At 68.1% G+C, this 114,879-nt stretch carries 95 protein-coding genes, 1 tRNA gene, 1 other RNA gene and 8 pseudogenes (2 of these 105 cut by a window edge); 58 read left to right on the top strand and 47 right to left on the bottom strand.

Going from position 1 to position 114,879, the window contains the following annotated elements; all coding sequences use genetic code 11:
* Both LHJ74_RS08005 and ffs read right to left on the bottom strand, forming a co-directional pair.
* Window positions 1-287 carry the 5' end (the start) of a DNA polymerase III subunit gamma and tau gene (locus LHJ74_RS08005; RefSeq protein WP_260216892.1) on the bottom strand. It extends 2,194 nt beyond the left edge of the window, so 287 of the gene's 2,481 nt are visible here — the first part of the coding sequence; the start codon lies at window positions 285-287; the stop codon falls past the left edge of the window.
* An 86-nt stretch (window positions 288-373) separates the two neighbouring features.
* Window positions 374-472: signal recognition particle sRNA small type (ffs, locus tag LHJ74_RS08000), an RNA gene on the bottom strand.
* A gap of 72 nt (window positions 473-544) precedes the next feature.
* Here ffs and LHJ74_RS07995 point away from each other — a divergent pair.
* The 4 genes from LHJ74_RS07995 (at window position 545) to LHJ74_RS07980 (ending at window position 6,955) form a co-directional block, all read left to right on the top strand.
* Window positions 545-629: transfer RNA gene (locus LHJ74_RS07995), tRNA-Ser, on the top strand.
* Between the two features lie 379 nt (window positions 630-1,008).
* Complete coding sequence (locus tag LHJ74_RS07990) at window positions 1,009-2,583, top strand: type I restriction-modification system subunit M (RefSeq protein ID WP_260216890.1); 1,575 nt, start codon at window positions 1,009-1,011, stop codon at window positions 2,581-2,583.
* Window positions 2,576-3,874 (top strand): restriction endonuclease subunit S domain-containing protein, encoded by a 1,299-nt coding sequence (locus LHJ74_RS07985; protein ID WP_260216887.1) that lies wholly within the window; start codon window positions 2,576-2,578, stop codon window positions 3,872-3,874. Before LHJ74_RS07990 ends, LHJ74_RS07985 begins: the two co-directional genes overlap by 8 nt.
* 3 nt (window positions 3,875-3,877) lie before the next feature.
* A complete protein-coding gene (locus LHJ74_RS07980) occupies window positions 3,878-6,955 on the top strand; it encodes a type I restriction endonuclease subunit R (RefSeq protein WP_260216885.1) in 3,078 nt (1,025 codons plus the stop codon).
* 94 nt (window positions 6,956-7,049) lie between these two features.
* On the opposite strand, the gene LHJ74_RS07975 is transcribed toward LHJ74_RS07980, so the two are convergent.
* From LHJ74_RS07975 to LHJ74_RS07965, 3 genes are all read right to left on the bottom strand, one after another.
* Window positions 7,050-8,822: a tyrosine-type recombinase/integrase gene (locus LHJ74_RS07975; protein WP_260216878.1), complete on the bottom strand. Its 1,773-nt coding sequence runs from the start codon at window positions 8,820-8,822 to the stop codon at window positions 7,050-7,052.
* An 11-nt stretch (window positions 8,823-8,833) separates the two neighbouring features.
* Window positions 8,834-9,157: a helix-turn-helix domain-containing protein gene (locus LHJ74_RS07970; protein ID WP_260216877.1), complete on the bottom strand. Its 324-nt coding sequence runs from the start codon at window positions 9,155-9,157 to the stop codon at window positions 8,834-8,836.
* 143 nt (window positions 9,158-9,300) lie between these two features.
* The gene (locus LHJ74_RS07965) at window positions 9,301-9,864 is read right to left on the bottom strand and encodes a helix-turn-helix domain-containing protein (protein WP_260216876.1); all 564 of its coding nucleotides are present in this window, start codon (window positions 9,862-9,864) and stop codon (window positions 9,301-9,303) included.
* 268 nt (window positions 9,865-10,132) lie between these two features.
* On the opposite strand from LHJ74_RS07965, the gene LHJ74_RS07960 reads away from it, so the two are divergent.
* The 5 genes from LHJ74_RS07960 (at window position 10,133) to LHJ74_RS07940 (ending at window position 15,854) form a co-directional block, all read left to right on the top strand.
* The gene (locus tag LHJ74_RS07960; protein WP_260216874.1) at window positions 10,133-11,668 is read left to right on the top strand and encodes a DnaB-like helicase N-terminal domain-containing protein; all 1,536 of its coding nucleotides are present in this window, start codon (window positions 10,133-10,135) and stop codon (window positions 11,666-11,668) included.
* A gap of 293 nt (window positions 11,669-11,961) precedes the next feature.
* Window positions 11,962-12,759, top strand: a complete 798-nt coding sequence (locus tag LHJ74_RS07955) for a DUF2637 domain-containing protein (RefSeq protein ID WP_375546698.1) — start codon at window positions 11,962-11,964, stop codon at window positions 12,757-12,759.
* 582 nt (window positions 12,760-13,341) lie between these two features.
* Entirely contained in the window at window positions 13,342-13,635 is a 294-nt protein-coding gene (locus LHJ74_RS07950; RefSeq protein WP_260216870.1) for a mobilization protein, read from the top strand.
* Window positions 13,632-15,371, top strand: coding sequence for a relaxase/mobilization nuclease domain-containing protein (locus LHJ74_RS07945; protein ID WP_260216869.1), 1,740 nt, complete (start codon window positions 13,632-13,634; stop codon window positions 15,369-15,371). Before LHJ74_RS07950 ends, LHJ74_RS07945 begins: the two co-directional genes overlap by 4 nt.
* 102 nt (window positions 15,372-15,473) lie before the next feature.
* Window positions 15,474-15,854: a hypothetical protein gene (locus LHJ74_RS07940; protein ID WP_260216868.1), complete on the top strand. Its 381-nt coding sequence runs from the start codon at window positions 15,474-15,476 to the stop codon at window positions 15,852-15,854.
* A gap of 419 nt (window positions 15,855-16,273) precedes the next feature.
* Here LHJ74_RS07940 and LHJ74_RS07935 read toward each other — a convergent pair whose 3' ends face one another.
* Window positions 16,274-17,506, bottom strand: coding sequence for an MFS transporter (locus LHJ74_RS07935; RefSeq protein WP_260217370.1), 1,233 nt, complete (start codon window positions 17,504-17,506; stop codon window positions 16,274-16,276).
* Window positions 17,507-17,592: 86 nt separating this feature from the next.
* Between LHJ74_RS07935 and LHJ74_RS07930 the strand changes: the two genes are divergently transcribed.
* Window positions 17,593-18,165, top strand: coding sequence for a CGNR zinc finger domain-containing protein (locus LHJ74_RS07930; protein ID WP_260216865.1), 573 nt, complete (start codon window positions 17,593-17,595; stop codon window positions 18,163-18,165).
* 20 nt (window positions 18,166-18,185) lie between these two features.
* On the opposite strand, the gene LHJ74_RS07925 is transcribed toward LHJ74_RS07930, so the two are convergent.
* Together LHJ74_RS07925 and LHJ74_RS07920 are read right to left on the bottom strand one after the other, a co-directional pair.
* Window positions 18,186-19,139, bottom strand: a complete 954-nt coding sequence (locus LHJ74_RS07925; RefSeq protein ID WP_260216864.1) for an FAD-dependent oxidoreductase — start codon at window positions 19,137-19,139, stop codon at window positions 18,186-18,188.
* A gap of 22 nt (window positions 19,140-19,161) precedes the next feature.
* Window positions 19,162-20,595: an NsdA family TPR-like regulatory protein gene (locus LHJ74_RS07920; RefSeq protein ID WP_260216862.1), complete on the bottom strand. Its 1,434-nt coding sequence runs from the start codon at window positions 20,593-20,595 to the stop codon at window positions 19,162-19,164.
* Window positions 20,596-20,912: 317 nt separating this feature from the next.
* Here LHJ74_RS07920 and LHJ74_RS07915 point away from each other — a divergent pair, with 317 nt between their 5' ends.
* From LHJ74_RS07915 to LHJ74_RS07875, 9 genes are all read left to right on the top strand, one after another.
* Window positions 20,913-21,329 (top strand): ATP-binding protein, encoded by a 417-nt coding sequence (locus LHJ74_RS07915; RefSeq protein WP_260216861.1) that lies wholly within the window; start codon window positions 20,913-20,915, stop codon window positions 21,327-21,329.
* Window positions 21,330-21,460: 131 nt separating this feature from the next.
* On the top strand, window positions 21,461-22,702 hold the full coding sequence (locus tag LHJ74_RS07910) for a glycosyltransferase family 4 protein (RefSeq protein ID WP_260216860.1): 1,242 nt from the start codon (window positions 21,461-21,463) through the stop codon (window positions 22,700-22,702).
* Window positions 22,699-23,697 (top strand): D-2-hydroxyacid dehydrogenase, encoded by a 999-nt coding sequence (locus LHJ74_RS07905; protein WP_260216859.1) that lies wholly within the window; start codon window positions 22,699-22,701, stop codon window positions 23,695-23,697. The genes LHJ74_RS07910 and LHJ74_RS07905 overlap by 4 nt, the downstream gene beginning before the upstream one ends.
* Window positions 23,698-23,701: 4 nt before the next feature.
* On the top strand, window positions 23,702-24,811 hold the full coding sequence (locus LHJ74_RS07900) for a radical SAM protein (protein ID WP_260216858.1): 1,110 nt from the start codon (window positions 23,702-23,704) through the stop codon (window positions 24,809-24,811).
* The gene (locus LHJ74_RS07895; protein WP_260216847.1) at window positions 24,811-25,938 is read left to right on the top strand and encodes a hypothetical protein; all 1,128 of its coding nucleotides are present in this window, start codon (window positions 24,811-24,813) and stop codon (window positions 25,936-25,938) included. The genes LHJ74_RS07900 and LHJ74_RS07895 overlap by 1 nt, the downstream gene beginning before the upstream one ends.
* Window positions 25,939-25,969: 31 nt before the next feature.
* Window positions 25,970-26,770, top strand: a complete 801-nt coding sequence (locus LHJ74_RS07890) for a radical SAM protein (protein ID WP_260216846.1) — start codon at window positions 25,970-25,972, stop codon at window positions 26,768-26,770.
* A 23-nt stretch (window positions 26,771-26,793) separates the two neighbouring features.
* A complete protein-coding gene (locus LHJ74_RS07885; protein WP_260216845.1) occupies window positions 26,794-28,527 on the top strand; it encodes a carbamoyltransferase family protein in 1,734 nt (577 codons plus the stop codon).
* The gene (locus tag LHJ74_RS07880; RefSeq protein WP_260216843.1) at window positions 28,524-29,138 is read left to right on the top strand and encodes an HD domain-containing protein; all 615 of its coding nucleotides are present in this window, start codon (window positions 28,524-28,526) and stop codon (window positions 29,136-29,138) included. Before LHJ74_RS07885 ends, LHJ74_RS07880 begins: the two co-directional genes overlap by 4 nt.
* Window positions 29,135-30,121 (top strand): glycosyltransferase, encoded by a 987-nt coding sequence (locus LHJ74_RS07875; protein WP_260216842.1) that lies wholly within the window; start codon window positions 29,135-29,137, stop codon window positions 30,119-30,121. The genes LHJ74_RS07880 and LHJ74_RS07875 overlap by 4 nt, the downstream gene beginning before the upstream one ends.
* A 31-nt stretch (window positions 30,122-30,152) precedes the next feature.
* On the opposite strand, the gene gltX is transcribed toward LHJ74_RS07875, so the two are convergent.
* Complete coding sequence (gene gltX / locus LHJ74_RS07870) at window positions 30,153-31,523, bottom strand: glutamate--tRNA ligase (RefSeq protein WP_260217368.1); 1,371 nt, start codon at window positions 31,521-31,523, stop codon at window positions 30,153-30,155.
* 812 nt (window positions 31,524-32,335) lie between these two features.
* Between gltX and LHJ74_RS07865 the strand changes: the two genes are divergently transcribed.
* The 4 genes and pseudogenes from LHJ74_RS07865 (at window position 32,336) to LHJ74_RS07850 (ending at window position 37,706) form a co-directional block, all read left to right on the top strand.
* Window positions 32,336-33,268 (top strand): hypothetical protein, encoded by a 933-nt coding sequence (locus LHJ74_RS07865; RefSeq protein WP_260216839.1) that lies wholly within the window; start codon window positions 32,336-32,338, stop codon window positions 33,266-33,268.
* Window positions 33,196-33,846 carry a hypothetical protein gene (locus LHJ74_RS07860; protein ID WP_260216838.1) on the top strand — a complete coding sequence of 217 codons (651 nt, stop codon included), beginning with the start codon at window positions 33,196-33,198 and terminating at the stop codon, window positions 33,844-33,846. The genes LHJ74_RS07865 and LHJ74_RS07860 overlap by 73 nt, the downstream gene beginning before the upstream one ends.
* 576 nt (window positions 33,847-34,422) lie before the next feature.
* Window positions 34,423-36,300 carry a restriction endonuclease gene (locus tag LHJ74_RS07855; protein WP_260216837.1) on the top strand — a complete coding sequence of 626 codons (1,878 nt, stop codon included), beginning with the start codon at window positions 34,423-34,425 and terminating at the stop codon, window positions 36,298-36,300.
* A 226-nt stretch (window positions 36,301-36,526) separates the two neighbouring features.
* A pseudogene (locus LHJ74_RS07850) lies at window positions 36,527-37,706 on the top strand (IS3 family transposase).
* 267 nt (window positions 37,707-37,973) lie between these two features.
* Here LHJ74_RS07850 and LHJ74_RS07845 read toward each other — a convergent pair.
* The 5 genes from LHJ74_RS07845 to LHJ74_RS07825 all read right to left on the bottom strand — a co-directional run bounded on the left by LHJ74_RS07845 (window position 37,974) and on the right by LHJ74_RS07825 (window position 48,659).
* Entirely contained in the window at window positions 37,974-40,823 is a 2,850-nt protein-coding gene (locus LHJ74_RS07845) for an RNaseH domain-containing protein (protein WP_260216836.1), read from the bottom strand.
* Between the two features lie 24 nt (window positions 40,824-40,847).
* A complete protein-coding gene (locus LHJ74_RS07840) occupies window positions 40,848-44,177 on the bottom strand; it encodes a hypothetical protein (RefSeq protein WP_260216832.1) in 3,330 nt (1,109 codons plus the stop codon).
* The gene (locus LHJ74_RS07835) at window positions 44,174-45,424 is read right to left on the bottom strand and encodes a restriction endonuclease-related protein (protein WP_260216831.1); all 1,251 of its coding nucleotides are present in this window, start codon (window positions 45,422-45,424) and stop codon (window positions 44,174-44,176) included. Before LHJ74_RS07835 ends, LHJ74_RS07840 begins: the two co-directional genes overlap by 4 nt.
* 54 nt (window positions 45,425-45,478) lie before the next feature.
* A complete protein-coding gene (locus LHJ74_RS07830) occupies window positions 45,479-46,738 on the bottom strand; it encodes a helix-turn-helix domain-containing protein (protein ID WP_260216829.1) in 1,260 nt (419 codons plus the stop codon).
* A gap of 661 nt (window positions 46,739-47,399) precedes the next feature.
* Window positions 47,400-48,659, bottom strand: coding sequence for a competence protein CoiA family protein (locus LHJ74_RS07825; RefSeq protein WP_260216827.1), 1,260 nt, complete (start codon window positions 48,657-48,659; stop codon window positions 47,400-47,402).
* A 405-nt stretch (window positions 48,660-49,064) separates the two neighbouring features.
* Here LHJ74_RS07825 and LHJ74_RS07820 point away from each other — a divergent pair, with 405 nt between their 5' ends.
* Together LHJ74_RS07820 and LHJ74_RS07815 are read left to right on the top strand one after the other, a co-directional pair.
* Complete coding sequence (locus tag LHJ74_RS07820; protein ID WP_260216825.1) at window positions 49,065-49,439, top strand: hypothetical protein; 375 nt, start codon at window positions 49,065-49,067, stop codon at window positions 49,437-49,439.
* Window positions 49,436-50,053: a hypothetical protein gene (locus tag LHJ74_RS07815; protein ID WP_260216824.1), complete on the top strand. Its 618-nt coding sequence runs from the start codon at window positions 49,436-49,438 to the stop codon at window positions 50,051-50,053. The genes LHJ74_RS07820 and LHJ74_RS07815 overlap by 4 nt, the downstream gene beginning before the upstream one ends.
* 277 nt (window positions 50,054-50,330) lie before the next feature.
* On the opposite strand, the gene LHJ74_RS07810 is transcribed toward LHJ74_RS07815, so the two are convergent.
* Window positions 50,331-51,158 (bottom strand): hypothetical protein, encoded by an 828-nt coding sequence (locus LHJ74_RS07810; RefSeq protein WP_260216823.1) that lies wholly within the window; start codon window positions 51,156-51,158, stop codon window positions 50,331-50,333.
* Here LHJ74_RS07810 and LHJ74_RS07805 point away from each other — a divergent pair.
* Together LHJ74_RS07805 and LHJ74_RS07800 are read left to right on the top strand one after the other, a co-directional pair.
* Window positions 51,153-52,473: pseudogene (locus LHJ74_RS07805) on the top strand (tetratricopeptide repeat protein). The gene LHJ74_RS07810 and the pseudogene LHJ74_RS07805 overlap by 6 nt on opposite strands.
* 67 nt (window positions 52,474-52,540) lie before the next feature.
* Window positions 52,541-53,713, top strand: coding sequence for a serine hydrolase domain-containing protein (locus LHJ74_RS07800; RefSeq protein WP_260216821.1), 1,173 nt, complete (start codon window positions 52,541-52,543; stop codon window positions 53,711-53,713).
* Window positions 53,714-53,926: 213 nt separating this feature from the next.
* Here LHJ74_RS07800 and LHJ74_RS07795 read toward each other — a convergent pair whose 3' ends face one another.
* The gene (locus tag LHJ74_RS07795) at window positions 53,927-54,463 is read right to left on the bottom strand and encodes a hypothetical protein (protein WP_260216820.1); all 537 of its coding nucleotides are present in this window, start codon (window positions 54,461-54,463) and stop codon (window positions 53,927-53,929) included.
* A 203-nt stretch (window positions 54,464-54,666) separates the two neighbouring features.
* On the opposite strand from LHJ74_RS07795, the gene LHJ74_RS07790 reads away from it, so the two are divergent.
* Window positions 54,667-55,722, top strand: a complete 1,056-nt coding sequence (locus LHJ74_RS07790; protein ID WP_260216818.1) for an NAD-dependent epimerase/dehydratase family protein — start codon at window positions 54,667-54,669, stop codon at window positions 55,720-55,722.
* Here LHJ74_RS07790 and LHJ74_RS07785 read toward each other — a convergent pair.
* On the bottom strand, window positions 55,701-57,035 hold the full coding sequence (locus LHJ74_RS07785) for an NsdA family TPR-like regulatory protein (protein ID WP_260216816.1): 1,335 nt from the start codon (window positions 57,033-57,035) through the stop codon (window positions 55,701-55,703). The two genes, LHJ74_RS07790 and LHJ74_RS07785, sit on opposite strands and share 22 nt — an antisense overlap.
* A gap of 451 nt (window positions 57,036-57,486) precedes the next feature.
* Between LHJ74_RS07785 and LHJ74_RS07780 the strand changes: the two genes are divergently transcribed.
* From LHJ74_RS07780 to LHJ74_RS07755, 6 genes are all read left to right on the top strand, one after another.
* Window positions 57,487-57,945 carry an ATP-binding protein gene (locus LHJ74_RS07780; protein ID WP_260216815.1) on the top strand — a complete coding sequence of 153 codons (459 nt, stop codon included), beginning with the start codon at window positions 57,487-57,489 and terminating at the stop codon, window positions 57,943-57,945.
* Window positions 57,946-58,259: 314 nt separating this feature from the next.
* Window positions 58,260-58,547 carry a hypothetical protein gene (locus LHJ74_RS07775; protein ID WP_260216814.1) on the top strand — a complete coding sequence of 96 codons (288 nt, stop codon included), beginning with the start codon at window positions 58,260-58,262 and terminating at the stop codon, window positions 58,545-58,547.
* A gap of 17 nt (window positions 58,548-58,564) precedes the next feature.
* A complete protein-coding gene (locus tag LHJ74_RS07770) occupies window positions 58,565-59,500 on the top strand; it encodes an endonuclease/exonuclease/phosphatase family protein (protein ID WP_260216813.1) in 936 nt (311 codons plus the stop codon).
* A gap of 148 nt (window positions 59,501-59,648) precedes the next feature.
* A complete protein-coding gene (locus LHJ74_RS07765; RefSeq protein ID WP_260216812.1) occupies window positions 59,649-59,813 on the top strand; it encodes a hypothetical protein in 165 nt (54 codons plus the stop codon).
* A 92-nt stretch (window positions 59,814-59,905) separates the two neighbouring features.
* A complete protein-coding gene (locus LHJ74_RS07760) occupies window positions 59,906-61,102 on the top strand; it encodes a JmjC domain-containing protein (protein WP_260216809.1) in 1,197 nt (398 codons plus the stop codon).
* The gene (locus LHJ74_RS07755) at window positions 61,036-61,908 is read left to right on the top strand and encodes an aldo/keto reductase (RefSeq protein WP_260216807.1); all 873 of its coding nucleotides are present in this window, start codon (window positions 61,036-61,038) and stop codon (window positions 61,906-61,908) included. The genes LHJ74_RS07760 and LHJ74_RS07755 overlap by 67 nt, the downstream gene beginning before the upstream one ends.
* Here the strand turns inward: LHJ74_RS07755 and LHJ74_RS07750 are convergent.
* On the bottom strand, window positions 61,883-62,743 hold the full coding sequence (locus LHJ74_RS07750; RefSeq protein WP_260216805.1) for a hypothetical protein: 861 nt from the start codon (window positions 62,741-62,743) through the stop codon (window positions 61,883-61,885). The genes LHJ74_RS07755 and LHJ74_RS07750 overlap by 26 nt on opposite strands.
* A gap of 88 nt (window positions 62,744-62,831) precedes the next feature.
* Here LHJ74_RS07750 and LHJ74_RS07745 point away from each other — a divergent pair, with 88 nt between their 5' ends.
* Window positions 62,832-63,101, top strand: coding sequence for a hypothetical protein (locus LHJ74_RS07745; protein ID WP_260216803.1), 270 nt, complete (start codon window positions 62,832-62,834; stop codon window positions 63,099-63,101).
* Between the two features lie 25 nt (window positions 63,102-63,126).
* Here LHJ74_RS07745 and LHJ74_RS07740 read toward each other — a convergent pair whose 3' ends face one another.
* From LHJ74_RS07740 to LHJ74_RS07720, 5 genes and pseudogenes are all read right to left on the bottom strand, one after another.
* The gene (locus LHJ74_RS07740) at window positions 63,127-64,332 is read right to left on the bottom strand and encodes a hypothetical protein (protein WP_260216802.1); all 1,206 of its coding nucleotides are present in this window, start codon (window positions 64,330-64,332) and stop codon (window positions 63,127-63,129) included.
* 1,077 nt (window positions 64,333-65,409) lie between these two features.
* A complete protein-coding gene (locus tag LHJ74_RS07735; protein ID WP_260216801.1) occupies window positions 65,410-65,823 on the bottom strand; it encodes a hypothetical protein in 414 nt (137 codons plus the stop codon).
* 409 nt (window positions 65,824-66,232) lie between these two features.
* Window positions 66,233-66,702: pseudogene (locus LHJ74_RS07730) on the bottom strand (WbqC family protein); the annotation flags it as partial.
* A 19-nt stretch (window positions 66,703-66,721) separates the two neighbouring features.
* Window positions 66,722-67,390, bottom strand: a complete 669-nt coding sequence (locus LHJ74_RS07725) for a YdcF family protein (RefSeq protein WP_260216800.1) — start codon at window positions 67,388-67,390, stop codon at window positions 66,722-66,724.
* A gap of 14 nt (window positions 67,391-67,404) precedes the next feature.
* Window positions 67,405-68,505 carry a helix-turn-helix domain-containing protein gene (locus LHJ74_RS07720; protein ID WP_260217367.1) on the bottom strand — a complete coding sequence of 367 codons (1,101 nt, stop codon included), beginning with the start codon at window positions 68,503-68,505 and terminating at the stop codon, window positions 67,405-67,407.
* A 153-nt stretch (window positions 68,506-68,658) separates the two neighbouring features.
* Between LHJ74_RS07720 and LHJ74_RS07715 the strand changes: the two genes are divergently transcribed.
* The 5 genes from LHJ74_RS07715 to LHJ74_RS07695 are packed head-to-tail and all read left to right on the top strand — an operon-like array spanning window position 68,659 to window position 71,642.
* Complete coding sequence (locus LHJ74_RS07715; RefSeq protein ID WP_260216799.1) at window positions 68,659-69,087, top strand: hypothetical protein; 429 nt, start codon at window positions 68,659-68,661, stop codon at window positions 69,085-69,087.
* Between the two features lie 8 nt (window positions 69,088-69,095).
* The gene (locus LHJ74_RS07710; protein WP_260216798.1) at window positions 69,096-69,497 is read left to right on the top strand and encodes an ATP-binding protein; all 402 of its coding nucleotides are present in this window, start codon (window positions 69,096-69,098) and stop codon (window positions 69,495-69,497) included.
* Entirely contained in the window at window positions 69,494-69,949 is a 456-nt protein-coding gene (locus tag LHJ74_RS07705) for a hypothetical protein (protein ID WP_260216797.1), read from the top strand. The genes LHJ74_RS07710 and LHJ74_RS07705 overlap by 4 nt, the downstream gene beginning before the upstream one ends.
* Before the next feature lie 53 nt (window positions 69,950-70,002).
* Entirely contained in the window at window positions 70,003-71,124 is a 1,122-nt protein-coding gene (locus LHJ74_RS07700) for an adenosylhomocysteinase (RefSeq protein ID WP_260216796.1), read from the top strand.
* A gap of 5 nt (window positions 71,125-71,129) precedes the next feature.
* Window positions 71,130-71,642 (top strand): NUDIX domain-containing protein, encoded by a 513-nt coding sequence (locus tag LHJ74_RS07695; RefSeq protein ID WP_311203271.1) that lies wholly within the window; start codon window positions 71,130-71,132, stop codon window positions 71,640-71,642.
* Between the two features lie 130 nt (window positions 71,643-71,772).
* Here the strand turns inward: LHJ74_RS07695 and LHJ74_RS07690 are convergent, their stop codons facing one another.
* Window positions 71,773-73,542, bottom strand: a complete 1,770-nt coding sequence (locus tag LHJ74_RS07690) for a hypothetical protein (RefSeq protein WP_260216795.1) — start codon at window positions 73,540-73,542, stop codon at window positions 71,773-71,775.
* Between the two features lie 75 nt (window positions 73,543-73,617).
* Window positions 73,618-74,955 carry a PIN-like domain-containing protein gene (locus tag LHJ74_RS07685; protein ID WP_260216794.1) on the bottom strand — a complete coding sequence of 446 codons (1,338 nt, stop codon included), beginning with the start codon at window positions 74,953-74,955 and terminating at the stop codon, window positions 73,618-73,620.
* Window positions 74,956-75,564: 609 nt separating this feature from the next.
* Between LHJ74_RS07685 and LHJ74_RS07680 the strand changes: the two genes are divergently transcribed.
* From LHJ74_RS07680 to LHJ74_RS07665, 4 genes and pseudogenes are all read left to right on the top strand, one after another.
* On the top strand, window positions 75,565-76,170 hold the full coding sequence (locus LHJ74_RS07680) for a DUF1877 family protein (protein WP_260216793.1): 606 nt from the start codon (window positions 75,565-75,567) through the stop codon (window positions 76,168-76,170).
* A 605-nt stretch (window positions 76,171-76,775) separates the two neighbouring features.
* Window positions 76,776-77,480, top strand: coding sequence for a WYL domain-containing protein (locus LHJ74_RS07675; protein ID WP_260216792.1), 705 nt, complete (start codon window positions 76,776-76,778; stop codon window positions 77,478-77,480).
* Between the two features lie 67 nt (window positions 77,481-77,547).
* Window positions 77,548-78,969, top strand: coding sequence for an ATP-binding protein (locus tag LHJ74_RS07670; protein ID WP_260216791.1), 1,422 nt, complete (start codon window positions 77,548-77,550; stop codon window positions 78,967-78,969).
* Between the two features lie 372 nt (window positions 78,970-79,341).
* Window positions 79,342-79,529: pseudogene (locus LHJ74_RS07665) on the top strand (L-threonylcarbamoyladenylate synthase); the annotation flags it as partial.
* A gap of 30 nt (window positions 79,530-79,559) precedes the next feature.
* Here the strand turns inward: LHJ74_RS07665 and LHJ74_RS07660 are convergent.
* Window positions 79,560-80,258: a TetR/AcrR family transcriptional regulator gene (locus LHJ74_RS07660; RefSeq protein ID WP_260216790.1), complete on the bottom strand. Its 699-nt coding sequence runs from the start codon at window positions 80,256-80,258 to the stop codon at window positions 79,560-79,562.
* A 66-nt stretch (window positions 80,259-80,324) separates the two neighbouring features.
* Here LHJ74_RS07660 and LHJ74_RS07655 point away from each other — a divergent pair, with 66 nt between their 5' ends.
* From LHJ74_RS07655 to LHJ74_RS07645, 4 genes and pseudogenes are all read left to right on the top strand, one after another.
* Complete coding sequence (locus LHJ74_RS07655) at window positions 80,325-81,935, top strand: MFS transporter (RefSeq protein WP_260216789.1); 1,611 nt, start codon at window positions 80,325-80,327, stop codon at window positions 81,933-81,935.
* A gap of 67 nt (window positions 81,936-82,002) precedes the next feature.
* A pseudogene (locus LHJ74_RS34135) lies at window positions 82,003-82,163 on the top strand (IS630 family transposase); the annotation flags it as partial.
* A 110-nt stretch (window positions 82,164-82,273) separates the two neighbouring features.
* Window positions 82,274-83,500: an NAD(P)/FAD-dependent oxidoreductase gene (locus LHJ74_RS07650; protein ID WP_260216788.1), complete on the top strand. Its 1,227-nt coding sequence runs from the start codon at window positions 82,274-82,276 to the stop codon at window positions 83,498-83,500.
* 92 nt (window positions 83,501-83,592) lie between these two features.
* Window positions 83,593-84,489 carry an RNA polymerase sigma-70 factor gene (locus tag LHJ74_RS07645; protein WP_260216787.1) on the top strand — a complete coding sequence of 299 codons (897 nt, stop codon included), beginning with the start codon at window positions 83,593-83,595 and terminating at the stop codon, window positions 84,487-84,489.
* Window positions 84,490-84,597: 108 nt separating this feature from the next.
* Here LHJ74_RS07645 and LHJ74_RS07635 read toward each other — a convergent pair whose 3' ends face one another.
* The 7 genes from LHJ74_RS07635 to LHJ74_RS07605 form a co-directional block, all read right to left on the bottom strand.
* A complete protein-coding gene (locus LHJ74_RS07635) occupies window positions 84,598-85,416 on the bottom strand; it encodes a sortase domain-containing protein (RefSeq protein ID WP_375546685.1) in 819 nt (272 codons plus the stop codon).
* 13 nt (window positions 85,417-85,429) lie between these two features.
* On the bottom strand, window positions 85,430-86,209 hold the full coding sequence (locus LHJ74_RS07630; protein ID WP_260216786.1) for a hypothetical protein: 780 nt from the start codon (window positions 86,207-86,209) through the stop codon (window positions 85,430-85,432).
* Between the two features lie 548 nt (window positions 86,210-86,757).
* Complete coding sequence (locus tag LHJ74_RS07625) at window positions 86,758-87,225, bottom strand: SAM-dependent methyltransferase (protein ID WP_260216785.1); 468 nt, start codon at window positions 87,223-87,225, stop codon at window positions 86,758-86,760.
* A 45-nt stretch (window positions 87,226-87,270) separates the two neighbouring features.
* A complete protein-coding gene (locus LHJ74_RS07620; RefSeq protein ID WP_260216784.1) occupies window positions 87,271-89,073 on the bottom strand; it encodes a stealth family protein in 1,803 nt (600 codons plus the stop codon).
* A 75-nt stretch (window positions 89,074-89,148) separates the two neighbouring features.
* Window positions 89,149-90,846 (bottom strand): stealth family protein, encoded by a 1,698-nt coding sequence (locus LHJ74_RS07615; RefSeq protein WP_260216783.1) that lies wholly within the window; start codon window positions 90,844-90,846, stop codon window positions 89,149-89,151.
* A 698-nt stretch (window positions 90,847-91,544) separates the two neighbouring features.
* A complete protein-coding gene (locus LHJ74_RS07610; protein ID WP_260216782.1) occupies window positions 91,545-91,937 on the bottom strand; it encodes a carboxymuconolactone decarboxylase family protein in 393 nt (130 codons plus the stop codon).
* A gap of 256 nt (window positions 91,938-92,193) precedes the next feature.
* Complete coding sequence (locus tag LHJ74_RS07605; RefSeq protein WP_260216781.1) at window positions 92,194-93,267, bottom strand: alkene reductase; 1,074 nt, start codon at window positions 93,265-93,267, stop codon at window positions 92,194-92,196.
* A gap of 117 nt (window positions 93,268-93,384) precedes the next feature.
* Between LHJ74_RS07605 and LHJ74_RS07600 the strand changes: the two genes are divergently transcribed.
* Window positions 93,385-93,753, top strand: a complete 369-nt coding sequence (locus tag LHJ74_RS07600; RefSeq protein WP_260216780.1) for a MerR family transcriptional regulator — start codon at window positions 93,385-93,387, stop codon at window positions 93,751-93,753.
* A 12-nt stretch (window positions 93,754-93,765) separates the two neighbouring features.
* Here LHJ74_RS07600 and LHJ74_RS07595 read toward each other — a convergent pair whose 3' ends face one another.
* The gene (locus tag LHJ74_RS07595; RefSeq protein ID WP_260216779.1) at window positions 93,766-94,554 is read right to left on the bottom strand and encodes an Fpg/Nei family DNA glycosylase; all 789 of its coding nucleotides are present in this window, start codon (window positions 94,552-94,554) and stop codon (window positions 93,766-93,768) included.
* Window positions 94,555-94,861: 307 nt separating this feature from the next.
* Here LHJ74_RS07595 and LHJ74_RS07590 point away from each other — a divergent pair, with 307 nt between their 5' ends.
* The 5 genes and pseudogenes from LHJ74_RS07590 to LHJ74_RS07570 form a co-directional block, all read left to right on the top strand.
* Window positions 94,862-95,752 (top strand): phosphorothioated DNA-binding restriction endonuclease, encoded by an 891-nt coding sequence (locus LHJ74_RS07590; RefSeq protein WP_260216778.1) that lies wholly within the window; start codon window positions 94,862-94,864, stop codon window positions 95,750-95,752.
* A gap of 368 nt (window positions 95,753-96,120) precedes the next feature.
* Window positions 96,121-96,552, top strand: coding sequence for a hypothetical protein (locus LHJ74_RS07585; RefSeq protein ID WP_260216777.1), 432 nt, complete (start codon window positions 96,121-96,123; stop codon window positions 96,550-96,552).
* Between the two features lie 12 nt (window positions 96,553-96,564).
* The gene (locus LHJ74_RS07580; RefSeq protein WP_260216775.1) at window positions 96,565-98,766 is read left to right on the top strand and encodes a hypothetical protein; all 2,202 of its coding nucleotides are present in this window, start codon (window positions 96,565-96,567) and stop codon (window positions 98,764-98,766) included.
* Complete coding sequence (locus tag LHJ74_RS07575) at window positions 98,763-99,323, top strand: hypothetical protein (RefSeq protein WP_260216774.1); 561 nt, start codon at window positions 98,763-98,765, stop codon at window positions 99,321-99,323. The genes LHJ74_RS07580 and LHJ74_RS07575 overlap by 4 nt, the downstream gene beginning before the upstream one ends.
* Before the next feature lie 147 nt (window positions 99,324-99,470).
* A pseudogene (locus LHJ74_RS07570) lies at window positions 99,471-99,647 on the top strand (DNA-binding response regulator); the annotation flags it as partial.
* A 105-nt stretch (window positions 99,648-99,752) separates the two neighbouring features.
* On the opposite strand, the gene LHJ74_RS07565 reads toward LHJ74_RS07570, so the two are convergent.
* The 4 genes from LHJ74_RS07565 to LHJ74_RS07550 all read right to left on the bottom strand — a co-directional run bounded on the left by LHJ74_RS07565 (window position 99,753) and on the right by LHJ74_RS07550 (window position 103,943).
* On the bottom strand, window positions 99,753-100,220 hold the full coding sequence (locus LHJ74_RS07565; protein WP_260216773.1) for a MarR family transcriptional regulator: 468 nt from the start codon (window positions 100,218-100,220) through the stop codon (window positions 99,753-99,755).
* 139 nt (window positions 100,221-100,359) lie between these two features.
* A complete protein-coding gene (gene alaS, locus LHJ74_RS07560) occupies window positions 100,360-103,026 on the bottom strand; it encodes an alanine--tRNA ligase (RefSeq protein WP_260216772.1) in 2,667 nt (888 codons plus the stop codon).
* A gap of 84 nt (window positions 103,027-103,110) precedes the next feature.
* Window positions 103,111-103,233 carry a hypothetical protein gene (locus tag LHJ74_RS07555; RefSeq protein ID WP_260216771.1) on the bottom strand — a complete coding sequence of 41 codons (123 nt, stop codon included), beginning with the start codon at window positions 103,231-103,233 and terminating at the stop codon, window positions 103,111-103,113.
* Window positions 103,234-103,295: 62 nt separating this feature from the next.
* Window positions 103,296-103,943, bottom strand: coding sequence for a TetR/AcrR family transcriptional regulator (locus LHJ74_RS07550; protein WP_260216770.1), 648 nt, complete (start codon window positions 103,941-103,943; stop codon window positions 103,296-103,298).
* Between the two features lie 90 nt (window positions 103,944-104,033).
* Here LHJ74_RS07550 and LHJ74_RS07545 point away from each other — a divergent pair, with 90 nt between their 5' ends.
* The gene (locus tag LHJ74_RS07545) at window positions 104,034-104,450 is read left to right on the top strand and encodes a nuclear transport factor 2 family protein (RefSeq protein ID WP_260216769.1); all 417 of its coding nucleotides are present in this window, start codon (window positions 104,034-104,036) and stop codon (window positions 104,448-104,450) included.
* Entirely contained in the window at window positions 104,447-104,662 is a 216-nt protein-coding gene (locus tag LHJ74_RS07540; protein ID WP_260216768.1) for a heavy-metal-associated domain-containing protein, read from the top strand. The genes LHJ74_RS07545 and LHJ74_RS07540 overlap by 4 nt, the downstream gene beginning before the upstream one ends.
* Here the strand turns inward: LHJ74_RS07540 and LHJ74_RS07535 are convergent.
* Window positions 104,646-105,818: a cation diffusion facilitator family transporter gene (locus tag LHJ74_RS07535; RefSeq protein ID WP_260216767.1), complete on the bottom strand. Its 1,173-nt coding sequence runs from the start codon at window positions 105,816-105,818 to the stop codon at window positions 104,646-104,648. The genes LHJ74_RS07540 and LHJ74_RS07535 overlap by 17 nt on opposite strands.
* Before the next feature lie 80 nt (window positions 105,819-105,898).
* Here LHJ74_RS07535 and LHJ74_RS07530 point away from each other — a divergent pair, with 80 nt between their 5' ends.
* Entirely contained in the window at window positions 105,899-106,255 is a 357-nt protein-coding gene (locus LHJ74_RS07530) for an ArsR/SmtB family transcription factor (protein ID WP_260216766.1), read from the top strand.
* A gap of 148 nt (window positions 106,256-106,403) precedes the next feature.
* Here LHJ74_RS07530 and LHJ74_RS07525 read toward each other — a convergent pair whose 3' ends face one another.
* From LHJ74_RS07525 to LHJ74_RS07515, 3 genes and pseudogenes are all read right to left on the bottom strand, one after another.
* Window positions 106,404-107,945 (bottom strand): DEAD/DEAH box helicase, encoded by a 1,542-nt coding sequence (locus LHJ74_RS07525; protein ID WP_260216765.1) that lies wholly within the window; start codon window positions 107,943-107,945, stop codon window positions 106,404-106,406.
* Between the two features lie 409 nt (window positions 107,946-108,354).
* Window positions 108,355-108,558 (bottom strand): cold-shock protein, encoded by a 204-nt coding sequence (locus LHJ74_RS07520; protein ID WP_006604579.1) that lies wholly within the window; start codon window positions 108,556-108,558, stop codon window positions 108,355-108,357.
* A gap of 309 nt (window positions 108,559-108,867) precedes the next feature.
* A pseudogene (locus tag LHJ74_RS07515) lies at window positions 108,868-109,109 on the bottom strand (hypothetical protein).
* 147 nt (window positions 109,110-109,256) lie between these two features.
* On the opposite strand from LHJ74_RS07515, the gene LHJ74_RS07510 reads away from it, so the two are divergent.
* Entirely contained in the window at window positions 109,257-110,054 is a 798-nt protein-coding gene (locus tag LHJ74_RS07510; protein WP_260216764.1) for a VOC family protein, read from the top strand.
* A gap of 29 nt (window positions 110,055-110,083) precedes the next feature.
* Here LHJ74_RS07510 and LHJ74_RS07505 read toward each other — a convergent pair whose 3' ends face one another.
* The 5 genes and pseudogenes from LHJ74_RS07505 to LHJ74_RS07485 all read right to left on the bottom strand — a co-directional run.
* Window positions 110,084-110,557 carry a nuclear transport factor 2 family protein gene (locus LHJ74_RS07505; RefSeq protein ID WP_260216763.1) on the bottom strand — a complete coding sequence of 158 codons (474 nt, stop codon included), beginning with the start codon at window positions 110,555-110,557 and terminating at the stop codon, window positions 110,084-110,086.
* 56 nt (window positions 110,558-110,613) lie between these two features.
* Window positions 110,614-111,360: a cation efflux transmembrane domain-containing protein gene (locus tag LHJ74_RS07500; protein WP_260216762.1), complete on the bottom strand. Its 747-nt coding sequence runs from the start codon at window positions 111,358-111,360 to the stop codon at window positions 110,614-110,616.
* Entirely contained in the window at window positions 111,360-111,695 is a 336-nt protein-coding gene (locus tag LHJ74_RS07495; protein ID WP_260216761.1) for an ArsR/SmtB family transcription factor, read from the bottom strand. Before LHJ74_RS07495 ends, LHJ74_RS07500 begins: the two co-directional genes overlap by 1 nt.
* Before the next feature lie 104 nt (window positions 111,696-111,799).
* Window positions 111,800-113,687 (bottom strand): annotated as a pseudogene (locus LHJ74_RS07490) (helix-turn-helix domain-containing protein).
* 8 nt (window positions 113,688-113,695) lie between these two features.
* Window positions 113,696-114,879 carry the 3' portion of an MFS transporter gene (locus LHJ74_RS07485; protein ID WP_260216760.1) on the bottom strand. The gene runs 238 nt beyond the window's last position, so only the last 1,184 of its 1,422 coding nucleotides appear in the window; its start codon lies beyond the right edge, outside the window; it ends in the stop codon at window positions 113,696-113,698.

Genomic DNA, 114,879 nt, shown 5'->3' with positions numbered 1-114,879 from the left:
TCGATCTCGATCACGTCGATCGAGCCCGGCCCGCCCCGCGCCAGGTCACGGCACGACTGGCACTCGCCGCAGGGCGTGGGGGTGGGCCCCTGCTCGCAGTTCAGACAGCGGGCCAGGATGCGCGCGCTCGTCGTCTTTCCACAGCCGCGCGGCCCGCTGAAGAGATAGGCGTGGTTGACCCGGTTGTTGCGCAGGGCCTGCTGCAACGGGTCGGTGACATGTTCCTGCCCGATGACCTCCGCGAAGGTCTCCGGGCGGTAGCGGCGGTACAGGGCGAGGGACGACACACACACGACGATATAGGCCGCCACTGACATCCGGAGCCGCCCGCGACCCGAAGGCCACCGCACACCCCCACACACAAGGGCCCGGAAACGTCAACGCCCCCCACGCACCCGCCAGAGCTCACCTACCCTTGCTGCCTTCCGGCCCTGGGGGAGTTCAGAGAGTTAGCGCCACGTGAGGGGCTGTGCCCACCGTACCTGATGTCGCGACCAGGTATCGAGTTCGCTAGCACCCTCCGCGGTCTTGTACAGTTTGCGGCGGAGGATTCGCCTAGTGGCCTAGGGCGCACGCTTGGAAAGCGTGTTGGGGGCAACTCCTCAGGGGTTCGAATCCCCTATCCTCCGCCCAGCCTCACCGGGCTGTCACGAAGGCCCCGACCGCCCAGCGGCCGGGGCCTTCGTCGTGTCTGGTCTCAGTTTTGGTCTCAGTTGCGCGGGGCGGACAGCCGTGGACTGCTACGAACAGGCTTCAGCTGCTCTCTGCCAACGATCAGGTCACCAGGACGTGATCGTCGACCGCATCGAGACCAAGGTCCTCCTGGGCAACCAACATGTGGTTCCGCGGCAACGTGAGCGACCGCGCGAGCCCGAGTCGGCTCCTTGAACCAGCCAGCAGAAGAGGCCGACCGCAGCCTCGCTGTCAGAGGGACGAAATAGGATGCCCAGCGGAAACCCCACGGCCTCAAGATCGCCACCCGGACACGAGCAAGGACACCCCCGACTGATGGCAGTGACCCAGCAGGAGATCGAGAACCGGTTGTGGGATGCCGCCGACGAGCTGCGCGTGGCGATGCCCGAAGCGCAGTACTCCTCGGTTGTCTTCCCCCTGATGTTCTGGAAGTACCTGTCGGATACCTGGGAGCACAACCACCAGGAGTTCCTGGCCCAGTATGAGGGCCTGGACGGCCTCTCCCCGGAGGAAGCTCGCGAGATTGAGTACCGCGACCACCAGTCGTTCGAGATCCCGTTCATCCACATCGGCACCGTCCAAGAACGTCGCGCCTCTTGGTCGTCCATCCTCGCCACCGTCGCCCAGCACGGCCTGGGCCAGCGGGTTCGCGCTTCACTCCAGGCCATCGAGTCGGCTAACCCTGACAAGTTCTCCCGTCTGTTCGGGTCCATGACCTGGACGTCCGAAGCGGTGCTGCCAGGGGAGGTGCTGGCGTCAGTCATGCGTGCGATGGACCGCACCCCCAAGATGCACGAGGGCAACATGTCCCACGACGTGCTCGGTGGAGCGTACGAGTACCTGCTGAAGCGCTTCTCCGACGGATCCGGTACCCGCGCCGGCCAGTTCTTCACCCCGCGCGAGGTCGTCGAGCTGATCATCGAGCTATTGGCCCCCAAGAACCACGAGTCGGTGTACGACCCGACCTGCGGGTCAGGCGGCATGCTCATTGCCGCCGCGAACCTTCTGAAGGCCCACGGCGGGCGGGGGTACACACTCAGCCTGAACGGGCAAGAAGCGGTACTGGACACCTCAGGTGTGGCCCGCATGAACCTCTTCATGCATAACCTGACCGAGTTCAAGGTCGAGGTCGGCGACACCCTGAGGGACCCGCGCTTCAAGAAGCCGGACGGCTCCGTCAAGCAGTTCGACGTGATCGTCGCCAACCCGCCCTATAGTCTGAAATGGAAGCCTTGGGCTAAGGACCCTCGTGCCATCGGCGGAGTCGCGCCGCAGTCGTCAGCTGACTGGGCGTTTGTACAGCACATGATCGCGTCGATGCATCCAAAGAAGGGCCGCGCCGGCGTCGTCCTGCCCCACGGTGTCCTCTTCCGAGGCGGTCAGGAAGCAGCCATCCGTCAGCGCGTCCTGGACAACGACCTACTCGAAGCGATCATTGGCCTGCCTGCAAACCTCTTCTACTCGACTTCCATCCCCACTGCGATCCTGGTGCTCCGTGCGCCTGGCACCAAGGCCAAGGAGCGGCAAGGCGGCGTTCTGTTCATCGATGCCTCGAAACGCTTCACCAAGGCCAAGAACCGCAACATCCTCACCAACGCCAACATCGCAGACACGGTAACCGCCTACCACTCGGGCTTCGACGCCGCCGGTAACCCGGTGGAACCTAACGGCGAGGGCGGTCTTGCGGCGCGGTTTGTCCTCACCACGGATATCGTGGCGAACGGGTACGACCTCAACATCGGCCGCTACATCAAATACGCCGCCGCCGACCAGGAAGACCTCGGTGCCCTGGCCAACGCCTACAACATCGCCAGAGCCGAGCGTCAGAAGGCCGAGCAACACATGCTCGCCGTTCTCTCCACAGCAGGGATCGAGGGCTTCGGTGAGTAACTGGCAGCAGCTCCCCCTCGGCGACCTGCAGACTCGTGTACGCCCCGAGGCAGCCGTTCCACCACAGACTGCGCGGGCTTCGACGAGTGAGTGGCGGCAGGTATCGTTGTCGGAAGTCGTCACGCGCGTTACGAAGAAGAATGGTGACGGGACCAACCAGAACGTCCTGACCGTCTCCGCCGAACACGGGCTGATTGCACAGGATTCGTTCTTCACGAAGAAGGTCGCCAGCAACGACACCTCGGGCTACTACATTGTCAGTCCGGGGCAGTTCGTCTACAACAAGAGCAGGTCGAAGTCGGCCGCCTACGGCACAGTCGCTCGCAACCTCAGTGACGTGCCGGGCATTGTCTCCCCGCTGTACTTCGTGTTCGAAGCCAAGAGTGGGGCTGCACTTCCCGAGTATTTGGAACTTGCCCTCAACTCAGACCAATTTTTCGGTTCCCTCGCTGGCATGCTCCGAGAGGGAGCCCGTGCCCACGGCGCGCTGAACGTACGCCTGGGGGAGTTCTACGCCGCCACCGTCACGCTGCCGCCCGCGTCCATGCAAGAGCGCATCGTCGAGGTGATCGGTGCGGTCGACGACCAGATCACCGCACTCGACACCGAGGCCGAGGCGGTGCAAGTGGCGCTGCGACGACTTCGCGCCGAACTGGTCAACGGCACGGGCGCTCCGGCAGTTCGTGCTGACAAAGCGTTCGAGATCACGATGGGACGACAGCGCGCACCGAAGTACGCGTCGGGGCCCTACATGACGCCGTACTTGCGTTCCGCCAACGTGGGGTACGAGACGCTCGACCTAGCCGATGTGTTGGAAATGAACTTCGAACCGAAGGAACGCGAGGTGTTTGGCCTCGTGCCCGGTGATGTACTCGTGTCTGAAGGTAGCGCAAGCCATTCCGCAGTTGGCATGCCGGTGATGTGGCGTGGAGAGCTGCCGGAACCGATCTGCTTCCAGAAGACACTCATGCGGTATCGAGCCATCGAAGGTGTCAGCGTCCCGGCGTTCGTGAACCACTGGTGCCTCTGGGCCTACGAGTCGGGCACGTTCCTCGACATCGCGGGAGGCACCAACATCAAACACATCACCGCCATGCGTGCCGTTCGGATGCCAGTGCGCCTTCCAGTCGTCACAGACCAGGAGCGAATCGCTTCAGAGCTCGACTCAATGAGCAACCTCGTCACCGCGACCCGGGCCGAAGCAGACCGTCTCCGTTGTGCGCGGGCGGGGCTGCTATCGGGGCTGCTGGACCGCACCATCGACATCAAGTCCGCCGAGTTGGAGGTCTGAGCCGTGGCGAAGGGTATTCGGGAGCGCGAGTTCCAGAACCTGATGGTCCAGTGGTCCCTCCCTATGAGCTGGGGCTACAAAGCGGGCAGGTCGCTGCTGCGTGAGACGACACAAACGGTGCTCGCCGGCCAGCTGCGGGACGCCATCGTCCGGCTCAACCCTGAGGTGATCGACGGGTTGGACATGGACGCCGTGGTCGAGGAGATCATCGCCACGGTCAACGCCGTTGACGGTGGGCTGGTGCGAGCCAACGAACAGGTGCTGGAACTATTGCGCGGGCACAAGGAGTTCCGCAGCGCCGACGGCGTGTGGCACGCCTTGAAGGTCATCGATTTCGAGCACCCGACCACCAACACCCTGGTCGTGTCGGACGAGGTAACCATAACCGTCCCCGGCAAGGCTCCCCGCCGGTTCGATCTCGTGTACTGGGCCAATGGCCTGCCCCTCGTCGTGGTTGAGGTGAAGTCACCGACCGCCAAGTCAGGGTGGGCCGACGCCGCACGCGAGATCAACGACGTGTACGCCACCGAATACCCGTGGTTCTTCACCCCCAATGTCTTCGCTGTCGCCTCCGACGGGCTGAAGCTGCGGTTCGGTGCTGCTGGTGCGCCCCTCAACCTTTGGCAACCGTTCCGATCCACTGACGACGACGAGAACCTGTCAGGGCAGGCGGATGTGCAGCGCTCCGTCGAGCTGCTGCTCAACCCGGCCACGGTCTTGGACATGCTCGCAAACTTCACCCTCTTCGACACCTCTGGAGGCGGGGCGGACAAGAAGTACCTGCCCCGCTACCCACAGATGGAGGCCGCCCATCTGATCCACAAGCGAGTCCTGGCCGACGGCAAGAAAGGTCTGGTCTGGCACCACCAAGGCAGCGGGAAGACGCTGCTGATGGTGTTCGCTGCTTCGCTGCTACTGGCTGACACCCGTACCGAGTCGCCCACCATCATCTTGCTCTCGGACCGAACCCAGCTTGTGCGGCAAACCTCCGGGGTATTCACCTCCGCGATGGGCGACGCCTACTTCCACCAGCCCTCCAGCAGCAAGGAGTTGCGTTCCCTGCTGGCCGACGACGTGCGCGGCGTCATCTCCACGACTGTCCACAAGTTCGCCGATGCCGGAAAGAACCTGTCGAGCCGCCGCAACATCATCTTGCTGGTCGACGAGGCACACCGCACCCAGTCGTCCGAGGAAGAGTCCCTGGCCGGGCAGATGCGTGCGGCACTGCCGCACGCGAAGTTCTTCGGCATGACCGGCACACCCGTCAGGAATCTCGCCACCAACACCTTCACCCTCTTCGGCGAAGAGACCGACCCGAACAGAGTGCTGCACCGGTATTCGGTGTCCCGGTCTCTGCAGGACGAGGCAACCGTCCCGGTCATGCTGGACCCGCACCCGATCACCTTCGAGATGAACGACCGAGCCCTACAAGCCGAGTTCGACCAGTTCGCCGACGAATTCGACCTTGACGATCCCGACCGTGAAACCTTGTCCCGCAAGTTCGGGCGCCTCACCTCGGTGTTTGCCAACCCCGAGCGCATCGACACTGTCTGCCAGGACATCGTGGACCACTACCTGGCCGGCACCTATCGCAACGGCCTCAAGGCCCAGGTCGTCGCCTACAACCGTGAGCTGGCCGTGAAGTATACGGACAAGATCAACGAGCTGCTGACCGGCTTCGAGGCGTCGCAGGTACTCGCCGAAGTCGGCAAGCACGATCGGATCACCGCAGAGGTGAACATCCATGTCTCGGACGCCAAGACCGAGGAAGCGGCCATGCGGCCCTACCGGCTCTCCGAGGTTGACGAGGAGGACCAGAAGCGGCGATTCCTCACTCCCGATGACCCACTGTGCTTCCTGGTTGTGACGGCCAAGCTGATGACTGGGTTCGACGCTCCCAACGAGGGCGTCCTCTACCTGGACAAGCCGATGAAGGCGCACAACCTGTTCCAGACGATCACCCGTCCGAATCGCACCTGGGTGTCCCCGGAAGGATTCGTGAAGACCACCGGCGTGGTCGTGGACTACATCAGCCTGGCCGAAGAGGTCCAGCGTGCCGTCGTCGACCCCACCTCGGAGGGATCCGCTGGCAAGGGCGGCGGGTTCGTCACCGATCTGACCGACCTGGTCGCCGAGTTCCGCACCACCTTCGCCCGCATCGAAGACCTCCTCGCTGACGTGGATGGCCTCGACCTCACAGCGCACGGGTATGAGTCCGTACGTGCCATCAACGGCTTCCTGGACGCCGACCCGGACGCCGCTGAGGTCTTCAGCAAGGACTACCGGCTTCTGGCCCGCCTGTACCCACTCATCAACACGGACAAGCGGGTCGACAAGTACCAGAACGGGTTCGGGCTCTTCGGGTCTGCGTACACGACCCTGTTCAAGAAGTCTTCCGACGAGGAGAGGAAGGAGCGGCTGGGCGAGCTGGGGCCGATGGTCCTGGAGATAATCAACGCCCACGTCCACTCCTTCTCTGTGGCCGCCTCCCAGGAAGAAGCCCTCGTCCTGGATGCCCAGGGCATCACGATCCTCAAGGAACTGCTGGCTCTCGTCCACCCCAAGCCCGGCAAGGACGACGGCGAGGACAAGAGGCCGCCCTCTGCGTCGGAGATCTTGGACCAGATCAAGGCTGCCCTTGAGAAAGGCGTCGAACCGGGGTCTGCGAAGTACACCGCCCTGGCTGAGCGGATCAGGCAGCTGCGGGACCGGATCATCCAGAACGCCCAGGACGCCCTGGAGTTCCTGGCCGAAGCGCTCCGGGTCGCCCGTGCCATCGTCAACGCCGAGAAGCACCCCGAGGAAGCCGTCGTACTGGACGACGATCACGTGGGTGTCCTGTCGCGGATCATCCACGACCACGCTCCGCCTGGCCTCACCGTCACGGAGCAGAACCTGGCCGAGGAGATCGACCAGGTGGTCAAGCGAACCCTCGCCCAGTCGTGGGACAACGCCGAGGCCCGCAACCGCGGCGTCCGTCGCGCCACCGCCGCAGTCTTCCGCCGGTACATGTTGAAGCCGGTGGGGGAGCCCTACGGCTCCACCGTCGCCTACGTCGAAGCCCACTATCTCGTCGACTGATGTGCGCGCTGAGCCCGGCAACCTCTGGCGGTTGCCGGGCTCCGTAGCGCTAATCGAGCCCTGAGTTGGGCCCTGGAACGCAGTTGATGATGGGTCAGGAGCTGTCGATGTCTCCATATCCTTCCGGATTCCTCGCCCGGTCCACAGCCTGTGCACAAGCCTCACGGAACGCAGCGACGACAGCGTCCTGGTCCGTGCCGCGAATCTGGGCCTCGACCTCCTGGCCGGGGCGCCGTGTGGTGTGCCACCGGACCGGCAAGTCCGTGTACAGATCGGCCTCGAACTCCCAGGCCAACACGGACCATTGCTCAGGGGCGCCGATGTTGAGTCGTTCGCCACCGGGCAGGAACACGGCGTGGGCGTGATGGACGAACCGGCGGTCGGGAATCCGGTCACGGATAACCCGGATGCCATCAGGTCGCTCGTGCTCCCACCGTGACCGGTCCCACTCCTCCACACACGCGGGCTTGTCGGGGTGATCAGCGCCCCACTGGGAGACCACGGCCTGGGCGTGCTCGATGTGCCGGAACGCGACGAGTCGACCGGACAGGTGGGCTACGTGAACCGGCCCGTCGATTGGTTCGGAACGCTGGGTCGGCGTGGGTTCGGTTCCTGTCATCAGCCCTGAGGTGTCTGGCTTGCCCCACAGCAGGCCGCCCACCTTCGCCGCCGTCTGCTGGAGTACCTGGCCGGTGAGGTGCTGGTAGCGGCGGCGCATACGGGCGGACTTACCGGGTTCCCAGCCCATGATGCGGTCGACCACGGCTTCCGGGACGCCAAGGATGAGCAGGACGGTCGCGGCGGTGTGTCGCGCGTCGTGTAGCCGCCCGTCGCGGACGCCCGCCGCCTTAAGCAAGTCCTTCCACCGGTGGAAGTCGGTGTTCGGGTTGAGCGGTTCACCCGTCGGCGAAGTGAACACATACCGCTTCTCCACCCACAGGTCACGGGCGAGGACGCGCTCGCGGCCCTGCTGCTCCTTATGGAGCCGCAGAAGCGCCATCAGCTCCTCGGGCACACCGATTGCGCGCTTGCCCGCGCTCGTTTTGGTGTCCTTCGTCTCGCGCCGGATGTTGATCTTCTGCGGGCAGTAGCCGGGTTTGCGTCCGCACTTGTCGCCGCATCCGTGCTGGTAGCGGGGCCGCAGGCGGCCTCGGCGTACGAGGATCACGCCCGCCTCGAAGTCGACGTCCTCCCACTGCAGGCCGAGGACCTCGCCCTGACGCAGGCCGAGCGCGAGCGCGATGACCCATCGCGCGGGGTTGCGCACCGTCGCCGCCTCGGCGAGGAGCCGCTGGACCTCCTCTAGGGAGTACGGTTCCACCTCCTCCTCTTCGACCCTCGGGGCCTTGGCGACGGAGGCCGGATTCGTGGTGAGGTGGCGGCGACGCACGGCCTCGTTGAGAGCCGTGCGGATCGTGCGGTGAGCCTGGTGGGCAGTGCCGGCGGCGCTGCCGCTGGCCTGCATCCTGCGGTAGAAGCGCTCCAGGTGCTCGGGCTCCAGCTTCTCCAGACGGTGCGCGCCGAGGCCGGGTATGAGGTGGTGGTAGACCGCGACGCGGTAGCCGTCGATGGTGTTCTCCGAGACACTCGGTGCGGCGATGTTCTCCACCCAGTGGATCAGCCAGGTCTTGACCGTCCAGGTCTGGCCGGCCTTACGCACGCCGGTGGAGTCGCGCTGCTTTTCCAGTTCGCGTACGACCTTGGTGGCCTCGGCTCGTGTCTTGCGGCTGATGTGCCGACGGTCCGGGGTGCCGTCGTCCTTGACGCCGACGGTGACGCGACCGTGCCAGCGCCCGTCCTTGCCAAGGTAGATGGACGAGGCGCCATTGGGCTGGCGGGACTTGCGGGGGCTTCGGGACTGCGCCATGTGCGCCCCCGTCAGGCTGCGGTGCCGAAGTCGGGGCCCTTCGGATGCCTATCTCCGGTCGGTGTGCGCCTGGCGAGGAACTCGCCGACCGCTTCGGCGGGTATACGGCGCAGCCGTCCGACTTTCGCGGAGGGGATCTCGCCGGTGGTGATGTACTCGTACATCTTCGTGCGGCCGATGCCGATGCGGCGGGCGGCCTCCGCGACGGTGAGGCCGACGAGGGTGGAGTCACCCCGGTCGCCGCCGCGCGCGGTGATGAGAGCGCGGAGGGTGTCCTCGGGGACGTCGAGGAGCTGGGCGATCTGGGCAAGGGGCAGGGAGGTGTTCTGGGGCAAGGAAGCTCCTTCACCGGCAGGCATGTGGGGCGGCAACCCCGGCCGGGCCGGTTGAATCGTCTGGGTATGGCGGTTGTTGCTGATGTGCCACGTGGCGGTCACCGGTGTTCGCAGCACCGGGAAGACCATGGTGGAGTCGGCCGCTATGCGGTCGGAGGCTCTTCCCGGTCGGTCGGCGGGTTCATTCGGTCGGGCCCGAGCCAGCTCTGGAGTTTGGGGCGCGAGCCGCGGTGGTGGCGGAACTCGCCGTCGGAAGCGACTTCCATCTCGTGCATGAGCATGACCTTGACCAGGTCCGCCTGGTCGGGGTGGGCCTTCGCGTAGTCGTCGAGTTCGGCCATGATGCGGTCCTGGGCCTTGCCCAGGGCGCGCCACTCCTTCCACTTCTCGACGTATTCGCCGACGAGCCGTCTCACCTGAGGGTTCATGAGGCGGTCCGGCGGGCTGGTCAGCTCGTCGAGGGACAGGTCGAAGACCTTGCAGAAGCCGAGTGCTTCGTCGAGGTTGACGCGGCGGCGCGGCTTGCCGCTCTCGATCCGCCAGATCGCGGACTGGTTGATCGGGTGGCCGGCCTTGGTCATCTCCTCGGCGAGCTTCGCGGTGCTCCAGGCGCGGACTTCGCGTTCCGTCCTGATGCGCTCGGCCACATGGTCCTCCGGCTCGGGGCGGTCGGTTCCCGCTCGGGCCGCGCCGTCCTCACTGCTCATCGCTCCCACCTCCTCTCGCTCCGGATCCGGCGGGACAGCCGTGGACGTGACAACCAGCTAACACTAATCCGATATGCATTGCAAGCCATTCCTATTTGAATCGTCGATGGTAGTGTTGAGGCACCCCCGGACACGGGTGGACATGAAGAAGCCCCCGGTGCTGCGAACACCGGGGGCGAAGCAGAAACCCCACGACCGCCATACCCAGACGATTCGACCGGCCCGGCCGGGGTTGCCGCCCCATATGGCCTGCCGGGTGAGGAGTTCTATGCACCAGGGTACGACCCTGCCGCCCCAGACGCCATCCCGCTCCGCAGAAGGCCCTGCACCCCTTCAAAACGGCTATATGGAACCTCCCTTCAACGTGGACGCCGAGCGCGCGGTCCTCGGCGTCTGTATGCACGACAGCCATGTTGTCGACGCGATCCGCCCCATCCTGGGCGACGACGCCTTCTACCGGCCCGCGCACGAGACGATCTGGCGCGCGCTCCTCGCCCAACGCCGGGAGGGCAAGCCGACCGACCCGATCGTCCTCACCGAACTGCTCCAGCAGCAGGGAGACCTGCAGCGGGTCGGCGGTGCCGTCTACCTTCACCAGCTGGCCGACGTTCCCTACAGCACCGGCAGCGCCGAGTACCACGCGGAGATCATCCGCCAGAAGGCCGACCTCCGCCGCCTGCTCGCCTCCGCCGTACGCACCGTCCAGCGTGCCCAGGAGCCGGGCGCCGATCCCGAAGCGATACGCAGCGAGATCGAAGCGGAAGTACGCGCCGAACGCGAGCGTGCACTCGCCTCGGGCCAAGGCCGCCTGTCCCGCTTCGCCGGTGACGGCTGGGCCTTCGTCAAAGAGACCGGCGCGGACGCCGAGCCCCTGTGGGGCACCCGCGAGAAGACCGTCTGGGCGCCTGGCGAGAGCCTGATGATCGTCGGCGGCCCCGGGGTCGGCAAGACCACCCTGGCCCATCAGGTGATCTTCGCCCGTCTCGGCCTCCAGGAGAAGGTCCTGGAGATGCCGGTCGCCCCCAGCAGGCGGGTGCTCTACCTGGCCATGGACCGCCCCCGGCAGATCGCCAAGGCCATGGCCCGCCGAGTCTACGCCACCGACGAGAAGACCCTGCGCGAGCGGCTCGTCGTCTGGCAGGGCCCGCTGCCCGCCACCCTGGACAAGGAGCCCGACCTCCTCGCCGACATGGCCGCCGTGCACCAGGCCGACACCATCGTGATCGACAGCCTCAAGGACGCGGTCAGCACAATGGTCGATGACAGCCTCGCTGTCGCCTTCCACAACGCCCGCATGCGCGCCCTGCGAGGCGGCGTGGAGATCATGGAGCTGCACCACCAGCGCAAGGCCGCCGCCGACGCCCCGCGCGGCCTGCGGCCCAGCCTGGACCAGGTCTACGGCTCCACATGGATCACCGCCGGCGCGGGCAGCGTCCTGTTCGTCACCGGCCGGGCGGGCGACCCAGCGGTCACCCTCCACCACCTCAAGACCCCCACCGGGGAGGTCGGTCCGCTGGATGTCACCCACGACCACGCGCGGGGCACCACCACGGTCGACCCGACCAAGGACCCTGCCGTCCTGCTGCGCAACGCCCCCAACGGGCTGACCGCCCGCGAACTGGCGACCGTCCTGATCGGTGGGGGCGATCCCGAACGTGCCGACGTCGAGAAGGCGCGGCGCCACCTGTCCCGCCTCGTCGACAGCGGCCTGGCGACCAGGGCCGACGGCGTCGCCGGAGGAGCCGGAGGCGGGCAGCAGACCCGCTACTACGCCTCCGCCCGCCACCTGACCGCCGTCGGCTGAAGCCCCTCCGGCCCGCGCGAAGCGATCACGCGACCGTACACGCGGCCCCTGCGCTCACACACCGCCGTAGACCGCTCACGGCGCACACGCTCACCGCGAAACCGCAGGTCAAGCGATCACGGCACCGTCCACGCCGTACACGCCCGGAGGCGATCACGCGCGGGCCCCCCTTTAGAAGGGGGCCCGCGTGAACGCCCCCTCCGTGAACGCTCCCCACCCCCGCCCCACAAGCCCCACTCCCTGCCCTGGAGCCTTCCGCCTTGCACTCCCCTGCACCGACAGCCCCGGATGCCGTGCGCGGCAGCCGGACCGTCCGCACCGGCATCATCCTGCTCGCCGCCGTCGGCTTCGCCCTGTCCTACGACGCCCTGCGCCAGATGGCCGTCGCCGCCCACATCCGCGGACCGCTCACCTACCTCTTCCCGCTCGTGATCGACGGCTTCATCGCCATCGGCGTGGTCGCCCTGCTGATCCTGCGCACCGCCCCACTGCACTCCCGCCTGTACGTGTGGACTCTCCTCGGGCTGGCCACCCTCACCAGCATCTGGGCCAACGCCCTGCACGCCATCCGCCTCAACGAACGGACACGCCTCCACCTCGACAACGCCACAGTCGGCGCCCTGTCCGCCATCGCCCCGCTCGCCCTCGCCGTCCACCTCTACCTCGTCATCAACCGCCACCTCGCCGCCAACACCGCGGTGGCAGCTTCGCCATCCGCCACCACACATGGCGAAACCGCCACGCCCGAACCCAGCGACCCGGTCCGCCATGAGGAGACGCACCGCTCTCACGCGGCACCCACAGCTGAGGGGAGCGGCGAACCGGCGCACGCGGCGAAGGGCGCCACCGCCACGCCGACGACAGACAAGGCCGTACCGAAGAAGGCCGGACGCAAGACCACCGCACCCGACAAGGTGCTGTGGTCAACGGCCCGCGCCATCGGCGCCGAACACGGCACAGTGCCCCGCACCACCCTTGAGGCCGCGATCAGGACCCAGGGCTACACGATCCAGAAGGACCGCGCCAAAGAGATCGCCAAGGCCGCCACGGCGGAACTCGCCTCCCTCGCCGACACCAATGCCGCCGCATAACCGCCACAGCGCGGTGCCGGTGTTGGTGGAAGACCACCGCCAATGCCGTGCGCCGCCATTCGAACTCCGCCACCAGCGCTCGCACCACTCGGCGGCACTTCAACTCGATGGCGCCAACAGCTCGGCCAACTACGCCGCGGTACTTCCTCACGCCCCTCTCCACGAGAGCGACGGGCGCTTCCTACCCGGCTTCACGACCACACACGCCCACCTCCCGCACGCCCCCAGGAGACAGACCCCGTGCCCGACCAGCACCACGAACCCGCCGTTGCCCAGCAGGCGATATCCACCACCTCAGCCCCTGACAGCGGAGCAAGTTGGAGGTTCGGACACTCCCCCGCAGGGGGAGCGCCGGAACCTGGCCCCGCCCCGGGGGTGGCGGGGTCCGTCCGGCGCCGGGGGGCGCCGGGCGGGAGGGCTGCGACCGGGGGCGGATCGCAGCCAGGAAGGGCCGGCCGCGAGCGCCGGACCAAGAGCAGGGGGAAGGCGCGTGCGCGCGACAAGAAGCAGCGTCCCGCCCAGAGTGTCCGCCTCAGCGATCAAGAGCACGCCATCATCCAGGTCGGCGCCGATGCCGTCGGCATGAGTCTGGCCGGGTTCCTCGCCCACTCCGCGCTGGCCGCCGCCCGCGACCAGTCCCGTACCGCCGCCGCCATCGCCACCGAGCGCGACGTGCTCAGCGAACTGTTCGCCATGCGCCGCCAGCTCGGCTGGGCCGGCAGCAACCTCAACCAGGTCGCCAAGACCCTCAACTCCGGCGGCGACGTGCCGCATCTCAAGGAGGTGCTCGCCGACATCCACCGCGCGGCCAACTCTGCGAGGAAGGCCGCCGACCGGGTCACCAACCGCCAGGAGCAAGACGGTGAGGCGGCTTGATCCCCAGCATCCACAAGCAGGGCAGCAGCACCCTGGGCCTGCTGCGCTACCTCTACGGCAAGGGCACCCACGAGGAGCACGTCGACCCGCACCTGGTCGCCTCCTTCGACCACATGGCCCCCGACCCCGGCCGCCACCCATCAGCCACCAAGAAGGACCTCGCCCACCTCCTCGACCAGCCCCTCCACCTGCTCGACGCCGACCAGCGACCCGACAAGCACGTGTGGCACTGCTCCGTGCGCGCCGCCCCCGACGACCCGGTCCTGACCGACGAGCAATGGGCCGGCATCGCCCGCCGCACCGTCGCGGCCACCGGCATCGACCCCGGCGACGGCGCCGGCTGCCGCTGGGCGGCCGTGCGCCACGCCGGCGACCACATCCACATCGTCGCCACCCTCGTACGCGAGGACGGCCGCCGCCCCGACCACCACCGCTCCGGCAAACGCGCCCAGGCCGAAGCCCGCCTCATCGAAGCCGACTTGGGCCTCCACCGCGTCACCCCCGGCGACGGCACCGCCGCGAAGCGCACCACCAGCGCCGAACGCCACAAGGCCCAGCGCCAGGGCCGCGACCGCACCGCACGCGAGGAACTGCGCGAAGCCGTGCGCCGCGCCCTGGCGGGCGCCACCTCCACCGAGGAGTTCCTCGGCCGCCTCAAGGACGCCGGGCTCCTCGTGCACACCAAGGCGCTGCCCTCCGGTGACCTCAAGGGCTACAAGGTCGCCCTGCCCGGCGACCGCAACAAGGGCAAGGAGCCGGTCTTCTACGCCGGGTCCACCCTCGCCCCCGACCTGTCCCTGCCCCGCCTCCAGCAACGCTTCACCAACGGCGCCACCCCAGTGGAGACCACCGGCAGCGACCGGGCAGAGCCACACCACACCGCACCTTCGGCACCCGCCGCCGCACGGCGCACCGCGGCCGACGCGGCCTGGGCGGCGCTGCTCGCCCTCGACGACAGCGGCGACGACGGCGCCGCTGCCGCCCAGATCGCCGCCACCGGCGAGGTCCTCGACGCCCTCGCCAAAACCTCCGCACTCCACACCCGCGACCAACTGCGCCAAGCGGCTCGGGAATTCGAGCGGGCCTCCCGCTCCCACACCCGCGCCGAGTTCCGCCACGCGCAGGACCTGCGCCGCGCCGCCCGCGACCTCGTCCACAGCGGGCCCGCCCTCGGCCGGGGCGAGGACGGAGCCGGCACCGCCATGGCCATAGACATGCTGTTCTTCCTCGCCCTCGCCACCGCCCACTGGCACGCCCAGCGCCGGCACGCCCAGCAGGCCGAGGCCGCCCGCCGGGCCGCCGAACACCTGCAAGCGGCCTACCGGCAGGCAGCCGCCGAGCCCCTGGCAGCGCTGCGCGAGCGCGGACGCCGCATCGCCCCGACCCTGCGCCGCCACCACGCCACCACCGTCCGCGCCGCCCTGCCCGACCTCGCCGAGACCATCCTGGCCGAGCCCGGCTGGCACGCCCTGGCCGCCACCCTCGCCGACACCGCACAGGCAGGCCACAACCCGCAGGCGCTCCTCGCCGAAGCCGCCGCCCGCCGGGAGCTGGGCACCGCCGAATCCATCAGCGACGTCCTCGTGTGGCGCCTGCGCCGCGCCGCGAACCTCCCCGCATACACCCGGCAAAGCCCCCAGGACACGCCCCTGCGGGGCAACCGACACACCCCCTCCCCAGCACGCGCCGCACAGCCGGCCATCCAGCCGGCGAACACCTCCGCCCGCCGGCGATGACCGCACAAGCGGGCGGAACATAGCCGACGATCCCCGGTTACCGAAACCGGGGATCCTCCGGAGCATTGATGCCTCAACCCCGACTCCGAAAGGAACCCCTCTATGCCCCAGACCGACATCCGACCCCACGTCGTCGCCCTCCTGTGCGACGCGGACTTCAAACACCAGGCCGACCCCCGCACCTGGAACCACCGCGACGGCCGACCCTTCACGACAGCGGAACAGGAAACCGCCCTCTCGGCCACCCGAGCCGAATTCGAAGAGTTCCACGCCCAGCACAAGCGCTACATGGAATACCTGCGCAAGACGAAGGAAACCCCCGACGCCCTGCAAAGCTTCCTCGCCCCGTTCATGGAACAGCTCACCCACAAGACCCTCGGCAACGCAGCCGAAATCATGACCACAGCCCAACGAGCCGAACTCGACCACCTCCTCAAATCCATAAACGAACCGACCCGCCCCTTCACCCCCTACACCTTCTGACAACCACCACCGCCCCGAGACCAACGTGAACACAAGGACGACCCAGGCACCCAGACCGCCCCCAGCCGCTTCCCCACCAACCCGGCTCGCGCGACTCCGCGCACTCCCCGCCGCTGACACCCGCACCAGAACGTCGCATGCCCGACCGGAAATCCGGTCGGGCATGCGACGTCGGTGGACACGCTCAATAGGTCACACGAGCTTCCCTCACAGCCTTCACCACACGAGTATCGACCAGCACGGCCGAGCCAGATACCACCACGACAGTCACCTCGATACGCGCAACCGCCTGCCCGACGACACTGCCGCAGACCGGAGCAGATACCGCTCCCCCGCCCACAACACCGAGGCACCCTTCGCGGCGGACGAGGTAGACGCAGCGGGCTGTTCTCCAGCCCGAACGTGAGTCGTGGATGGCGTTACAGGTCTGCCGCTCTGATGTCCTGCGATTCGACTGGCGCTGGTTGAAGTTGGTCGTCGTGGTCGCGGGGAGGGATACGTCGGACCAGGGCGGGTTGGAGTGCCGCAAGCAGCAGGCACGCGAGCGTCATCGCGCTCCACAGGCCAGCTGGTCCGGCATGCTCGATCAGTTGCGTGCCCGTCAAGGGGGCGGCGATCCCCGCGATGCCCCAGCTGGTGCCGTAGACGGCCAGGTAGCGTCCCTTTCCGCCGGGCGGGGCCAGGCCGGCGACGACCGCGTATACCCGGCCGACCAGGAGCAGGTCGCCCGCACTCCACACGACGGTTGCCGCCAGGTAGGCGGCCAGATTGTCCGCGAGCGCGTAGCCACCCAGCCCCAGTGCCAGCAGCAGGTACCCGGTGGCGAAGGCGGCCGGTGCCGGGAGGGTGGCGAGCCGTCTCCAGCGCATCAGCGGTTGGCCCGCGCAGATGGTGAGTGCGGAGGTGGTGAACAGCAGTCCGGCGTCGGCGGGCCGCAGTCCTTCGTGGTCCATGGCGAGTGGGAGCGTGATCATGATCTGGAGGTAGATCACGGCGAACAGTGTCCCTGTGCCGAGCATGAGCAGCAGGGCGCGGTCACGCCACGGGGTGACGGCGGTCGTCTGGTCCGGTGCGGCCTTCGCGGCCCTGAGGTGGTCGGCAGGGAGTACCAGGTACACGGTGAGCGCGCAGAGCAGGCAGGTGAGGGCGTCGGCGACGAACAGCCATCGCAGGTCCCAGCGGCCCAGACCCGCTGCCATGAGGCCGGCACCCATGCCTGCCGCGGCCAGGGCGGCGTTCAGCAGGCTGTAGGCGTGCACGTGCTCGCTCGGCGCCACCGCATCGGCGATCATGGCCTGGCTCGGCGGTTCGTAGAGTTCGAAGACCAGGCCCAGCAGGACGGCGAAGAAGATGACCAGTGTCACGCTGTCCGCTGCGGCGAGTCCCAGCTGTGCCAGCGCGCACCCGGTCAGGCCGGCCACGATCGTGCGGCGTCGGCCGATCCGATCGGCCAGGCGTCCGCCGACCAGGCGCGAGGGGATCGTGGCGAGGCCGAAGGCGGCGCTGACTCCGCCGGCGACGGCGGCGCCGGCTTCGAAGTTGGTCGTGATGAGAACGGTAAGGAACGAGATCGAGAACGCTCCGAGCCGGTTGACCGCCCGTGCCACGATCAACAGGCGCACCGCTCGTGGCAATCGCTTGCCGCCCTGCATGGCCCTCACCCCTCACTCGTTACCGACGAAACAGGTATCGTTGGTGATGGATGGACGCTAGACCCGAAGGAGTGACCAGTCAAGTGATGTTCGATGGTCACGTGAAGACGCTGCTCGACGCAGCGGTCTCACTCGTGAACGTGCTGACCGACGGGTTTCGGCAAGGCCGTCCCTACACCGCGCCCCGCGGCGATCAGCTGCCCCAGGCAATCCACGACGCGCTGCCGCTCGCAGCCGCCCGCACGGGTGTCGAGCCGGGACACGCGACCTATCTCGCGCACACCGCCCAGCAGTTGAGGGCGGTGTTCGACGCCGTCGACAACGGCCGCACCGACCAGGCAGCGGAAGTCGTGAACGTCCTGCTGCGCACCACCGGCGCCCGACCTCAACTCGACCGCGTCGACGACGAGCCCTGGCAAGTCCACTTCCACGGCACCCACGACACCCTCGCCGTGGGCTGGAGCGCCGGATGCGCCACCGCACTCGCCCTGGCCATCGGCAGCGACCTCGCCGGACGCCTCGGCGTCTGCACAGCACCGCAATGCGACCGCGTCTACGTCGACAACTCCCGCAACGCCGTCCGCCACTTCTGCTCCGACGCCTGCCGCAGCCGAGTCAAAGCCGCAGCCTTCCGCGCACGCAACAGCTCAAAAAACTGATCCACGCTCGGCCGCTCAGCTCACTGGGAGGCTGCCAGCCTCCGAACCTCCTCCGCGCAGCCCCAGGAGAGCGTGATCCCGGCACCGCCGTGGCCGTAGTTGTGAAGCACCACCGCCCCGTCGCCCCTGCTCTCGGCATCAACCCGTACCGTGCTGCGCGTGGGCCTGGCGCCGATGCGGTGTTCGAGGACGCGGGCCTGGGCGAGGCGGGGTTCGATCTCGGAGCAGCGGGCCAGGATGCCGGCCGCCGCCTTGTCGTCAGCCGCCAGTTCTCCCTCGCCGTCCACCGCCGTGCCTCCCAGGACGACGGTGTCCCCGTGCGGATAGATGCACAGCAGGTCCGATGACGGGCCGGTGTCCTCGGAGAAGAACTCGGTCAGGCCGGGGTTGGTGACCACGACGTGTTGCCCCCGGATCGGCCGCAGCGCAGGATCCGGCACCAGGGTGCGGGACCCGAGGCCCGTGCAGTTGACGATGACGGCAGCGGGGCCCGCGTCGTCGAGCCCGTCGAGCCTGCGCTGCTCGACGGTCCCGCCGGCCGCGCGAAGCCGCCGGAGGAGGTAGTCGAGATAGACCGGCATGTCGATCAGCGGCACGGTGAACCGGTAGCCGGTAGTGAACCCGGCCGGGAGTTCGGCCGCCTCGCACGGCCGGAAGCCCGGCAGCGTGGTGGCCCACTCCGGGGGTGCCTCGGCCACGCGAGATGCCTCGATACCGCTGGTCAGCCGGACACCGGTTGCCGGGGCCTCGGCCAGTGCGCGGAAGATCTCCAGCGAGTGCCGCCCCCACTGATCGACTTTGTCTTTCGGCTCGACCAAGTACGAGCCCCACATCGCGCCGGCGGCCAGCGACGTGACCCCGGGCACCTGCTCGGCGATCACGTGAACGAGTGCTCCGGCCTCGGCGAGCACGACCGCGGTGGTCAGTCCCGCTGCACCGGCCCCTACGACAACAACGCGCTCCTCTGCGGTCATGCTCTCGACCCTAACGGCCGGATCAGGCAGTCGGCGAGTGAAGGGCGAGCGCATCCTCCAGGGAGGGAAGAAAGCTGCGCACGAAGGGATTGCGCTGGCGGCGTCGCAGATCCCCCGCGAGCTGGCGGAGCAGCGCGGCGCTTCTGGGCGAGCGGACAACGCCGAGGCGGTCCGTCGCGATCTGTCCGATCTCGCACGCGGTCTCCAGCTCGCCGCGGGCACTGTGGCCGAGGGCCAGCCACGCGCCCTCGAACATGGCCCGCCGCTGGCTGGGGTCGCCGCACGGAACCTCGTACGCCCCGGTTCGCAGCATCGCTGTGCCCTGGGCGAGGCTGCGCCGGCCCTTCACGGTGTTCCCCTCCCGCTGCTGCGCGCGCCCCATGCGGACAAGGGAGTACCCGGCTTGGCAGTTCAGGTGGTTGTCGGTGAGGAAGTACATCCAGCGTGGCTCCTCCCGCCCGGCGTCGCGGCTCCCGATCAGTTCCCGCGCGGCGCCGCTCGTGTGGGCGAAGTCGTTGTCCCGGCCGGCGGAGGCGTATGCGTAGGCGAGACGCGAGAGCACGGACGCCTGGACGGTGTGAGGTGCCGCATCACTGACCCGGCGAGCCGCTTCACCGAGCGCGATGGCATCGGCGGGGTGGCCCCGGCTGGCTGCCTGGAAGGAGAGATCCCCCAGGATGTGAGAGCACAGCGCGAAGTCGTTGACCTGGTGCGCCGCCCGCAGGGCGGTAGCGAAGTAGCGCTGGGCCAGCCCGTGGTCGGCTGAGTCGAAGGCCATCCAGCCGGCGAGCTGTCCGATCTCGGCGAGCGCCCGGATCAGCCTGGTTGCCGCGGCGGAGGAGTGGCCGCCCTCGTGAATCAGCAGCCCCACGGCCCGGAACTGCGCGCCCACATAGGGAAGATGACGTGCGCCGCCATGTTCGTCATCGAGCAACTGGAGCATAGGCAGGTGATGCTCGACCTGGTCCACCAGCGGGTTGGCCCCGTACGTCTCCGAGATCCGGGGAGCGTACTGGCCACGGCCGGCGGTTCCGTCAAGATACTGCGCGACCACCTTGATCAGCCCCGCTCCCGAGATCGCCAGGAAGCGTCTGCGGTCGACGAGTCCTCCGCTCACCCAGTCCGCCACGATTCCCTCCAGGCCCTGCGCGGTCCATGGGCGCGCGAGATCGGTGTCCGCCGGGATGAGAGCCGAGGAGTCACCCGCACGCCCCTGCCACAACTCGGCCACTGATACCCGTCTTCCCAATTCCTGGGAGAGCACGTAGGCGGCCATGACGGGCAGCGGCGAGCGCGGCAGCGAGCCGGTGTTTCTCCAGTGGTAGGGGGCCGACTCTGCCACTGTTCCAGCGCCGAAGACCCTGTTGAGCTTGCGGGCGAGCGCCTTGGGGCTCCAACCGAGTTCCCCCAGGCATGCCGCCAGCACGTCGTTCGGCTCACTTGCCCGTGTCTCCACGTGCGACCACCTCACGCCCAGCGGTTCGTCGGATTCTCGTGCTCCCCATGGTGACGCCTCGGCTCCGCCGAGTAACTGGCATTGCAGGGAAGTTGACCCAGTTGACCCGTTCATCGGGTCCTGCCGCGCCCTGCCCTCCGGTGTTCTTGGGTATCTGGGGAAGGCAGTGCCTTCGCCGCTGACGGAGAAGGGGTCGGGTCTTGAACCATCACGCGAGCGCCTCCCAAGACCGTCCGGGCAGCGTGCTGGAACGCTCCCGAGGGCGAAACGAGCCGAAGCCCGTGCGTCCGGATCCTGGTGACAGCATCACGTCCACATTGATCACCGATCTCCCCTTCGCTCCGAGGGCCGCCGAGATGGCACGCGAGGCCGTCGCGGTCGCCCTGCACGGCGGCATGGAGGCGGATCTGATCGACGACGCCCGGCTGATCGGGTCGGAGCTGACGACCAACGCGTTCACCGCCGGCAGCCCGCCCTTGGTGCTCTGTGTCGACCGGATCAAGCGCGTCGGAGATCGGTGTGAGGTCGAGATCACCGTCACCGACGGCGGTTGCCTGCGCCCCTCAGCTCCACCCGCGCCGGGATCGCTCCTGGAGGAGGCGGAGTCGGGGCGGGGCCTTGCCATCGTCGAGGCCCTGGCCGATGCCTGGTCGCTGACCGTCAGCACCCACGGCAGCCGCGCCTGGTGCCGCCTGGCCCGCTCCCTCCGCACCGGCGGCAGCACCGCCTGCTGATGTCCCCAGTCTTTCTCGGTCCCTCTCGAAGGAGGCAGTCCACGGTGCGCAGAGAACACCCGCCCGCAACGCCAGCCCGCCTGGATGCTCTCCGCGCCCCGGGCGCGTGGGGCGGTGCCGGTCAGCCGCGCGTGATCGTCGCACTCCACGAAGGCTTCTACGGGGCCAGCTCGGGGACCGGTTTCAGCAACCGCGCCTTCCTCACGGCGCTCGCCCGCCTGCTGCCCGTCGGCCGACTGGCAGTGATCACCCCGCACCTCCCCGCGTCGTCGGGAACCCGTGACCCGCGATGGACCGCCGAGGTCCAGCACATGCTCAAGCAGGCCGAAGCCGAGATCATCACGATCCCCGGCGGCCACGCGGCAGTGAACTCGGTCCACAACTGCGAGCAGTTGTGCGACCTCGTCGGCGAGGTCGCCGTGCGCATTGCCAGCCGCTCGGGCCGCTGCCTGCTGATCGGCCTCGACGTGCCCTTCCTCGGTCTCGCTCCGTACACACCCCCGGCGATGGAGCTGCTGCTCATCCCCCGCTCCACCGCCGCGTTGACACAGCCGCAGGACCGGAATCGCGTGCGCTGGGAGAGGGCGGGGCTGCGGGCGGCCACAACCCGAGGCGGACGGGTCGGTGCGATCTCCCGCCACATGCGCGGCCACCTCATCGTGAGCTGCGGCCTTCGCCGCAGCAGCGTCGTGGAGATTCCGAACGGGCTGATCCTTGAGGAGACCGGCAAACCCTCAGCCGTGCTCCCGCTCCCGTTCCCCGCCCGAGGCGGATTCCTCCTGGCTATGGGACGGCCTGTCCCGACCAAGGGCTTCGAGGACCTGCTGACGGCTCTGCACATTCTGAAAGACCAGGGCATACGCCTTCCTCACCTGCTGCTGGCGGCAGCAACCCCCGACGCGGCCGACGGCCCAACCCCCTACCAAGATCGCCTGGCCTCCGCGATGCACGAGTTCGGCCTGGACGCGACGCTCATCACCCGCTTCAGTCCCGCCATCCGCAGCTGGCTCCACAGCCCGGCCCTGCGCGCGGTCGTCGTTCCGTCCCGTGAGGAGCCCTTCGGGCGGGTGCCGCTGGAGGCGTTCGCCGCCGGGGCGGGCCCGGTGGTCGCCACATCGGCGGGCGGGCTGGCGCAGACGGTGGTCGAGGGCGAGACGGGATTCACCTCCGCACCCGGTGATGCCGCCTCTCTGGCTGTCGCCATTCGCAGGGCGGTGACCGTCATGCCTCGCCAACGTGCCCGTCTCGTACAGGCCGGAACAGCGCTCCTTCGCTCGCGTCACGACTACGAGGCCAGCATCGGCTCCGCACTCGACCGCATCGCCCCCTGGGCCCTGGCCCCGATCCCCGCCGCAGACAGCAGGGCACGATGAACCGCCCGGTGGTGCTGATCTGTCTTGAGTCCCCATACGCCTTCTGGCACCTGTCCGAGGACCACGAACGATCCCTGCGAACCGCCTTCCCCCACGTCGACTTCCGCATTGCCACCGCCTCGGCCCTCCCCCGCCACCTCCCGGACGCACAGGTGTTCTTCGGGTGGCGGTTCGAACCCCAGTGGCTGATGAGCGCACCCCACCTCAAGTGGATCTCCTCCCCGGCGGCCGGTACCGATCACCTCCCCGTGGCGGAGGCTGCGGCGGCGGGGGTGGCGCTGACCCGCTCGTACGGATTCCATGGCCGCCCCATGGCCGAACACGCCATGGGAATGGTCCTCGGCTTCTCGCGCGGCCTGTTCCTGAGCCAGCGCCGCCAGCCGAACCGAACCTGGTGGAAGGACGACCTCGCCCAGGAGTTCTTCGACCTCGCCGGCTCGACGATGACCATCGTCGGTTGCGGCAGCATCGGCGGACAGCTTGCCCGTGCTGCCCGCGCGTTCGGGATGAACGTCATCGGCGTACGGCGCACGCCCCCGCCGACTCCGGGCGACGGCATCACCTGGATCCACGCGTCGGCGGTCGACCAGGCCGTCGCCGCCGCCCATGTGGTGGTTGACCTGCTGCCCGCCACGAGTACGACGCATCAATTCTTCGACGGGGCCCTCTTCTCCGCCTTCAGGCCCGGCGCCCTCTTCCTCAACCTCGGCAGAGCGATGACCGTCGACCAGCCGGCGCTCATCAGCGCCCTTGATGCCCGGCACCTTCGCGGCGCCGCCCTGGACGTGACCGATCCGAAGCCCCTGCCCGTACGGCATCCGCTGCGGCGCCATCCCCGAGTCCTGCTGACGCCGAAGTGCGCGACGTTCTCGCGCACCTACATGGACGAGGCCGTCGCGTTCTTCGCCGACAACCTGCACCGCTACGTCACCAGCAAACCGCTGAACGGACTGGCCGACGTGCCCCTCTTCCGCTCCCTCACCGCAGGAGGCTGACCCGATGCTCAACGCCCGCCACCCTGATCTCCTCGCCGACTTCGCCGCGACCGGCCGCAACCACCCGTACCTGGCACTCACCCTGAACTCGTTGTGCAACCTGGACTGCGTCTTCTGCAAGCCCCGGTGCATGCCCGACTACGGGCACAAGGACCGTCCGTTGGCCTCGGCGGACTACGCGGCCATCGCCGCCGAGGCCGGCGCCTGGAAGATCAAGAAGGCCCACTGCTCCGGTGGTGAGCCGACCCTGCGGGCGGACATCCTCGCCGTGGTCGAAGGGCTGGCGGACGGCCTCGGGCCCGGCGCGGCGATCGGCATGACCAGCCACGGCAACCTGCGCCGCGGGCTGAGCATCGAGCAGTTCCAACGTGCCGGCCTGACCTACCTGAACATCAGCCTCCACAGCCTCGACCCTGCCCGGTCAGCCGCGATCATGGGCGGCGGGGACCCCCGCGAGGCCCGAGCCACGATCGACTCCGCACTCGCTCTCGGCCTGCGCGTAAAGATCAACTGCGTTCTCCAGCGCAGCTACCTCCAGGACGCATTCGCGGTGGCCGAGCTGGCCCGAGACCTTCCCCTGGCTGTGCGCCTGATCGAGTTGCAGAACATCGGCCCCGCACAGGCACTGTTCGACACCGAGTTCATCAGCGAGGCCGAGGTCCGCGAACGGCTCCAGCAGTGGTTCACGGGCGCGGGAGAAGTCTCCCGCACCCAGCTCGGGGTTCGCAGCCCCGGCCGCTACCTGCAGCCGGACGGCTGGGAAGGGTCGATCGGCTTCATCTCGAACTCCAGCTGCGCCACCTGCTCGGACGCCAACCGGATCAAGATCACCCCCACCGGGGTGGCCAGGCCCTGCATCCTCCACAACCGCGACATCCCCCTGAAGCCCCGCCTGGTGGACGGCACCCTCCCCGACGCCTTCGCCCACCTGTTCCAGTCCATGCTCGAACGGGACTCGAACGACGCGTGGCAGGGATTCCACTACGTCGACTACGACCTGCGCTGGGACCGGATGGACCGCCCCGAAGGCGCCCCCGTGCTTCCGCTGCTGCCCCTGCTCGACACGGGCGCGGCCGAGCCCTCGTGCACTCGCCGCCCCGCGGGGGAGAGCTGATGACCGCAGCCCCGCCCGACACGCTCCCGCCGTACGCCGCCCTTGGTGCCCGGTACGGAAGCGCGCTGGACGCTCGGGGGATCGGAGCGACCGTCCTCACACACAAGTGGCAGCCAACCGACCTGCTGGCCCCTCACTCCGACCTGGACGTACGTGTCCTGCTGCGCGATGTCCCGGAGGACTGGCAGGAGTGGAACCACCGCCTCGCCACCGCGCACCGAGGCGAGGTCAGGCGGGACGCCACACACCGCCGCCTCCTTGAGCACCCGCCCGGCTTCGCGTTCACCCTGCCGGAGGCCGAACGCCAGCTGATCTCTCCACCCGAACTCGCGACCTGGAGCCTGGTCCGCGGGAACGCCCGCGACTTCCAGCGCTGGAAGTCCCATGCCCAGATGGCGCCCTGGAGCCGCGTCGACGAGCGGTTCTACCGCGGCATCCTGCACGCACGGCTCGGCGGGCGGTACCAGCTGGCGGCCGACAGCACGGACAACGTGTCCGAGGACGTCCCGGGATACCGGCGCCACTGTGTGGCCTGGCACTACCTCGCTCCGTGCTGGTTCGCCGCCGCCGCTCTCGCCACCCGGACACGCTGCCCCGGCAAGACCGCCGCGCTCACCCAATGGCACCCGAATGGGCTGGAGCGGTATGCCGAGCTCTTCCTGCGGCACGCGCAAACCGCCGGGTCAGCCCGGAGCGCCGCCACGCCCACTGCGCGGCGCCTTCTGCGGACGGCTCACGTCGCTCTCGAAGCGGTCATGCGACGAGTCCCCGGCAAGTCCTCGGACACCGACACCGGAGAAGGCGAAGAGCGTTCCCGCGTCGCCTGGACGATGACCGCCGGGATGCTCCGGGTACGAATCGCGCGCTGGCTGTACTACCTCGATCCGCCGCCTGGTGTCGCCACCGGGTACCTGATCACGCGCGAGGCGAAAGAACTCCGTACCGCCGCGGAAGCCCTGCGGACCCTCGCGGCCGACGAGACCAGCTCCTCCCGGCGGCTGGCAGGCCGGATGGCCGAGCTGATCCCTACCGGACCCACCACCGCCGACACCCTGCGCGACGCCCTCGCTCTCTGGGACCGGCGGAGATCTGTAGTGCAGGACTTCCTCACCGCCCACGCCGAGTAGCGCACGCCCCCTGACCGAAGGAGCGACCGCCATGCCCGCCGGAGACCCCCCTCCCCGGACCCTCAAGACCGCCAAGATCAAAATCACGACGAAGTGCAATCGCTCCTGCGACTTCTGCATCTTCGCCGACGGCGCCCAGGGCGAGAACATGTCCCTGGAGATGTTCTCCACCGTCCTCGCCCGGCTGGAGGCAATCCCCTTCCAGCAGCTGCACATCAACGGCGGTGAGCCCACCGTCCACCGGGATTTTCCCGCCCTCAGCACCCAGGCCCGCACCCGGCTGCCGGACAAGGTCATGGTCTTGGGCACGAACGCCATCACCCTCGCCCGCAACCAGCGGATCATGGAAGCCACGCTCAGCTCGTACGACCAGATCCTCATCGGCTGCGACGACGAGCACGAGAACTACGCGGAGGTCCAGACCGTCGTCCCCCGCCTCCGCGCGGCAGGCAAGACCGTGGTCGTCAACAGCGTCGTGGAAGGCATAAGCGCCACCCGGCTCGTGGAGATCGCGGACCTGTGCGCCGCACACGGAGCGATCCACGTCACCAACCACGTGCACCACGTCGACGTCGGTCAGCCGGCCAACACCCTGCACGGGATCTGCTCCCGCTACCTCGACCAGCACCTGATGGTCGAGCTGGACGGATCCTGCTACCGCTGCTTCAACGCCATGGCCAAGGACGACAGCGAGTTCAGCGTCTGGGACGAGGACTTCGCCGCCAAGGTTTTCGCGCCCCGCCGCCACCACTTCCGCTTCTGCCTGAAGTGCCACGAGTACCTGGACTCCGGATCACCGATCCTCCCCGCTCCCACCGCCCTCACCGCCTGACCCGTTTCCGGAGGTGCCTGCTCATGCCCGCGGTCCTCGGACTGAACTTCCACCACGACACATCCGCCGCCCTGGTCGTCGACGGCCGTCTCTACGCCGCCGAGGAAGAACGATGGAGCGGCGTCAAGCACCATCGCTCCACGCGCAAGGGCATCCTGACCGCCCCATTCCGCTCCCTCGACTGGTGCCTGGAGTCCGCAGGAATCGGCCCGGAGGACGTGGACACGGTCTGGGCGGCCCCCATGCGCCCCAACCCCGCGGCCGGCTGGTGGCTGACGGAGGAGCGAGAGGAACTCGCGGCCCTGCTCCCTTCCCCGCTCGGCAATCGCCTCCGCCTGCTGTCCCACCACACCGCACACATCCTCTCGGCCTACCTGCTCTCCGGACACGACCACGCGGCTGGTCTCGTCATCGACGCCGGAGGCTCGCCCCTGGGCTCCGACTTCGGTCCGGGCCGCGAACGCATCACCGGCTACGACCTCCGGCTCGATCGCATCGACCGGATCCACCAAGGCATGCCCCTCGTGGTCCCCAGCGCTTTCGGACCCCGCCGTGTGCACTCCTCGCTCGGCCACTTCTACCGCAACCTCGCACGTCGGGTGATCCCACCGGGCGACGAGCCCGAAGGCAGCATGATGGCCCTCGCCGCCTTCGGCGACCCCAGGCGCTACGGCCCGCAGGTCCGCGAACTCGTCCGCCTCGGCGACGAAGGCGAGATCCGCATCGCACACCCGATGGGCTCGGCGGACAGCACCACCCCGCTGCTGATCGGCGGACGGGCCTGGACCACCGACAACGTCTCGGACAGCGCCGAAGCTGACCGTGCGGATCTGGCCGCCGCAGTCCAAGACGTGTTCGCGGACTCCGTCGTACACATCGCCCGGCACCTTCGACGACTCACCGCTGCGGACACCCTGGTGTTCTCCGGCGGATGCGCCCTGAACTCCCATCTCAACGGCAACCTGGCCGCCGACAGCGGCTTCGGCACCCTGTTCGTGGCGCCCGCACCCCACGACGCCGGCACCGCGGTGGGCGCCGCGCTGTACGGCTGGCACTACCAGCTCGGGCAGGACCGCCTCCCCGTCCCGGCCGATGCCGCCTGGGGCCCGGAGCCAGGCCACATAGCCGACACAGCCGTGCCACCCGGATACCGCGCACTTCCCGGCCTCGGGGAAGCCCTCGCACCGACGGTGGCCGCACTGCTCGCCGACCACCACGTCGTCGGCTGGGTGCAAGGCCCGCTGGAGTTCGGCCCGCGCGCCCTCGGCCACCGCTCGATCCTGGCGCACCCGGGCCACCCCGGTGTCCGCGACCGGCTCAACGCGATCAAGAGGCGAGCCGTCTACCGCCCCTTCGCTCCCGCAGTCCTCGCCGAGCGCGCCTCAGACTGGTTCGAGACAGCGGGCGACCCGTTCATGAACCGCGTCGCCCGCGTCCGGCCGAGCCGGGCCGAGCGCATAGCCGCAGTGACGCACCACGACGGCACGGCCCGAGTCCAGACCGTCACAGCCGACCACCAGGGTCTGAGAAGGCTCCTGGAAGAGTTCCACCACCGCACCGGCCTGCCGCTGCTGCTGAACACGTCCTTCAACCGCAAGGGCGCACCCATCCTGCGGACCGCCGAGCAGGCGGTGCACGCGGCAGCCGAACTCGGGCTCGACGCCCTGGCGGTCGGCGACACGGTGCTGCTCGCCGACCACGTCCCCGATCCCCGCAGACAGCTTCTGCCGGACACGCGTAAGGGGTGGCGCAGATGACCACGAACGACCTGGAGCACGTCCTGGCGACGCTCGGCGCCACCGCGTGGAGTACGCGGGACGGATCCCGCGCACGTGTGGCCGGCGGCCTGGCCCTCACGGTCTACGCCGGCCATACCCGCGACCAGGGCACCCCCTACCTCCAGCACCCCTTGGCCGTCGTCGCCGTACTGCGGAACGAACTCGGCGTAACGGACGCCGACACGCTTCTCCTCGGTCTCCTCCACGATGCCCTGGAAGTCGCGCCCGCCTCGGAAGCCCTGATCACCAACCAACTGGGCAGCGGCTTCGCAGCACGACTCCGGGCGATGACTCCCGACCACCGGCTGGAACGGAGGCCGAAAGCGCCCGGGGACGAGGCCATCTGGCGAGCGAAGACCGCCGGTCTGCCACCCGAGGAACTCCTCGTGCGCTTCGCCGACCGCATCCACAACGTGCGGGACCTCAATGCCTCCCCCAGCCTCGAACGACGCGCAAAGTTCCTCCGCCACCTGGCCGAGTTCCATCTTCCACTCGCCAAGTCCGCCCGCCCTTTCAGCACCCACCTGGCGGCAGCGCACACGCTCCTCCAAGCCGAGTACGTCCGCCATCAACAGGAGGTACGTCCATGAGGCAGGTCGTGTACTCGATGGAACCGGTCGGCCGGACCGGCGGCAGGGCCTACCTGCGGATGCTCCACGACCTGACGGCCGAACGCGTCGAGTGGCGCACGGTGCCGGACCACAAACGCGTCTACCGGGTACGGCGCTGGCGCAAGTTACGCCACCTCGCCCGCCTCGCCCCGACCGTACGGGCCATGGACCGCACGGCCGGTTCCTTCGTCTGGGACGACCTGAGCCTGCTGCTGTTCACCCCGGACATGCGGGCCCGGACGGTATTCGTCCTGCACCACTACGAGCCGTTGCAGCACGACTCCGCTCCCTTCGAGGCCATGCTCTGGGAGCGGCTCTTCGATGTCCTCCCGCAGTGCGCCGCCGTGGTGTGCGTCGCCCCGTACTGGGCCGAATTCCTCCGCGCCAAAGGCGTTCGCAACGTGCGGGTCATCTACAACGCCTTCGACATGGCAGAGATCGAGCAGGCACGTGGCCTCGACCGGACCGAGTGCCGCGCCGAGTTCGGCCTGAACTCGGACACCCTGGCCGTGTATGCGGGGAAGGCCGTCCACTGGAAAGGCACGGAGAACGTCGCCGCTGCGTTGGCCGCCGCACGCGGAATACGGGTGATCACCAGCGGCAGCAACACGATCGGCTTCGGCGGCAGCCACTACGACCTGCCGCGCCAGCGGTACCTCCGGCTCCTGCGGGCCTGCGACGCCGGCGTCTTCGCTCCCCGGATGCAGGAGGGCTGGAGCCGCTGCGCGGCAGAAGCCGTCCTGCTCGGGCTGCCGTGCCTGATCCACCCACTGGCGGGCCTCGGCGACCTCGCCGAGCTGACGGGCCAACCCGGCCCCGACCTCGGCTGCCTCGGAGAGCAGGTGCGGGAGCATGCCGCCGCGCCGGAAGCCCACGGCAAGGCCGCGTACGAGGCCCTTGCCCAGTTCGACCTGGCCTACTTCGGCCGCGCCTGGAACGAGACGCTGGCCGAGCTGGCCTGATCCGCGGCACCTATGGCGCGGGTGGGTATGGCTACGGCTGGGCGGCCAGCTTCTGCGAGGCCGCGTCCAGCCGGGTCAGCACTCGGCCACGTCCGAGCACCTCCATGGACTCGAACAGCGGCAACCCGACCGTCCGGCCGGTAACAGCGACCCGGACGGGGGCCTGGGCCTTGCCCAGCTTCAGCCCATGCTTCTCTCCCACCGCGACCAGCACAGCCTTCACCTCGTCCGCCACCCACTCCGCGGTGGCCAACTCGGCGCGGGTGTCGCGCAGGACATCGGCAGCACCCGCCTTCATCGCCTTGTGCCACGAAGTCTCATCCCAGGCCGGTTCGTCGAGGAACAGGAAGTCGACGTAGCTCGTGATCTCCGACAGGAGCGCCAGCCGGGTCTGCGCCAGCGGCGCCACCTTCTCGAACACGCCCGCGTCGAACGTCTCCGGCTGCCACGGCGCGTACGGGGCCGCCAGCCAGGGCGCACATGCCTTGGCGAACTCCTCCGGCGCCAAGGCGCGGATGTACTCACCGTTGAACGCCGTCAGCTTCTTCACGTCGAAGAAGGCCGGCGACGTGCCGACGTCCTCGATCCGGAAGCGCCGCTCCAGCTCCTCGTACGGAAGGATCTCCTGGTCATCGCCGGGGCCCCAGCCGAGCAGCATCAAGTAGTTCACCATCGCGTCGGGCAGGAAGCCCTCGGCGAGGTAGTCCTCCAGCGCCACCTTGTCCCGGCGCTTGGAGAGCTTCTGCCGCTTCTCGTTCACGATCACCGGCAGGTGCGCCCACACGGGCGGCTCGGCGCCGAGCGCCTCCCACAGCAGCTGCTGCTTCGGCGTGTTCGACAGGTGCTCGTCGCCGCGGATGACCTGCGTGATGCGCTCGTCCAGGTCGTCGACCACGTTGGCGATCAGGAAGACCGGCGATCCGTTGCCACGGGCGATCACGAAGTCCTCGATCGCGTTGTTCGGGAACCCCGTCTCTCCGCGGACCAGGTCGACCACCACGGTCTCGCCCTCGTCCGGCGTCCGGAACCGCAGCGCCCGCCCCTCCTCGAAGGCCAGCCCCCGCTCCCGGCAGAACCCGTCGTAGCCGAGATGCTCCGACCCGGTGCGCTCCTTCAGCTGCTCACGGGTGCAGTCGCAGTAGTAGGCGCGCCCGGCCGCGTACAGCTGCTGAGCGGCCTCACTGTGCCGGGCCGCGTTCTGCGACTGGAAGTACGGCCCCTCGAAGGCCGGGTCTTCGCCGTGGATGCCGATGGCCGCCAGGGCGCTGATGATGCCGTCGATCCACTCCGGCTTGTTCCGCGCCGCGTCGGTGTCCTCGATCCGCAGGACGAACGTGCCGCCGGACTGTCGTGCCACCGCCCAGTTGTAGAGGGCGGACCGGGCGCCGCCGACATGGAACATGCCAGTCGGAGACGGGGCGAAACGAACACGAACCGGGGCAGCAGACATGCGCCCCAGCGTACCGAGACAGAACGTCCACCTGGACCAGATCCCGGCCGACCAGCCCGCAGACCTGGGTAACCTTTGCCTTCCCGATCTTGCGTGCGCGTCGGCACCGACGCAGCTTGAGAGGAAGAAAGGGGGCGAACCGGCGCAATATGTGGCACAGCCCCTGTCGCGGACCGCAGGCAGGTTTGCCTCGCCAGATGGTTCCGCATCGGGTGGCAACGCCATCCGCGCAGGTCAGTCGCTCCCGCTTGCCCGCAGGGTCGGTAAGCCACGGTCAACATGGGACGTCCAAGGACGCCGCGCTCGCCTCGGAGGCACGGCCTCGTACGACGGGTACCTCTGTGTGACCCGCGCTGCACACGCTGACGTCATCCGATTGGGCCAGCGCTTCGCCCCCTGATACCAGACGCCGACTCGAGGCATTTGTCTTTGGCCAATTCCGGGTCGGTGAGTGGGTGCCACCGCGTACGGTCTGGCACCAGTGATGTCGGTGACCGGTCGGTCACGCCTGGTTGATGCTCTGGGGTCGGACATGGTGAACGCACGGACATACCCACTGTGGCAGCAGCTCGCCATGAGTGACGCACTGCCGGATGAGGCACTGCCCACGGTGATCGAGGCGCTGTGTGCGACCTCCCGCACCTGGTATGGCGTCGACAGTCGTGGGGAGGAGTGGCGCAAGAAGACTCTCGCAGATGCGCTGCCGGTCCTGCTGAGCCGCACCGCCCACTCTGCCCTGCGCCGACAGCTTCTGGAGCAGGCCGATGGCAGACAGCTCGCCAAGCTCGCCGACCAAGGCTTGGTCAAGGCCGCCGACGATCCTGCGCACACACCGTGCCACGCCAGACCTCGTCATCAGCCTGGCTCGTCATCCCGACCAAGTCGACGCCGCGATCGACCTACTTCCCCGTCTGGATGACACTGACATCGAGGGCGTCGTCACCGGCTGGGACCTCAACCGCCATCGCCGGGGTGCCGAGCCGACCCCGCCCCTGCCTCCAGCTCTCTTCGACGCGGTCTTGGACCACGCCCTCACCCCGCTGGTCCTCCTGCTGCAGAACCCGCATCAGCACGAGGAATGGAAGATCTGCGAACGCCCCGACTGGGGCCTACCCCACGAGTTCGGCAGGAACGCCGCTTGGCGCGTTCTCAGAAGCTGCCCCGACCGGTGGCGCACCCTGGTCGAACACCCCGTGCTCGGCACGGCCGTGCAACACCTCCTGCTGGACCAGGCGGAAGTCGAGCACGGCCTCACCCGCGAGGCAGAGGATGATCTGCCTGCGAATCGTGAGGCGGAGTCGGCACTCAACGTTGACCTACTCCGAGCCTGCCTCCCCGCCCTGAGTCTGCCGGAGATGGCCGACCTGCCAAAGCCGAGCGCGACCGCTCGACACAGGCTCCACAGCATCGCCGAGCGGGTGCGCTCCAACCCCCGCCTCTCCGACATCGCAGCCGAGGAACTGCACACCGTCGCCGACGCATGCGTGCGCCGGGGCCGCCTACTGACCCCGCCTCGCAATGCGAAGGACCGCCGCCGCCAGCATGCCGTCACCTTGGCCAAGGACCTTGCCCTGCTCAGCGCCAACCCCACGCACCTGACCAAGGCATGCGCCTGCTCACCACCTTGGAACAGCCCGCTGTCGTCGCCAGCCCGCCCAGCCCTCGCCTGGCCCATTTCACCAGCGGCACCGACCTGAACAGCCCAGTCCGTCTCCTGGAGACCCACTTCCAGCACCGTCGGGCAGCCGCGCTCACGGCCCTTGCCAGCAACCCGCACACTCCTCGCACCGCGGTCACCGACACGCTCCCAGCACTGCACCCACTCGAACTCGCCTGGATCAGCCACCAGCACAATGCCGCCGACTGGCTGCACACCGCCGCAGCAGCCCTCGCCCCGGCCGACGACAACGAGGCCGTGCTGCGGCTGCTCACCGACGACGAACTCGACCGCCAGCCCGACCCTGCAGCCGTACTGCAGTCCTGGCTCGACGCACCCGAAAGCGAAGCCGTGTGGACATCCGACGAGGTATACCGCGCCATCCTCAAATCCCGCCACCACACCACCGAGCACCTACGCCAGCTGCCCGCCGACGAAGTCCTCACCCACAACGAAACCGACATCGCCGTGCCCCACCTACTCACCCGCTGCGGAACCCAAACTGAACGTTGGAACACCCTCCTCACAGCCCTCGACTACGGCCCCACAGACGACAAAATCACCTACGGGCAGCTCCTCGACACCGTCCAAGCCCCCGCAGCAGCCAGCACCGCCTGACACCGGCCGCACGCCCCAGGCCGCCCCGGCCCCTGGCACAGACCCGGCGATACACCTCCCACGTCTGTCGTGCCACGTGTGTCGCTTGCAGAAGCCGTCGGCAGGACTCACAGAGTCAGCCGAACGAAGGACATACCACGCTGTACGTTTAAGCAGCAGACGGCGGGCGGCCTGCCTCCAGCCGTGAAGGGACGGGCTTAGGGTCGACAAATGGTCAGAGGAGGACACGTGACCTCGAAGAAGAGATCGCAGAGTCCACTGCTTGAGCGCTTACTCGCGAAGGGTTTCGCGCACCTGTCGTCGGGCCCAGTAACGGTGCTGACGAGCGACACAGGCGACAGCAGGGACCTTCCCGAACCTCCCGCACCGTGGCCGGTGGTCCGGGAACCATCGGAGGAATCCCTGAGCACCAAGGCCGGCGCTCTGCTGATGTCGGGCCCCATCTTTCTCTTGCCACCATGGGTGGGTCGGCGGGACGCAACGCCAGCTAGCGCAAGCCGACGACGTCAAATCCACCCATACGCGAATACATTGCGCGCCTGTGCTCCTACGGGCAGCGACAGCGTGATGGCGGTCATGACTCCCGCGGAGCTCTGGGCTTCGGACAACCCTCTAGCGGGTGACCTCAGGCACGACCTGAGCGGACGGTGGGACACGCTCCTCCTCCTGTACAGCACCGGACTGATCAATGGGGTCCACCCCAGCTATCAGGTAGCCACCGCATTCCTGCGCGCCAAGGCTGCCCACCGGCCTCCCCTCAAGATCTTCCAGACGCCGCGTGGCAAGGACGAATCCGCCGTCGTGAAGGACTTCGAGGCTTTGCTAACGCGTGGAGGGGGACGTACCCAGTACGGATACGTCATCCGTGAGCTGCCCCCGCCGAAAGAGAGCCTAGGCTTCCAGCGCCACGACCCTGTGGTCATCAGGCAGCGCGCAGACCTGGCAAGCTTTGGCAGCATAAGCGCTTTGAGTGACTTGTCCGACACAGTTCCGCGGATCCATTTAGCAGTCCACGCAGAGCTGATCAGCGACGAAGCGGAACCCGGCACGGTCCGGCTATTGGGGGGACGTGACGTGCAGCGCGATGGCACCGTCGCGCCTCCCACCGACGGCGCCCGATGGGTTCGGGCGCAGCGCGAACACCTGCTTGCGCCTGGTGACTTAGTGATCCGCGAGATCTACGACCTCGGTGATCCGCACGGCCTAGTCGTAGCCCAGATTACCGAGCAGGACCTGCCAGCCGCCGCGTCCAACACGACGGTCGTGCTGCGGCCCAGGAACGACATCGAGCAGCAGCGCATACGGTTCGCCGTGATGTTCTTGCGGACCCCGCTGGCCCGGACGCTAGCCGGAAGGTCAGGAATTCACCTCACGGTCAGGAATCTGCTGGCACTTCCCGTACCCCAGCCCGATGAGGCCCTGGGACAAGCAGTCAACGACCTCGAAGCGGCCCGGTTGCAACTCGAAAAATGGCAGAAGGACGCGGATGCGCTGCTGGAGTCGGTGTTCACGCACCGTTCCCCGGCCCAGGCACGCTCGGAGATCATCGACCGAGGCCGCTCTCTACGGCTGCGCGTAGAGGCGGCATCGCTGCTCGACCAGTTGGGCCACACCGTGCGCACACGTTTCCCCTATCCGATCGCCTCCCGGTGGCGTGAAACCGACGCCCGGAGGAGCGCCGGTGATCTACGGGCCGCTTACGGGGCCGTACTGGACACAGCCGAGGTCTTGCTCTGTTACGTCGCCCAGGTCGCCCTCGCACTCGGACGAGTTGAGGGCATCAGCTTCGGCGCAGTGGCGGCGATCAGGGAGAAGCTCTCTGGTGGTCGCAGCGGACCCGGTTTTGGCGACTGGGTCGCGGTTCTGGATGAGGCTGCCACCAGTCGCCAGCTACGTGGTCTGCCCGCTGAACATCCGCTCCAGGACATCCGCGGCCTGCTCGCCGGCCAAGACGCCACTGACGCCCGTCAGCGCCTATACGACCGCCGCAACGACCAAGCCCACTTGCGACACGTGGACACGATCGATCTGCCGGCCGCCCTCCAGTCAGCCTTCGCGGACTTGACCACGCTGATCGAAAGGGCCCGCTTCCTCGCCGACTCACCGCTCCTGCATGTCACCGACGTGGGCTGGGACTCCTTGGAGAAGACCGCCGTAGTGCGCTACCGCGAACTTATGGGAGACCATCCGGTAGTGCCGACCCGATCCATGATCGTGCCCAGCAACGACCTGGAAAAGGGCAGCTTGTACCTGCGCGACTCTGGTCACAGGCTGCACCTGCTGCGTCCGTTCCTGATTGGGCAGGACTGTCCGACCTGCCGAGCGTGGTCCACGTTCCATGTCGATCGCGTCCCCAAGGGCACCGTGTTCCTGAAATGCCTCGAACACGGGCATGTCTTCAAGGACCCCTCACCCACCGTGCCTACAGCCCTGGCGGGTGCCGGTCTGTTGTGAAGACCAGCAGGCCGACACTGCGAGCGAACAAGACAGAGTCCCAGCCGCAATGCGTCAGTCCATAAGGACCTGACTGACCCAGACCGAGTGCAGATATCGCCCTGGGCGCTTGATCTCCTGCTGCGTAACTGGCGTCTCGACGCGCGTCCACGCCCGGTCTGAGGGGCCACGAATTTTCCGGACAGGCACCCAATAGGGTTGTCCTGAACAAGGAAACGAGGGAGAAGTGGCGCCACCCAGTAAGTACTCGCCAGAATTCCGCGAGGAAGCCGTCCAGATCGCGTTGAGGTCAAGCAAGACGATCTCCGAAGTCGCCCGGGAACTTGAGCTGAACTCGGAGACGCTACGCGGCTGGGTGAAGAAGTACCAGAAGCAGCAGGAACCGGCCCCTGATGCGGAACTGACGGTGAACGAGCGGGCGCGCCTAAGGAACTCGAACGACGTAACCGCGAGCTGGAGATGAAAGTCACCTTCCTGAAAAAATCTGCAGCGTACTTCGCGAAGGATCCCCGGTAGTAAGCAAGTACGAGTTCATCGACGAGATGCGGCTCGACACCGAGAAGTACGCATACAGCGTCGAGTTCATGTGCGGCCGAATCGGCGTCTCCAGATCCGGCTACTACGACTGGCGATCCCGCCCGGAATCCGCGACAGCTCAGCGGCGCGAAGAACTGAAATTGCTCATCGAGAAAGCCTTCGACATGTCCGACAGCACCTACGGACACCGGCGCATCCAGGCCCGGCTGCACCGCTGGGGCGTCGCCGCGGGCGTGGAGCTCGTCCGCCGCCTCATGCGCGAACTGGGCCTGGTGCCCTGCCTGCCACGGCCGAAGAGGTTCAACCTCACCCAGGCTGCAGCCAGCCAGGTGCCGCACCTCGTCGGCCGCGACTTCACCGCGGATGCGCCCGGCGAGAAGCTCGTCGGTGACATTACCTATATCGCGACCGGGGAAGGCTGGCTGTACCTCGCAACGGCCATCGACTGCTGCACGGAGGAAGTCATCGGTTACGCGATGGACGACCACGACCAAACCCCACTGATATCCAGGGCGATCCGCAACGCGGCACGGAATAGGAACCTCTCGGCCGACGCGATATTTCACTCGGATCGCGGAAGTAACTACATGTCAGCCGAATTCGGCAGGACGCTGGACCGCTTCGGCCTCCGCAGATCTGCCGGCCGCACCGGAATCTGTTTCGACAACGCTATGGCCGAATCATTCTTCGGTGCCATGAAGAACGAGCGCGTATCAAGGGTGACTTACCTGACCCACGAGGCCGCCCGGCAGGACATCACTCGCTACATCGAATTCTGGTACAATCGCAAACGCCTCCACTCGGCGGTGGGTTACCGTCCTCCGCGCGAAGTCCACGCCGAGTACGAGAAGTTGCGAATCGCCGCGTGAAGTAAACGGTCAGAATCCTGTCCGGGAAACACGAGGCCCCTCACACGTAGGTGCGGGCGAGCGTGGAGACGTCGTCGTCGAGCTGGTCGAGGGTCATCTCCGGGAGTACGTGTGAGGCGGCGTCTCCGGCATGCTGGTTGAGGCTGCGGATCCAGATCACGGGCACCACATAGGTGAAGGCCGGAGAAGTAGTACAGGTACGCCGGGACGGTTCCGCAGGAGGGCGGTATTGCGGAACTCGGTAAAGTCGCCCCCCTGCAAGCCCTATTACTTCTGCTCCTCGGTTCCCTCAGCAGTAACGTCCTCGATACCGAGTTCCAGGCTCAGCTTCTCCTCAGGCGCGGCCGTGCGTCGATACTGCGGGTGGTCAAGGTCCATCTGCTTCGCGGCGTGCAGAGGGACAGGGAAACGGGAGCGGCCGTCCCAGAACTGACTCTGGTGGCAGAGCTTCGCCGTGGTGATGGCGAGGGCTTCCTCGGACACTCCAGCAGCGCAGGCGAGCGGATAGATTTCGCTGGCCGTCATGGAGTACCAGTTCTGCGGCATCTCTCCCTTACGGCGCTCCTCCTTCTTGTCGGAGAAGACGGATGCCTTGGCATCCCAACGCGTGTACTTCGAGCCCAGCCGGCCCGCCCCGTCCCCGTCGAAGGCTCGCGGAACGTTGCAGAGGATCCATGCAGGTGCGCCGAAGTCCGTGGTGACCTGGTAGAGCGTGGTCGCCGTGTCCTGCTCCACCGGCTCGCTGTCCTTGACCTTGACAAAACGGGTGGTGCTCACCGGCTGCGGTACTTCTTCGCTTTCGATGTTGATGCGGATGACGGCCTGCGGCCTGTCATCGCGGTCCAGCGTGGTGCCGGGGAGCCAGTAGCGGCTGTTGCCGTCACCTGGCGAGCCTCCCTGTCGCATGTTCTGCAGCCCGTCCCACATCCGTCGGGAGGCCAACTCGTCCACGGTGACCACGTACGGAGTGCCGTCGAGTTCGTCGGCAAGGTCAGCGAGGGCGCGTTCGACGGTCTCGGCCGCGTCGTCCCAGCGCTGCCGGTACGTCTTCTTGTCGCCCGTTCCCTCCGGGTAGGCGCTGGCGTGGAAGGCCGGCTGGGCGAAGTGGTAAGGCTGCCACTCGGGCCGGGTAGAGCTCCACCCGAGCATGGTCCAGGTGCCACCGGTGGCTTGCGGAGGCACGAGAGCGGACGCAGTGATGACGACCTTGGGCTGGCCGAACTCCCCCTTGCGCCGGTTCTGCTGCCGTACGTGGATGCCGACGTGTGCGATGCGGTCGACCGGGTAACCCGCTTTCTCCGGCCGTAGGGCATGCGCAATGCGGTCGTCGACGATGCCGAGTGACCGGTAGAGGTCGAGAAGGGCCATCTCTGCTGGGTGATCCTTGGCCTTGGGCTTGAAGACGACACCCTTCTCGTCTTGGCCGCGGAGGTACTGGCTGGGGACGCCGAGGTCTCCGAAGATGTTCCTGGTCTGCGGCTTGGCGTCGAGATCGTCCAAACTGATCCCCGCATACTCCTCAGCCACGGCCGACGTGGGAATCTCGGTCTCACACCATGCCGCGACAAGCACCCCGTTCTGGGAGCGGATCGGTGCACCGGTGGCTGCCAGTGCGTCCCTGCGTCCGCCGGAGGGGCCAGGCTTGAGGAAGTCGGGGGCGCGGTGGAACTCCGCGACGATCTGGTCGCCGTGCAGCCGGAGTTCCTGACCGTTCCCCCGATCGAGCCCTTCGGGGTTGAGGTCGAAGCTCTTGCAGAAGGTGTCAAGCATCCGGAGCCGGGTGTCGTCCTGGTACCAGAGGCAGACGATGCGCAGTTTCTTGAAGCCTGCGGCCTCGACTGAGGCGAAGATGGCTTCCGGCGTGGGGAAGAGGGTGCCGCGCTTGCGGATCGGACCCAGTGTCTTCGGCTCCGGATGTGCCTCGCGCTCAGCCTTGCGGCGGAGGTATTCCGTCTTCGAGATGTTCTCGGGGTCCGTCGGCCGGTGCGGCAGGCTCATCCGTACCTCACGTGCCTCCAGCGGCACGGCATCGGTGTCGAAGACCGTGGTGAAGTGCTGGTGCAGGAGCCGCAGGTGCTGCATGCCGGGACCGGTGCCGACGGGGAAGGAGAAATTCTTCGGCAGGATGGGCCACACCTGGCCGGGGGGCTCGCTGGGGAAGCGGGGCGGCTCCTTTCCCTCCGCTTTTGCCTTTGCCGCCTCGGCGAGCAGCTTCTGCTCCGCCTGCGACCGCTCATCGATAGCGCGCAGGACTGAGTAGTCCATCTCCAGGCGGCCAAGGGCCTGCAGCGCAAGGCGGTTGATCGTGCGAGCACCGCCGCGGCCGTTGAGGGTGACCTCAAGGAGCGGGTGGTTCTCGCCGGGCTGCTCAGCGAGGGCGGTGTTGGAGAAGACCAGGGAGGAGGAGATCCGGGTTACCCGTGATGTCAGCAGCAGTACGGGGTTCGCGACGTTGGGCAGCGTCTTCAGGTTGAGGGCCGTTCGGGAGAGGGCGTAGCGACCGCCCTGCTCGTTCGTCCAGGGGTCGTCGAAGGCGACCAGGCCGCCGGTGGTGTCGGGCCGCAGCTTGACGGTCCGGCTGTCGGAGATGGCCCAAGGCTCGGTGGCGAGCTGTTGGGAGAGCTGCCAGGCAACTGTGCGGTAAAGCCAGTTGGGGGCCGTGGGCTGAGTGTTCTTCGTGGTCTGGAGGTACGCGGCTAGCGAGTACGTGTGTTCGGGGGTGCCAGCGAACCGCTTGGCGAGCTCGGGAGGAGCGGTGAGGTCGATGGTGCTGACGTCCTGGCCCAGGGCGAGGTGATAGGCGAGGGTGAACACACGGCGGAGCAGCTTGTCGTCGAGGGGTTGGAGGGAGGCGAGGAACGGGGCGCGGCGGTCGGGTTCGAAGTAGACGTAGCCGCCACTGGTCATGTTGAGGACGGTGGTGGCGATGGAGTAGGGGGCCTGGGCCGCGTCGTTCCTGAACTTCTTCTTGCAGAGCCTGTCGAAGTCGTCCCAGAGCTTCCAGGTCGCCTCGTCGAAGTGGCGCACGTGGACTGCGGCGTCGCCGACCAGTTCCGGGGTGCAGCGGAAGGCGAGGGTGTTCAGGTACTTGCCGGGTTCACGGTCCTGCTGGGTCACGTGTCCTCTTCCGTCTCTGCTCGCTCAGTTGCCCTGGAGGCCGGTGTCGTGGGGTTCGATGCCGGCGTAGGAGAGGAAGGCGTTGAGTGCCTCCCCGTACAGGTCGTTCATGCGCTGCCGTACCTGCGGTGTCCATTGGGAGTGGATGCGCTTGAGGACGGTTTCCAGGTCGGCACTCCAGGTGTCCTCGTGGAAGGCGTAGTCGACCATGTGCAGAACGGCTTCGGTGCCGCCGCGGCGGGCGCGGCCAGCAAGCTGGATGAGGTCGACAATCATGCCAGCGACGATTTCCTCCTGGAGGGATTTGTGCATTGCCGTGAACTGGGGAGCGGTACGTAGTAGAAGCGCGAGACGGTCCCAGGCGGCGTCCCTGGCCTCAGCCAGGGCCTGCGAGGGTAGCGGGCTGCCGCCCGTCGACAGGGCTCGCAGTCCAGCGGCGTTGATGCTGCCGTACATCTCGGCGGGGTCGTTGAGCAGGGCGAGGGGGCGCACGCACAGGTAGACGGAGCGGACCGCTGAGCGGGTGCCCTTGACGATGTTGAGTCCTCGGGCGATCAGCGACAACGGCACGACCAGGATCTTCCCGTGCCGGGGGAAGTCCTCGAACTCCTCGGCGGTCAGCCGTACGGCCACGTTCTCCCGCGGTAGCTCGGGGTTGGGGCTGTGGAGGTCTTCGGCCCTGACCGCCAGGCAGAGCCCTCCGTCGTAGCGCCCGGCCCGGGCGATGCCGCGGGCGAGCCAGGCGCACTGCTCGTAGGAGTTGGCGACAACCAGGACGTGTGCCCGGTCCGGGTCCTTGACGGCGGTGCGTTCGAGCTCGCGGTGGATGTACTGGTCGTAGAGGTTGCTGCCCAGCTCGATGAGTGCGTCCTTCTTACGGCTGGGGTGGGTGCCCGAGACCTTGATGGGGTCACCGAAGAGAGGGTGGCCCTCGCCGTAGTCGATCCGGTGCTTACGGGCCCGGATGGACTTGGCCTGGGCGTCGGTCATCCACCAGCGCACCGGGGCGTGCAGGTGTTCACGTACCGCTTGGGGGAAGTATGCGGTCGCAGACAGCCCGATCACCGGCCGCTCGACGCCGGCCAGGATGAGCGAGACGATGCCGCCCAGTTCGGCGGTGAAGGTGTGCGGGTCGCCGGCGATGGTCTGGGCGACCAGGGCGGCGTTCTTCTCTTTATCGTCCAGACCGGTGACGCGGTAGCCAGTGATCGCTCGGCCCAGCATGCCGAGTGGCAGAACGGAGGCGACGGCGCCGGACTGCAGGTCATTCGAGATCCTCTGGGCCGAGCGCAGACCGGAGGAGCGGTAGTCGTGGGCCTTCTCCTGGAGAGCCGAGAGCGCCTCGTCCAGCTCGATCATTGCGGTTCTGGTGACCAGCAGGTTGATCGCCTGTGTCCGCTGGTGAGGGTCCTTGACGGCGTCCGCGAGGAGTCGGTGGAGTTCGAGCTTGACTGCATCCAGCAGGTGTTCGCCACGGGGCGCCACCAACGCGCCGAGCTCGCTCCTGACCTCGTGCCAGTCGGGTTCAAGCAGGCTCGGCTGCCCGCTGAGCGGGTCGAGGCGCTGGTAGCGGGCGGGCATGAGCGCGTTGAGCCGCTGGAAGTAGTCGACGGGGATGTCTGCCCTGTCCTCCGCTGCGGTTTCCGGCCACAGCAGCCGCAGGAGAGTGCGGTCTCGTCCGCGGGCTAGGTGCCAGCGAGTGCTGGTCTGGTCGGGGATGCGTGCCTGGGCGCGGTCGTCCTCGGTGGCGTGCAGGCTGAGAGCGTTCTTGCAGATGCTCAGCAGCAGGAACTCGGCCATGAGCCGGACATGGCTGACGGCAGGTAGCAAGCTGTGCTCGTCGTCGATACGCAGCCGCTTGGCGTCGGTGTCCATCTCCTGGGGCGCTGCCGACCAGTGTCGGCGTGAGTGCAAGACGATCTCACTGGCACACTTGTCCACGGCTCGGGACTGGAACTGGTCGACCTCGTCGATCGCCACCGCGTGGCAGGTCCGCAAGGCGAACTCGGCTGCGGTCATGCTGCGAACGGGTCGGCCGTCCAGGTTGATGCCGATCTTCAGGTGGCCTTGCATGAAGACGTAGTGGTTCATGATGACGACGTTGGCGGTGGCCGCCTCGTAGACGGGGGTGAACTTCCCGCAGGTGGGGATCCAGGGGCAGGCTGCCGACCCGACGCCCTGTCGGTGCAGCGACAGGCACGGTTCGCGTCCGGGCGGGTAGTCGCCGGTGGATTCGAGGAACGTCCTCTGGGCACATCCGTATGCCAGGGGATCGACGTCACGTTCGGCTCGTTCGCCCCACTCGCCCGGTGCGTCCACAGACTCGTTGATCAGCGAGGCGAGCTTGAGAGCGCGGTCGTGCATCCCGGAGGACGACATCAGGTGCGCGCACGTACGCTTCTGCTCGATGATCCCGGAACGGTGCAGGTGATCCAGGTCTTCGCGCACATTCCAGGTCATGGCCAGACATGCCTTGATATCAGGCAGGACGATGGCGATGCGCAGGTCGTTGGCAGCGAACCACGCAGCCATCACGCGGACCAGGACACTCTTGCCGGTACCGGTGGGTGCGTTGAAGATCTCCATGCCGCCGGCAGTCAGCGACAGAGCCTCCTCGGGGGACACCGTGTCCGAGGTCTTCAGGACCTTGAACAGCTGCCTGAGAGTGCTGTGCAGGTAGCGTTTGCCCTCCGGGAAGCGTAGGTCGATCTCTTCTGCCAAGCGCAGCAGTTCCGGCGTGGGGATACGCAAGTCGGCCTGGTACGGCACGGTCGAGACGCTGGGAAGACTGTCGTGGCCGAGCGCCTCGGTGAACTGGGGGTAGGTGGGGATCTGCAGCCGCCCGTGGACCTGGCCCACATTCTTGACGAAGATCTCCCGGGTAAGCCACGTCCCCGGTCCGGCGAACTCCGGAGGCTTGGGGCGGGCACTGGGGCGTCGGAACCGGCTGGTCATGCGGTCGACGTAGCCCAAAGGATCACCGCCGAGCCTGGGGAACGCGGAATCCGCCGTGAAGGGGTCAGTGCCCACGAGCTCGAAGGGGCCCATCACCGGGACGCTGCTGGTTCCGTCCACGGTGAGCGGCGACAACAGGGTGCGCGCCGCTACCGAGAATGTGCGGACGTCGGCGAGTTCGCCGGGGGCGATGGAGCAGACCATGGCGATGCGCTGCCTCTCGTCGTGAGGCAGTTCCTTCCACCGGTCCCAAGCCCGGTATTTCCCCGAGACCAGGGATGCCGCCTCGGCGAACGGGGCCGCAGTGCGGGAGTCTCCGTCGACAGACTTGGGAAAGTAGTGGGCCGCGAGGGCCAGCGCCGTGTAGACAGCGGTCTCCGCGATCGGCACATCACTCATGTCCAGCTCACTCCAGCCTTCTCGCAGACCATCTCGCCGAATTCGGAGGCCGCCGCCACCCGCATGCTGTACTTTTCGCACACCCCCGACAGCAGCGGGACCTGGCGGGCCCGGTAGTCGGGCACCACCAGCCACTCGGCACCGCCGCGGTCGCCGTCCTGGGCATGGATCAGCTTGGCCAGCGTCGCCGCTGAGGTGTAGTCCTTCACGTCAACCTTGAACGGCACCTTCTTGGCCCGCTTGGGCCCGGCCTCGACCAGCAGATCGTAGGCATCAAGTCCTGGCCACAGCTTCGCTTTGAGGCCGCGATCAACCAGCCGGTCGTACAGCGAGAGTTCAGGAAGCCCGGGAACGGTCGTGTACCGCCAAATCCCCCGGCTGACGGCCTTGTGCCCGGCGACGGGCACAGCCAGCGGGATGTCCCCAAGGTCCGGATACAGGACTGCCTCACGGCCACTCGGCCGCGCCGGCGACGGTTCAGGAAGCAACTCGGGGGCACTGGTATTCGTGGTCGGCCGAAACAGGTAGGAGGCCCCCATGTCCGCGTGCGGAGCGTGCCAGCAACGGACTGCTCCTACCAGGGCGCCGCTGTTCTTCCGTAGGACGATCCGCATCGGCCACCGGCATACCGGGCACGGGAACCACCAACCCTCGAACTGTGAGTTGTAGGGAATCTCCCGGTAGAAGTCCGCGACCAACGGGGGCAGCCGTAGTTCGCAGAGGTCGTCCACGGCACCGGAAGGAGAACGAATCAGGTCCGACCGCCCGGCTTCATAGACGGCCTGGTCACCCTGCTTGTACAGCAGCGTGAACGCGGTCTCCTGGTCGATCTCCGACTGTAGCTCCCTGTCGCTCACCACTCCCGCGGTCGTGTCGAGCTTCCGCAGCGTGTGCAGCAGCATCTGCTGCTCAAGATCGAGATCGAAGGCGTCCTCCGTCACCTGTCCATCCCGGTCGACGACCAGCATCCCTTCCAAGTCCAGCGGATCCACACCGTCGGGCAGCAGGGCAGCCAAATTCCCCGCGAGCGCGTGGCGGAACTCCCCGAACGACAGAGGAATCCCCGGGCCGCGCGCCGCATGCAGCGTTCCGTGGCACTCCATCAGGGTTGCTAGCCGCTGTTGCGGCTCAAGTCCGGGCTCAGTCACAGCCTTTGCCGCGCGCAGGGCGGCCCGGGTTACCAGGTAGCGAACCCGGACATCGCCAAGTTCTTGCGTGCTGTTCTCCGTTGAACTCGTCACAGTCATGGAGCGTAAGTGGCGCCTCTGACAATCGGGCCACCCAATGAGAAAAGACGCGAACTACGGCGTGTTACCCGTGATTGCTTCGAGTTCTGTGGTATTGACTCTGGGATAGAGATCTCGGTAGACGTGCAGGTACTCCGCTACATGGCGTAGGCCGAGCTGGGTCAGCCGCCAGCGGTACTCCGAGACATGTGTCCCTCCCGGTGCCATGACCGGGACGGAGTCCACGAAGCCACGGCTCGGCTGTGCTCCGGACCTGCCCCGGTAGCCCACTCCAATGAAGAACAGTGAGCGGCCGGCTAGTTGGTCGTCCGCCAGGCCAGCAGGCTCTGCGGAAGCAACACGGGCAACGACGCCCCATAGCCACTCCGAAAGCAGGTGGGGCGCAGGATCCGGCTCGCGCGGTTCACCAAGCCCAGCACGAGCGGCTGCCCGGCCGCGCCTGGTGATCTCCACCAGCACGCGTCCAACCTCCCCAACAGCCGGGTGGTCAACGGAATCCTCACTGACCACCAACAGCCCCCGCCGCTCTAGAGCGTGCACCGTCGAACCCACACCGGGATCGTGAACGCCACGCTGGCGAAGCCGCTCCTGCAACCGGGTGTATCCGGCAACGGACGGTGCGGCCCTCAGGGCCAGGGGCAATCGGCGCCACTCAGCGGCCTTGGGCACGGGCAGCCGCTGAAGCCGCCGCATCCACATCTCGGTCGCGGTCATCCGGTCGTCCCGCATGACCTCTCCTAGGTAGACCTGCTGACGCTCGTTCAACGCATCCCATGTTGCCAGCGCCGCCCTCGAAGGTGCCTGCTTGGCTTTGTCCGACAACACAGGAGCAGGATCTTCCGGCCTGGTTCGCAGCCATGCGTCAAGGACCATGCGCACCGGAACGCCGTACGCCCTGGCCAGGGGGCCGATTAGGCGCCCCGTCGCCTCGGGGTCCTGCCAGAGTCGCCCAGTGACCTGCCCCCCGCTCTCCAGCGCGGAGACCTTCGGCGCGGACACGCTCAGCTCCCTCCCCGCTGGCGTGGTCTTGAGCAGTTCGGCGACGCGCTCCAAGGTCAGCCCTGCGGCGTACCTGAGATCGACCAGCGTCTCCTGACCGCGCGGGCCACCGGTGAGCTCCTCTACTTTGCATCTGAGCGCGGTCGCCAACTGCTCCAGGCGCCGTGAGGTGGGGGTGTGACGACCCTCCTCGTAGAAGAAGATCATTCGAGTTGAAACGCCAGCTTGGGCGGCTAGGGCGGCGCGGGAGAGTCCCAGCTCGACGCGTCGAGCCACCAGACGTACCGGATCGACTGTGCGCAACGGCGATGGCATGCCTTCCATGGAAGTCGCATGAAGACTTCATTGCAATGGCACCGTTCCAACCAGAATGATGACGTCCACCAGCGGCTTCGGAAATGTGTATCGCACTACCTACGCAACCGGCAGACAGACGACTGCCATATTCACGACAACTACCGACCTCGACCGCCGTTCCAAGCAGCCGTAGGCGTCGCGCGTCGCCCGTTGTTCGTCGCCTTGCACCCCGGCTCGCCCGTGACCGCAGCAGCCGTGGCCATGGCCTCGGTCGGCTTTGAGCGCGAGCCTCGTCCAACAAGAGCGCTTGGTGTCCCTTAGTCCGCACGGCCCCACCGGCTACGTCCTCGGCCTGCAGTTCTCCGGCACAATGACGTTGCAGGGCGTGAGCGCGGTCATCCTGACCGTCGGATCCGCCTCGTCCACGGCCCGAACTCGATACGATCTGCCCGCCGGAGCATCATCGCCTGAACAGCACTTCCCGATCCGATCGGGCCGAGTGCGCTCGGCAAGTCCGGCAGGGCGGCCAGAGGGCCCCTACCGTCGCCGGGTACCGCGCTGCTGGATCGGCCGGGAGGCCAACGCCGGGAGGGTTCAACCAGGGTGCGGGAGGGCTGCAGTTTGGTTTTGCTTGCGGCTCTGTTTGGGTTGCAGTTCCCGCGCTACGCCCCCTTGGGATCTACGGGCAGGCTTCGGTCCGGCAAGCATTACACGCCATCGCTGCGTTGCGACCGTAGCGGCGCATCAGCTGGGAGCACTGGAGACACGGACCAACCTCCCACGGCGGGCAACCGAGGGCCGCCGCTGCCGCGGTCCGCTCCACCGCAGTGATCCAGGTGCTGCGGCGCTGGCGCTGAGCGGGCATGCGGGCGAGGGTGAACCCGCCCGTGGGCTGTCCCAGGTCCCTGACTGGTCGGACGTCGCTCTTGAACCAGCCTTCTTCTCCTGCACGGCAGGTCCAGTCGACCTCCTGCTCGGAGAAGGTAATCTCGTCACCTGCCTCAGGCTCCTGTGCCTTGGGTAAGGGATCCCACTGGCCGGTCAGCTCCCGCCAGGTCCCGCAGTCGGCGCGGGGAACCCACATGTGGCGACCCACCCGGCCACCACCCCGGCTCGGCACGAAGACCGGCACGCTGTCCCCGGTCGCACTGGTGAGAATGAGGTCCTCGATCCGGACGGAAGGCTTGGGCGGATCGCAGAGCGCGGGAAGAAACCACTCGGCGTGAATCGCGCCGCAATGGCCTGCCCCCTCGGTGTCGGGGCAGTGCAACGCGCTACTCGACAGGCAGCGCCAGACCTGAAGGTGCCGGTAGCCACCACGGATGATCATCTCGCTACCGTCGGCGATCTTTTTCCAGGACATGTCGTCGACCCTGGCCCAAGGCGCCCGGTCGATGAGGGCCGCCCGGTCGTCCTTCGCGACCCACAGCGGCGTGATGTCGTGCTCCATCGCGATGACCGATCGCCGGTGGACGCTGCTGGGACTGAGTGGGGAGTACTGAATCTCCCAACCGATCCGGACACCGGCGGGCCCCGTGACCATCGCGTCAGTGACGCCACGCCGACTGGGTAACCCCACCTCGGCGTCGGCGGACAGTCCGAACTGAACGGCAGCTTGGACGATCCGCTCCTTGGTGGCCTTGTGCTGGTCACTTTCCGCCGGTGTCGGCTTGTGTGTGATCGGCAGGTGGGCGGCGACCAAGGGGTAACGCCCCCCGACACGAGCGCGCCGGATGAACATCCACGGCGATTTGCCACCGGTCTCGGATGCACACGGCTTCCCTGCTCTGTGCGCGAGGCACTCCAGCAGTTGCGGGTTCCGCTCGGAGACGCTCGTCATGATCTCTTCGAGCAATCCGGGGTAGCCGTCGGCCCCTAGATCGGGCCGCGTCAGGTTGATCTCAATGTCGTACTGGGTGTGCCACACGCCATTGGCCATCAACCCACGATAGGAGCGACCGCTCACACGCAACAGAGTGCGCCTGGGCCCGAACTACCTTTGCCGACGCTGGGTTGAGCGAGGCCAGCCAGCAGAATCCGGCCGGGCAGTTGCCAGCCGAGGGTGCCACAAATCGCACTGCCGTTTGGCGCCCTTGGGCCCATGTCTCTCGAACGAGTGGAGATACCTGGCCCCGTTTCTCAGCGGGCCGCTAGGAAGACAGGACTGCCAGCGTCGGCCTGGAGCCGGCGCTGGGATTGCCGCCGCTGACCGAGGAGAAGAACGATCAAGCCCTTCATAGCCCCGGAAGAATCCACGACGGTGCCACGAGGAACGCGCATATCTCGCGCCGATATCGACCTCGACGCGCTCCCTCCACATACCCTCGTCGTCAAGGACGGCCAGGTGACTCCGATAGGGAAAGTGGTCATCGCGAAGGTGGCCAGCGACCTGACAGCCGTCTGCCAGGGGGCTGACAACCCGCAGGCCGCGATCCAGCTGGTCCTACAGCTCATCCCCAAGCACATGGCAGAGATCGTCCGCGAACGCAGCCACGTCGAACCCAGCCCGCTGCGCGGCGCCCTGAACAGCGTCGTTGGGTCCGAGTGTCTGGAGCGACGCCCGGGCCGCGATGCACTGACCGGTGACCGGGCGGACGGCCAGCCGGACACCGACGACACCTGGTACGACCGTCTGCCGTGCACCCACCAGCACGGCCACAGCGACCACCACCGTGACGCCTATAAGCGGACCTGGCAACGAGCGGAGATTCTGCGATGACGATCCTGACCCGCGAACGCCTTTCCGGTACCTCGGTCCACATCTACCGAGGAGACACCGGGCAAGCGAAGCCCTTTCTGCTGCGTCGTGACGGGGACCGCTTCATCACCACCTACGACCCCAAGCGCGCCGACGTAGGTACGGCAGCCGTGCTCACTCGTGCGCTTCTCTCCTCCGAGGGCGTCTCTGTCTCAGAGGTGATCCTCGAAGGCCACGACGTCGCTCTGACAGACCTCTACCACGCTGCCTCGAAGCTGCTCCTGAACGTGGAGATCACCCGTGGGAAGCGGATCACGAAGCCCGTCGTGAAGATGGTCAACCAGGACCCCATGCAGGCGACGTATTTCATCCCCAAGAAATGGGATCTGCTCGACGCACTCAGCAGGCTGCCCAGCGCCTTCGCCGATGCCCGGCCCAAGGCGGCCCGTCACCTGAAGCTGATCGAGCAGGCCAAGAAGGACTCCGACGGCAAGATCGACCATGCCCTCGACGTGATGGCCAGACTTATTCTGGAGACTGACGACCCGGACAGCGTCTACGACGAAATGCTGCGCGTGTTCGACGGGAGCTGCATCGAAGAACCGACAGCTGACGCCCCCTCCTCAGCAGCCTGAGCCTGTCGAGCAGCAAATTGAGGCGGGCAGCGACAGTGCCGCAAGAGGCGGCTCCGTGGTTGCAGTTTTGGTTGCGTTCACCGGCGTACGGCACCGTTCAGAAGCCCTGCCCGCCTCTGCTGCTCCGCAGGTCGGGACGCCCGCGCACCCATCCGAACCCCCGTACGAACATTTGGAAAGCGTGTTGGGGGCAACTCCTCAGGGGTTCGAATCCCCTGTCCTCCGCCCAGCCTCACCGGGCTGTCACGTAGGGCCCCACCGCTCCGGCGGCGGGGCCCTACGTCGTGTCCGGTCTCAGTTGCGCGGAGCCGACGCCGGGGGCCGCTACGGACAGGCTTCGGCCGCTTCCGACGCGAGTCGGGTCACTGGGCGACAAGAACTCCTGAGGCATGGTCTTCGAGGTGCTGGGGGCAACGCGGCGCCGAGGTGGTGGCCTACGAATCGAACACTTGGCGACCTCCTCTTCCAGTGCGCCGCAAATCACAGGCCACGGCACCAAGACATTCGCGCTTTCCGCCCACTGCTGGTGAAACGCTCGGACGATGGCGCTGGCCCCCAGCCGTACGAGGTCGGGCGGGATGGCCGCGATCACTCGCCGCAAGACGCCGCCGGCACCCCTCGCCGAAGGGGTGATGCCGCTCCCGAGGATCAAGGTCGCCGTCCGGACAGCGTCGAGGACGGAGGCAGGAACAGCGTTGGCGAACGGGCCGTACACGAGCTCGCTCCAGTCGAGACGGGTCCGCGCCCAGGCGAGGCGTTCAAGCCCGGTGCCGAGGTCCACGGCCATGCGGTCGGGGTGCTGCGTGTTCCAGAGCAGAACGAGGTCGCCGATGGTGAGGTCCAGGTGCTTGAACATCAGGGTCACTCCCGCAACCTGCCTGCGCTGCCACACCTCCACACACCCGTGGAACTCCATGTGCCGTGCGTGGAAACCGAGTTGCGAGACGACGAACAGCCAGTCGTCCAGTGCCTCGGCGTACTCGTCGATGCTGGCGATGGGCTGGACCCGCGAGACGTTGACGAAGGCGGTGAGGAAGCCATCGAGCAGATCTCCGTGTTCGTTGACGGGAGCCCACACGTGACCGGTGAGGCGTGAGCAATCCACCCCCTGACCTTCGACCGTCAGTCGAGCGGATGGGAAAGCCCGAGCTCGCCCGCCTCTGCAGGCGCGGGGGAAGGAAATGGGCATCCCGCTGGCGACCAACCGCACCACCATGTGGAAGTGGGAACAGGGCCAGGAGCCTGACGCCGACGCTCAGCGCGTCCTCGCTGACCTGTTGTGCGTTCCATACGAACTGGTCCGGGCAGAAGAGTGGCCGCGGTGGCTCCCCGTTTGGGAAGTCACCGGGCTCACCGCCCCCTGGACCGAGGCTGGCACCGTCGAGGCACTGGCTGACCTGGTGGGGAGTGGCCGCATGGACCGTCGGGGCTTTCTCACCATCACCGGCGCCGCCCTGACCGGGCTCGCGGCAAGCTGGGCCGACGCACCCGCCGCCTTCGCCGCCGCCCTCAACGGCGACCGCGTGACCGACACCATGGTCACGACGATCGAGCAGCGCATCAGCACGCTCCGCACGCTCGACGACCAACTCGGGGGCGCCCGACTCCTGGAGCAGGCACACGGTGATCTCGCCCTGATCACCGGCCTCTTGAGCACCGGCCGCTACACGGACACGATCCGCATCCGCCTGTACGCCCTCGCGGCCCGGGTGTCGCATCTGACCGGCTGGATGGCCTACGACGCGGGACTGCGTTCCGCCGGACAGCGGTACTACGTCGGGGCCATGCGCAGCGCCCGCACCGCCGGCGACGACGCCTTCGGGGCCTTCGTCGTGGCGGAGATGGGCGTCCAGGTGTCCGAAGCAGGACAGACCGCCGAGCGAGTCGACCTCATCTCGACCGCCATCGACAACGCCCCTCGAACACTGTCGCCCTACACCGAGTCGTTCCTCTACCTGCACAAAGCGGAAGCGCTGTCCCGCGACGGCGACCACCAGAGGGCCGGTACCGCGCTCAACCGTGCCGCCTTCCACTGGGAACGGCACACGGTCGAGGAGAATCCGGACTGGCTCGACTGGTTCGGCGAAGCACAACTGAAGTCGACCGAAGGCAAAGTCCTCCTGCGAGCGGGCCAGCCGGAGCGCGCGACGAGCTCACTGGAGACCTCCGTCACGAAGGCCACGCCCCGGGACAAGGCCGTCCGCTCCGCCCGCCTCGCCGAAGCCCGCCTCGCTGGCAACGACCTGGACGGAGCGCTCGACGCCGCCAACTACGGCGCCGAGCTCCTCGAAGACAAGGTCAGCTCCGCGCGGGCCATCGGCCGCCTGAAGGAGTTCTCCGAACAACTCCAGCCACACAGGACCGTTCCAGGGGTCCGTGAATTCCGCGAGCGCCTTCATACGCTGCCCGAGACGGCCTGATCGGCACGGGGTGGCTGGCCGCGAAGAGCTCTCTTGGAGAGGTCAGCCGGAGTGCCAGGATGGCGGCATGACGACGATCAACGGTGAGGTCGCGTACAGGTTCGAGCCAGTACGCGACGCGTTCGCGGCCAACTTCGATCAGCACGGGGACATCGGGGCAGCGGTGTGCGTCTACCACCACGGCCAGCCGGTGGTGGACCTGTGGGGTGGAATAGCCGACCCCGACACCGGTCGTCCATGGGAGCGCGACACCCTGCAGCTCGTCTACTCAGCGACCAAGGGGGCGACCGCCACCGCCGCACATCTGCTGGTCCAGCGAGGCGAACTCGACCTGGACACCCCGGTGGCCAAGTACTGGCCGGAGTTCGCCGCGAACGGCAAGGCGGACATCCCGGTGCGATGGCTGTTGTCCCACCAGGCCGGCATCGTGGCGCTGGACCAACCGGTACCACTGGCCGAAGCCCTGGCCTGGCAGCCGATGGCCGACGCACTGGCCGCGCAGCGCCCCCAGTGGACTCCGGGCACCGCCCACGGATATCACGGCCGGACCTGGGGCTGGCTGGTCGGCGAGGTCATCCGCCGGGTATCCGGCCGTACACCGGGCCGCTTCTTCGCCGACGAGATCGCCACCCGCCTGGGCCTGGACTTCTTCATCGGGTTGCCGGAGAGCGAACGCGACCGAGTCAGCCGCATGTCGTACCGGCAACCCGAGGTCGACCTCACCACCGTGCCCGAGGACGAGATTCCCGAAGAGCTCCGCGACCAGGTCGCGGCCTGGCGTGATCCGAACTCCTTCAGCAACAAGGCGTTCCAAGTCACCGACCCCGCCAACATCGACTTCAACTCACCCGAGGTCCAGGCCGCGGAACTCCCGGCCTCCAACGGCATCGGCACCGCACACAGCCTCGCCCGCATGTACGCCGCACTCATCAACGAGGTGGACGGTGCACGCCTGCTCACGCCAGGCACCCTCGCGTCGGCGACCAAGGAGCAGGCCGCCGGTCCGGACCAGGTGGTGGTGGCGCCGAGCCGCTTCAGCTCCGGATACATGCTGCCCACCAAGGGCAACCCGATGATCGGCCCGAACTCCTTCGGCCACACCGGCCGAGGCGGCTCCCTCGGCTTCGCCGACCCCGAGCACGGCATCGCCTTCGGCTACGCGATGAACCACATCATCGGGGGCCCTGACGACGTGCGTGCGACGGCACTGGTTGATGCAGTGCGAAGCTCCCTGCCGTGACGGCCGAAAACAGCACTGCCGTGGTGCTCGTTCATGGCTTGCCCATGCCTGCGCCCCAATGAATTTTCAGCAGCACAGCCCGCCGCCCACGCACCCGCACGTCCGCGACCTGCACGTTGCACGACGCGACCGCCTATCTACAGCCGTTCCGCAGCTTGCGGCGAGAACGCTGCCACGCACAGGGTGGGACGGCACCCTCTCCCCTTGAGGGGGTTAGCGCACCGTGGTGGGCCCGTCCCAGCGGGAGGGATCGACCTCCCTGCCCTCAAGGAACTTCTGCATTGGCGGGGAGACCGGGGTCTCGATCCAGAAGACGGTGCCGTGTCGGCGCTCCAGGGCGTCCCAGACTCGATTCATCAGTCCGGTCCCGCGTTCGAATGGGTGCAGCCATACCCACCGCAGGCAGTTCTCCCGCCGGTCGAATCCAGCGGCTCCGCAGGCAACCGGCGACAGCATCATCACCTTGCGGGATTTGATGAGCAGCACCTCGTCGCCGTCGGCGAAGTGGTCTGCGGTGAAAGGGATGAAGTCGAAGCGCAACTCGCGCTTGAAGTAGCCGGCGAACTGCTCGGCAACCTTCCGCAGCGCCGGATCCTCCGTGCCGACGATCAGGCACTCGTCGATCACGGCCTCCTCCGGCACCGCGGGAAGCGGCGCCATCTCGATCAGGTTCCGCTCCCGAAATCCGCCCTCGCACGCCCAGTACGTCGCGAGTTCACGATGGCGCTCGGCAAGTTCGTCAGGATCCATGCCGTTCACACTAACGCTGAGCGGCCTTCCGATAACTCTCGTCGTAAGTGTCCCGCCTCGATGCGATCCGGCTGCGGCCGACCACGCTCCACTCCACAGCCCAGGAAGCCGCCCGCTGCAAGAGCCGAGAGCCGATGGCACGACCGCGGACTCACAGAGACTGGTCTGGTGTGGTGGCGGCGTGGCGCGAGAGGATCACGGTCATGAGGATTCTCGTTCTGGGAGGTACCTGGTTCCTGGGCCGTGCGGTTGCGGAGGCGGCGCTGGCGCGGGGCTGGGAGGTGACGGTGTTCCACCGGGGACGTACGGGCACGCCGCCGGATGGGGCCCGTACGGTGCACGGGGACCGGACCGTGGCAGCCGACCTGGCGCGGCTGGCAGGCGAGGGCCGGTGGGATGCCGTGGTCGACACCTCGGCCGGTGAGCTGCCGCCCCGCGATGTCCTCGCCGGCGCCCGGCTCCTCGAACCGGTGGCCGGGCGCTATGTGTTCACCTCCACCGTGAACGCCTACCGGGGCTGGCCCGACGAGCCGCTGAGCGAGGACTCCCTCCTCCTGGACGGGCCCCCGGATGCCGACGGCGACTACGGGCGCCTGCCCGCGGACTGGGACGGGCCCGACTGGTACTACGGCAGGCAGAAGGCGGGGGCCGAGCGTGCGGTGACGTCTGCCTTCGGCGCGGCCCTCACGGTGATTCTCCGTCCTGGGGTGATTCTCGGCCCCGGTGAGTACGTCGGCCGTCTGCCGTGGTGGCTGCACCGGGCCGAGCAGGGCGGCCGGATGATCGCCCCCGGTTCGCCGGAGAAGGCGATCCAGCCCGTCGACGTACGGGATGTCGCCGACTTCGCGCTCCTCCAGGCGACCGCTGAGGGAGGCGGAGCGTACAACTGTGCCGCACCCGTCGGGCATTCCACGATGGGCGACTTCCTCACCGCCTGCGTCCTCGCCACCGGGGGAGAGGCCCAGTTGGTGTGGGCTCCGGACAAGCTGCTGGTGGACCACGGAGTGAGTCAGTGGACCGAGCTGCCCCTGTGGCGCACCCACGCGGGAGTGTGGCGCGTCGACTCCACCCGTGCACAGGCCGCGGGGCTGACATGCCGCCCGCTGTCGGAGACGGTCGCCGACACCTGGGCGTGGCTGCGAGGCGGCGGCGCCCCCGTGACACACCCCCGGCAGGCCGAGCACGGAATCGCTCCGGAGAAGGAAGCCTCATTGCTGGCAGTGCTCGGCCGGACGGATCAGCCTCCCAGAGCGAGTTGACCGCTTCCGCCCAGGCTGCGTGCCGGAGTGACCTCCGAGAATTCCTCGATCTGCTCGCTGAGCGAAGCCGCGGCAGGTGAGTGCTGGAAGCCGGGAGCGGCGAGTTGCCTTCGTGCGGCGGTCAGGCGTGCCAGGATTCCGGCGCCCCGCCACTGCGAGGGGGTCTCGAAGACCACGTTCAGGGCCTCCTGGGCGCCGTCCAGATCCCGGCGCAGCAGGCGCGCGCGGCCCAGGTCGATCGCCGCCTGGGCGCAGATCAGCTTCGGCCGCTGTCCCGGGGGACGCGTGTTGACCGCGTCGAGCGCCTGCTGGGCGGCGCGCTCGGCACCATCAGCTTCACGCAGCAGAAGAAAGGTGGTGGCGTTGCTCATCGCAGCCCGCTCTTGAGGGAAGCCGAACTCACCACCCACATCGTCGTGCAGTTCGTCCCGTACCCCGGTGTCCTGCTCCCCGCTTGCACGGATCGCGTCCTGAGCCTGGTGCTGATCGCCCAGATGTCCATGGGCGCGGCCCTCGATGACGGCGAGCCGGACGCGAGCGGTATCGCCGAGTCCGGGGAACCCTTGGGCTGTGCGGACGTGTCGGACGGCCTCGCTGGGCCGACCGTCCCAGTACGCGAGGAAGGCAAGGACTCCGTGCGCGTACGCCTGCAACGGTCCGTGCTCGGTGACCTGCCCGTACAGGGCGGAAGTACGTGCCAGCTGCACCGCTGGAGCGGGCGCGCCCAAGTCGAAGGAGACGGCTGACAGCAGCGCCGCCGACTGACCGGCTGCCAGGAACGCCCGCACCTTCTGCCGGGGCACCTGAGTACGGTCGGCCATGGTCTGGGCGATGGTCAGCAGTTCCTTCGCCCGGCGGTAGACCTCCAGCGGCGAAGTGGACCCGTAGGTGCGGGCGAGCGTGGAGACGTCGTCGTCGAGCTGGTCGAGGGTCATCTCCGGGAGTACGTGTGAGGCGGCGTCTCCGGCATGTGCGGCAGCTTCGCGAGCAGTCATTGCGAGGTCGCTTTCGTTGAGCGCAGGTACACAGGACGACTGAGGCAGGTGCGTCGCGTCGCAGTCGGCGAGCAGATCCTGCGCGGAGCGGCCGTACATGTGCTCAAGGATCTGCGGCGCCGGGTAGTTCGGCATCGTCTTCACGTAGCCGCCTGTCCAGCGGCGGAACGTCAGCTCCGTCACCCTCGCGGTGGCGACGCTGGGGTCAGCAACCAGAGTTGCGACCTCCCGGGCGGCTTGCATATAGGCGGCACTGAACGCCTTGTAGGTCTGCCCTCGTTGCTGGACCAGCACCTTCAACAGCGTCACCACGGACATGCGCAGCACCCCCATTCGCCGAAGCGGTCCTTCCGGAACAGCCCGGCTGCGGAACTCAGTCACTCCGACTATTGCCGAATCCACCCCCGGCACACGGATGTTGGAAGAAGTGGAATCCAGGTGATTTCACCGGTGATACCTATCCGCCCCCGTATCACGGAGGTGATACCCACCATGAGATGGCGGAGTCCTCGCCAGAGCGCAACTCTTGTCCCCCAGTAGCAGGGCGTGTCGGTCTCGTGACGGCGCGCTCGTCGATCAAGGGGGCCACGGGAGCATGGCTGTGATCATCAGGCGTTCCCCGCACGTCGTCTGCCCGACCGGTATCCGCCCAGCTCACGCGTGGATGTCGTCCGGCGTCGGCCACCGACCCAGGCTTTGGCCCCATCGCCGCAATAGCCCCCACTCAGCAGCCCGTCATCCCCTGCACGGAGCCCAAGAGGAGCGCGCAGTGAGCCCCACACCCACGGTTTCTGCCACCTACACGACTCTTCTCCCCGCTGATACAGCCTGGCTCTCCGGCGTACGCCGGCTGACCTCGGCCCGTCTGCGGCACTGGGGGCTGGGCTCCGGCACCGTGGAGGACGCCGTGCTCATCGCGGACGAACTGTTCGCCAACGCCGTGCAACACGGCAGTGCCAGCGCCCGTGACGAGGTCTCCCTCAGCCTCGCTCTGGGCCACGGCGAACTGCGTATCGCCATCGCCGACACCTCATCCCTCACCCCGCGGTGCCGCCAGCCGAGCGAGGACGAGGAATGCGGGCGAGGGCTGCTGCTGATCGAAGCCGTGGCCGACAAGTGGGGAACCGAGCCGGTTGGCTGCGGCAAAGCCACCTGGGCCGTCCTCGTTCTGTGGCCTTGTCCGCCACCACAGCAGCAGGAGCCGCAAACGGCTGCCTGGCCGCGCTGACGATGGTTCGCGTGACCAGGCAGCCCACCGGCGAGAACCATCGGAGGAAGACCATTGCAGTGTCCACCCTGAACGGACCTCAACGCTCTTGTCGACGGCACCCTGCACTCGCCCCCCGTTCCGCGCTGTCGCACTCAACACGGCGGCCTGAGAACAATTCGGGGTTTTGAGACCGCGCCGGGCCGGAAGAGCGGCCCTCCCACTCCCCCGGGGCGGATCGCCCCGGCCCGGCGCACCCACCCGGGGGGCAACCGTCCCCGCCGCCCCTTGGGGCCCTGTTCCCTTCCACGCCTCCCGCGAACGGAGATCACCATGTGCCAGCACCAGCTGACATGCCCGACTTCCCCTCACCACCACCGTGGCCTCGTCTGGGCGGGTACGGCCTGGTGACGGGCCACGAAGGGTGTTGGGAGGTGCTCACCGTCGGAGCGCGTTCCATCCAGATCGGCGACGTGGTGGACGTGCACGGTGCGGAGCGCGCCGTGCGGGACATGCGCGACACCGGCCCCCATAAGGTCCTGATCTTCGAAGGCGGTGTGACCTGCCGGCTGGCCCTGCACGCCAGGTTGAACGCCCACCGCGTCCACCCATCCCAGTCCTGAAAGAGGGAGCTCCCTGCATGCATGGCGATGACGAATTCCGTGTCGTCTCGTGGAACCTGGAACACAACGGCCTCGGCCGTGACGGGGCCGACCACCACTGGTATCTGGCCATGGACATCCTCACCGGCCTCCGCCCTCACGTAGTGCTGCGCCAGGAGCTCACCCGCGCCACCCTCAACGGCCGGCGCGCGATGTGGGCCGAAGCCGCCCGGCTCGGCGGTGACGGCCCCCAGTTCATCCCCTTCATGGCCTCCGCCACCCCTGAGTCACCCAATCCCACCGGCATCTACCTCGACCCCAGCCTGTGCCGCACCACCGAGGATCATGAACACACCACCGGCATATGGCACCCGATCTGCAACCCCGTCGTACGGCTACGCGGAGCCCTCTCCAAGCTCAGCCTCGCCTCCTACCATCTCTCCTCCTTCGACCCCACCCGCCGCGCAAGTGAGGCCAAACGCCTCACCACACTCGGCAAACCCGGCATGGCCGCGATCATCGGTGGCGACGCCAACAGCTATCCACACCGGCGTCAGGCGGAGAAGGCCCCACTGCCGGACTGGAACGAGATCAGCGACCGGTCGCACTTCGAGCACCGGACCATCGAACGCGGCGGAACGCGCATCTGTGACACCCAGCCCGACCAGATCCTCGCCGGCGAACACCACGGACTCCCACCGGTGTTCATCGAACTGGGCCACCACGCGGCCACCCGCCTGGGCCAGCCCGACGCCCTCCTCCCCACCGCCTCCCTACGTCGCACAGACCAAGGGCCGCCGCAGCGCATCGACAGGATCTACGCCACCCCGCAGATCGCCGCCGCCCTCACACGCCTGGAGACCCTCGACACCGACGACGTGCGCAAAGTCTCCGACCACGCGCCCGTCCTCGCCACCTTCAACCTCACCGCCCTCCAACACGCCCTCGCCCCCGACCGCACACTCGCCGCCTGAAACGGGGCATGACAGGACCGCCCGGCGGGCCACATGGCCACCACATCCCATATGGCCTGAAATACAGTGTTATGTGATCTATTGACCGTGTTCACTCAAGACTTCCTGCCGGAGTTCCGGCGGGAAAGGCGAACGGAAGGAGCTCTGCATGGACAAGCAGCCCTCGCCCCCGGAGGGGGGCGGTCTCTTGGTGGCGGTGGAGGCCCTGGCAAGCGTCCATGACCGCACCGATGGTTCGCGGTCCGACCCGCCGCCCGGTGGAGGCGGCGACAACCCCTGGCCGGACGGCGACAGCCTGAACCACCCCGCGTAGCTGCGGGATTGTCACCGTGGGCCCGCACGGCATACCCCCGCGCGGGCCCACGGTGATCGACCGCGTCACGGACCACACCCAAAGGAGTACAGATGGAACACCAGCTGGTCAGCGCCATAGAATCAGCCCTGGGATGGAACGGAGCCAGTCCGCTCGGAGGCGACTTCGCCCGCGGCAGCCTCAAGGACGCCTCGCTCACCGAGAGCATCCTGACGCCCAACAGGCTGCTGGACATGGCGATGCGGCGAAGCCTCTCCAGCCCCCAGTTCCGCTGCTTCCAGGACGGCGAGGAACTGCACCCCAACGCCTACTTCAGCGATGAGGTGACCCTGCGGGGCCAGAGCATCCGCATGGCCGACATGCGCCGACTGGGCACGCTCCTGCGCCAAGGCGCGACGGTGGTGCTCGACCAGGCCAACACCTTCGACCCCACCATGGAAGTCGTCTGCCGCGCGCTCCAGTGGTGGTCGCGCGAGCGCGTCCAAGTCAACGCATACCTGACCACGAACGAAGCCGCCGGATTCCGACTGCACTGGGACGACCACGACGTACTCATCGTCCAGCTGGCCGGCGAGAAGCAATGGGAAGTACGTGGAACCTCCCGCACGGCACCGCTCTTCCGCGACGCCGACCGGAACAACGAGCCGCCCGACGAAGTCGTCTGGGCAGGCACCATGAAGACCGGCGACGTCATGCACATACCGCGGGGCTACTGGCACCAGGCAACCCGGTCCGGCAGCGGCTCGGGCACGAGCCTGCACACGACCTTCGGATTCGCCAAGCGCACCGGAGCGAGCTGGCTGGCCTGGCTCTCGGACTGGTCCCGCGAGGAGGAGGTCTTCCGCCACGACCTGGACAGGTGGGGCGGCACCGGAAGCCAAGCGCTGACCGAGGCCGCTGCGAGGCTGATCGAACAGCGCAGCCCCGCTGACTTCCTGGCGGCCCGGGAACAGGAAGCCTCCGCCCCACAGCACGTCCCGTTCCTGGACATCTTCGGACCGATGGAATCCGTGGTGTGCATCACCCACTTCCCGCCCCGAATCCAAGAGCGCGGCGAGACCGTCGAAGTCGTGGCGTCAGGAAAGAAGCTCACCTTCCTCACCAGGGCCCTGCCGGCCCTGCGGCTGCTGCTCAGCGGGAACCCCGTGCACCTGGGTCAAGCAACAGCTCTGGTGGGAGCGGAGATTGGAGAAGTGGCCGAGATCCTGACGAAGGAGGAAGTGTGCGCGGTGCTCACCCCCGAGTTGTCCTCGGGCTACACCGGTCTCGCTACGAACGCCGCCCTCTGACCGCAGCCCTCGACCTCGGCGTCCGGGCGATCGACACCGCGTTCAACTACCACGGCTTCACCGCCCACCAGAGGCTCGCGAAGGTGGCCGGCGACCTGCTTCCCAGACTGACGCTCTCCACCAAAGTCGGCTACTTCCCCGGTCCCGACGGGGCCCCGCAGCACTCGCTCGCCCCCTCCCGGCTACTGGCGGCACTGGAACAGACGAACCAGGCGCTTGGACGCCCGCCGAACCTGGTGTTCCTGCACAACCCGGAGGTCTCCCTCCACGCCCCCGCCGACGCCGCGCGCGAAGCGCTGTCGCAGGCGTGCGAAGCGCTGGCAGACGCCTCACGCAGGGGTTGGTGCGAGTCCTGGGGCATCGCGTCCTGGGACCCGACACCGCTGCCCGATCTGATCGACGACACGACGCCCGCGCCCTGCGTCCTCATGGTCCGCTCCGGACTGCTGGCCGGCATCGGCACCCTGGACGCCGCGGACGAACTGACCGCCCGGTGGAGACCTTCCGCCGTGTGGGGCATGAGCCCCTTCGGCGGCAACGCCGAAGACCCGGTGTGGAAGACCGTCGACCCCCGCATGTTCCTCCAGGAGCCGACGGCCGAAGTCTCCCGCATCCAAGCCGCGTTCCGCGTCGCCTACGACCTGCCGTCAGTGCGTACCGTCGCCGTCGGCACGGACAACCCCGCACACCTCCAAGAAGTCCTCCAGGCCCTCGACCGCGATACCGACACCGCAATGCTCCTCAAGTACCGCAAGTTGCTACGGGAACGCCACGCGGCCATCAACGGGTCTGAAGCACGTCCATGAGGCGGGCCGCCTCCCGCCGGGCGGGCTCCAGCCGGGGGTCCTCCGGGTGGGCGTAGGGGCCGGCGATCTTCGAGCAGGCGAACAGCATCATCACCATCCCGTCGCGGCTCTCCAGGTCTGCTCGGCGCTCGGCCCGTACGCGGGAGGCCACCTCCGGGACCCCGAGCGACTGCGCCCACAGCGACGCCGAGTCCAGCCCGCGAGGGGCCATCCCCCAGTCCTCCCAGTCGAACAGGCAGAACTGCGGGCCGGTCACGTTCGCCCAGTTCACATCCGCATGCGCCGGCACCCACCGCTCAACAGCCGTATCCGAAGCCTCAGGGAAGGTACTTCGGATCACTTCGGTGACATGGCCCTGCGTGACCGGGACGGTGTCCGGGGTGGCAACACGGGCGGTGTGCTGCGCCGCCAGCGCGTCCAAAGACGCGTTCAAGCCCTCCCACCACGCGTCCGGCACATGCGGGTCCGCCACCAGCACCCCGCCCGGCTTCACCGGCTCTCCAGGAAGGAGCCCGGTCTCATCAGCCCGCCACATCACGGGCCTCTCCGCCTCCCGCCAGGACAGACCCGCGTACCAGACCGGCTGCGCAACACCCTTCAACACCGCAGCCTGCTCCGTACCGTTCCAGCCCTGGCCCCCGATACGGCCCAGCAGGCGCCGCTCGATACGCACCCAGGTATCACGGTCCGTACGAGCCCCCACCGAACGGCGCTTGCGCACCACAGAACCGCCGTCCAGCCGGACCTGAAGAGACCTCTCCACCCGGCCCAGAACCTCATCGACCGGCTCAACCCGCAAATCAACTGCAGAAGCCGAAGACACCGAGAGCGACATACCGGTGACGGTAGCAGCACCTCCACCGACGCTCCCCGGGCGACCTCGCGCCGCATCTGGCCGAACCCTGGGCGACGGGAGGGCACCGATGAGTACGATTACCTCAACAAACCTAGTGACCGATTGGGCACAGTGTGCGATGTTCTTGGGAAGGGTCAGAGAAGCGATCGATAGGGCACGCAGCGCGTCCATCGACCGCATCTGGTACGACGGCTACCCGGGCGACTTCACTTTGGAAAACGGCCCACGCTGGGTCTTCCTGGCCGTTGCGTTCCCCCAGGTTGCCGCAGTCGAGGCCCTGCGCGTAGCCGAACTCGACACGACTACAGCAGGCTCCACACCCTGCCCGTCGAAATGAATGTCCCACCCACCCTGCAGAGCAGCTACGCCGCAGGCAACTCCTCTGAAGGTTCCGGTTCGACTGACAGGTCACCAATGGTGAGACCCAGCATAAGAGCCCCTTCGAGTGCCGCGAGGACACTCAAGAGTTGACCCTTCTCCTCAGGCGTCCCGTGATCAGCATGCTTCATCTTCTGCAACTGATTCCGAATGGAAACTAATGCAATGGCGATCACGTCGTGGATAAAGTCGGGACCTTGACCATCATCGTTCTCGGTAGCTTCGCGGGGCGTGATGGGGTCACCGCCATAAACAAGACAGAGGGCTTCCGCGCGCTTGGTCGGACGCATCTGCCCCTGCACTTCATGCGTCACATCTTCCGCATCTGGCAGATTGGCATCCACCCAGGCGAGCACTTCTGCAGGCTTGAGACTTTCTCGCATAATGCGATCAAGCAATTCGATGAGAGAGTTTGCGGCCTGCGAAACACCGTCCTCCGAGAATCGAAGGGCATCTCGCGCCCCTCGAATTTTCCTTACGAGCGGAGAATTTCTGCGCTCCACACGCTTGACCGATGCTTCCGCCACCATGGAGCGAAAGCTGGTTACGAGGTCGTCTACACCTTCCGGTGCGAGCATTGCAAGATCAGAACTTTTCGCACTCGTCACCTCCATAGGTAGAGCGGCGAGGACCTTCTCTCCAAGGAAATCGTCGAGTGACACCAGTATTTCGACGGCATTCACCGCCAGAATGTGGGCCGGCTGGACACCTTTGAGCTGGTTCTGGGAAGAAATCTTGACGGCGTCATTCCATGCCACAACAAAAGGAGTGAGCGCGCGCACTCCGCGTCGAACTGCCAGGGCGACCACAGCACCATCTTGCTTCAGGGAGTCTATGAATCGCTTATAGCATGCCGCCCCCAGAAGGCGCTCTACGAAGCTGCTGTAGTTCTGATTCTTAAATCGCTCCAGCCAACGCTGCAACTGCTCAACCTCGCATTCACCGACGAAGGCTTGACATATCTCCGTGAGCCGCTCTTCCGTAACCTCTGAAAAGCAGTCTTCGACCCGCTCATGCCACGGGCGCTGATCACTGTCGTTAGTCAGCGCCATACATAGCGAGACGACAACCTCCATCACGAGCACGGCAGGCTCGCTGATACGCAACTTCGCGAGCAGTCCAGGATCCAACGTCCGCGCACAGGCGACGAAGTTGGACTGATAGACGGTGACAGGTACGGGGTCTTGCACTGTGCCTCGCCTCGCTCTGACAAGTACGCACGCTCATCAAAGAATGTACCGATGTATGCAACGATGCGGTACGGAATTTTATGACGGAGCTACCGGCGAGAACCGACAGGGCTCCAGTCGTTGCACTGTATGACGCGCCACTGACATTACTGAGTGGCCGTCAGGTAGCCGCGCTGTGACTCGTCATGACCGGTTCAACAGCTGCTGCCGGGCGCATCGATGCGCCGAGCAACTGGGGCCGACCGGAGGGCATGGCCGGGATCACGGAGTACTGGCGGGGAGCGCAAACATCTTGACCCTGGCGGTGCGGGCCGGTCTCGACGGTGCGAAGTTCCTCCAGCAGCCTTGCAGTCTGTAGCAGCTTCCCACGCCATGCCATCTGGGAGATTGGCAGTAGCGCTGGCACCCTGCGTCGGGTATCGCCTCCGAAGGTGGGCCCCACCTGCCCGTGACTATGCCTTACGCGTCCTTGTAGCTGCACGAGCCGACTTTGCGTTGGCAGCTGCGTTGAGCCGGGCTAGACGCGCGCGTTGCGCCACCTTGCCCCCGAACGAGGACCAACCGAAGAAAGATGCCAGCAGTTCGGCTGCAAGAGCTGCCGCTGCCGTCAAGCCAGCCATAGCCCTGGACATGGACGCAGGCGGCCTAGCAACCAACCGACCTCGGCTTTGTGTAGCCGTGATGGCACATTGTTCCGACCAGAGCTCGAAGACCTGAGCGAGACGGGCGAAGAAGGCAGCTGCCATGGCCAGGCAAAGGTAGAGGGCGACGAGCCCCACGCCGATGCGTGCAGCGATACCCGGAGTCGGTTCGCGGTCGACCCAGGGCCGACCCATGACCGCGTAGATGACGGCCAGACCAGCCGAGACGCCGATCCACGCCGAGCCGAGCAGAGACGCCAAGCGGCCCTCGTAGTCGTCCCCCTCCTCGTCATCCCGCTCGGGCTGTCGTTTCGTCGGCACCGGATCGCTGGAAGTCGCCTTCTTCCCATAGGGCGGGAGGAAGACCTGCCAGAGGCCACCGTGGACGTCTCCGCCCACGAACGTGCCGGAGCCATGGTTGTGTTGCTCCCGGTGCTCAGTGTGCGCCATCTGGCGTCCCGCCGTAGTTGAGAGTCATGCCACCTCGCACGTCACCACCGATGAACGTCCCAGTGCCGGTATTGCTCTGGTTCCAGACCTTCGAGGCCGGCGGTGTAGGCACCGCAAGTTCGTCCACCTCGCTCATGGCGTCGCGGTGCTCGGCAAGGTATCGGGCGAGGAGCTGTGCCCAGGCGGTCGCTGCGAGCGCCTGAGCTTCTGGAGTGGGCGAGGTGAGCTGCGCCGCGGTGTCATTCACTGCCTGGGCAGCCGCTCTTCGCTGATCCAGGTTGGCCCTGCGAAAGAAGTGCGCGACCTTCAGGCGCATCTTCTCAGCGCCCGATGCAGCTATGGCTGCAACGAGAGTGCCGGCCGCACCTGTGGCCACGGCCATTAATTCGGCGTCGTACATGATCGAGGTGTCTCCCCCGTTTGTGGTGACCTGCCCCAGCAGAACCTACCGGACACCACTGACACTCCGAGGGGACGATCCATCTACACAGCCCCCTAGACAGCCCTGCGGCCGACCGGGCAACACCCGCTCCTGATCGGCACGTGGCATGGGGGCCCGGATTCAGCGCCTGACCTGGTAGAGCCCTGAACACCTTGGTCTCAATTCTGGTCTCGTTCGCCCCCGTCCGGCGCCGTTCGAGGGTGCCGCCATCACCAGCTCCGCACCAGGTCAGGACACCCACGGTCGCCGCAGGACCCTCGTACGAACATTTGGAAAGCGTGTTGGGGGCAACTCCTCAGGGGTTCGAATCCCCTATCCTCCGCCCAGCCTCACCGGGCTGTCACGTAGGGCCCCACCGCTCCGGCGGCGGGGCCCTACGTCGTTCAGTCATGCCACCGGTCCCGCACACATATGCGCGGGCGCCGGTCACGGCGGAGAGGTCGGCGAGCCGCTGGGAGCGGCCCCGCCGGGAGGGCAGATCGCTGCCGGTGAGGATCTGGCCCTGCCAGCCGAGCAGGTCTAGCAGCAGGCGGGTGGAGGCTGCGGCGACGGCAGCGGTCCTGCCGGAGCCGAAGGCGTCCAGCACCGGGTCCAAGGCCTGTGCGAGGGCCGGCCAGTGTGGGCTCGCTCCGTAGTACTGCCGCGTGGGGAGCGTGGCTGGGGAGGGTGAGCCACTGCCGACGGTTCGGTTCGTCGAGGGCTCCCGAATCGCGCGCGGTGCTGGTAGTCGCGGCGGGTGAACTGCACGTCGTCCAGGACGATCCCGTAGTCCGCCGCGAACAGTTTGGCCAGTGTGGTCAGTCTCGGGAACAGATTGGGCTGGTGAATTGCGCACAGCCCGCCCGACTCGGGCAGGTCAGGAAGAGATGAGACGGCTGGTGAAGCCGTCATGGATGAGGGATTCATACGCTGCATGCACGTCCTCCGGGACCTCCTGCTCGATGGCGAATCCGAGCTTCGGATACTCGATGACCCGCTGGAGATCGCCGACGAGCATGTCCAGGACGAGCTTCTCGTCGCCGATGGACTTCACGTAGTCGTCGAACTCCAGCGGCTCCGACGCGCAGAGGATCTCGACGTCGGGCCACAGCTTGCGGGCGGTCGCGAACGACCGCCGTTCCATGTAGGGCTTGGAGACCAGCATCACCGTCGTCGGGGTGATGCCAGCGGCGGCGAGGACCTCTCGGGAGAGAGTGACGTTCTGCCCGGTGTTGCCAGCCTCCGGTTCCAGCAGGACCGCCTCGGCGGGGACGCCGAGGTCGATGGCGTGCTCGCGAAAGTGGACGGCCTCGCCGCGCGGGAAGACCTTGGCGGTGGTGGGGCTGTTGCCTCCGGTGAAGACCAGGGTCGGGAACAGCCCGGCGCGGTACAGCTCGACGGAGTGGGTGGCGACGCCGAGGTCGTGGCTGCCCAGCCCGATCGCCACGTCGACGGGCCGCAGATGGTGGTCCATCTGGTGGTAGTCCCAGAGCAGCACGGCTCGGTGCCACTGGCCCTCGGTGATGGCCTGCTGGTTGTCGCTCACGCGTCTCTCCCTGGTCACCGTCGCCGGGGGCCGGTCGGCCCCTCGTTCATGGCCTTGATGCCCTCGATGCTGCGCAGTTGGTGCACGAGTCCGTACTGCGCGGCCGTGCGGGTGGCCTGATCGAGGACGAGGAGTCCATCATCCCGGGTCGCCGCGTCGGAGAGCAGGATGTGGCCATGAGCGGTGTCCAGCCGTACGCGTTGCATCGGGGAGTCGGCGGCCCCGCTGCTGCGGGCGATGTCGATGAAGTGCAGGGCCTGGGTGAGGTCGCCGGCGCCACGGCGGGCGAGGGCGAGTTTCTGGTGGGCCACCGACCAGTCGTCGGGTTCGGTGAGGTCCTCGAAGTCGCGGGTCGCGGCCTGCATGACGCGGGTCGCGTAGTCGTGCCGACCGTTCTTGCTCAGCGCCGTGCCCACCCACAGGCGGGCCCTGGCGCGGTCCCGGCGGGAGAGGCGGTCGTCGACGGCGAGGGTTTCGTAGTGGCGGGCGGCAACCTCTAGCTTGCCGGACATTTCCGTGACCACCGCGAGGGAGAGGTCGAGCTGGGCGACACGACGCGGGATGTCGAGCTGGGTGAAGACCGCGCGAGCCCCGGCGTAGGAGTGCTGGGCGGAAAGTGGGCCGAGCACGGAGCCTTGGTCGCGTTTGAGGTCACCGAGCAGCACGGTCGAGCGAGCGAAAAGGTACAGGCCCTTTTCGTCCAGTTCCTGGGCGTTGAACCGCACCAACCAGCGGCTGAGCAGGCTGTCGGCGAAGGCGAAGTTCTGGCGGGAGAGCGCGACCACGACGCGGTCCAGGTCGTCTGCCCACGATTCGTACTCCCAGGCTCGGGGGCCGGCGACAGTGACGCGCCGTCCGGCGCCTTGCACGGTGCAGGCCATCTCGGACAGGAGCGTCTCGAAGCGCAGGTGGGCGGGGGCGTCCGCACGTCCGAGGGCGGTGTCGAGGATGGCCTGGGTGTCGGGTCTGGGCTCGGTTTCGGCGCGCTTGCTCTCCCACTTCGAGACCGTCGCGACGGCCACGCCGAGGTGCTCGGCAAAGGCCCGCACGCTCAAACGCAGGGCGAGACGCAGTGCCCTGGCCTCCAGGCCGGTCCAGTGGTGCACGGTTGCCACGCCTCGCTCCCTTCCACCGTCATCGAAGCAGATGCCTGGGGGCGGCGGGACGGAAGTGGAACGGAAGTAGAACGGCAGGTGATTGGCCAGGAGTTCGGCGACATCCATGCTCAGGATCGTCACTACTTGTCGACCCTTTGGACGGTCCCCCGCATGGAACCCCTCACGGAACATCGCCTGGTCATTGGGCCTGTCGTCTACGGCTTCCTGCGGCTGGTGCGGGTCTCCGAAGCCCGACAGGAGGCGCTGGTCGCCTCGCTCGCCGAGTACTGCCGTAGCCACGAGCTGGAGCTGTCCGGCGTCTTCACCGAACGCGAGGCGAGTGCCGGCCCCGGCTCGGCGGCCTTCACCGGCCTGCTGGACGTGTTGGCCCTGCCGGATGTCTATGGCGTGCTCGCCCCGGCCGCATCACACCTCGGCCCGAAGGCGATAGCGGCTGAACGCGGTCGGCGGATCAAGGCGGCCGGCTCCCGGCTGCTTCTGGTCCGCCGGTCCCACCCCGCATGGCCGCCGATTGCCTCCGGCACGGCGGCCCGCCGCCACAGCCCGGGTACCACCCGCCTCCTGGATGCCGAGTCATGAGGGCAGCAATGATTGAAACGGTGCAGCGTTTCTTCAAGGCCCACCCCGAATCCGTGGGACAGGCACGGGAATTCGCCTCCGCGACCCTGGCCGGATGGGGCCTTGCAGAACGAATCGACGACATCCGCCTCTGCGTCTCCGAGCTGGCAACGAACGCGCTGGTCCACGGCACTGTCTCCGACCACGGATTCCTGGTCCGCCTCGACGCCGAAGACGACGTCGTGCGCCTGGAGGTGCACAACAGCCGCCGCCGGCGCCCCGAGACTCGCCAGGCTGCCGACACCGACCTGTCCGGACGCGGTCTGGTCCTGGTGGCCACGCTCGCCGACGGCTGGGGAGTGCAGGACCGCACACCGCTCGGAAAGATCGTTTGGTCCTGCTTCAAGACCGCAGGAGGGACGACCGCGTGAGCGCCATCCTCACTCCGACCGGCCCCGAGCTTCGGCTACTGGTCTCGCTCTCCGCCTGGAGCTGGCCGGGCACCGGACCGCACGGCCGCGAGATCGCCCACAGTCCTGCCTCCGCTCTCCCCGGCACTGCTAACGCGCCCGAAGCCCGCATGCGGCGTCTCGCAGACAGCCTCGGCGGACTGGGCCGGGCGGGGGACGTGGTCCCGGACGCCGGCCGCTGCCTGCACAGCATCGGCGACCACGTGTTTCTGCACTTCCCAGGCGCCTCCCGCAGGCTGCGGCTGCCGAGCCGCCCCGACTGGACGGCCCTGGTCGCCCGCACCGGCACAGCCGTTCTCCTGCTCGGTCTGGAACCGCTGTCGCAGTCCGCTGACGCCTCTCAGCTCGACACCTACCTGGATGCCGCAAGCGGGGCCGACCGGCTGCTGTTCGGGCTTGCCCGCAGCCGCTGACCCCCTGGAACTCCCTGCACGGCCCCTGTTTGTACGGATGAGAGGCAACTGCCGTGGAAACCTTCGAACGCGCCAAGCTGGACGCACACTTCGCCCGGATCGCCGTCCAGTTCGCCCCCGACGAGCAGACCTCGTCGTTCCTGATCACCCACCTACTGGCCGAGCGCCCCGCATTCGTCCGCGCCGTTGCCGCGATGACCCGGCTCACGGCGGTGCTGCCCAAGCCGAAGTCCGTCCACCTGGCTGCCCAGCGCGAGACCGAGCGGACCGTCGTCGTCGATACCCTGACCCGCGAACTGTTCACCGACCCGGACACCGCGCTGGACTACTTCGAATCCCGGGCCGCCGGGGAACCCATCTCCCTCCTCGACGTCGGCGGCTACTTCGCCCCCAGCCTCACCGACCTCCACAGCCGCTTCACCGGCCGCCTGGTCGGTGTCGTCGAGGACACCGAGAACGGCCACCGCCGCTACGAAGCCCTCGACAAACTGCCCTGTCCCGTCATCTCGGTGGCCCGCTCCCCGCTCAAGGACCCCGAGGACTACCTCGTCGGCCAGTCCGTCGTGTTCTCCACCGAGGCTGTCATGCGCGGCCGCGGCGACATCCTCCACGGCCGCCCCGCCCTCGTGATCGGCTTCGGCAAACTCGGCTCCTCCATCGCCCGGCTCCTACACGCCAAGGGCGTCCAGGTCACCGTCTTCGACATCGACCCCGTACGCCGCACCCAGGCTCTATCCCAGGGGTTCACCGTCGCGCGCGACCGCGAGACCGCGCTCACCGGCGCCGGCCTAGTGCTCTGCGCGACCGGCGCGGTCTCTCTGCGCGGCGAGGACTTCTCCCACCTGCGCAACGGCGCCTACGTCGCCACGGTCACCTCCAGCGAGGACGAGCTTGACCTTACCGGCCTGCCGGACGTCTACACCCGCACGGTTGTCGGCGACCACGTCACCCGCTACCAGACCACCGGCCATTACTTCTATCTGGCGAACGGCGGCAATGCCGTCAACTTCGTCCACGGCGCGAGCGTTGGGCCGTTCATCTTCCTGATCCAGGCCGAGATCCTCACCGCGATCAGGACGCTTACCCGCGGAGACCTCGCCCCTGGCATCCACGAGGTCCCCGCACCTGACCGCGAAGCCATCGCGGCGACCTGGCTCTCCTACTTCAACAGGTGATCACCATGCCCATCACGGCCAACCACATCCGCACCACCATCACCGCGTACCTCGACCAGCACCCCGAGGACAAGCGCGAAATCGACATCGTCCAGGGCCTCCTCGACGACGGCGACGACCTCACCAGCCGCAAGTTCCTGCCGGGACACGTCACCGCAGGCGCGATCCTCGTCGGCCGCGACGGCCGTGTCCTGCACATCCTCCACAACGCCACCGGCAAATGGCTGCTGCCCGGCGGCCATATCGAGCACTCCGACGACACGCTCCTGCAAGCTGCCGGCCGTGAACTCGCCGAGGAGACCGGCATCCCGCCCTACGTCGTCACCCCGCACAACGAAATCCCCTGCACATCGACGTCCACCCCATCGACGCCAATCCCGCCAAGGACGAGCCCGCCCACCAGCACTTCGACTTCCGCTTCCTCTTCCGTACCACCGCCGACATCGGCGAACTGCAGACCGAAGAGGTCACCGACGCCGCGTGGCGCACGGTGGATAGCCTCGCCGACGAGCAGCTGAAGCGGCGGGTTGCCCGGGCGCTTCTCTGACCAGCGAGGGGCGGCGGCTCTCGAGCACGACTACGATGCCGCCGTGCTCGGGGGCCTCGAGCGTGCGATCGGCTACGGCCCAGCTTCTCTTGGCTCGGGTCCTATACGGCATCGCCGGTCGGGGCTTGGGAGCCAGACGGTTCCACAGACCTCGTACCGACACTCTCGCCCTCCGTGCCCACCTCCAGCGGGGCTTGGCACCGCCGTTGGAGCTGAACGCGTTCGTCGTCCGGGATGTTCATCGACTCGGCCAGCACCGCGGCGAGCGCGGTCACGACGGTGTTGTCGAGGTCGGAGTCGAAGAGCCACTGGATGTTGTCCTCGGGCGTTATGAGGTCGATCGCCAAGCGCCCGTTTCCGTCCCGTGTGGCCGGTGCTCGGACGTATCGCACTCGGTCTATCGGGATGTCATGACCGATCTCACCTTGCCCGAGGAATGCGTTCGTCTTAGCCGTGATGATGCGACGATCCGTGACGGCGACCAGATTCCTTGACGCCGCTTTGTCCATCGCCGGCGCGACCTTCCCCTTTGCTCCGTCGAGGATCGCACCAATTCGAGCGGGGGCATCGAGACCGAGGACGCGGAGGGTCTCACCGTCCTCGAGGAACCATCGCAGAATGCGAAGGTACCGCTCAAGATCCAGTGACTTGGGCGCACAGACGACGGCGGGAGCTTGGAGTGGAGGGGCTGGTGGATGGAGAGCGTCGGCAAGAGGCTGGAGGGCCTCCAGAAGTTGGGCGCTGGTGAGGCGAGCCTTCTTCGCGTCCTTCCGCTTCCCGATTAGCGGCCCTGTTGCGCGTCCGGGGAGCTCGGCAATGATCCGTAGCTCCCGCGTCAGCGAGTCGACGAGGCTCGTCGTCTCGGCCAAGGCGGAGTTGAACTCCTCGCCGGTCTCGCGCTCAATGATCTCAACGAGCCGTGCCTCGTCATCGTCTTCGCGTCCAACGGCTCTCGCACGCGCAGCGTGGAGCGTCTGATATCCGGTCCATGCCTTGAGCGAAGACAGGAGGGCGTGGGCATCGAAGATAATTGCCCTGGCGTTCGTCTCGAGATACTGACGTCGGCCAGGTGTGTCGAGCTGACCGAGCTGTCGGACGTGTTCGCCGACGTTCAGACGGTACGTTTCGCGCTGCTTACGCAGGTCGTCGTCTTTAGCCGCGACTTTCTCCCACTCGGTTGTCGTGACCGATCCGAGCTCTCGCGCGCGGCCAACTGCCCGATCGACGGTGTCGACGAGCGCCGTCAGGTCGGCCCACTGCCCGTGGCGCATGGTCGTGAGGACCTGGCTTGTCAGCGCGATGTTGGTTCGAACGAGGCCCGCGACCTGGCTCAGCATCATCTGAAGCGCGACCATGGCCAGCGCCGGCCCGATCGCAGCCGCGACCCCAGCCGCAGTCACCGCAGTGACAGGAGTCCAGCGAACCTGGTGGGCTATCTTGCCGTTGAGGAACACTGCTCCGAGATTCGCGCCATCCTTGACTGCGAGCGCTCCGCCAGCGCTCAGATACGCCCGCGCCGCGTCGCCGAGCCTGTAGACCCCCTCAACGCTGGCGAATGCGTTTGCGAGGTTGCCGCCCACGGTCGCCGTGTTGCCAATCGAGGCGAGGGCTGCCGAGATCCGCGTTCGGTCGTCGACCGACACGAGCCCCAAGTCGATCGGATGAAACTTGAGCTCCGAAATGAGATCCGCAGGGATCGCCCCGAAGGCGACGGCAAGACCTGGCCGCACCTCCACCAGTACCGTCGACGCCGCCGCCGAGTTACTGCCCGATTGGTGTGCCGGACAGTGCACAGCACGTGAGTCGGCGGCATCGCTCCGACCGTTCCCCTCAGGCTCGTCGGCCTCCATCGAGTCCGCAGGATCCTGCATGTGATCTCCTCCCCCGCGAGGGTGTCCAGCGCCCCAACACAAAGTTGCCTAACCCCAGGAACAGCAACAGTCTAATCAGGCGGATGACGGATCTTCGCCCAGAATCTTCTGCGCGATTGGCCGCAGCAGGGGGACGGCCTCCTGTGCAATTCGGAAGCCCTTTGCCGAGACCGCATCGGACTCTCGATCATAGACGGCGAAGAATAGATTCTCAGCGTCTCCGACTTCGACGCCGTTTTCTTCAAGTCTCTTCGTCGCCGTCTTGACAGGCCGAGTAAACCCCCGGAGCATCCGCGTTTCCGCATATCCGCCGATCTCGTAGACCGTCGCTCGGCTGACGAATCCGTCGTTCTGGGCCGCTTCAAGCATGGAATACGCCTGCACGTCAGCCTGACCGAGCAAGAGGTCCACCAAAGCTTCGAGTGCTTCGGAGGTCCATTCTGGACCGCTGGGGGTGGTGGTCTGCAGCTGCTCCAAGTCCCTTACCGAAGCCGTCTCCACCTCGAGATCCAGAACGAGACGTGCCTGCTCCAACAGACCGCTCGACTGAAGCATGAATAGTCGACATCCCGTGCGGCGGAGCATCTCCTGCGTTAGTTCAGGACGGGGCCTCGCCGCAATGTTCCCGTCACGTTGCTTCCACCAGTCCTCTTTGCTGTCTCCCGTCACGAACAACACCTCGGAGCCAAGACGCGTGGCCTCTACGAGGGTCTGCTCCCAGACGAGATAGTCCCCTGCTGCCCGTTCATCCGACTTGGTCTTGAAGTCTTCGTAGCCGGGCGGAATATCGTGCTCTCCGCGTCGCTTCGCCTCGATCAGTGCGGCCGCGTGCTCATGGTCGGCAAGTGGAGGGCCAATCCGGCCCTGGAGTATGGGCTCCAGCCGTGCCAGTACGGGATCGGTGTTCGTGTCGGTGGCATCTGCGAGGGCGTCTTTGCTGGCCTGCCCATCGATCAGAGACTGCAGACTGAGCAGGACGGTGCCGAGCTGCTCCCGGTGTTCGGCGATCATGCCGCTGATCTCCGCGTCGTCACCAACGTGGACCTGTTTCAGCCACCGATCGAGTGCGTCGCTGGCCGAACGGCCGGCCTTGACCAGCGCCGAGCGGACTTCCTTGGCCTTCAAGCTGTGATGGCCGAGGATCGTGCTCTGCTCCCGAAGGCGCCAGAATTCGGTGAGGACCTGGTGCGGTACCCACAGACGATCGTGCAATCGGTCCAACACTGCGAGCAGGTCGCCTCTGGTCCGCTGGTTTGACCTGTAGAGGGTCAACAGCACGTTGGTGTCGACCACTACGAGCCCCGTCGTGAACAACCGCTGATAGTCCTCCGGGGAGGGCGTTCGGTATTCGGCGAATCCGTCAAAGAGCCCTCGCTCACCACCGGTTTCGTCAGCGTCGGGCGAGTTCGTCACCCCATTGATCACTTTCGCCCCCAAAGAAGCACCCGCTGCAACAGCCTGGCTGGCTCCGTCCCGATCATTCCGCAAGGACGCCCTCAAGATGTGCGAGTCGGCCAGATTGAGGTGCCTCCATCGCGGGACCGGGGGCCCCTGGCCTGACCCGTCCCTGCCATCACCGGTGCGGCATGGTCTCAGTCCGGGTCTCGTTCGGACCCGTTCGGGGCTGACCAAACGAGGGTCGCCCGAACACTCAGCACCAGGTCAGGATGCATACGGCCCCCGCCGAACCCCCAAGCGAACATTTGGAAAGCGTGTTGGGGGCAACTCCTCAGGGGTTCGAATCCCCTATCCTCCGCCCAGCCTCACCGGGCTGTCACGAAGGCCCCGACCGCTCAGCGGCCGGGGCCTTCGTTGTCCAGCCTACGAGCAAAAGCAGCACGCGCACGCAGCCTCCGAGCCGCACAACCGAGCCCGACCCTGCCGCAGCACCCGCCGATATCCAGCCGCACATTCACCGCCCCTCGCAGGCCAGGACGCCGCCCCTGAGCACGGGCCGGATGTGGAGAGCTGCTGAGGAGCCAGACTCATGCGGCCGGATCAGCCAACTCATAGGCTGGTGGGGTGGGATTCTGGATGACACTGTCACGGCACCATGCGGCACAGGTCGAAGCCCTGCTCGAACACCCTGACGGAGCTCAGGCAGGCCGAAAGAGGCTGTGGGACGCCTGGACCGAGGCACCACGGCCAGATGAACCCCACGACTCGGTGCCGTTGCTGGAGTTCCTGGAGGAGAACGACGATATCCGGCGTAACTGGGATGGCCTGCACGTGATGCTGACCGGCTGCACGAACCACGCCGATCACGAGGATCGGGAACCCTGCGGACGTGCGCCTGCGCGCGACGCAGTGATGGGAGGTCTGGCCCTCCCAAGGGGTGGTCGCACTGGACGAATTGACGATGCACGACTGCTCATGCCCGACGAAGTACGCGCGGTGCACGACTTCCTGCAGGACCTGGACATCCCCCGCCTGGTCCAGGAGCGCGCCACCCTGGTCGAGGAGGCAGATGTGTATTCCTTCCGCATGGGTGTCGGACTGGCCGACGGCAGCACCCGGAACATGAGCATGATCGAAGACGGGTCCCTGGCCGACAGTCTCAGAAACGTGCGCGACTTCTACGCTCGCGCCGCAGCAGACGGAAACGCCGTCATCAAGGAAATCTCCTGACCGAAGGCGCCGAGACTCATCAATGGGGCGGGGTGTGCGGGCCGGTCCGGGCGTACACGGTGCGTGGGGACCGGCCGCACGGAGCGCCGCCACCCGTAGTGCTCGCAGCACCCACCTGACGACGAACACGGGCGCACCCGCTGTTCCGGTCGTGCAGCCGCAACCGGCGGACGTGAACCGCCGACGTCCGAGCCGCTGACGTGCCCCTTCCCATGCTGGAAGCTGCCGTCGTGCTTCAGCAGGAGCGCGACGGCAGCACGTTTCCCGGATATTTCGACCTGCTTCTGGCGAGAGCGCGGCATGTGGGGGTGCTGGCCACGCCCTCGCGGCGGACGGTGATCACGAGCTGGGCCGGTACTTAACACCGTACGTGGGGCAGGCAGGGCTGCTCACGGGTGCGCGGATCTCACCGCCGTCGTCACCGGCACCCCGACCACGCGGCTCACCGCGCTCCTGGATTCCGTCGCCGACCGGGAGACCAGCGGCACAGCCTCGGTGTGGCGGTTCAGCGCCGGCAGCGTCCGCCGAGCTCTGGACGCCGGCCCCCCCCGGACGGCGTCGCAGCCGACCTGGCCGCGGTCGCCGTCGGCCCCCTCCCTCAGCCCTTGTCCTATCTCATCGCCGACATCGCGCGCAGCCACGGCCGCGTACGCATCGCCCCCGCCGCCTGCGTCATCCACGGCGAGGAGCCCGCGCTCCTCGCCGAGCTCACTGTCCACCGCAAGCTCGCCAAGCTCGGCCTGCGGCTACTCGCCCCGACTGTGGTGGTCAGCCGCAGCCCGCTCGAGCCAACCCTCGCCGCGCTCCGCGCCCAGGGCTGCGCTCCCGTCGCCGAGACGGGCGAGGGAACCGTACGCATCGAGAGAGCCCGGCCTCAGCGGGCCGCCGCGCCCGTCCCGGCCCCGCGCAGGACCGGCGGCAGGGCGGGCCTGAGGAGCACGGCCATCCGCGCGGCGAAGGCCCCGGCCCCTGTCGACCTGAGCGCCTTGGCCTCCCGACTGCTGACCGCCCCGCCGACCACCCCGGACCCCGACCCGTTCGGCAGCGGAACCCCGTATGGCACGGACACCGAGGAAATCGTCTCCGGGTACGCGAAGCGGCTGCTGTACAGCGATGTCCGCCAGCTCGCCCATGCCATTGACGCCGGTCAGGCCATCACCGTCGAGTACGTCGCCACCTCGGACAGCCGGACCGTGCGCACCCTCAGCCGCCTCGTACTCGACCCGCCCTACCTCGAAGCCTGGTGCCATCTGCGGGACGCCGAACGCGTTTTCACCCTCTCCCGCATCCACGGCGTTATGCCCGAATAAAGAACCACGATGGTATCGATAGCGATAGTATCTCTATCGATACCATCTTCTGCAGGAGTGTGTTTCCATGCGCGGCTTCATCGGGCGGGACCGAGAGCTGAACGTGCTCCGCAACGCCCTTCAAACGGTTCACGATGCCGCCGGGTCAGCGAAACCGGGGCAGTGCGTCCTCATGCGGGGAAGGCGGCGGGTCGGCAAGTCCAGCCTCGTCGAGGAGTTCCTCCGGCGCACCGAGACGCCGAACCTCTTCTTCACCGCGGCAGGCGGCACGGCGGAGGACGAACTGACCGAGTTGCTCGACGCCGTCGCCAGATCCACCCTGCCGGAGCGGGAACTGTTCTCGGAGGAGACCCCGGAGCAGTGGAACGCGGCATTCCGGCTTCTGGCGGAGATCCTTCCCGACGACAGCCCGAGCGTGGTCGTCATCGACGAGGTTCCGTATCTGATGGACCGCATCGACGCCTTCGAGGGCATGCTCCAGCGGGCCTGGGACCGCGTGCTCAGCCGCAAGCCCGTACTCCTCCTCCTGGTCGGATCCGACCTCTCGATGATGGAGGCGCTGAACAGCTACGACCGCCCCTTCCACCAGCGCGGCCGGGAGATGGTCGTGGGTCCGCTGAACCCTGCCGACATCGGCGAGATGCTCGACCTGTCGCCGGCGGTCGCCTTCGACGCCACCCTGATCACAGGCGGCCTTCCGCTGATCTGCGCGGAGTGGCGGGCCGGAGCGGACGTCTGGGAATTCCTCCGCGACTCGCTCGACAACCCGATCTCAGCGCTGCTGGTATCCGCCGAACGTTCGCTGGCCGCAGAGTTTCCACCGCAGGCGATGAGCAGGGAAGTCCTACGGGCGATCGGAGCCGGAGAACGAACCTTTACCAACATCGCGCGCGCCGCCGGCGGCATCGCCCACACGACGCTCACCCGGGCCACGGACGTCCTGACCGAGAAACGGGTGGTGGCAGCCGAACTGCCCCTCTCACTTCGCCCGTCGAAAGAGCGCCGCTACCGAGTGGCAGACCCCTACCTGCGGTTCTGGCTCGCGTTTCTGGATCCGCACATGGCGGAGATCGAGCGCATGAGAGGAGATCTCACTCTGAGCCGGATCAAGGAGCAGTGGACGAGCTGGCGGGGCCGCGCGATCGAGCCCCTGGTCCGGGAATCCCTCGCCCGTCTCCTGCCGGACGATCTCCTGCCCGCCGCCCCGGCGATCGGCGGGTACTGGACCCGAAGCAACGACATCGAAATCGACCTCGTGGGCGCCGACCGGCAGCCGGTGGCCAAGCACTTGCTCTTCCTCGGCTCGGTCAAGTGGCTGGAGACCTCCGCGTTCGACAACCACGACCTTGCCGCGCTGCACAAGCACAGGGCAGCGATCACCGACGAGCCTGTGCCGCTCGTGGCAGTTTCCCGCAACGGGACCAGCTGTACTGGGCTTCATGCGGCGTACGGCCCCGAGGAACTGCTCAGCGCCTGGCGCAGAGCGTGAGCAGAGGTTGAGTTGCCGTGGTTGCAGTTCTGGTTGCGTTCACCTGCGTACGGCATTGTCCAGAAGTCCCGACCACCCCCACTCCATCGCGGGTCAGAACGCCTGCGAACCCACCCGGCCCCCCCGTACGAACATTTGGAAAGCGTGTTGGGGGCAACTCCTCAGGGGTTCGAATGCCCTATCCTCCGCCCAGCCTCACCGGGCTGAACGTAGACCCCGACCGCTCAGCGGCCGGGGTCTACGTCGTCCCGTGGTTGCGGTTGTCGTCGGAGCTCGAGCGTTGCCTACCGGTGCTCAGCGCGCTGCGACAGACGCTGCACACCGTGGCCGCTCACGGCCGTACCGTCGCATGAGCTGTCCGCACGCGACGCTCTGCTGCTCCCCGGCGAGAAGGAGCCGCCCACCGACGGCTGGGAGATCAAGGAACGCCTCGACCACGTGGTGAACGCCGTCCTGGACTCGGCGACGCGCGCACCGAGCCGACCACCGTGGTCGACTTCTCCCAGCGCGATCCCGAGATCATCCGCTACGGCGCCGGGGACCCCGCCCGCTTCGGGTGACGGGCTGCCCGGCGCCGTGTGGAGGCGGCGCTACGCCGTACGGTCGCCGTGGTCGCCGTGTTCGCCGTGGTCGCCGTGCGGGGCCGCGTGCTCCAGTTCCAGCGCCTGGCTGTGGGCGACGAGCGCGGGATAGTCCACGGCGACCCCCCGCAGCAGGGTCTGGATGGCACGTTCGGCCTCGCTGTCGGTCAGATGCTCGCGGCCGAACAGCGCGCGGTAGTGCACCAGTGCACCGAGGAGGTCGAGCAGTTGCTCGCGGTCGGTCTCGGCGCGCAGGTCGCCGCGGGCGATGGCCTGGTCGAGGGTGCGGCCGACGGCCCGGCGAGACGGTTCGATGAGGGTCCCCAGAAAGCAGTCCCGCAGCTCCGGATCGCGCGCGCAGTCGCTGTAGAGGGAGGCGAGCACGTCCGGCCGGATCGTGCGGTAGGCGGCGAGGAAGACGTTGAAACTCTCCGCGAGGTCGCACAGGGTGCAGCCGGAATCCGGCGGGGCGGGCACGTCCAGCCGGGCGGCGATGGCGGCCAGCACCAGCGGGGCGCGGCCTGCCCACCGGCGGTAGATCGTCGGCCGCGAGGTCCCGGCGCGGCCGGCGACCTCCTCCAGGGACAGCCCGGCGTATCCCTTCTCGTCCAGCACCTCCAGGGTGGCGGCGAGAACGGCGGCGTCGATGTGGGCGTCCCGGGGGCGGCCGGGGGCGCCTCCGTTCCGTGAGCCGTGGGCCTTGGACATACGGGCAAGGCTATCTTATCGTTACGTTACAAGCCGTAATGTAATTCCACGAGGAGGCCGGACCCGATGACCTCGCATGACGGAACGGGCGATACGCGCGACGCGCCGCCGCGCGCCACCCGACGGGAGTGGGCGGGCCTGGTGCTGCTGGTGCTGCCGATGATGGTGCTGTCCACCGATCTGACGGTGCTGTTCTTCGCGCTGCCCACCCTCAGCGCGGATCTCCAGCCCAGCGCGACCCAGTCACTGTGGATCGTGCATGTCTACGGATTCCTGATCGCCGGATTCCTGGTCACCATGGGACGTCTCGGTGACCGCGTCGGCCCCCGCCGGCTGCTGCTGACCGGGTCCGTCGCGTTCGCCGCCCTGTCCGCCGTCGCCGCGTTCTCGGTCAACGCGGACATGCTGATCGCCGTCCGCGCCCTGCTGGGAATCGCCGGCGCCACCCTGATGCCGTCGCTGATCTCGCTGCTGCGGACCATGTTCCGCGACGACCAGCAGCGCCGGATGGCGATCGCGGTCATGTTCAGCGCCTTCGCCGTCGGCGGCGCGATCGGCCCGCTCCTCGGCGGGATACTACTGGAGTTCTTCTGGTGGGGCTCGGTGTTCCTCATCAACATCCCGCCGATGATCCTGCTGCTGCTCGTGGGCGGCTCGCTGCTCCCCGAACGACGGGAGCGGACCGCCGCCGGACTGGACGCGGTGAGCGTCGGACTGTCCGTGGCCGGGATGCTCGCCGTGGTCTACGGCCTGCAGGAACTCGCCGCCGGACAGGAGAGCGGCAGCGGGGCGGCTTGGCCGTACCTCGCGGTCGTCGCCGCCGGACTCGTCGTGCTGACCGTCTTCGTCCGACGGCAACGGCGGCTGCGCGACCCCCTGTTCGACCTCGCCCTGCTCCGCGACCGCCGGCTGACCGCGTCGCTGGCGACGCTGCTGATCGTCGGCATCGGCGCGGTCGGCGTCTTCTATCTGTTCACCCAGTACCTGCAGTGGGTGGCGGGCCTGTCACCGTTGCAGGCCGGCCTGTGGACGCTCCCCTACATCGTCGTGAACATCACCGGCGCGATGCTCGCGCCGGCGCTGGCCCAGCGGTTCCGCCCGGTGACCGTCGTCACGGCCGGGCTCGCCGTCGCCGCGCTCGGCTCGGCGCTGCTCGTCCTCGCCGCCACGGGCGGGGCGCTGGTGCCGGTGGTGGCCGCGCTGTCGGTCGTCGCCCTCGGCCACGGCGCGGCGCTGGCGCTGCTCGGCGATCTGATCATCTCCAGCGCGCCGGAGGAGCAGACCGGTTCGGCCGCCGCCGCGCAGGAACTGGGAGGAGAACTCGGCACGGCCCTCGGCGTGGCGGCCGGCGGCGCGATCAGCGTCCTCGTCTACCGCGACTCGCTGTCAGGCAGCATGCCGACCGAGGTGCCCGACGCGACGGCAGACACCGCGCGGTCCAGCATCCACGACGGCATGGCCGAGGCTGACGCACTCGACGACCGGGGCACGGCCCTCCTCGACGCGGTTCGCGACGCCGTGACCCACGGCATGCAGACTTACGCGGGCGTGGGCGCCGCCCTCCTCGCCGCCGCGACCGCGCTCGTCGCCGTGGTACTGGTGCGCGGGAGGTCCGCCGCCGACGACGTCGCGCCACCGGTTGATCCGGATGCCCAGCCCGTCGGTACAGGGCGGTGACGCCGGGAGACGGCCGGGCTGTCACGAAGGCCCCGACCGCTCAGCGGCCGGGGCCTTCGTTGTTCGTGTGCGCAGCCTGACCGGCCAGGAGGGGCAGCGACTGCAGCAGATCGTGCGCCGGGGCAGCACGAGTTCAGTGCGCCACCGGCGCGCGATGACGCTGCTGACCCCGGCCGGCAGGATCCGGGCGCCGTGATCGCCCAGCTGGTGCAGACCGACGAGGACACCGCTCCAGCCGAGCCCCCTCCCCTCCCGTGAAGTGACCTGACTCACGTCCTGTCACAGCGACCGACGGCGCGGTGTCTTGAGGCCGAACACCTGGAATCGGAGGAGGCACTATGGCTGGGAACACGCATGTGGTCGTGATCGGTGGCGGATACGCGGGTGTGATGGCCGCCAACCGGCTGACGCTGCGCGACGACGTGACCGTGACGCTGATCAACCCGCGCCCGGACTTGGTCCACCGGGTCCGCCTGCACCAGCTGGTGGGCGGGTCGGACGACGCGATCATCGCCTACCAGGACGTCCTGGCCGAGGGCGTCCGGCTGATGGTCGACTCCGTCACCCGGATCGACGCGGCCGAGCGCAGTGTGACGCTGACAGCCGACGGCACGCTCGACTACGACTACCTGATCTACGCCGTCGGCAGCGGCAGCGCCGGATCGAGCGTGCCAGGGGCGGCCGAGTTCGCCTACCCGATCGCCACCCTGGAGGAGGCACAGCGGCTGCGCCCGGTCCTCGACGCCGCAGCCGCGACGGCCCCCGTGACGGTGGTCGGCGCGGGCCCCGCCGGCATCGAGACCGCCGCCGAGTTGGCGGAGGCCGGCCGCCGGGTGACCCTGGTCTGCGGAGGTGTGCTCGGCCCGTACCTGCACACCCGGGGCCGTCGCTCGGTTGCGAAGCGGCTGGCCAAGCTCGGCGTGACGGTCATCGACGGCTCCGGCACGATGGTGACGGCGGTGACCCGCGACGCTGTGCGGCTCGCCGACGGCCGTGAGCTGCCGAGCGAGGTCACCGTCTGGACCGTCGGCTTCGGCGTTCCGGACCTGGCCGCCCGCAGCGGGCTGAGCACCGACGCCGTGGGCCGCCTGCTCACGGACGAGACGCTGACCAGCGTGGACGACGCGCGCGTCCTCGCGGCCGGGGACTCGGCGGCACCGTCCGGCCTGCCGCTGCGGATGAGCTGCCTGAACGCGTCGCCGCTGGGTGCGCGGGCCGCCGATACCGTGCTCAGCCGACTCGCGGGTGAGCAGCCGGAGGACCTCCACCAGTCGATGTACGCCCAGTGCATCAGCCTGGGCCGAAGCGCGGGCATCTACCAGTTCGCCAACAGGTCCGACGTCGCGGTGGGTCTGCACATCGACGACGGCCTGGGCGCCAGGGTCAAGGAGTTGGTCTGCGAGGGCATCCCCAAGCACCTGGCCAAAGAGGCGCACAAGCCCGGTTCGTTCAAGCTGCACCGCATGCCGGGAGGTGTCGCCAAGCGCCAGCAGCTGCTGCGAACCGACCGCGCCGACCGCGCCGACCGCACCGAGGCACCGGCCGCCGCCGACCGGGCAGTCTGACCGGCGCGTGCTGCGAGGATCTTGCCGTAGACGCACGCGAACGCGGTCGGCCGCCAGGGCCGACCGCGGAGGACGAGGAGAAGGGACGAGAGATGAGCGACGACGCCACCGACCCGGCGACCGAGGTGTTCCTCGCCCACCGCAACCTGCTCTTCACCGTCGCCTACGAGATGCTCGGATCGGCCGCCGACGCCGAAGACGTCCTCCAGGAGACCTGGCTGCGATGGGTCAGGGCCGACCGGGGGCAGGTGCGCGACCAGCGCGCCTACCTGGTCCGGATCACCACCCGCCAGGCGCTCAACCGGCTGCGCACCGTGAAGCGCCGCAAGGAGGCATACGTCGGCCCCTGGCTGCCGGAGCCGCTGCTCACCACGCCGGACGTGGCCCAGGACGTCGAGCTCGCCGAGAGCGTGTCGATGGCGCTCATGCTCGTCCTCGAGACGCTGTCACCGACTGAACGCGCCGTCTTCGTACTGCGCGAGGTCTTCGACATCGGCTACGACGAGATCGCCGAGGCCGTCGGCAAGAGCCCCGCGGCCGTCCGCCAGATCGCCCACCGCGCCCGCCGGCACGTCGACGCCCGCCGGCCCCGCCGGGTGGTCTCCTCGCACGAGGGCCGGGCGGTCCTGGAGTCGTTCCACCGCGCGATCGAAACCGGGGACCCGCAGGCCCTCCTTGAGGTGCTCGCCCCCGAGGTCGTCCTGATGAGCGACGGCGGCGGCATCAAACACGCCGCGCTGCGGCCGGTCACGGGCGCTGAGCAGGTGGCCCGTATGTTCGCCGGCGGCATCGGCAAGTTCGAAGGCAGGCTCACCGCCGAGCCGACCGCGGTCAACGCCAACCCGGCACTCCTCGTCCGTCTGGACGGCGAGATCGACGGCGTCATGGCGATCCGTGTCGAGGACGCCCGCATCACCGGCCTCTACTACGTCCGCAATCCGGAGAAACTCTCCCACGTCGCCTTCGCGACCCCGCTCACCCTGCGCTGAACACCAACGGCCCCCGACGCGCACGTCGGTCCGCGAAGCTACCCCCGTGCAGACCGGTCTTCCCCGGACCGGTCTGCGGCCTGGTTCGGCGCTCTGCTTTGATCGTCTTCATGGCGAGGTGGGACTGGGCCCGCGCTCGCCACCACCGTCGGTCTGCACCTGTGGCGCCGCAACCTCCTGCTCGGCTTCCTCGGCGGCACCACCGTCAGCGTCCTTCTGGCCGGCACGGTCCTCACCCCCGAGGTGGGGCCTCGGGCACGCCGGGCACCTCAGATGTGCGGTGACGACAAGGTTCGACCGGTAGGTCTCTTCGTCATCGTCCCAGTCCGCGCAGGTCAGGAGCGTGAGCCGGGGATGGCCGGTGGGTCCGTAGACCCGTTGGGAGGGGAAGTCGTCCTTGGGCCACACGTGCAAGCCGTCGACGACGTAGGCGACGGTGCGTCCGTCCGCGCGCTCGACGGTGATGCGGTCGCCGTCCTCCACGGCGCCCAGGCCGTAGAAGGCGGCCGGTCCGCTGCGGGAGTCGACGTGGCCCACGAGGATGGAGTTGCCCCGGGTGCCGGGCGCTGGGGAGCCGGTGTACCAGCCGGAGTCGTCGGCGTCGCCCGGCATCGCGATGGTCCCGGCCTCGTTCAGGGCCACCCGCGTGACATCGGCTTCGAGCCCGATTCGGGAGATGCCGATGGCTGTGGGCGGCGATGCCGGAAGCACGGCGGTGGCTTCCCGGGACGGGCTGCTGTGGGGCGGCGGGGTGGGTGCCGGCTGCCCCGCGGGTCCGCGTTCCGCCGTCTTCGGCACGGGCGGCGGCTCATCGTGCGAAGTGAAGCCGAGCGCGAGCAGCGCGGTACCGGAGAGAGTGCAGGCGGCGGCCACCGCGGTGAGGACACCACGGCGGCCACCCGACCCGGACTGTGGCTTCCGGCTCATCCTGCTGCGGAGATCAGTTGGAGCGGCTGGTGCGACGGCGCAGGTAGAACGCGCCTCCCGCGGCGGCCAGCAGGCCGGCACCAGCTGCGGTGGTCAGCCCGGCGTCGCTGTCCTGGGTGCCGCCCTGACCGCCGGAGATGCCGCCGTGCGGTGACTTCTTCAGCGCCCCGCACAGCGCGGGGAAGGTTGCCTCGGCGGGCAGTTTCGGGTCCAGCAGGCTCTTGCCGAGGTTGAAGTCGTACTTGCCGTTGCCGTTGTAGTCGATGCCGTGCACCACCACCACCGCGGTGCCGGCGCGCAGCGACTTCGCGGTCTCGGCGCTGACGGTGAAGCTGCGCTTGTAGTGGTACATCGGCCCGGTCGGAAAGCGGTCCACTGCGAGGGCCGAGTTGGGGCTGGTGTCGCCCTTGGTGGTCAGCGAGGCACCGATCCTGCCGTAGAACGGGGCACCGTCCGGGGTGGACAGGGACAGCTTGCCGTTGTGCTTGGTGGCGGCCGAATCCGGCGGGCATACGCCCTTGGCGGCGATGTGGATGTGCTGGGCGTGCGGGGCTTTCGCGAGCAGCCCCTTGACCTTCATCTTCACCGTGACATGCCGTCCCTTGAGGTGCACCTTGGCAAATCCGTGCCCGCGCACCTTGTTGACCTTGAACGGGTCGAGCTTCGCGTGCAGTGTCAGGGCTCTGTGGTGGTCGGGGGTGGGCATGCCGCCGGCCGCGGCGGCCGGCGCGAAGGCCATGAGCGGAGCCACAGCCACCGCGGCTGCGCAGGCGGTGGTGAGGGTCTTCTTCATCTGTGTCGTCTCCAACTGACGAGGGCGGGATGCGATGGCCGGGTCAGCGTGGCTGTCAGCACCAGACGACGGTCACGCGGAGCCACCTCTCTTACACGCTCCGAAACTGACCGCCTGCGAGCATCACCGCCACCGCAGCCGACAGCCCTCAGCCGACGAGAGAGGGCCCCCGAGAACCGAAAGAGCAGGTCACATCCCACTCCTATCCGGATGCGCTCACAGCTCCATCCGTGAGCCGGTCTTCGGCATCCGGGTGAACGCGTCGCCGGAACCCCTCATCCGAGAAGTCAGAACCTGCCCAGAACAGCGGCCCCGGTGGTCGGACACCGGGGCCGCGCGCCGTTCAGGTGAGGGAGAGGCGGTGAGGGGGCCGTCTGGGGCGTGTTGGAGAAGTAGCGCCGGCTGCCCGGAGGGCGGTTCTGGCGGGGTCCGGTGCGTGCGATCGCAAGGCGGAGGGAGGAGAGCGCGGCGGGCTGCGCCGACGACGGACAACGCAGCGAGCGTGCGTGCCGGACCCCGCGAGACAGGCGGGACTTCTCCAACACCCCCTAGGGCTGGAAGTACTCCGACATCATGCGGCTGACCCATTCCGGTTGCTTGATGTCCACCGCGCGGAACTCCGCCATCGTCGGCTTCAGGTCAATGACCGGGGTGCCGGAGACCGCGTCGAGGCCCACCACCGTCAGTTCGCGGCCGTTGACGGCTTCGACGGCGCAGCACGTCACCCCGATGCGGTTCGGTCTGCGGGGCCCTCGGCCTGCGAAGACACCAACGGGTGGGAGGTCGGAGCGGCCGCGGTAGGGGCGGGGTTCGCGGTAGTCGTCGAGTTCCGGAAGCTGGTCGAAGACGAAGAGGACCTCCACGTGGGAGAAGCCCTCCAGACCCTGGAGGCACGCCTCACCGAAGCGCTCGTCGATCGTGATCGTGCTGCGGACGGCACCCCAGTTGTCGGTGTGCTGGACGTCCGTGCGGTTGTTCCGGACTGTACCTATCGGTGTGACCTCGAAGCTTGGCATGGCAAGGTTCTATCTCTTCGGTCAGCGTCGTGTCCGCCGAGCCCTTCAGGAGGCCCTGCTCGTATGCGCCGAGCACCCCGCGATGGCCCGGTCGGGACTTCCGTTCGATCGGCAAACCCCAAGGTCGGTACGGCAACAGCTGCTCAGCGGCACGACCGGGCGCGAGGGGGTCCGCGCCGCCCCTTCGAAGCGGCTCGGGAACGGGTACTTCCGCTCCAGGAAGGCGCGGATGACGGCCTGGGCCGCCGACCTGGCCGCCGGGGCGGTGTCCACGTCGTTGAGGCAGAAGAAGTCGATGTCCTCACCGGCCGTGAGGCGGGCCAGGCGGCGCCGCATGTCCGGTGTGCCCAGTTGCACATAGCGGAAGCGGTAGTCGGCCGGGACAGCCCGGCCGGTCGCGATCGCCCAGTGGTGGTGGAGCGTGGACGCCGGGGCGACGTCGGAGGTGGAGCGGAAGCGCGAGTAGGAGGTCCGTTCGAGTTCCTCGATCGCGAGGTTCTCCATCTCCCGCATTACCGACAGCAGTTGGGGATGCGGGGTGTGCAGCGACTTGTCGGTGACCTGCCTGCCGTGGAAGCGCCTGATCACCTCGCGGGCGTTCTTGCCGGCGGAGTTCGGGGCCGGCTCCAGCGGGTGCGGGGCACCGACGCCGAGTTTCAGCGGGGACAGTGGGATCCGGGCGATGCCGTTGCCGTGGAAGAAGTGCTCGGCCTGGACCGGGCGGTTGATGAAGACGTCGTCGTTGAAGTAGAGGTAGTGCTCCGACAGACCCCGTATGTGATGCAGTCGGCTCTCGATCGCATGCGAGTTGAAGACGGGAAGCGCGGCGGCCGGGAGGATGTCCCGGTGGTCGACGACGGTCAGCCCCTCCGCGTCCGGGTTCAGCCAGGCGGGGATCTGGGAGTCGGTCACGAGGTAGACGTGCCGGACGAACCCGGCGTACATGTCCAGCGAGCGGAGTGCGTACCTCAGTTCGTCATGGCTGGTGTAGCGGGAGGCGCCGGTCTCACGCGGAGCGATGACATTGTCGGAGAGCACCTGATAGGCGCGGCGCTTGGAGGCCATCGCCGGGTCGTCCCCGTCCACCCAGGTGTACACGGCGTCGACGGGGAAGCGCACCTCGTCGATGCCCGGCTCGGCGAACGGGGCGTACGTCGGCACGCTGCGGCGGCGGCACGCCACCGCGGTCGGCTTCTGCACCGCCGCCGGAAGCACTTCCGCTACAGGGTTGCGGCGCGGGGCGACGAGCGCCGGGCCGAAGACGTCCGGCAACTGGCTGCCGGGCACGGTGAGCCAGGAGGGATCCGCGCCCGTGGCGGTGCCGAGGTCCCGGCCGTGACGCCAGAACTCGATGTCGCACCCCGTTTCGAGGCCCGTGAGCACCTGCCCTCCCGGGCCGAGGCGCACCACGCCGGTGCGGAGCACCGCGGCCCGTCTCAGCGCCCGCGGCAGCTTCCCGTCGGTCCACAGTGCCGCGTGCGTCACGGCGCCGTCCGATCCGACGGCGCCGACATACCGGACGGTGCCGGACAAGCGCTGGGCGGCCAGGGAGAGGACCGCGCCGCGGTGTGTCTCCTCGACCCCGATGACCTGCCTCGGCGCACCGTGCCAGCGGTCGGCGGGGACCAGGAAGTACGGGACGCCGAGCCCTTCCAGCAGGGAGCACACCCCCTCGAGATCGGTTTCGGCGGCGTCCGCGGCGGTGTAGCCGGCGACCGTACGACCGTAGAGCCGCATCGGTCCGAAGCTGACCCGGCGCAGTCCGGGGACGGCGGCCCGCAGGCGCCGTCGGGCCCGGCCCGCACGCAGCGCCCAGAGCCAGGCTGAGAGCCAGAGCCTCAGGCGCACCGAAGCGTCCCGGGCGCCCCGTACGCCCCCATGCGCTTCAAAGTGGTGACGGATGTCCATGCCCCCCGGCCCCCGTCACTTCTGCTTTTCGAAGGGGCTCGCGAAGGGGAAGTAGTCCTCCAGGAACTCACTCATCCGGTCACCGACCTGCTCCCGCTCCTCGGGCGGCACATCGACGTCGTTGAGGCAGAAGAAGTCGAAGCGGCGGTTGCGGCGCAGATCGTTGAGGCGCACTGCGGCGTCCGGGCGGCTGATGTTCACATACCGGAAGCTGTACTTCCCCGGCACGCCTCGGCCGGTCATCAGCGCGTACTGGTAGAGCAGCGGAGACGTCATGGCGATGTCCTGCGGCGAACGGAAGCGAGACGCCGTGGTGCGGTGGATGTCCTCCGGGAAGATCTCCTCGAGCGCCTCCAGTGTCTTTCGCTGCTGCGGCAGCGGGGTGTGCATGAAGTTGTTCGTCGTCATCCGCCCGAACATCTCCAACAGCAGCCGACGGACGTTCTTGCTCGCGGAGTTGGTGGCCGTCTCCTCGGCGTGCGGCTTGCCGATGCCTATCTTGAGCGGGGACACCGGGACCTTCATCAGACCGCTGCCGTGGAAGAAGTGCTCCGCAGTGACCCGGCGACCGAAGAACACGTCGTCGTTCAGGTACAGATAGTGGTCCGACAGGCCCGGGATGTGGTGCAGCCGAGTCTCGATCGCGTGTGAGTTGAACACCGGCAGGACACCCTGCGGGAAGATGTCGCGGTGGTCGACGACCGTGATCCCCGGGGCCCGGTCGTCGAGCCAGTGCGGCTTCTGGCCGTCGGTCACGATGTAGACGTGCCGGACGAAGTCGGCATACGTCGCGAGCGAGCGCAGCGAGTACTTCAACTCGTCATGGCTGGTGTAGCGGGAGTCGTTGGTCTCCTTGTCCAGGATCTCGGAGATGCCGCGCTCCTGGTACCGGGCCCGCTTGGCGCGCATCTCCAGCTCCTCGCCGTCCACCCAGGTGTAGACGACGTCGACGGGGAAGGTCACGTCGTTCACGGTCGGCAGGGTGAGCGGGACGAAGCCCGGCAGCTCCCGGTCGCCGACCCGCACCGTGGCCGGCTTCTGCTCGGACGCCGGAAGCACGTTCGTGATGCCGTTGCTCCGCGGCGCGATGAGGGACTCGGCGAAGACGTCCTCGGACGCCTGCGGCTGCACCTTGGCCAGTCGGCGAGGCCCGTCGTCGGAGTCGAGGAGCTGTGCCCCGTCTTCCCAGAACTCGACGTCGCAGGCGAGCTCCGGCCCGGCGAGCAGCTGACCCGAGGGGCCGAGGTGGTTCTCCCCGATCCGCAGCACGGGGGCCGTACGCAGAGGGGTCGGCAGCACACCGTCCATGAACAGCGCCGGGTTCTTGAGCCTTCCGCCAGGCATCGGTTTGCCGATGAACACCGCCTTCCCCGCGTTCTGCGCCTCGAGGGCGGTGAGGAAGCGCTCCCGGTCGACGGCGTTCACACCGACCGTGTGGCGCGTACGCAGGGCCGGTACCAGGAAGTAGGGGATACCTTCCTGCTCCAGCGCGGCCACGACCAGGCCGAGGTTGGCGGCGGCCGTCTCAGCAGCGCTGAACCGGGTCACGACTCGTCCGTACAGCTGCTGGCCGCGCACGGCCACCGGGCGGAGCACCGGGTCCGTGACCGCTACCCTGCGGCGGCGCCGCAGAGTACGCAGCTGCCACACCCTTTCGGCGGCCTTCCGGTCGACTCGCGGTCGCATCCGCCGGGCAAAGGAACGCACGGTCACGTTCTGAGCTCCTCTTCATGAACCCCTGAACATCTCTGTCGTTAGCCAGACAGACGCATACGACGGAAGGTTGTAAGAGTTCTCCGAGAATTAACGGATGAAGGGTTGCCCGCATCACTGACCAACAGCTGGGCGTAGGCCTGGACCGGGACCGGCTGCTGGAGCTGGTCGGCTGGCTGGAGGTGGAGCACGGCCCCGTCGCCGAGGACGAACGCGGCAGCGGCCGAGGAGCTGGAGAACCTCGACACCGAGCACGCCGGTACCTGCGAAGATCACCTGGGCGCGCTCAGCCCCGCACCAGCTTGGGTATGCGGGCACGCGCGGTTTCAACGTCGCTGAGGCCCGAGCGCACGGCGCATGGCCGGGTCTGGACGAGTACCGGGCCAAAGCGTGCTGGGGAGAACTCCTCAGGCATTCGGGCGCGGCCCGCTGGCTGTGGCCGAAGGCGGGTGCGTGCTCGGATACGCGCTGCTGACCGCTGAATTACACGACGTCGGCAGGAGGCGTCTCTTCACGTAGCCGCGCTGTCTGCGCATCGTATTCGTCCAGAATCCGCCGAAGCTGGTCCCGTGCCTCCTCGGGGATCTCGGACGGGGTGGACTCGGCCACGAATCGGGCCGCGGCCACAAGCGCCGCGAATTCGAAGGTGTGAGCAGTCGCGCGCAGGACACCGGGCCGAGCCCACTCGAGTTGCATCTTCAGCCCTTCGACGCCAGGTAGTCCTTGATCTGCCCCAGTTCCTCCGCGAAGTCGTCGTAGTCCTCTTGGATACCGTTGAGGTAGGCGCTCCAGCCGAGGCTGTTCTTCGCGTAGTGGACGGCTTCCTGGATCTCTTCGTCAGTGGCCCCGAACAGCTTCGCGGCCTCCGTGTGGAAGAGCGTGCAGTAACGGCACTTCGTCTCGGAGTGCAGAGCGATCCCGATCAGTTCCTTGTACTTGTTCGGGATGAGTGTCTCGCCGAGCTCGATCTTCTTGAAGATCTCCCATTCGTACTCCATCAGACCGTCGGGGATCCGGGAGAAGAAGTGCGGAACGAGTCCCAGCGTTTCCTTGATCTCCGACTCGACTTCGCTTCGGCTTCGGCCGGTCATGATGACCACTCCTCTCAGCCCAGCCGATATAATTTCTCCACATTCCAGCCTAGAGAGCACTGGCCACTGCTGCAACCACTGTCATGCCCGCCGGTCGGCCACCGCGGATATCGGCTACCGCGCGTAGGTATCAAGCCTGCCGCACGGCGTGGCCGAGAACGGTGGCCCCGGCGAGCAGGCGGTGGGGAGGCGGTTCCCACCCTGCTTGCCTGGGGTCGGCCCCAACCGGGGGGTCGGCCTCAACCGGGGGTCCGCGTCACGCCGCGTGCTGGTAGGCCGAGTACGTCAGGTAGCCCGCGTCGCCGCCCTGGTAATACGTGTCCGTGTCGACGGGGGCCATCGGGAGTCCGGTACGCAGTCGTTCGACCAGGTCGGGGTTGGCGAGGAACGCGCGGCCGAAGCTGATGAGGTCGGCGCCCTTCCCCAGCCAGTGGTCGGCGTCGGCCCGATCGGTCTGCTTTGGCCCCATCGGGAACCCCGGGTTCATGATGAGGGTGCCTGGCCAGGCATGGCGGAGGGCGACCAGCACCTCTTCGTCGGTGGTGGCTTCGAGATGGACGTAGGCCAGACCGAGGCCGGAAAGCTCGGTCAGCAGTTCGGTGTAGAGCGCGTGCACCTCGGTCTCCTCGACTCCCCAGAAGGGGCCACCCGGTGAGAGCCGGATGCCGGTCCTGGCGCCACCGATGGCCTGCACGGTCGCGGACACCGCCTCAACCGCGAACCGGATGCGGTTGGTCACCGAACCTCCGTAGCGGTCTGTACGCAGGTTGGCGTTCGATGACAGGAATTGTGAGATCAGGTAGCCGTTGGCGCCGTGCAGCTCGACGCCGTCGAAGCCGGCGTCGACGGCCCGGCGGGCGGCCTGGGCATACGCCTGGGCGTGTTCGGGCACTTCGGCGGTGGCCAGGGCTCGCGGCGTCTGCATCGGTTTGGGCCCGGTCGGGGTGAAGACGTCACCGACGCCAGGAACGGCAGAGGGACCGATCGGCTGCAGCCCGGTGGTCTCCGGATGGGATACCCGGCCGCCGTGCATGATCTGGGCGAAGATTCGTCCGCCGTTGGTGTGCACGGCGTCGGTCACCTGCTGCCACGCGGCGACTTGCTCGTCGGTGTGAAGTCCGGGCGTACCGGGGTTGGACTGACCGATCAAGCTCGGCTGAACCCCCTCGGTCACGATCAGACCGGCGGTCGCCCTCTGGGCGTAGTGGGTGGCCATCGACGGCGTCGCCAGACCGCCGACGGCAGCCCGGACGCGGCTCATCGGGGCCATCACCACCCTGTTGGGCAGCATCAGGTCACCGAGCTGGTAGCGATGAAAGAGGTCCGGCATGTGAGGTCTCCTCGATGATCAGCAGCACCCGTCTTTCGGGCTCACCAGTTACGCTAAAACCTCACATCAATGTCAGGGGCAAGCGGCTTGTGCCGCAGATCACCACAGGAGAACGGCGTGCGCATCGGAGAACTGGCGTCACGAGCCGGGGCCAGCATCCGCTCCTTGCGGTACTACGAGGAACAGGGGCTGCTCACCAGCGAGCGCAGCGCCAGCGGACAGCGGCATTACACGGACGCTCATGTCGAGCGAGTGGCGTTCATCCAGCGGCTGTATGCCGCAGGTCTGTCCAGCCGCAGCATCGGCGAGCTGCTGCCGTGCGTCGACGCGCCCAGTAAGAAGAACTCCGATGCCGCGCTGGAGCGGATGGCACAGGAGCGCGAGCGGCTCTCCGCCCACATCGCCGACCTGTTGAGCACCCGCGACGCACTCGACGAGCTGGTGGCACGGCACAGGCGCATCAAGAACATCTGGGAGTGCCAGTGACGCACTGCGGGTTCAGGACTCGTCCGGCTGGCAGCGCGGGCACCACACCGTGCTGCGGCTTGCGATCCGGAACCGGTGCAAAGTGCTGCCACAGCGCGGACAGGTCGCGGCGGAGTCGTCGCGGTGGCCGGTGAGCCAGGAGTCGCGGGGCGGGACGCAGCCGGCTGTGACAGCGGAGCGCAAGGTGCGGCGCATCTGTGTGTACAGGCGTCGGCGGTCGTCCTCGGTGAGGTCGCCGGCCCGGCGGGTGGGGTGCAGCCTCGCGCGCCACAGGATCTCGTCGGCGAGCAGATTGCCGAGCCCGGCCAGGACGGACTGGTCGGTGAGGACGCTCTTGACTTTCCCGCGGCGCGAAGAGAGCGCAGCCTCGAAATCCCTACGGGCCACCGCCATCGCGTCGGGCCCCTGACCGTCCAGCAGCCGTGAGACGTCGGAGTCGCCGTCGGCAAGCCAGAGACCCTGAAGCTTGCGCTGGTCCCGGTAGCGGAGCTGACGGTCGTCACCGACGGTGAACAGGACGCGGTCGTGGGCCTCGGCCGCATCGTCGGGGTGGCCGCAGACCAGCTGACCGGTCATGCCGAAGTGCAGCATGAGCGTGGGGCCGCCGGTGCGGGCGAGCAGCCACTTCCCGTGCCGCTCCAGCTTGGTCGCTCGCCGGCCTTCCAGCGCTTCGCGCAGTCGCCGCGTGCTCACCTCGTGCAACACGCCTGCGTCGCGCACGTCGACGCGTCGGATGGTCCTGCCCTTCGCACAGGATTCGAACGTCTTCCGGAATCCCTCGACGTCTGGCAGTTCGGGCATGGGATGCGCCCTCCAGTCGGCTGACGCCCGGCACGTCCGAAGGCGACGTGGCCGCTCCCGCAGTCCCGCCGGGCCGTGCCGGGAGGGGAGAGCCGTGCTTTCCGAAACCCTCGGCCTCTCCTCCCCTCGGTACGTGTACCCCGGCCGGCGCTTCCTCATCGGGGAGGTTCCGCACGGGTCGCGGACGTGGTCGCCCCTCTCGTCCCACTTGTGGCGGTTCCTCGGACGACGGTGGCAGGCCATGGAGTCGGCTCACCGGGGCCGCCGTCATCAAGCGGCCGAGGAGGCGCTACTACGATCGCTGGTCATGGACTGGCTTGAGCGCACCGCGCAGTTGAGGCAGTGGACTCGGAGCGGGACACGTGCTCCGCACAAGCCGCTGCTGTTGCTGTACGCCCTCGGCCGGTTCCAGCACGACGCCGAGGACGAACTGCGGTACACCGCGGTGGAGGAAGACCTGAAGCGGCTCCTCACCGAGTACGGCCCGGTCCACAAGACGACGCCCGCCTACCCCTTCCACCATCTGGTCAGCGACGGGGTGTGGGAAGTGCGCACCGCGCGCGGCGCGGGCAGCCCCGGCACCGGGGTGCGTGAGCTGCGCGCGGAGGGTGCTACGGGGCGGCTGGCTGCCGAACTGCGGGCGGCACTGCGGCGGGAGCCGTCGCTGCTCGGCCGGATGGCGGGGATACTGCTCGACCTGAACTTCCCGCCTTCACTCCATGGCGAGCTGCGCGAAGCCGTCGGTCTGGGGCTGGAGCCGGCGGAGGCCGAACAGCTCCTCCCGGCCGTGCGGAGGCAGCGGGACCGGCGGATGCGGGATCTGATATTGACGGCCTACGAGTACCAGTGCGCCTTCTGCGGTTACGACGGCAGGATCGGCCCGGTGCCGGTGGGGCTGGAGGCCGCGCACGTGCGCTGGTGGGCGTTCGACGGCCCCGACCAGGTCGACAACGGACTGTGCCTGTGCTCGCTGCACCACAAGCTTTTCGACAAGGGCGTCCTCGGCATCGGTGACGGCCACCGCATCCTGGTCTCGCAGCGCTTCGTCGGGCACAGCTCCGCCGCCCGTGAGCACGTCACAGCGCTTGCGGGCCGTCCGCTCATCGGCCCCCAGCCAGGTGCCCGCCGCGTCTCGGCGGCCCACCGCTCCTGGCACACCAGCCAGGTCTTCCACGGAGCACCACGACCCGCCGCCTGATCGTCAGGCGGGTCGTTGACGTTCTCGTCGCCTACGACGGCTCAGCATGGCCGGGGTCAGAAATGCACCGTCACTTCCGGATATCTGTCGGGAATTCGGGAGCTCCGTGTGGACGCTCTTCGACAATCGGGTGCCGTTCGTCATGATTCCGGAACAACCCGGCGCGGGCCCCCTCGTGATCGGGCCGGAAAACCGCACGATGCAATGCGACGGCACGGATCGACGGGCACTGGTCAACCACTCGAAACCGGCGGCGCACTTCATTGGGTTACTGGTTCCGCACAGGGGGGAACCGAGCTTGTCCCACCCATGGCCCGCTTGGGTAGCCTCCATAACTGAACGACAAGCCAACGAGGGAGGGAGGGCCCATGACGGACGTGTCCGGCGCGGGCGAATCGACGGTACACACACAGCTGAACGAGATACCCGCTCCACGCGGCGGCGGTGACAACAGCGGGGACCTGTCCGTCCGTGACGACGAGCTCGGCAAGCTGGGGAACATGGCGTTCGAGCTCCACGGTCGGCTGTCCAACGACGGCAAGCACGCGGAGGAGGCGACGCGGGTCGCGAAGAGCTGGCTCACCGAGGACGGAATGGACACCGGGTCGGCGCTCGGTGAATTGCAGAGTGCCTGGGAAACCAAGTTGGGAACCCTCCAGGAGGCGTGCGCACACATCTCCAACCATCTCGACTTCAGCCTCAAGGCGCACAAACAGGATGAGGAAACCATCGAGACGGGCATGAGGAACGCAGAAGGCAAACTGATGACCGTCTCCCGGATCTCCGAGTACATCAACTGACGGGAGGCAGCCGTGGTTTCCTACTCCGACCTCGAACATCTGCGACTGGGCAAGCTGAAAAAGGCAGCCGAGCAGTGGCAGCAGATGGCGGAAAAGCTCGACAAGGTGGCGAACGGAGGCAAGGACGGAGGCGCCTCCGCAGCGGACCTGGAGTCGAAGGCCAAGGGTGCCGACTGGAAGGGCGACAACGCCAGCGTGACGAAGGCGTTCGTCACCAAGGCGACCGGGGAGTTCGACGATCTGGTCACCTCGGCCCGTAGTATCCATACCATCCTCAACGGCGCTCACCTGGACTTCGAGCAGCACAAGGAGGATCTGAAGGAGGCCGTCGAGCGGGCCCGGAAGAAGAATGTCGTGATCGACCCGCAGGGCGTCGCGAGGCCCTCCATGTGCTACGTGAACCCGGACGACGGGCCCACCCAGGCCGAGATCGACACGGCGGCCGAGGACGTCGGCGAGGTGCTCAGGGCCGCCGCGATCACCGACAGCAAGGCGGCCGGCGCGCTGCGGTACCACGCGAAGAGCAAATACGACTTCCGGGAACACGGCTTCAAGAACTTCGACGGGTCGGTCCAGGTGATCCTGGACGCGGAGAAGTACCAGAAGCTGGCCGAGCAGAAGCCGGAGAACATCAGCAACGGCGAACTTCAGCGCATGGTCGAGCTGGGGCGCAAGTACAAGGGCAACGAGATCTTCGCCGAGACCGTGGCCACCGAACTGGGGGCGCGCGGATCGCTGGGAATGTACGCCGGCCTCGCCGACAAGGACAACTTCGGCGACCACCCGGCGGACAGGCGCATGGAACTGCTCGCGGACCTGGAGAAGACCTACGGCACCACGCTGGCCACGGCGACCCGGTCGGACAGCACGGCCATGGAGAAGTGGGAGCGCCAGGTCATCGCCCTGGGCGGCAAGGAAGTCGGCTACGACAACGGCAACCCCAAGACCCGGGTCTACGGCTTCCAGGCGATGAGCAACCTGATGCGGCACGGAAAGTACGAGACCAACTTCCTCACGAAGTACGGCGACGAACTCATCGCGTTCGAGAAGGAGAACACCGGGGACGTGCCGATCCCGGGCCCGCGTGCCGGGGACCGGGAGAACGTACTGCCCTGGGACGAGAACCCGCTGTGGGCGCGGAACAACCTGATGCACTTCGGGGACGAGAACGACGCCGGCACGGACCCGATGACCGGCTACATGAAGGCGCTCTCGCACAACCCGGACGCCTCGACGCAGTTCTTCGACCCGGGCAAGGACCGGATGGAGTACATGCTGGACACCCGGCCGGACTACAACGACGTGCCGACCGGCTACGGCAGCGACCGCGACGACTACGACGGTCCGAGCGCGCGGATGAACGCCACGGGTGACGCGCTGTTCGCCGCCACCTCCGGTATGACCCCCGGAGACGATTCCCCGCCTGCCGCCTCGCACAGCGAGGCGCAGGGGCAGATCATGAAGGACGCCATCAACGTACTCGGTCCGCAGGGCGACGACATGCCCTCCGAACTGCGTGACTCGATGGCCAAGGTGATGACGAACCAGGGCGATGTCGTGCACGACGCGATGAGCACCGTGGACGGCAGCTCACCGATCAACGAGGACAACCTGATGGAGGTCACCAAGCAGGTCTCGCGTGACCCGGAGACCTACAGGCTCCTCAACGACGGTATGAACTACGCGATGGTCGCGGACATGAACTCCGACACCGACTACCCGGACGACAAGCAGCATCCGGAGGACAGCCTCAACCGGGCCGGATACACGCTCGGCTTCATGGAGGAGGCGCGCCACCAGGCGATCGGCGACTGGAGCAAGGAGGAGCTGACCGAGGCGGGCTGGAAGAAGAAGATGTTCGACTCGGGTGCTCTGATCGCCTCCGAGTACGTCCCGGGCATCCCCCTCCCCGGTGAGGGCAACAAGATCGGCCTCGGGACGCCGCTGTTCGCCGGGGCGACGGTGGCCAGCCAGGCATGGATCGAGGGTGAGCAGGAACGGATCGGCGAAGAGGCCAACAAGCAGTACGAGTCAACCTACGAGGCTCGGAAGGGGCAGGCGCAGAAGCTGGCCGACCAGTGGTACAGCGTGAACGAGGGCTGGGCGGAAGGCCGTACGGACTTCTCACCCGGCCGCGGCATCTACCAGCGGATCGACTCCGCGGCGAACGACGGGAACGACAGGTTCGAGGGCGGCACCGGGGACCAGGGTTGAGGCCGCCCGCGACCGGCACCGCACGCCTGGCCTGCGCCGCCGCCGGAGTGACCCTGCTTCCCCTGCTCGCCGGCTGCGGCGAGCAGGGCCGGGAGTTCTCGGTGCCGGAGTCGCTCTGCGGCACCAAGATCCCGGCAGAGACACTGGATCCGCTGCTGCCGGACGAGGGGGACTCCGTGGACGTCGACCTGAATCTGGACAACGAGAAATTCCGCAGCTGCAACGTCGGCGTCGGCCGGGACATCGTCCTCACCGCCTCCCTCAACAGGGTGCCGGAGTACTACGATCCGATGTCCCCGGATGGCGGCGGCGACAACCTCGAGGACCCCCGGAGGATGCGCAAGCTGCCCTTCGAGGGGGCGGGGGTGACCGGCAGCGGGGGCGGCGCGAAAGCCACGGCCAAGTGCGGCGGTTCCGGACCCGCCTATCTGTATGTCGACCTCTCGGTCGTCGAGGAGCGTGCCAAGGCGGATGCCGATCAGCTGCGCGCCGACATGCGGCGGTTCAGCATCGCCTTCCTCGAGAGCTCCAAGAAGAGGGAAGGCTGCGCGGCGTAACCGTCCGGCCGGTGTGGAGAGTGGCGGGCGCGAAGGGCCCCACCGTCGGCGGTGGGGCCCTCCGGCATGGTCACGGGTGGCGCTCGCTGCCCTTGTCCGGGCCGTGGGCTGACTGGGTTACCCGGATTTTGCACTGGCCGTGCGGCGTTCGACACCGACGCCGACATCACCCTCGCCATCGAAGCGGGCTCCACGGGTTACATGCTCAAGGCCGAACGGCCGGAGGAGCTGTTCGCGGCGATCCGCAGCGCGGCTTCCGGCCGTACCGTGCTGTCGGCCCCGGTCGCCGACCGGGCGCCGGCCCAGCTGCGCACCCCGCGCCCGCCCTCTCCGAGCGGGGGCGGTCGCGGTCGCCAAGGAGCGGCGGCTGCTGCCGTGACCGGTTCGCCGGGAAGCCCGCGACGCCCGCAAACCCTCCCGGCCACAGCGCTAGGCCATGGGACCGCCGGTGTTCCGGATCATCTGCTGGAGCACCTTCAGGGCGGTGACGTAGTCGGCGTCGTCGATGCCCTGGTGGATGCGGTCGCGGATTGCCGGGGCGTGGTTTTTGAGAGCGGCGCGAGCCTCGTCTCCGGCCTCGGTTATCCACAGCCGTCCCTCGCTGTCCAGGGTGAGCCAGCCCCGCTCCAGCAGGGTTGCCGACTCGGCTTCGAGGTCGTCCTCGGGGCGGAGGTAGGAGCCCATCGCCTGTTGGAGTTCGGGGATCGTCTTGCCGAGGCCGTCCGGTGAGATGTCGTTCTCCGACAGGTGGCGCAGCAGCCAGTACTGGGGCTGGGAGAAGCCGAGTTCCGCCTGCTGGGCGCGGGTGAAGGCGATGACGGCCTCGTAGGCGATCTTGGTCCAGTAAGCGGCGGGCTGTGCGGCGAGCTCGGCGTCGGGGGTGTGCTGGTTCTTCATGTGATCGGTGCTCCCTGTGAATGATCGCTGAGATGAGCACCGTAAAACTTGAAGCGAGGATTAAGTCAAGGCGGTTCGCGGGCGGGGCCGGCGCACGGTCACCGGCCCCGTCCACGACCGGCCGGGAGGGAGGGGAGATTCAGTGGCGGGTGAGGGCGAGAACTCGGGTGGCTTCGTGGCGGATGGTGTTCAGGGCGTTGTCCAGATGCTCCGGGCGGCGCCCGCCCGCGTTGGCGACGGGACCGCGGCCTCCCGATCCGCCACCGACGGCCTCCGCCGCCTTGGTGAGGAGGTCACTCGCCTCGATGCCGCTCCGGTTGAGGGCGCGGGAGAGGGCGGCCACCAACAGGGCCTTGCCGTTGTGTTCGGTGGCGAGCACGACGATGGCACGGTCGTCGGGGACGCGGACGACCGTGTCGGTGGCGAGGCCGCGCAGTTCGTCCGGGGCGATGCCGGTGACGCGGCGGACGAGCAGGCTGCCGGATCCGGTGGGCTCGGCCTTGACCGCGAACGCGGCGGCCTGCCGCCCGAGTTCCTCGCCACGGAGCCGGGAGAGCTGGTTCTGGGCCGCGGCGAGCGCTTCCAGTCGCTTCCGCAGGGCCCCGGGCGCGTCCACGGGCCGGGTGCCGAGGAGTTGGGCGAGTTCGTCGAGCAGGCGCCGTTCGGTGTCGAGGTGGCGGAGGGTGCCGTGGCCGGTGAGGGCCTCGACGCGGCGGAGGTTGGAGCCGATGGAGGACTCGCCCAGCAGGCGGAAGGCGCCGACCTGCGAGCCGTGGGAGACATGGGTGCCGCCGCACAGTTCGCGGGAGAAGCCGCCGATGTCGACGATGCGGACGGTCTCCCCGTATTTCTCACCGAACAGGGCGATCGCACCGGCCCGTTCGGCCTCGGCGCGGTCGGCGTACCAGGCCCGCACCTCGGGGTCGTCGAGGACATGGCCGTTGACGGCGGCCTCGATACGGGTGAGCTGGTCGCCGGTGAGCGGGGAGAAGTGCGCGAAGTCGAAGCGGAGCCGGTCGGGTTCGACGAGGGAGCCCTGCTGGCGGGCTTGTACGCCCAGGGTGGCCATGACGACTGCGTGCAGGATGTGGGTGGCGGAGTGCGAGCGCGTCAGACCCCGGCGGCGGTCGGCGTCCACCACCGCCTCGGCGTGGTCACCGGTGCGGAGTTCGCCTTCGAGGACGCGGGCGGTGTGGACGCGGAAGCCCTCAAGTCCGTAGCGGGTGTCGGTGATCTCCAGGGTGGCGCCGTCGGTGGTGGTGAGCGTGCCGGTGTCGCCGACCTGGCCGCCGGCCTCGGCGTAGAACGGTGAGCGGTCCAGTACGAGCTCGGCCTCCGCGCCCTCGGCGGCGGTGGTGACCACGACGCCACCCGAGATGAGGCCCTTGACGGTGGTCTCGGCACGCAGGTGGCCGTAACCGAGGAACTCCGTCCGCGGCAGGTGGGCTGCCAGCTCACGGTAGGTGTCCCGTTGGCGCAGGGCCTCGGTGGTCCGGGCCTTCCCTCCGGCCTGCGCCCGGCGCTTCTGCTCCTCCAGCAGGGCGGCGAACCGGTCCTCCTCGACGGTGAGTCCGGCCTCCCTGGCGGTCTCGACGGTCAGCTCCAGAGGGAAGCCGTAGGTGTCGGCGAGTTCGAAGGCGGTCTCACCCGGGAGGGCGCTCGACCGGGACTCGCGGGCGCGGGCGACCGCGGCGTCCAGCAGCCTGGTGCCCTGGGTCAGGGTGCGGGTGAAGGACTCTTCCTCGGCGGCGGTGACCTGCCCGATGAGGGCGGCCTGGGCGGACAGTTCGGGCCAGACGCCGCCCAGGTTGGTGATCACGCTGGCGGTGGCCGCGGGGAGGACGGGGACGTCGATGCCCAGCAGGCGGGCGTGGCGGATCGCCCGGCGCATGAGGCGCCGCAGGATGTAGCCCCGGCCGTCCTTGGCGGGCAGCACTCCGTCAGCGATGAGGAAGGCGACGGAGCGGGCGTGCTCGGTGACGACCTGGAAGGATTGCTTCCCCTCCTCGTCCTGCCCTGGGCAGGCGCGCCCGGCGAGGTCCTGGACGGTGTGCATCGTGGGCAGCAGCAGGTCGGTTGTGCAGACGTTCGGGGTGTCCTGGAGGATCGCGGCGAGCCGGTCCAGGCCCAGCCCGGTGTCGATGCTCTTGCCTGCCAGCTCGCCGAGGACCGGGAAGTCGCCCTTCTTGTCACCCTCGCCGCGCTGGTACTGCATGAAGACCAGGTTCCAGATCTCCACATAGCGCTCGCCGTCGACAGCCGGTCCGCCTTCCTTGCCGAAGGCGGGGCCGCGGTCGTAGCTGACCTCCGAGCAGGGCCCGCAGGGACCGGGGACGCCCATGGACCAGTAGTTGTCCTCCATGCCGAGCCGCTGGATGCGGCCCGCCGGAACGCCGATGCGGCGCCAGAGGTGCTCGGCCTCGTCGTCGTCCTCGTAGACGGTGATCCAGAGCTTGTCCTTCTCCAGCCCGTAGACCTCGGTCAGCAGCTCCCAGGCGAACGCGACTGCGTCCTCCTTGAAGTAGTCGCCGAAGGAGAAGTTGCCCATCATCTCGAAGAACGTCGCATGCCGGTTGGTACGGCCGACGTTGTCGATGTCGATGGTGCGGGCGCACTTCTGGATGCTGGTGGCGCGGGAGAAGGCCGGGGTGGACTCGCCCAGGAAGTAGGGCTTGAACTGGTTCATCCCGGCGTTCGTCAGCAGCAGGGTGGGATCGTCCGGCACCAGCGGGCCGGAGGGCACCAGCTGGTGGCCGCGGGAGGTGAAGAAGTCGGTGAACGTGGAGCGGATCTGCGTCGAGCGCATGGCGGCATGGCCTCACGGAGGAGTCGTGGAAGGTGGTGGCAGTGCTCACGCCGAGCCGGGCCGAGAACGAGACTGAGGAAGTTCTCAGGTCTCCAGCTCGACGCAGATAGCTCGCGCCCCCACGGTGTAACCCATGACTCCGGATCCGTCGCTCACATCGGTGGTGCGGCAGACCACCAGCGGTACGGAAACGGTCTGCCGTGCCACCGACTGTAGCCGGTCCGGCGTCTGCCGCGGAACCGCCTTTTGCCGAAGCGGACGCAGGCAGCTCACCCGGGGACACGTGGTGGAGTGGCCTCGGCCGGAGCGGTGCGCGCGGGGGCGGCGAGCGCGCGGAGCAGCGTGGTGTGGAGCGCTTCCGCCGCCTGCTCGTCGGACATCCGGCCCGCGTCGGCCTCCTCGGCCGCCGCGTGACCGAGCTTGACGGTGACCGCCACCAGCCAGTCCGGAGAGAACCGGCCGTCGAACTCCCCGGCCTGCTGACCGCGCTCGATCACCCGCCTCAGCCGGTCGGCGACGGGTGCGTGCCGTGCGTGATCCGCCTGCGCGCTCACGGGCAGCGAGGCGGTCATCTGGAGCAGACCGGGATAACGCCGGGCCGTCCGGCTGCCGGCGTCCAGCAGACGCAGCAGCGCGTCCGCCGCCGGCCCCGTTTCCAGGTCGGAGGCGTCCATCGCGGCGACGGTCTCCTCGGTGACCTGGTCGAGGGCCACCGTCAGCAGTTGCTCCCGCGAGGGGAAGTGGGCGTAGACCGTCTGCCGCGTCACGCCTGCCGCAGTGGCTATGGCCTCGACGCTGGCGTCCGGCTGGGAGTTCAGAAGGCGGAGCGCCGCCTCCAGGATGGACGCCCGGCTGCGGCGGGCATCGGCGCGGCGGCTCCTTGGAGGGGGCGGGGCCGAGGGGTGGGATGGGGTCAACTTTTACACCTTGTCAAAATTCACGGTCACCGCATATCTTACAGCGTGTAAGAGATCGCGGCACGAGTCCGCTATGTGACGGGGAGCGCCATGAGCCCATTCAACGACACCGGCCCGAAGCAGTTCATCGCCGACTTCTACCTGTCGTTCCACAACGACCTGCTGGACAGCGGCGAAGATCCTGGCGTGATCATCGACCGCTATCACACGGCGGACGTCGTCCAGATCGCCGACGGCCTCCGGATGGACCGCGAGAAACTCATCGCGCACACCCGCCCGGTGCGCAAGAACCGGCCCAGCCTGCGCGTGGAGGTGCACGACGCACTGGTGGACGGAGAGCAGATCGCCGCCCGCTCCACCCTGCACGTCCGGTACCGCAAGAAGACCTTCGCCATCGATACGTACGTGTTCGGCAGATTCACCGAGGACGGGCGGATGCGCCAGGCGCACATGCTCACCCGCACCCTCCCCGCCGAGGTGCCGGAGGAGCGGGAGGTGTCGGCGTGACAGAGAGCAGCTACTCCGTGAGCGGGATGGCCTGCGGCCACTGCGCGGACTTCATCACCGAGGAGCTCGAACAGCTCGCCGGCGTCACGGCCGTCGCGGTCGATGTCGAATGCGACACGGTCACGGTGACCAGCGACCGGGATCTCGACATAGCCGACGTGCGTGCGGCGGTCGAAGAAGCGGGCTATGAGCTCATCACCGCGCACGGATAGCGCGTGGGTGGGTGTGGTGGTGGGCCAGCAGGGCGTGCGGGTCCGTGTCGTCGTGGCCGGCATGGGGGTCGGCGTGGACGAGTGCGGCCGTCAGCCGGGGGACGGCGTGCAGCAGAGCGTGCTCGGCCTCGACGGCGAGCCGGTGCGCGTCGCGGACACTGAGGTCTCCGGCCACGACGATGGTGACCTCGGCCCGCAGCCGGTGGCCGATCCAGCGCATCCGCAGCTCACCCACCTCCACGACACCGTCCACGGCACGCAGAGCGGTCTCCGCGGAGTCGACCAGCGCGGGGTCGACCGCGTCCATCAGGCGGCGGAAGACCTCGCGGACGGCACCCTTCAGCACGGCCAGAATGGCGAGAGTGATCAGCAGGCCGACGATCGGGTCGGCCAGCGGCCAGCCGATCGCCGCCCCGCCCGCGCCCAGCAGCACGGCCAGTGAGGTGAAGCCGTCCGTGCGGGCGTGCAGGCCGTCGGCCACCAGCGCGGCGGAGCCGATCCGCCTGCCGGTGGTGATGCGGTAGCGGGCAACCCACTCGTTGCCGAGGAATCCGATCGCGGCGGCGGCGGCGACCGCGGGCAGGTAGCTGATCGTCCGGGGGTTCAGCAGGCGGTCGATCGCGGTCCACCCGGCCAGCACGGCGGAGGCGGCGATGGTGAGGACGATGACGATGCCCGCCAGGTCCTCGGCGCGGCCGAAGCCGTAGGTGAAGCGGCGGGTGGCCGCCCGGCGCCCGAGCAGGAAGGCGATGCCGAGCGGGAGCGCGGTCAGCGCGTCCGCTGCGTTGTGGATGGTGTCGCCCAGCAGTGCGACGGAACCGGACAGCAGCACCACGACGGTCTGCACAAGCGCGGTGAACCCCAGGACGGCGAGCGAGATCCACAGAGTGCGCATGCCCTCGGCGGAGGTCTCCATCGCCGAGTCGACCTTGTCCGCGGCCTCGTGGCTGTGCGGCTTGACCAGATGCGTGACCTGATGCCTGAACCGCGCCCACCGGCCGGGCGCGTGGCCGTGTTCCCGGCTGTGTTCGTGGCTGTGCGCGTGCGCGTGGCTGTGCGCGTGCTCGTGGCTGTGGGCGTGCTCGTGGCTGTGGCCGTGTGCGTGGCCGGTGCGGTGGGGCGCGTGGGGAGTGCTGGTGTCGCTCGGTTCGCTCATCTCGGCTCAGCTGCTCCGGAATCGGGGTCGGCAAGGCGAACCGGTGGACACCGGCCGCACACTCCCCTCATTATGTGCGTATGAGTGCACGCATGCACCTATCAGGTGCACAGGTCCCGCAACAGCGGGACAAAAGCGAGCGGTACGCGGTGGCCGCAGACGTCCTGGGGCTGCTGGCGGACCGCACACGTCTGGCCCTCCTGGAGCGTCTCGCCGAGGGCGAAGCCGATGTCAGCACCCTCACCGAGGCGTGCGGGGTGGCCCGGCCCTCAGTGAGCCAGCATCTGGCCCGCCTGCGTCTGGCCGGTCTCGTCACCACCCGCAAAGAGGGACGCCGTGTCGTCTACGCGCTGCGCCACGGCCACCTCAAGCGCCTTGTCGACGAGGCACTCGGCGTCGCCGACCACCAGCTCGGAGACCTGCCGCCCCACGACTGACCCGAATGCGCTCCCCGAGCGGGCCGCGCCCGGGGAGCGCACCGCGCACAGGAGGCGCCGCCCGGCTCGTGTGCCGGGCGGCGCCTCCTGTGAACGTGCTGGGCCGGACAGGGCCTGGTGCGGCACACCAGTGCCGCGTCAGGCGGAACTACGCGGCGGCACCGCGCCGGGCCTGCCGCGGCACCGTGCCGGTCGGCACCCTGCCCGTTCCTGCGTCGCGCCGGGCCTGGGCGGGGCGGCTGCGCCGCCCGCGTGAGGAGGCGCTGCTGCGCTTCGCGCGCTCGGGGGCGGGCGCTGCGATGGTGACGGGTACACCGGAGGGGGCCTGGGCGCCGGTGATCCGGGTCAGCTCGGCCTCGCCGGAGCGGACCTGGGCGGACTGCGGGGTGATGCCCGCGGTGGCCATCAGCCGGGACATCTCGCGGCGCTGGTTGGGCAGCACCAGCGTGACGACGCTGCCGGACTCACCGGCCCGGGCGGTACGGCCGCCGCGGTGCAGGTAGTCCTTGTGGTCGCTGGGCGGGTCGACGTTCACGACGAGGTCGAGGTTGTCGACGTGGATGCCGCGGGCCGCCACGTTGGTGGCGACCAGCACGGTGACGAGGCCGGTCTTGAACTGCGTCAGGGTGCGGGTGCGCTGCGGCTGGGATTTGCCACCGTGCAGCGCTGCCGCCCGTACGCCGCTGTTCAGCAGGTGTCGGGTGAGCTTGTCCACTGCGTGCTTGGTGTCCAGGAACATCAGCACCCGGCCGTCACGAGCGGCGATCTCGGTGGTGGTGGCGTACTTGTCGGAGACGTGCACATGCAGCAGGTGATGCTCCATCGTGGTCACCGCACCGGCCGAGGGGTCGACGGAGTGGACGACGGGGTCGTGCAGGTACCGGCGGACCAGCAGGTCCACATTGCGGTCCAGGGTGGCGGAGAACAGCATCCGCTGGCCCTCGGTGCGTACCTGGTCGAGCAGCTGGGTGACCTGCGGCATGAAGCCCATGTCGGCCATCTGGTCGGCCTCGTCCAGCACGGTGATCCCGACCCGGTCGAGGCGGCAGTCGCCGCGCTCGATGAGGTCCTTGAGCCTGCCCGGAGTCGCCACGACGACCTCGGCCCCGCCGCGCAGCGCGCTGGACTGGCGGCCGATGGACATGCCGCCGACGACGGTGGCCATCCGCAGCTTCAGCGAACGTGCGTAGGGGGTGAGCGCGTCGGTGACCTGCTGGGCCAGTTCCCGGGTGGGGACCAGGACCAGGGCCAGCGGCTGGCGCGACTCCGCGCGCTGTCCGGCGAGCCGGGCAAGCAGGGCCAGGCCGAAGGCGAGGGTCTTGCCGGAGCCGGTGCGTCCACGGCCGAGCACGTCACGACCGGCCAGCGAGTTCGGCAGTGTGGCCGCCTGGATGGGGAACGGCACCGCCATGCCCTGGGCGGTGAGGGCCGCCATCAGGGGCGCCGGCATGTCCAGCTCGTCGAAGGCCTCGACGGCGGGCAGGGCCGGGGTGTGGGTGACCGGCAGCGCGAACTCGCCCTGCAGCGCTGCGGGACGGCGCCCGGAGCCGCCCGAGCGGCTGGGGCCACCGGAGCGGCCCTGCGAGCCGGAGCGGCTGGGTGCCTGTGAGCGGAAGCCGCCCGCGCTCCGGCCGGAGCCCGAGCCGCCTCGGCGGGAGTAGCGGTCGTCTCTGCGAGGTGTGCGGTTCATTGAGAACCCTCCTTGATGCGGCACGTATCAAGGAATTCCCCATGCGAGTGAGCAGCGCGGAGAATCGCAGGAACGAACCGAGGAAAAGATGAATACGAGGTCGATGACGGACCGGCGGGCCGACAGGAAACAGTCGGATCCGGATGCGTCGAAATGATCGGACGCACACCGGACAGAACGGCCGGTGCCGAATCATCGGGGCTCGGACGGACATGTGTCCGGAGCCACGGGGCGGAGCGTCTGCCCGTCACGGGGACGGCAGAGCACGGCCTGGTCACGCCATGGGGAAATCCGTCAGGCCGCATGACATGCGGACCTGGAGGTGAAGCGTGGAGCAAGCCTGTAAACGCGACGAGCTGGGGCCCGCACCCGAGGGTGCGGGCCCCAGCTACGCCGTACGCTTCAAGCGTCAGGCGGGAACGATGTTCTCGGCCTGCGGGCCCTTCTGGCCCTGGGTGACGTCGAAGCTGACCTTCTGGCCTTCCTGGAGCTCACGGAAGCCCTGGGCGGCGATGTTCGAGTAGTGGGCGAACACGTCAGCGCCGCCACCGTCCTGCTCGATGAAGCCGAAGCCCTTTTCCGAGTTGAACCACTTCACGGTGCCTGTAGCCATTTCATATCTCCTTCGGGGCAGTACCCATGGGCCCGCACTGTGCGGACCACGAGTCGCCGCGATGATTACCCCGTCCGGAAATAAAGACACCGGAAATACAAAAATGCATCCACCGGAATCGGACCGGCAAATGCACTTGAAGTCTTTGGGAACCACAACTGCAACTGAGGTCAACAGTAGCACGGTGGAGCGGCGAAGCGGGGCTCCACAATTGCCCGGCCTGCCAGGCCATACATCCTGCCCGGGCGAGGTACTGGTTTTCTGCGTCTGCGGCCTTAGATATTCACCCGCACCGGACGAGGTTCCGGGTCAGGATCCGGAGTTGCCGCGAGAGCCCGCCCGGGATTCGCGCAGCTCCTCGTTGCGGTGCAGGGCCTCTGCGAGCTGATCCTCGAGCGTGACGATGCGGCAGGCGGCGTCGACAGACCGGCTTCGCCGACCACCCGGAGGAAGCCGGGGGTGACACCGATCATCTCGGCGGCGCGGCCCACCAGGCGCCGACTCTGTCTGTACGCTCGGAACCCTAAGTGCGTGAAGCACGCATATCTCACATGGGCATGGTAGATATCCCTGTAGGACCGAGGTAACGGGGAAGGGTGCGGCGAGCTCGGGGAGCCTGCCACCTTCCGGCTGCCCGCCGTGCAGATCACCCCTAACGTGAGCAAGTGGGACATACCTCACTCCGGAAGGGGCGGACCATGACCTCGATGACGGCAGGCAACCCGTGCTGGGCCGACGCGATGTTCAGCGATCTCGAAGGCGCCAAGCGTTTCTACGGTGCCGTGCTCGGCTGGACCTTCTCCGATGCGATCACCGAGTTCGGCGGCTACACGGAGGCGTACTCGGACGGCAAGGCAGTCGCCGCCATCGCACCGCCGATGCCCGGCCAGGAGGAGGGTTCGGCCTGGTGTCTCTATCTCGCGTCCCCGGACGTGTCCGAAACGGCGGCGGAGATCCGTGACCACGGCGGCAGGCTGCTGGTGGAGCCCATGGAGGTGGGCGAGCTCGGCTCGATGTGCCTCGCCCAGGACCCGTCGGGTGTGACCTTCGGCGTGTGGCAGCCGGGCACCCACAAGGGCTTCGAGAAGGTCGGAGAACCGGGTTCGTACGTCTGGGCCGAGGCGTTCACCCGCCAGCCGAAGAAGGCGGACGCCTTCTTCGCCGGCGTCTTCCCCTACGAGATGAAGCGGATCGAAGACCCGGAGATGCAGATGGACTACCGGGTCCTCCACCTCGACGGCGAACCGGTGCTCGGCCGGATGGAGATGACGCCCGATGAGTACCCGGCCGAAGTGCCGCCCCATATTCAGGTGTTCTTCGCCGTACCGGACTGCGATGCGGCGGTGTCGAGCGCCCAGGGACAGGACGGCCGGCTCGTCTACGGCCCGATGGACAGCCCCTTCGGCCGCTTCGCAGCCCTCGTCGATCCGCAGGGAGCGGCCTTCGCCGTCATCGACACGGGCACGACGCAGGGCGAGATGCCGAAGATCGTGTGAGCACGGCCTGATCCAGGCGCGCGGCCCGCTCAGACCAGGCCACTGCCTGGGCTGCCATCTGGGCTGCCGAAGACCATACGGGCCCCGCGGGCCGTGTCCATGTACTCACGCACCCGGTGGATCAGCCCGCCGCGCAGTTCGAAGATGAAACAGTAGTCGTTGCTGTAGCGGTTGCCGTTGGACAACGTCGCCTCCATGGCCTCCTCCACGACGACCACATCACCGTCGCCAACGGCGTGGAACCCCCGGAAGGAGACCGCGACCTCCTCGGTGAAGAGCCGGGGGAAGTCGAGGGTGAGGAAGCGCACGATCGCCTCCCTGCTCTTCATGTGGCTCGGCACGCCGAGTGCGACGGCTGTCGCGTTCCCCGCCGGGGCCAGCCACTGCGCGTCCTCGGTGAAGCATGCCGCGATCTGTTCCGCGTCACTGCTCGCGAACGCTCGCCAGGCACGCCGGACGGTCTCCGAAGCTGTTGTCCTACCCCGGCTCTGCTGCGCATCCATGGCCCGGAGCGTAGGCGGCCGGTGCAGGCGGAGCTGGCGGTTTTCCGCCATGGTCGTCATGCCCCAGGGTCGCAGTTGCAGCCCGCCCCGCAGCCGCAGCCGTCGGACTCCCGGTGCCCCAGTTCCGGGGCGGCGCCCGCGGCCGAGGGCGCGCAGCAGCCCTCGCCCCGCCAGGCGTCGCGGCCTTCCTTGACCGCGACAGCCGCGATGACCAGTGCGGCGGCCGGGTCGGCCCACGACCATCCGAGAGCGGCGTTGGCGACCAGGCCGGCCAGCAGTACAGCCGACAGGTAGGTGCACAGCAGGGTCTGCCGGGAGTCGGCCACCGCTGAGGCCGAGCCCAGCTGACGCCCGGCCCGGCGCTGGGCGGCCGACAGGAACGGCATCACCGCAAGGGACAGGGCGGCGAGCACGATGCCGGGGCGGGAACCGTCCGCTCCACCGCCCGTGACCAGGGCCCGTACGGCCTCGGCGGCCACATACGCGGCGAGAACGAAGAAGGACAGGGCGATGATCCGCAGCGTGGTCCGCTCGCGGGCCTGACGGACCGCGTGCTCCCGTGCGGAGAACTGCCAGGCGACGGCCGCCGCCGAGGAGACCTCGACGACCGAGTCCAGCCCGAAGCCGATGAGCGCGGATGAGGAGGCAAGCACTCCGGCGGTGAGCGCTACGGCCGCCTCGATGACGTTGTAGGCGATCGAGGCGGCGACCAGCAGGCGTATGCGGCGGGTCAGCGCATCGCGGCGTGCGGGCGGGGGGACGGCGGAAACGCCGACGGGCAAACCCACGGGCACGGAGGCCATCAGCAGCAGCCCTTCTCCTGGGCGTCCGGGCAGGTGCGGTCCGCGTCGACGGCCACCACCGCGGTCCGCAGATCGTCCAAGGCGTGGCCGAGGCGGGGATCGGCCAGTTCGTAGCGGGTGCGGCGGCCGACCGGTACGGCGACGACGAGGCCGCAGTCGCGCAGGCAGGCAAGGTGGTTCGACAGCCGGGTACGGGAGATCCCCAGCTGATCGGCCAGATCGGACGGATGCGCGGGCGCCTCGCGCAGCGCGAGCAGCAGGCGGCAGCGGATCGGATCGGCGAGCGCGCGGCCGAAGCGGGCCAGCACCTCGATTTCGGGGGCAATGGTCAGCACTCGTCGATAGTACAGAGAACCCTGGATTCAGAGAAGCCTGAATCCAGACTGTACATGCATTCAGGCGACGTGCATTCAGGCGACGCGAATTCACTCCCGCCGGCTCAGAGTTCCTCGCTCAACCGGTGCAGGCGCAGTGCGAGCTGGATCTCCAGGGCGCGGCTGGGAGTGTTCCAATCCCTGCCCAGCAGGTGGCTCACCCGTTCGAGCCGCTGCACCACGGTGTTCACATGCAGGTGCAGCGCGTCCTTCGTCCTGGTGAGGTTGGCCCCGCAGGCGAAGTACGACTCCAGCGTCCGCACCAGATCGGTGCCGCGCCTGGCGTCGTACGCGAGGGCGGGCCCGAGAGTGGCGCGTACGTAGGCGTGCAGGTCGGCGTGATCCCCGAGGAGCACGCCGAGGAAGCCGAGGTCCGCCAGTGCGGCACCGTGCCCGTACTGGGCCAGCGTCCGGAGGGCTTCGAGGCAGCGCCGTGCCTCGACATGGGTGGCGGGGAGCTGGCCGGGCGCGGTGGCCGGACCGGCCGCGCCGACGGTGACGGGTGCGCCCGCAGCGCGGCCGAGCTCGGCGGCAAGATGACGGGCGGCGGGGCCGGGGTCCTCCGTGGGGAGCAGCAGCACGGGCTGGTCATTGTGGATTCCGGCAAGGCCGCCTTCGGCGTGGCGGGTGGCGGCGGCCAGCAGCCGGTGCCGGGGGACCGACTCGCCGTGCAGGGCGAAGACGCAGTGCGGCCGGGTCAGATGCACCCCCAGACGGCGTGCCCGCACGGTCAGGCTCCTGGCGTCCTGGGCGCTCGAGCAGGTCGGTGAGGAGTTCCGCGCGGACGCGGTACGCGGTCTCGTCCGCGGTGCGGCGCAGCAGCAGGAGCAGTGCGGTGACGACGGCCGCGCGTTCGAACAGGCGCCGGTCGGTGTCCGACAGGTCGGAGCGCCCGGTCAGGAAGACGCTGCCGAGGAGTTCGGGCCCCGCGAGTGCGGCACAGACCCAGGTGCCGTCGACGGCGACCGCGCGTCCGCTGGCGCGGGAGGCGGCGACGGCCTCCTCGGGAGGACTGCGGTGATCGGCTCCCGCGCGGGCGAGTTCGGTGCCGTCCGTGTCATGGATGAGGATTCCGCCGTCCAGCACATCCGCGATGTCCGCCGCGATGTCGGCGGCGTCGCCCCCGCGCAGCACCAGATCGGTGAACCGGTCGTGTGCCTGCTCGGCCCGGTGCAGAGCCTGGTTGTGGGCACGGATGGTGTGGGTGGCCGCGCTGAGGTCGTCGAGCGCGGCGCGGGTCTCCTCCAGCAGCCGGGCGCTGTCGATGGCGATGGCGGCATGGTCGGCGAGCGAGGAGAGCAGGGCCGCCTCGTCCGGGGCGAATTCGCGGGAGGTGCGGTCGGCCGCGTAGAGCACGCCGATGATCCGGGAGCCGGTGCGCAGCGGTACGCCGAGGATGGCCCGCAGGCCCTCCTCGCGTACGGCACCGTCGATGGCGGTGGTGTGGCAGAAGCGGGCGTCGGTCTGGTAGTCGCCGGTGGCGTAGGGGCGGGCGGTCTGGGCGACCAGACCGCCGAGCCCCTCGCCCATGCCGAGACGGACCTGCTGGAAGGCGGCGGACACCGACCCGTCGGTGACCCGCATATAGGTGTCGCCGGCCGCCTCGTCGTTCAGCGACAGATAGGTGACCTCCGTACCGAGCAGCATCTTCGCGCGGTGGACGATGGCACGCAGTACGGCGTCCAGGTCGCGCAGCGCGGCCAGGTCTCCTGCTGTGTCGAACAGGGCGGTCAGCTCGGCCTCGCGGCGGCGGTGCTGGCTCAGGGTGCGCCGGATGCGGAGGGCGATGCCGGTGGCACCGTCCAGCACGTCCAGCTGCCGGCCGTCGGCGCCGTGCGTCCGCGCCGTGGCGGCCGGACGGGCGAAGTCCTCGGCCGGTGCGCCGCGGTCGAGCAGCGCGAGCAGGTCGAACAACAGCTTCTCCGTGCCCGTGTCCGTCACGCGGCGCAGCATAGCGGGGGTCATCTGCCGAGCGGGACGTCCGCGCGGCTGCCCCCTGCCGCGGTACCGGATTCCTCACCTTCGCCGGGTCCAGCGGCTCCGGGGAGGCCTACCGCGGAGGTGGAGACGTCCTGTGCCAGGTCGCGGCCCAGGGTCTCCTGCGCACACCACACCGCGACGACGGTGACCAGAGAGGCCGCGCTCAGGTACACGGCGATCGGGACGCCGGAGTCGAAGTCCTTGAGCAGCTCCACGGCGATGATCGGGGCGAGCGCACCGGCCAGGATGGAGGCGATCTGGGAGCCCATCGAGGCGCCCGAATAGCGCACCCGGGTGTCGAACATCTCCGAGATGTACGCCGCCTGCGGCCCGTACATCGCACCGTGCAGCAGCAGTCCGACGGTGACCGCCACGGCGATGACCGGGAACGACTCGGTGTCCAGCATGGCGAAGAAGGCGAAAGCCCAGCCCGCCATGCCGACGGCGCCGATCAGGGTGACCGGACGTCTGCCGAGGCGGTCCGAGAGAGCACCCCACAGCGGGATGGTGACGAAGTGCACCGCCGACCCGATGGCCACGGCGTTCAACCCGACGCTCTTGGAGAGGTCGAGATGCTCGGTGACATAGACGAGCAGGAAGGCGGTGAGGATGTAGTAGGAGACGTTCTCCCCGTACCGGACGCCTATCGCGCTGACCACCTGGCGCCAGCCGGTGCGGAACACCTCGATCACCGGAGCCTGCTCGGGCACCCCCGACGCCTGCCGCGCCGCCTCGGCCTTCGCCTGGGCCTCCAGGAAGACCGGGGACTCAGAGACGGAGACCCGTATCCACAGGCCGATGATCACCAGGACGCCGGAGAGCAGGAACGGGATGCGCCATCCCCATGCCTGGAAGGCGTCGTCAGACTGGAAGGCGGCGAGCAGCGCCAGGACACCGGTCGCCAGCAGATTGCCGCCCGGCGCGCCCGCCTGCGGCCAGGACGCCCAGAAGCCGCGGTGCTTGGCTCCCCCGTGCTCGGAGACCAGCAGCACGGCGCCGCCCCATTCGCCGCCCAGCGCGAAGCCCTGGATCAGGCGCAGCACGGTCAGCAGCAGCGGGGCGCCGATGCCGATGGTGGCGTAGGTGGGGAGCAGCCCCATGGCGAAGGTCGCGCCGCCCATCATCAGCAGGCTGATCACCAGGAGCTTCTTGCGGCCGACCTTGT

Origin of the sequence: Streptomyces gossypii, from assembly GCF_025165795.1 — a bacterium.
Classification (GTDB): Bacteria; Actinomycetota; Actinomycetes; order Streptomycetales; family Streptomycetaceae; genus Streptomyces; species Streptomyces gossypii.
The sequence above is the reverse complement of the archived record's forward strand: the minus strand, read 5'-3'. Positions and strand labels throughout refer to the sequence as shown.

What these genes read in the sequence shown, in the direction of transcription:
- LHJ74_RS07990 (WP_260216890.1), top strand. Translation starts at nt 1,009, where the DNA reads ATGGCAGTGACCCAGCAGGAGATCGAGAACCGGTTGTGGGATGCCGCC.
- LHJ74_RS07975 (WP_260216878.1), bottom strand. Translation starts at nt 8,822, where the DNA reads ATGGCGCAGTCCCGAAGCCCCCGCAAGTCCCGCCAGCCCAATGGCGCC.
- LHJ74_RS07965 (WP_260216876.1), bottom strand. Translation starts at nt 9,864, where the DNA reads ATGAGCAGTGAGGACGGCGCGGCCCGAGCGGGAACCGACCGCCCCGAG.
- LHJ74_RS07960 (WP_260216874.1), top strand. Translation starts at nt 10,133, where the DNA reads ATGCACCAGGGTACGACCCTGCCGCCCCAGACGCCATCCCGCTCCGCA.
- LHJ74_RS07950 (WP_260216870.1), top strand. Translation starts at nt 13,342, where the DNA reads ATGAGTCTGGCCGGGTTCCTCGCCCACTCCGCGCTGGCCGCCGCCCGC.
- LHJ74_RS07940 (WP_260216868.1), top strand. Translation starts at nt 15,474, where the DNA reads ATGCCCCAGACCGACATCCGACCCCACGTCGTCGCCCTCCTGTGCGAC.
- LHJ74_RS07935 (WP_260217370.1), bottom strand. Translation starts at nt 17,506, where the DNA reads ATGCAGGGCGGCAAGCGATTGCCACGAGCGGTGCGCCTGTTGATCGTG.
- LHJ74_RS07930 (WP_260216865.1), top strand. Translation starts at nt 17,593, where the DNA reads ATGTTCGATGGTCACGTGAAGACGCTGCTCGACGCAGCGGTCTCACTC.
- LHJ74_RS07925 (WP_260216864.1), bottom strand. Translation starts at nt 19,139, where the DNA reads ATGACCGCAGAGGAGCGCGTTGTTGTCGTAGGGGCCGGTGCAGCGGGA.
- LHJ74_RS07905 (WP_260216859.1), top strand. Translation starts at nt 22,699, where the DNA reads ATGAACCGCCCGGTGGTGCTGATCTGTCTTGAGTCCCCATACGCCTTC.
- LHJ74_RS07900 (WP_260216858.1), top strand. Translation starts at nt 23,702, where the DNA reads ATGCTCAACGCCCGCCACCCTGATCTCCTCGCCGACTTCGCCGCGACC.
- LHJ74_RS07895 (WP_260216847.1), top strand. Translation starts at nt 24,811, where the DNA reads ATGACCGCAGCCCCGCCCGACACGCTCCCGCCGTACGCCGCCCTTGGT.
- LHJ74_RS07890 (WP_260216846.1), top strand. Translation starts at nt 25,970, where the DNA reads ATGCCCGCCGGAGACCCCCCTCCCCGGACCCTCAAGACCGCCAAGATC.
- LHJ74_RS07885 (WP_260216845.1), top strand. Translation starts at nt 26,794, where the DNA reads ATGCCCGCGGTCCTCGGACTGAACTTCCACCACGACACATCCGCCGCC.
- LHJ74_RS07880 (WP_260216843.1), top strand. Translation starts at nt 28,524, where the DNA reads ATGACCACGAACGACCTGGAGCACGTCCTGGCGACGCTCGGCGCCACC.
- LHJ74_RS07875 (WP_260216842.1), top strand. Translation starts at nt 29,135, where the DNA reads ATGAGGCAGGTCGTGTACTCGATGGAACCGGTCGGCCGGACCGGCGGC.
- gltX (WP_260217368.1), bottom strand. Translation starts at nt 31,523, where the DNA reads ATGTTCCATGTCGGCGGCGCCCGGTCCGCCCTCTACAACTGGGCGGTG.
- LHJ74_RS07865 (WP_260216839.1), top strand. Translation starts at nt 32,336, where the DNA reads ATGGCAGACAGCTCGCCAAGCTCGCCGACCAAGGCTTGGTCAAGGCCG.
- LHJ74_RS07855 (WP_260216837.1), top strand. Translation starts at nt 34,423, where the DNA reads ATGACTCCCGCGGAGCTCTGGGCTTCGGACAACCCTCTAGCGGGTGAC.
- LHJ74_RS07840 (WP_260216832.1), bottom strand. Translation starts at nt 44,177, where the DNA reads ATGAGTGATGTGCCGATCGCGGAGACCGCTGTCTACACGGCGCTGGCC.
- LHJ74_RS07835 (WP_260216831.1), bottom strand. Translation starts at nt 45,424, where the DNA reads ATGACTGTGACGAGTTCAACGGAGAACAGCACGCAAGAACTTGGCGAT.
- LHJ74_RS07830 (WP_260216829.1), bottom strand. Translation starts at nt 46,738, where the DNA reads ATGCCATCGCCGTTGCGCACAGTCGATCCGGTACGTCTGGTGGCTCGA.
- LHJ74_RS07825 (WP_260216827.1), bottom strand. Translation starts at nt 48,659, where the DNA reads ATGGCCAATGGCGTGTGGCACACCCAGTACGACATTGAGATCAACCTG.
- LHJ74_RS07815 (WP_260216824.1), top strand. Translation starts at nt 49,436, where the DNA reads ATGACGATCCTGACCCGCGAACGCCTTTCCGGTACCTCGGTCCACATC.
- LHJ74_RS07800 (WP_260216821.1), top strand. Translation starts at nt 52,541, where the DNA reads ATGACGACGATCAACGGTGAGGTCGCGTACAGGTTCGAGCCAGTACGC.
- LHJ74_RS07795 (WP_260216820.1), bottom strand. Translation starts at nt 54,463, where the DNA reads ATGGATCCTGACGAACTTGCCGAGCGCCATCGTGAACTCGCGACGTAC.
- LHJ74_RS07790 (WP_260216818.1), top strand. Translation starts at nt 54,667, where the DNA reads ATGAGGATTCTCGTTCTGGGAGGTACCTGGTTCCTGGGCCGTGCGGTT.
- LHJ74_RS07785 (WP_260216816.1), bottom strand. Translation starts at nt 57,035, where the DNA reads ATGTCCGTGGTGACGCTGTTGAAGGTGCTGGTCCAGCAACGAGGGCAG.
- LHJ74_RS07770 (WP_260216813.1), top strand. Translation starts at nt 58,565, where the DNA reads ATGCATGGCGATGACGAATTCCGTGTCGTCTCGTGGAACCTGGAACAC.
- LHJ74_RS07765 (WP_260216812.1), top strand. Translation starts at nt 59,649, where the DNA reads ATGGACAAGCAGCCCTCGCCCCCGGAGGGGGGCGGTCTCTTGGTGGCG.
- LHJ74_RS07760 (WP_260216809.1), top strand. Translation starts at nt 59,906, where the DNA reads ATGGAACACCAGCTGGTCAGCGCCATAGAATCAGCCCTGGGATGGAAC.
- LHJ74_RS07750 (WP_260216805.1), bottom strand. Translation starts at nt 62,743, where the DNA reads ATGTCGCTCTCGGTGTCTTCGGCTTCTGCAGTTGATTTGCGGGTTGAG.
- LHJ74_RS07745 (WP_260216803.1), top strand. Translation starts at nt 62,832, where the DNA reads ATGAGTACGATTACCTCAACAAACCTAGTGACCGATTGGGCACAGTGT.
- LHJ74_RS07735 (WP_260216801.1), bottom strand. Translation starts at nt 65,823, where the DNA reads ATGTACGACGCCGAATTAATGGCCGTGGCCACAGGTGCGGCCGGCACT.
- LHJ74_RS07715 (WP_260216799.1), top strand. Translation starts at nt 68,659, where the DNA reads ATGGAACCCCTCACGGAACATCGCCTGGTCATTGGGCCTGTCGTCTAC.
- LHJ74_RS07710 (WP_260216798.1), top strand. Translation starts at nt 69,096, where the DNA reads ATGATTGAAACGGTGCAGCGTTTCTTCAAGGCCCACCCCGAATCCGTG.
- LHJ74_RS07695 (WP_311203271.1), top strand. Translation starts at nt 71,130, where the DNA reads ATGCCCATCACGGCCAACCACATCCGCACCACCATCACCGCGTACCTC.
- LHJ74_RS07690 (WP_260216795.1), bottom strand. Translation starts at nt 73,542, where the DNA reads ATGCAGGATCCTGCGGACTCGATGGAGGCCGACGAGCCTGAGGGGAAC.
- LHJ74_RS07670 (WP_260216791.1), top strand. Translation starts at nt 77,548, where the DNA reads ATGCGCGGCTTCATCGGGCGGGACCGAGAGCTGAACGTGCTCCGCAAC.
- LHJ74_RS07660 (WP_260216790.1), bottom strand. Translation starts at nt 80,258, where the DNA reads ATGTCCAAGGCCCACGGCTCACGGAACGGAGGCGCCCCCGGCCGCCCC.
- LHJ74_RS07655 (WP_260216789.1), top strand. Translation starts at nt 80,325, where the DNA reads ATGACCTCGCATGACGGAACGGGCGATACGCGCGACGCGCCGCCGCGC.
- LHJ74_RS07650 (WP_260216788.1), top strand. Translation starts at nt 82,274, where the DNA reads ATGGCTGGGAACACGCATGTGGTCGTGATCGGTGGCGGATACGCGGGT.
- LHJ74_RS07645 (WP_260216787.1), top strand. Translation starts at nt 83,593, where the DNA reads ATGAGCGACGACGCCACCGACCCGGCGACCGAGGTGTTCCTCGCCCAC.
- LHJ74_RS07635 (WP_375546685.1), bottom strand. Translation starts at nt 85,416, where the DNA reads ATGAGCCGGAAGCCACAGTCCGGGTCGGGTGGCCGCCGTGGTGTCCTC.
- LHJ74_RS07630 (WP_260216786.1), bottom strand. Translation starts at nt 86,209, where the DNA reads ATGAAGAAGACCCTCACCACCGCCTGCGCAGCCGCGGTGGCTGTGGCT.
- LHJ74_RS07625 (WP_260216785.1), bottom strand. Translation starts at nt 87,225, where the DNA reads ATGCCAAGCTTCGAGGTCACACCGATAGGTACAGTCCGGAACAACCGC.
- LHJ74_RS07610 (WP_260216782.1), bottom strand. Translation starts at nt 91,937, where the DNA reads ATGACCGGCCGAAGCCGAAGCGAAGTCGAGTCGGAGATCAAGGAAACG.
- LHJ74_RS07605 (WP_260216781.1), bottom strand. Translation starts at nt 93,267, where the DNA reads ATGCCGGACCTCTTTCATCGCTACCAGCTCGGTGACCTGATGCTGCCC.
- LHJ74_RS07595 (WP_260216779.1), bottom strand. Translation starts at nt 94,554, where the DNA reads ATGCCCGAACTGCCAGACGTCGAGGGATTCCGGAAGACGTTCGAATCC.
- LHJ74_RS07590 (WP_260216778.1), top strand. Translation starts at nt 94,862, where the DNA reads ATGGACTGGCTTGAGCGCACCGCGCAGTTGAGGCAGTGGACTCGGAGC.
- LHJ74_RS07585 (WP_260216777.1), top strand. Translation starts at nt 96,121, where the DNA reads ATGACGGACGTGTCCGGCGCGGGCGAATCGACGGTACACACACAGCTG.
- LHJ74_RS07565 (WP_260216773.1), bottom strand. Translation starts at nt 100,220, where the DNA reads ATGAAGAACCAGCACACCCCCGACGCCGAGCTCGCCGCACAGCCCGCC.
- alaS (WP_260216772.1), bottom strand. Translation starts at nt 103,026, where the DNA reads ATGCGCTCGACGCAGATCCGCTCCACGTTCACCGACTTCTTCACCTCC.
- LHJ74_RS07545 (WP_260216769.1), top strand. Translation starts at nt 104,034, where the DNA reads ATGAGCCCATTCAACGACACCGGCCCGAAGCAGTTCATCGCCGACTTC.
- LHJ74_RS07535 (WP_260216767.1), bottom strand. Translation starts at nt 105,818, where the DNA reads ATGAGCGAACCGAGCGACACCAGCACTCCCCACGCGCCCCACCGCACC.
- LHJ74_RS07530 (WP_260216766.1), top strand. Translation starts at nt 105,899, where the DNA reads ATGAGTGCACGCATGCACCTATCAGGTGCACAGGTCCCGCAACAGCGG.
- LHJ74_RS07525 (WP_260216765.1), bottom strand. Translation starts at nt 107,945, where the DNA reads ATGAACCGCACACCTCGCAGAGACGACCGCTACTCCCGCCGAGGCGGC.
- LHJ74_RS07520 (WP_006604579.1), bottom strand. Translation starts at nt 108,558, where the DNA reads ATGGCTACAGGCACCGTGAAGTGGTTCAACTCGGAAAAGGGCTTCGGC.
- LHJ74_RS07510 (WP_260216764.1), top strand. Translation starts at nt 109,257, where the DNA reads ATGACCTCGATGACGGCAGGCAACCCGTGCTGGGCCGACGCGATGTTC.
- LHJ74_RS07505 (WP_260216763.1), bottom strand. Translation starts at nt 110,557, where the DNA reads ATGGATGCGCAGCAGAGCCGGGGTAGGACAACAGCTTCGGAGACCGTC.
- LHJ74_RS07500 (WP_260216762.1), bottom strand. Translation starts at nt 111,360, where the DNA reads ATGGCCTCCGTGCCCGTGGGTTTGCCCGTCGGCGTTTCCGCCGTCCCC.